Here is a 114,509-nt window from a genome sequence, read left to right on the forward strand (position 1 = left end):
CGGCCGCATCGTCGACGAACTCCACACGCCCACCGCCGACACCGTCCTGGACCGCATGCGCCGCTTCGACGCCAAGGGCCGCACCAGCTGAGCCCACGACAAGTCAGGGCCCGCCGGCCCGCCGCCACTCCGCGAACCCCAGGACGCCCCATGTATCGCACCGCACTGCGCAACGTGCTGGCCCACAAGGGCCGACTCCTCATGACGGCGCTGGCCGTCATGCTCGGCACCGCCTTCGTGGCGGGCACCATGGTCTTCTCCGACACCTTCGGCAAGGCCATGCGGGACAGCAACTCCAAGAGCTACTCGGACGTCTCCGTCCAGGTCGTCGACCGCTCGGCCGGCTCCCAGGCCAGCGCCAGGGAGAAGAGCGAGGGCAGCGCCGCCTCGCTCACCGACGCCACCGTCCAGCAGCTGGCCGCCCTGCCCGGCACCGCCAACGCGCGCGGCGTGGTCAGCGGCTTCACCGGCGTCGCCGACCGGAACGGCAACCTGATCGGCCAGGCGTGGTCCGCCAAGGGCGCCAACTTCGCCCCCGGCACGGACGGCAAGGACACCCGGTACCCGATCGCCGAGGGCCAGGGCCCGAAGAACGCCAAGGAGATCGCGCTCGACCGCAAGACCGCCGACGAGGCGGGCTACAAGGTCGGCGACACCGTCCGGGTCGCCGCCAACGGCCCGGTCATCGAGGCGAAGCTCACCGGCGTCTTCACCACCGACGACCCGGTGGTGAGGACGGGCGGGACGCTCACCCTCTTCGACCGCGCCACCGCCCAGCAGCTGCTGCTGGAGCCCGGCCGCTACAGCAGCGTGGTGCTCACCGCCAAGCCCGGCGTCACCGACGACGCGCTGCTCGCCCAGGTCCAGCCCAAGCTGTCGGCCGGCAAGCACTTCGACGCCGAGACCGGTGAGCAGCTCAAGGCCGACGAGCAGAAGATGATCACCGACGCCACCAGCGCGCTGCGCACCGTGCTGCTCGCGTTCGCCGGTATCTCGCTCTTCGTCGGCATCTTCATCATCGCCAACACCTTCACCATGCTGATCGCCCAGCGCACCAAGGAACTCGCCCTGCTCCGGGCGATCGGTGCCAGCCGCAAGCAGGTCACCCGCTCGGTGCTGGTCGAGGCCCTGGTGATCGGCACCCTCGCGGCCGTGGCCGGCCTGCTCGCCGGTGTCGGGATCGGCGCCGGGATGCAGTCCCTGATGCGCGTGTTCAACGAGAACATGCCGCAGGGCTCGCTGGTGATCAAGCCGCTCACCGTCCTGGTGACCCTCGTGGTCGGCGTCCTGGTGACGGTCCTGTCGGCCGTCCTGCCGGCCCTGCGCGCCGCCCGGATCGCCCCGGTGGCCGCGATGAGCAGCGGCGACCAGCCGGTGAGCCAGAAGAGCCTGGTGGTCCGCAACACGATCGGCTCGCTGCTCGCCGCCGGCGGCCTCGCGCTGATCGGCTACGGCGCCTCGACCGGGAACGACAGCGGCCGGATACCGGTCGCGCTCGGCGCCTTCCTGGCCCTGATCGGCGTGTTCGTGCTGCTGCCCCTGCTCTCCCGCCCGATCATCGCCCTGATCGGTCCGGCGCTCCGCAAGCTGGCGGGCACCCCGGGGAAGCTGGCCCAGCAGAACTCCGTCCGCAACCCGCGCCGCACCGCGGCGACCGCCGCGGCGCTCACCATCGGCCTGACCCTGGTCAGCGGCCTCACCGTGATCGGGGCCTCGGTCACCGGTGTGATCGACAGGTCCATCACCAACTCGATGAAGGCCGACTACCTGGTCGGGGCCGCCAACGGCATGCCGCTGTCCGACCAGGTGCCCGCCGAGATCGCCAAGGCCCCCGGCGTCACCGCCTCCTCGCCGCTGACCGAGGTCTACTGGCAGCTGAACGGCACCACCAAGGCGATCAGCGGTGTGAACGCCGACAGCTTCGACCAGCTCGCCTCGGTCAAGCTGACCAGCGGCTCCACCGGCGCGCTCGGCAAGGGCCAGCTGCTGGTCGACCAGGACGTCGCCACGAAGTTCAACGTCACCACCGGCTCGACGCTGACCGTGACCTACCCGGACGACTCCACGGGGCAGCTCACCGTCGGCGGCGTCTACGAGAAGGGCGGCGTCCTCGGCCCGGTCGTCCTGGCCAACGGCGAGGTCCTCAAGCACGAGGCCAAGCCGTACATCTCGGACATCCTGGTCAAGGGCAAGGACGGTGCCACCGCCGCGCTCAAGCAGTCCATCAAGGACGCCACCGGCGCCAACCCGGTGATCCAGGTCAAGTCCATGCAGGACGTCCGGGACGGCTTCAGCCAGGCCATCACCTTCGTGCTGAACCTGATGTACGGCCTGCTGGCGATGTCGGTGCTGGTCGCGATCCTGGGCGTGGTCAACACGCTGGCGATGTCGGTCTTCGAGCGAAAGCGCGAGATCGGGATGCTGCGGGCGATCGGCCTGGACCGCCGGGGCATCAAGCGGATGGTCCGTCTGGAGTCCGTGGTGATCTCGCTCTTCGGCGCGGGCGTCGGCATCCTGCTCGGCTGCTTCATCGCCTGGGCGATCAACGGCACGCTGAAGTCCAGCCTCGCCGGTCTGACCACCGTCCTGCCGTACGGCCAGCTGGCGATGTTCCTGGGCCTGGCCGGCCTGGTCGGCCTGGTGGCCGCGATCTGGCCCGCCCGCCGGGCCTCCAAGCTGGACATCCTGGAGAGCATCAAGACCGACTGACACCGGACGCCGGAACGCGAGGAGCCCCTGCCAGAGGGTCGGCAGGGGCTCTTCGCTACTTCTGTACTCCGCCCGGTCGCACGGCCGGCTGAGCACCACGGAGGTCGTGGTCCGGCGACACTGCCGGGCGGAGGGCCTCCGACTCATACCCCGGTGCTCCCACACCGGGGCCTCAGTCGCTTACTTGCTCGCGAGTTCCTTCTCGGCGGCCGGCTTGGCGGCCTCCACGGGCTTCGTGGGCGGGGTGACCTCCTGGATCGGGAGCTGCGGCTTCTCCATCTGGGAGAGGCCGACCATCTCGCGCTTCAGGAACATCGCCAGGGTCCAGTCGGTGAAGACGCGGACCTTGCGGTTGACGGTCGGGACCATCGCACCGTGGTACAGGCGGTGGAACCACCAGGCCGGACGGCCCTTCAGCTTGTACTTGCCGAAGAGGATCGCCACGCCCTTGTGCAGGCCGAGACCGGCGACCGCACCCAGGTTCTTGTGCTTGTACTCCTTCTGCGGGAAGCCGCGCATGCCGGAGATCACGTTGTCACCGAGGACGACGGCCTGGCGGCAGGCGTGCTGCGCGTTCGGCGGGCACCAGGCGCCCTCGCCGGCGGCGAGGTCCGGGACCTGGGCGTTGTCGCCCGCGGCCCAGACGTAGTCGAAGCCCTGGACCTGGAGGGTCGGCGCGGTGTCGACGTGGCCGCGCGGGCCCAGCGGCAGGCCGAACTCGGCCAGCACCGGGTTCGGCTTCACGCCGGCCGTCCACACGATGGTGGAGGCGTCCATCTCCAGGCCGTTCTTCAGCACGACGTGGCCGTCGACGCAGGAGTCCATCGAGGTCTCGATGTAGACCTCGATCTGCCGCTCCTCGAGCTTCTCCTTGGTCCACAGACCGAGGTCCGGGCCCATCTCGGGGAGGATGCGGTTGGCGGCCTCGACCACGACGAAGCGCATGTCGTCGCGGCTGACGGTCCGGTACAGCTTGGACGCGTCGCGCGCCATGTCCTCGATCTCGGCGATCGTCTCGATGCCGGCGAAGCCGCCGCCGATGACGACGAAGGTCAGGGCCTTGCGGCGGACCTCCTCGTCGGCGGTGGACTCGGCCTTGTCGAGCTGGGCCATGACGTGGTTGCGGAGGCCGATGGCCTCCTCGACCGTCTTCATGCCGATGCCGTGCTCCGCCAGACCCGGGATCGGGAAGGTGCGGGAGACCGAGCCGGTCGCGACGACCAGGTACTCGAAGGGCAGCTCGTAGCTGTCGCCGGCCGCGGGCTGGATCGTGGCGACCTTGCGGGCGTGGTCCACACCGGTGACCGCACCGGTGAGCACCTCCGCCTTCTTGAGGGCGCTGCGCAGGGGCGCGACGAGGTTGCGGGGCGCGACGTTGCCGCCGGCCGCCTCGGGGAGGAAGGGCAGGTACGTCATGTACGACCGCGGGTCGACGACCGTGACGGTCGCTTCGCCGTAACGCATCTTCTTGAGGATGCGCATCGCGGCATACAGGCCGACGTAACCACCGCCGACAATGAGGATGCGAGGACGCTCCGTGGTGCTCATATCGGAAAGTATCCAGCACCGTTCGGAGCAGCCTTCGTGAGCCCGGTCACAAGCTCCTGGACACCCCGTGCTACACTGCGCGGCCGCAAAAGCGGCCCGGGGCCCCCTGCTCACGGCCCCGCGCACACCCCCGTGAGCCCACGCCGGAGCACCACCCTGCTGAGCAGCAACGATCCGTACAGGGCCTGGGTTCCCGCTGATGATTTCGATTTTCAAACCTCAGCCGAGGCCTGGCCTGCGATCCAGCGGTCGTCACGGGGAGCGAGCCTTCAGTCCCACATTTCGGACATGGCGGGCGGGCGACCGTGGCGAAAGGCCGGATCGTCACGTGAAGAAATTCACGAAGTTTTTCGCCCGGGCCCGGGCGCGCCCCGGCCCCGGGCCCCCCCAGGGGGCGCCGGGGCCGGTTCGGTAAGTCCCACCGGGCGTCAGGAGGCCATACTCCAGGCGATGCCGTCCAGGATGTCGTGCTCGCTGACGACCACCTCGGCGGCGCCGGTCCGCTCCATGATCTCCAGCAGTTCGAGCGCGCCGGCCGCGATCACGTCCACCCGGCCCGGGTGCATCGACGGGATGGCGGCGCGCTCGGCGTGGGTGGCGGCCAGCAGCTCCCGGGCGATCCCGGCGACCCGCTCCCGGCTGATCCGCGAGTGGTGGATCCGCGCCGAGTCGTAGGCGGGGAGCTCCTGGGCGATGGCGGACACCGTGGTGACCGTCCCGGCCAGGCCGACCAGGGTGGCCGCCCCGGTCAGCGGCACGACCTCCGCGGCCTTGTCGAGCTCGGCCCGCACGTGCGCCCGGGCGGTCTCGACCTGCTCCGCGGAGGGCAGCTCGGCGCCGCCGAAGTGCCGCTCGGTGAGCCGGACGCAGCCGATGTCCACCGAGCGGGCGGCCTGCACGTCCGTGCCGCCCAGGACGAACTCGGTCGAGCCGCCGCCGAGGTCGAACACCAGGTACGGCGCCGGGAACTGCCCGCCGGTCAGCTCCTTGGTGGCGCCGGTGAAGGACAGGTGCGCCTCCTCCTCGCCGCTCACCACCTCGGGCTCCACGCCCAGGACGTCGCGCACGCCCTTGACGTACTCGTCGCTGTTCTCGGCGTCCCGCGAGGCGCTGGTGGCGACGAAGCGGGTGCGCTCCGGGCCGACGCCGAAGCCGGCGATGACCTCGCGGTACTCGCGGCAGGCCGCGAAGGTGCGGGCCAGCGCGTCCGGGTGCAGCCGGCCGGTCTGGTCCACGCCCTGGCCCAGCCGGTTGACGATCATGCGGCGGTCGAGATCGGTGATCTCCCCGGTCTCCGGGTCCAGGTCGGCGACCAGCAGGCGGATCGAGTTGGTGCCGCAGTCGATCGCGGCCACGCGCGTCATGCTCACTCGGACTCCCCCTCGGCGTCACCGGCGGCGGCCCCGCCGGAGGCCGTCTCCTCCGCGGCGAGCCGCTTCGCGGCGCGCTCGGCGGTGAGCTGCTGCTTGGCCTCGATGACGGCCTGGTGGTCCTGCTCCTTGGCCCGGTTGCGGGCGACCCGCGCGCCCGCGGCCTCGACCTCGGCCGGGGAGACGCAGGGGCCCTTGGCCCACCAGTCCTCCAGCATGCCGATCGCCTCGTCGCCGAGCGGGTTGACGCCCTCGCCGGCCGCCAGCGAGTGGCCGACCAGCACGTGCAGGCACTTCACCCGGTCCGGCATGCCGCCGGCGCTCGGGAAGCCCTCCAGCACCTCGATGGCGTCGCGGCGGGCGATGTAGTCCTCGTGCGCCTTCTGGTAGGCGGCGGCCAGCTCCGGGTCCTCGGCGAGCCGGGCGGTCTGGTCCTTCATCACGCCGTCCGCCTCCAGGGTGCCGATCAGCGAGGCGGCCTTGGGGCAGGTCAGGTAGTAGAGCGTCGGGAACGGCGTGCCGTCGGGCAGCCGGGGCGCCGTCTCCACGACGTCCGGGTTGCCGCAGGGGCAGCGGTGCGCGACGCCGCGCAGGCCGCGCGGCACCCGGCCGAGCTGGGCGGCGATGGCCGCGACGTCGGCGTCGGAGACGTTGGGGTGGTTCTCAGTGGTCATGGGGGGAGGTGTCTCCAGCGGGGGACGGTGGGAGCGGACGGGGGGTGGCGGGGGCCAGCGCGGCGGTGTCGGCGGCGTCCACCGAGTCCCAGATGCTGGCGTACCAGGGCTTGGCGGCCTTCACCGGGCCGGTGGCCGAGCCCTCGGAGGGGCCGGGGCCGGCGGCGGACGCGGAGGGCTGGGCGGCGGCCTGGCCGGCCGGGTCCACCGCGATGTACGGGGTCTCCCCCGGCATCGCGTAGTGCAGCCGGGCGCGGGCCTGCGCCTTGACGTACTCCGGGTCCTGCCAGCGGGCCTTGTCCCGGCGCAGCTGCTCGACCTGCTGGCGCGCGTGGTCGGCCTTCGCCCGTTGGGCGGAGATCTCGGCGCGCTGGGAGATGAACTGCCGCGTCGGGTAGGCGAGGATCGCCACCAGCGAGCAGAGCACCAGGACGAGGACGGTCGCCCGGCTCGTGAACCGAGGCCGGGCCGCCAAGCCCGGGATCCTCCAGCCTGCCATCTCCCGTATCCCCTCCTGGTCGCGACGGTGCCCCGCCGTCCACCCTACGGGGTGAACGGCGGGGCACCGGTCAGGCTTGCGCGACCTCGCGGTCTCAGCCCTCGTGCTTGAACCGCGGGAAGGCGCCGCGGCCGGCGTACTCGGCGGCGTCGTCGAGGATCTCCTCGATGCGCAGCAGCTGGTTGTACTTGGCGACGCGCTCGGAGCGGGCCGGGGCACCGGTCTTGATCTGGCCGCAGTTGGTGGCGACGGCCAGGTCGGCGATGGTGACGTCCTCGGTCTCGCCGGAGCGGTGCGACATCATGCAGCGGTAGCCGTTGCGCTGGGCCAGCTCGACGGCGTCCAGGGTCTCGGTCAGCGAACCGATCTGGTTCACCTTCACCAGCAGCGCGTTGGCGGTGCCGGTCTCGATGCCCTTGGCCAGGCGGGCCGGGTTGGTGACGAACAGGTCGTCGCCGACCAGCTGGACCTTGTCGCCCAGCTTGACGGTCATGGCCTTCCAGCCGTCCCAGTCCGACTCGTCCAGCGGGTCCTCGATGGAGACCAGCGGGTAGGCGGCGACCAGCTCGGCGTAGTACTCGATGAGCTCGGCGGCGGAGAGGGCCTTGCCCTCGAACTGGTAGGCGCCGTCCTTGTAGAACTCGGAGGCGGCGACGTCCAGGGCCAGCGCGACGTCCCGGCCGGGCACGTAGCCGGCCTTCTGGATGGCCTCGGTGATGAGGTCCAGGGCCTCGCGGTTGCTGTCCAGGTTCGGCGCGAAGCCGCCCTCGTCGCCGAGGCCGGTGGACAGGCCGCGCTCCTTCAGCACGCCCTTGAGGGTGTGGTAGACCTCGACGCCCCAGCGGACGGCCTCGGAGAAGGACTCCGCGCCGATCGGGGCGATCATGAACTCCTGGATGTCGACGTTGGAGTCCGCGTGCGAGCCGCCGTTGAGGATGTTCATCATCGGCACGGGCAGCACGTGGGCGTTCGGGCCGCCCAGGTAGCGGAACAGCGGCAGGTCGCTGGCCTCGGAGGCGGCGTGCGCCACGGCCAGCGAGACGCCGAGGATCGCGTTGGCGCCGAGCGAGGACTTGTCCGGGGTGGCGTCCAGGTCGAGCATGGCCTGGTCGATCAGGCGCTGCTCGGTGGCGTCGTAGCCGACCAGCTCCGGGCCGATCTGCTCGATGACGGCCAGGACGGCCTTCTCCACGCCCTTGCCGAAGTAGCGGTTCTTGTCGCCGTCGCGAAGCTCCAGGGCCTCGAAGGCTCCGGTGGAGGCACCCGACGGGACAGCGGCACGGCCGGTGCTGCCGTCGTCGAGGCCCACCTCGACCTCGACCGTGGGGTTGCCACGCGAGTCGAGGATCTCACGGGCTACGACGACATCGATGGACGGCACGAGGCATCTCCTTGCGGAAGCAGGGTCCGGCTGACGTTGGTGCTGCCGGCGGGACGATTGCGGAGTCGTTACGACCAGAGCCTAACCGCCCGGGCCCCCGGGGCCACGCTGGCCTCGGTCCCGTCTCAGCGTGTGGCCGCACTACCCACCGGTAGTTCACCCGCCCGCCCGGGCGAACCGGCCCGAATCCGGGCGGAGGGGGACGGATCCCCGCCCCCCTCCGCCCGGCGGGCGGGAGCGGCTCAGCCGAGGTGCAGGACCTGGCCGGGCATGATCAGGTTCGGGTCGCCGCCGACGGTGCCGCGGTTGCCGTCGTAGACCGACTGCCAGCCACCGGTGACGCCCTGGGCGGCGGCGATGGTCGACAGCGTGTCGCCGGACCGGACGGTGTAGTCGTGGCCGCCCTGCGCGGCGGCCGGGGCGGTGCGCACGGCCGGAGCGGGCTGGGCGGCCTGCGGCGCGTAGTGCTGCGGGGCGGCGGCCTGCGGCGCGAACTGCTGGTAGACGCTCTGGTGGCTGGTCCAGTACCAGGTGCCGTTGTTCTGGTACCAGAACACCTTCGCGTCGGCGTCCCAGCCGGCCTTGCCGGAGAAGCCCGGGGCCTGCGGCTGCGCCTGCTGCGGCGCGGGCTGCTGGGCGGCCGGCTTCGGGGCGGCCGGCTGGGCGGGCTTGGCGGCGGGCTGCGCCGGCTTGGCCGCGGGCTGGGCCGGCTTGGCGGCCGGCTTCGCGGCGGCGGGCTTGTCGTCCGAGGAGGTGTCGACGCTCGCCGGCGCGCCGCCCTTGCTCAGGCCGGCCTTCTGCGAGCAGACCGGCCAGGCGCCCGGCCCCTGCGAGGCGAGGACCTTCTCGGCGACGGCGATCTGCTGGCCCTTGCTGGCCTGGTTGGCCTGCGGCGCGTACGCGGTGCCGCCGTACGCCTTCCAGGTGCCGGAGGTGAACTGCAGGCCCCCGTAGAAGCCGTTGCCGGTGTTGATGCTCCAGTTGCCACCGCTCTCGCACTGCGCGACGGAGTCCCAGGCGGAGGCCGGGGCGGCGGAGGCGCCGGTGGCGGTGAGGATCGGCATCGCGAGTCCGACGCCGGCCACACCGGCGACGGCGATGGCCTTCTCGGCCTGGGTACGACGACGGTGGCGGCCAGTTCCAACGAACAGCATGAAGGTCCCTCTCCGCACGCCTGCGAGGTGAGCTGTCGGGTTCGGACCGGGAGGTGGCCCGGCCGCCGTCAGCGGAAACGATTCCGCTCGGGCGGCTTCACCCCAAGCCGTGGGGAAACGGCAACAAACCTGGTTCCCCCGCCCCTGCCCAGGGTTCTGGTCGGTTTCCCGTGACGCGGCGGGCAGGATTCGGCGTCCCGCGCACGAGGTCCGCAGCTGCGAACTCCAGGGAGAGTAGACAGATCCTCAGACCAATCACAAGCTCATATCACCGATATCACACAGAAATCACGGCCCGCGCTCGATCGCCCACCAACCGTGCGGCTATGTCCGGATTGATGGAGGTTCAGCCACCCCTCCAACGGCCGCCGGCGACACCCAGTCAGCGTGTCGGAGGGTCGGAAGGTTCCCGGAGGACGGCCGGCGGCGCGTGCGGGGAACGGCTCTCCGGGCTGAATTCCACCGGGAGTTCCCGCAGTCCCCGCATGATCAGGCCACCGCGCCAGCGCAGATTCTCCGGGCTTTCCGCCAACTGCAGATCCGGCAGCCGGGAAAGCAGCGTGGCCAGCGCGCTCCGGCCCTCCAGCCGGGCCAGCGGGGCCCCGATGCAGTAGTGGATCCCGTGGCCGAAACCCAGGTGCGGGTTGTCCGTTCGCGCCAGGTCCAGGGTGTTCTCGTCCGAGAACCTGGCCGGATCCCGGTCCGCCGCGGCCAGCACCACCAGCACCGGGTCCCCCACCGGGATGTCCACCCCGCCGATCGACACCGGCCGGGTCGCGAACCGCCACGTCGCCAGCTCCACCGGCCCGTCGTAGCGCAGCAGTTCCTCGATCCCGGTCTCCAGCAGCGCGCTCTCGCCGCGCGCCACCGACTCCTGCAGCAGCCTGCGCTGCTCCGGGTTGCGCAGCAGCGCGTACGTCCCGTTGCCGATCAGGTTGACGGTCGTCTCGAAGCCCGCGAACAGCAGGATGAAGGCCATCGCGGCGGCCTCGTTCTCGGTCAGGTGCTCCCCGTGGTCGCTCGCCCGGATCAGGCCCGAGATCAGGTCGTCCCCCAGGTCCGCCCGCTTGCGGTGGATCAGCTCCAGCAGGTACGCCCGCATCCGCTTCACCGCCCGGCCCACGCCGCCGCGCTGGCCGCCGCCGTGCCGGATCATCATCCCCGCCCAGTCGCGGAAGTCGTCCTGGTCCTCGGCCGGCACGCCCAGCATGTCGCAGATCGCGTAGATGGGGAGCGGGAACGCGAACTCGTGGATCAGGTCCGCCGACCCGCGCTGCGCGAAGCCGTCGATCAGGCGGTCCGTGAGCTGCTGCACCCGCGGCTCGAACTCCGCGACCCGGCGCGGCGTGAACGCCTTCGACACCAGGCGGCGCAGCCGGGTGTGGTCCGGCGGGTCGATGTTCAGCAGGTGCGTCATCAAGTCCGCCTGGCGCTCCCCCGGGATGCCGACCCGGCCGGTGCGGTGGGCCTGCTCGCTGTGGTGCGCCGGGTTCTTCGACAGCCGGCCGTCCGCGAGCGCCTGCCGCGCGTCCGCGTACCGGGTCACCAGCCAGGCCTCCACCCCGCTGGGCAGCGTCGTGCGGTGCACCGGGGCGTGCTCGCGCAGCCAGGCGTAGGCGGGGTACGGATCTGCGGCGAACTCCCAGGTGAAGAGCTGCGGGGCGGTGGGGGCGGGCTGCGCTGACATGGACCGACCGTATCCGGTGCACCGGGGCCCGCCGCCCCGCGGACGCGGGTTCCGGGACGGACCCTTGGACAGGTCTTAACCGTAGGGCGGGCGTGAGCCTGGTCACCTGAGGGGTAATCCCTGTTGCGGAGGGTCAGGTCGTGCCTACGATCCTCCGCAGAAATCGTGGGCGCCGGTGCGGTGTCGCCCACAGGGAGGAGCAGACCATGCGGGTGAGCGGGGCAGTCGTCGTCATCGCGGTACTCGACGGCGGGTCGGGAGCCGACCTCGCCCGCCGGTTCACCGCGGCCGGCGCCGCCGGTGTGCTGATCGCCGACCAGCACGTCGGCGTGGCCGAGGACCTCGCCACCGAGCTCGACCGGCCGGGCTGCCCGGTCGTCGGCGTCGGCGGGGACATCCGCCGCCCCAGCGACGTCGCCGCCCTCGTCGACACCGCCGAGAAGCACCTGGGCCCGATCGACCTGTTCTGCGTGGCCGGCCCCGGCGGCGAGCGGATCGTCTCCCTCGCCGACCTGCCCGACCACCTCGACCTGGAACGCCTCGCCGAGCTGCTCGCGCTCGTCGGCGAGGCCATCGGCGAGGTCGTCCCGCCGCAGCGGCGGCCGGTCGGGAGCACCGCCGCCGCGGCCTGAGCCGGCCCCTCCGCCCGCCGGCCGGCCGGCTACTCGCCGGCCGGTTCGAGGCCCTCGGCCGCGCGCACCGCGTCCCGGTACCCGCGCGCGGCCGACCGCAGCGCCGCGTCCACGTCCACCCCGGCGTCGTGCGCCCGCTGCACGACCGCCAGCAGCAGCCGGCCCGCCGACTCCGCCGTCAGCCCCCCGGGCAGCTCGTACGGCTCGTCCGGCACGCCCGCGAAACCGGCCTTGCGCACCCGCGACACCAGCTTCGCCGCGTACGCCAGCGACGGCAGCCCGGCCGGCACGCCGTCCAGCACCGACTCCCGGTCCGACTTCTCGGCCGCCTTCAGCTGCTCCCAGTTGGCCTCCACCTCGGCGGCGCCCTCCGCGGTGACGTCACCGAAGACGTGCGGGTGCCGGTAGACCAGCTTGTCGACGAGGTCGCCGGCCACGTCGTCGATCGAGAACGCCTCCGACGGGTGCTCCTCGGCGATCCTGGAGTGGAAGAAGACCTGGAGCAGCACGTCCCCCAGCTCCTCGCGGAGCGTCTCCCGGTCCCCCTCCTCGATCGCCTCGACGAGCTCGTACGCCTCCTCGACCAGGTACTTCACCAGGCTCTCGTGCGTCTGCTCGGCGTCCCACGGGCAGCCGCCCGGCGACCGCAGCCGGTCCATCACCGAGACCAGGTCCAGCAGGCGCGCCCCCGGGAGGTCGTAGGAGCCCGGCAGCACCTCGATCTCCGGCACCTCGCCCGCGTGCTCCACGGCCAGCCGGGCCAGGGCGTCCGTGAGCCCCGGATCCCCGTCCGGACTCCCCAGCCACACCGTCGCCCCGGTCTCCGCGGGCGCGGTCAGCAGCCGGGCCAGGGCCGGCGCCGACCCCGGCGCCACGACCTCCACCACGACCCCGGCCTGCCGCACCGCCGCCACCTGCGGGTGCCCCTCGTCCGCCACCAGCACCCGGCCGGCCGACCGCAGGGCCTCCCACGCCGGCCACGCCAGCAACCCGGGGGCCACCCGGTGGGTGGTGGTCAGCAGGATCAACTTCGCGCCCGGAACATTCGTCGTCACACCCCCGAACCTACCCGTCCGCGCCCCCGCCCCGGGCCGGAGAAGGGCAACTGCGCCCGACTCCCGGCCGGCCGCCGCGGACACGCGACGGCCGGCCCGGGCCGGGCCCGGGACCGCCGTCGCCCGCCGCCGGGCGCTACTTCCTCGAACCCGCCAGGTCGTCGAACATCGCCGACAGGAACTCGCCGCACCAGCCCAGCAGCTCCCGGCCGACCAGCGGCTTGCCGCCGATCCGCCCGGTGCTCGGCCGCGGCACCAGCAGCTGCTGGGCGGCCGCCTTGACCTGGCTGCGCGGGTAGAGCCGGTTCAGCCGCAGCTGCTGGGACTCCCGCAGCTCCACCGGCCCGAACCGGACGTTGGCACCCTGCAGGGTGATGTCCGCGATGCCGCACCGCCGGGCGTACAGCCGCAGCGCCGCGACCATCAGCAGGTTCTCCACGGGATCGGGCAGCTTGCCGTAGCGGTCGGTCAGTTCGTCCCGGACGTGCTGGATGTCCTCCTCGGAGTTGACCGCGGCGATCGAGCGGTACGCCTGCAGCCGCAGCCGCTCGCCGGGCGCGTAGTCGTGCGGCACGTGCGCGTCGACCGGCAGCTCGATCTTCACCTCCAGCGGCTCCTCCTCCGGCTCGCCGCCGTTCGCCAGCGACTCGCGGAACTCGGCCACCGCCTCGCCGACCATCCGCATGTAGAGGTCGAAGCCGACGCCCGCGATGTGCCCGGACTGCTCGCCGCCGAGCAGGTTGCCGGCGCCGCGGATCTCCAGGTCCTTCATCGCGACGTACATGCCGGCGCCCATCTCGGTGTGCTGGGCGATGGTGGCCAGCCGCTCGTGCGCCGTCTCGGTGAGCGGCTTCTCCGGCGGGTACAGCATGTAGGCGTAGCCGCGCTCGCGGCCTCGGCCGACCCGGCCGCGCAGCTGGTGCAGCTGGGAGAGGCCGAAGGTGTCGCCGCGCTCGACGATCAGGGTGTTGGCGTTGGAGATGTCGATGCCGGACTCCACGATCGTGGTCGACACCAGGACGTCGAACTCCTTCTCCCAGAAGTCGACGACGACCTTCTCCAGCTGGGTCTCCCCCATCTGCCCGTGCGCGGTGGCGATCCGCGCCTCGGGCACCAGGTCCTTGAGCCGGGCGGCCGCCTTGTCGATCGACTCCACCCGGTTGTGGATGTAGAAGACCTGGCCCTCGCGCAGGAGTTCGCGCCGGATCGCGGCCGAGATCTGCTTCTCGTCGTACGGGCCGACGAAGGTCAGCACCGGGTGCCGCTCCTCCGGCGGGGTGGTGATGGTCGACATCTCGCGGATGCCGGTGACGGCCATCTCCAGGGTGCGCGGGATCGGCGTCGCGGACATCGTGAGCACGTCCACGTTGGCCCGCAGCTTCTTCAGCTGCTCCTTGTGCTCGACGCCGAACCGCTGCTCCTCGTCGACGATGACCAGACCGAGGTCCTTGAACCTGGTCTCGGAGGAGAACAGCCGGTGGGTGCCGATGACGACGTCCACCGAGCCCTCGAACAGCCCCTCCAGCACGGCCTTGGCCTCGCCGTCGGTCTGGAAGCGGGACAGCGCCCGCACCGTCACGGGGAAGTTGGCGTAACGCTCCGCGAAGGTCGAGAAGTGCTGCTGCACCAGCAGCGTGGTCGGCACCAGCACCGCCACCTGCTTGCCGTCCTGCACCGCCTTGAAGGCCGCCCGCACCGCGATCTCGGTCTTTCCGTAGCCGACGTCGCCGCAGATCAGCCGGTCCATCGGGACGGACTTCTCCATGTCCGCCTTGACCTCGGCGATGGTGGTCAGCTGGTCCGGCGTCTCCGCGTAGGGGAAGGCGTCCTCCAGCTCGCGCTGCCACGGGGTGTCCGGGCCGAAGGTGTGGCCGGGTGCGGCCATCCGGGCCGAGTAGAGCTTGATCAGGTCGGCGGCGATCTCCTTGACCGCCTTCTTCGCCCGCTGCTTGGTCTTCGCCCAGTCCGCGCCGCCCAGCCGGTGCAGCGTCGGGGCCTCGCCGCCGACGTACTTGGTGACCTGGTCGAGCTGGTCGGTCGGCACGAACAGCCGGTCGCCGGGGTGGCCGCGCTTGGCGGGGGCGTACTCCAGCACCAGGTACTCGCGGGTGGCGCCCTGGACGGTCCGCTGCACCATCTCGACGTACCGGCCGACGCCGTGGGCCTCGTGGACGACGTAGTCGCCGGCCACCAGGGCCAGCGGGTCGATCGCGTTGCGGCGGCGGGAGGGCATCCGGCGCATGTCCTTGGTGGAGGACCGCTGGCCGGACAGGTCGGTCTCGGTGATGACGGTGAGCTTGAGGGCCTCGTCGACGAAGCCGTGCTCGATCGAGCCGCAGGAGACGTGGACGACGTCCCGGGTCGGCGCCTCGGCGAGGTCGGCGACCAGCCGGGCCGGGATGCCCTCGTTGCCCAGCACCTCGGCGAGCCGGGAGGCGGGCCCGTGGCCCTCCGTCACCATGACGACCCGCCAGTCGGCGGCCAGCCGCTCCTTGGCGTCGGCGATCGCCCGGGCGGTGTCGCCGCGGTAGGCCTCCACGGCGTGCATGCCGAGGGTCAGCGTGTTGGCGTCGAACTCCAGGATGCCGTCGACCGCCGACTCGCTGGTCGCGAAGGGGCTGACCGACCACCAGGGCAGCCCGATCTCGTCGGCGTGCTCGCGCACCTCGGCGAGCGAGCGCAGCGAGGCGGCGGAGACGTCGATCGCCTCCAGGTCGATCGGCCGGTCCCCGCCGGACGCGGCGGCGACCCAGGAGGCGTGCAGGAACTCCTGGCTGGTCGCCACCAGGTCGGCGGCCCGGGTGCGGACCCGCTCCGGGTCGCAGACCACGGTGACCGAGCCGATCGGCAGCACGTCGAGCAGCAGCTCCATGTCGTCGACCAGGACCGGCGCCAGCGACTCCATGCCCTCGACCGCGATGCCCTCGGCGATCTTGTCCAGGATCTCGGCCAGCCCGGGGTGCGCGGCCGACAGCTCGGCGGCCCGCGCCCGCACCTCGTCGGTGAGCAGCAGCTCGCGGCAGGGCGGCGCCCAGAGGCCGTGCTCGGCGATCTCCAGCGAGCGCTGGTCGGCGACCTTGAAGTAGCGGACCTCCTCGACCTCGTCGCCCCAGAACTCCACCCGCAGCGGGTGCTCCTCGGTCGGCGGGAAGACGTCCAGGATGCCGCCGCGGACGGCGAACTCGCCGCGCTTCTCGACCAGTTCGACGCGCGCGTAGGCGGCTGCGGCGAGCCGCCGGGCGACCTCCTCCAGATCGTGCGACTCACTGCGCCGGACGGCCACCGGCTCCAGCTCGGCCAGCCCCTTCACCTGCGGCTGGAGCACCGAGCGGACGGGCGCGACCACCACCTGCACCGGCCCGGCCGCCGGGTCGTCCGCCCGCGGGTGCACGATCCGGCGCAGCACGGCCAGCCGGCGGCCGACGGTGTCCGAGCGGGGCGACAGCCGCTCGTGCGGCAGCGTCTCCCAGGCCGGGTACTCGGCGACGGCGTCGGGCGGCAGCAGCGAGCGCAGCGAGGCCGCGAGGTCCTCGGCCTCCCGCCCGGTCGCGGTCACGGCGAGCACCGGACGGCCCCGGTCCCCGGCGGCCCGGCCGGCGAGGGCGCGGGCCAGCGCGGCGATGGCGAACGGCCGGGCCGCGGGCGGTCCGACCAGGTCCAGGTGGCGGCGGCCGCCGGCCGCGGCTCCGGCGGCGGTCGCCGCCTCGATCGCCTCGGCGAGCGCCGCGTCCCGCGCGACGACATCGAGCAGTCCGGTCAGACTCATCTGGGGTCTCTTCTTCGTCCCGTGGCTGGTGCTGCCTCCGGGCGGCGAAGGCCTGCCGGGGCAACGCGAACGGCCCGGCACGCCGAGCGGCCGGGGGTCTCCAGCCTACGCCGCGGCACGGACACGCACGCGGTGTACGACCCCGGCGGGGCCTGGCGGGGACGAACCGCCGCCCCGGCCGCGGCAGGGCCCGCAGGCCGGGCGCCGGAGGGGCCCGCGCGGGCGCCCGGCACCGGCCCGCGGCACGACCGGGGGGCGAGCGCGGCGCGAGCCCGGTGCGACCGCGGACGAACGACCGGACGCGGGGGCCGCCCGGCGGGTGGACGAACCGGCCGGAGCCCGGCTCCGCGATCCGCCACGAGCTGGACATACTCCTGTCACTGGCCGTCCATGGAGATCGCGCACCATGGTGAACGTGCCCGCCGCACCCAACCGTGGGGGATGGCTGTGGCGGCACTGTCGCACCCCCGATGGGGGTCGGAGGTGCGAGGCCGGGCGACCCTGGGTGGGGGCGCCCGCCCAAGCGCCGGGAACCGTGGCGCCCTTTCCTGGAGGGCGCCACGGGTCTCGGCCTCACTCTTTCGCGGGCCCTCCCGCGGCGGTGCCCCGGGCCGGCGGACGTCCGTCGCCCGGTGCCGGTGCCGGTGCCGCGGGCAACGGACGGCCTGCGGCCCGCACGGCCGCCGGACGACGCGACCGCCCTGCCGGCCGGTCCGTGCGGCGGGTCAGCGCCGGCGGTAGCTCACCGTGTTCGGAGTCGCGTAGCCGCTGCCGTCGTCCACGATGACGATCTTCGGGATGATCCGGGTCTCGTCCTGCGGCTCCGCGTCGGCGCCCTCGCCCTCCTCCGCGGCGGCGGCCTCCGGCGGCGCGGCCGGCCTCGGCGGCACCGAGGACGGTTCGACCGGCCCGGTCACCACGGCGACGGGCGCCCGGCCCGCGGAGGACGCGGCGCCGGAGGCCGCCGAGGCACCCGCGGGGGAGCCGACCACCGGCATCCGCAGCACCGCCGTCGCCTTCTCCCGCCCGGCGGCTCCGGCCGGCTCCGTCCCGGTCTGCTCCGCACCGGCCCGCTCCGCGCCGGTCTGCGAGGGCCCGGCCGGCACGACGGCCTTCCGGAGGCCGGCCACCGCGATCTCGCCGGTGTCCGCCTCCGGGTCGACGGGCACCGCGTCGGCGACGGCGTCCGCGACCCCGTCCACCGGTCCGGTCGGCGCGGCGGCCGGCGGCTCGGGCTCGATGGCGCCCACCGCCGCGCCGGTGAGCGAGGCGAGGGTGGCCTTGATGTGGTCGAGGTGCTGCTGGACGGTCTCCAGCCGGTTGTCGAACTCGCGCTGCTCGCGCTCGCTCGCCGCGTTGATCCGCTCCGCCTCCCGGCGGGCCTGCTCGACCAGCTGGTCGGCCTTGGCCTGGGCGTCGGTCTCCAGCTGCTTGATCCGGCCGAGCACCGTCTCCCGGTGCTGCTCGGCCTCCTTGACCCGGCGCTCGGCGGTCGAGGAGACTTCGGCGTCCTCGGCGTCGGCCCTGGCCTGCGCCTGGGCGAAGGTCTCGTCGGCCTTCCGGCGCAGTTCGGCGAGCTTGGCCTCGGCCTGCTCGCCGGCCTCGGCGGCGGCCACCCGCACCTTGGCGGCGTAGGCGGTGGCGGCGTCGCGGGCGGTGCGGCTCTCCCGGTCGGCCTCGGCCCGGATTCCCTCGGCCTCGGCGCGGGTGCGCTCGTCGGTGCGCCGGGCGGCCTGGTCGGCCTCGGCGCGGGTGGTGGCGCTGTACTCCTTGGCGACCCGGTCGAGCTCCTGGCCGGCGTCGTAGACCTCGTCGCGGAGGTCCTCGGCGAAGCGCTCGGCCTTCTCCCGGATGGCGCGCGCCTCGTTGCCGGCCATCGCGGCCAGTCCGGCGGCCTGCTCGCTGAGCACCTCGTAGTCGGGTTCCGGAGCCTCCTCGGCGGCCCGGCGGACGTCGGCCAGTCGGGCCTCCATCTGCCGGATCCCGGCGCCGAGCACGCTGAGCCGCTCCCACGCCTCGTCGCGCTGGGCCGTCAGCGCGGCCAGCGTTCGGTCGACCTGCTCGGGCGCGTAGCCGCGCCGGGCAGCGGTGAAGCCGTGCTGGGGGACGGCGTCGCTCATGGGCTCTTCCCCTCGTGTCGCGGGCTGCGGAGCCCATGATCGGACGGAACGGGCGGATCCGGAACCGGTTCTGCGATCCGGTCCGGATCCGGTCGTCAGGCGGACCGGAATGTGTCGAGGACCGGACGAGTAGACCCATCCTCTTGACCTATTTTGCGCAGATCTGGGCGAAACCCCAACGAGGCAGAGCCGCGGCGGCATGCCGAAGGGGTCGTTCCGGACACCGGAACGACCCCTCCCCACCTGCGAGGATCGGCGACGACCCGCTACAGCAGGCCGTCCCAGAACTGCTCCAGCAGCACGGCCCACCAGGTGTCCGCGGTCTGCAGGGCCGCCGGGTCGATCGCGGCGAGCTGGGCCTGGAAGTCGGTCGTCCAACGACCTGCCTGGTCCGGCGTCAGCCCGTACCGCAGCCGCCACATCCGGCCCAGCAGGGCCATCGAGCGGACGAACTCCGGTACACCACTGTTGACGAACCGGGGCGGCTGCCCGGTTCCGTCGACGTCCACGGCGACCACGTGCGCGGTGCCGTACTGGACGCAGAGCTGGCGGCCGTAGTCGTTGCCGAGCACCAGGTAGCCGCCGAAGTCCGGGGCCGCGGGCAGACCGCGTTCGGCGGCCAGCTCGGCGAGCGTCGGGATCGGCCGGCCCTCCTGCGCCTGGGCCCAGAAGAACGGCCCGAAGTCGCGCGGCAGACCGGCCCACATCAGGGACTGCGACACCGGCTCGGGCACGCCCTGGCGGGAGACGGCGCGCTGCTCGTAGCGGAACACGTTCTGGCCGAAGGCCGTCCCGAGTTCCTGGGCGAGCTGCTGCGGCGGGAGCGGCGGCAGCGGCTGGACCGTCCCGGGCGCGGGCAGCGGCACCCGCGACGGGCGGACCCGCTGGGCGCCGGACGCGAGCTGGTGCAGCTCGTCCAGGTGGTCCAGCAGCTCGGCCATGCCGGCCTGCCGGGAGGCGTGGTCACGGCCGTACGCGGCGGTGTGGGTGAGCCGCACGTTCGGCCAGGACGCGGCGATCATGCGGTTGCAGTAGCCGCCCGGCAGGTCGCAGGACTCCAGCTCGGTGTACAGCTCCAGCACCTGCTCCGGCGGCACGTTCAGCCGCCGCAGGTCCTGCAGGATCTTCCACTCCGGGTGCGGTGTGCCGGGCTCGCTGCGGTGCAGCAGCTTCTGCTCGGAGCCGTCCGGGCCCCGGTAGCTGAGCGCGGCGAAGTAGCCGGGGCCGACCGTCGGAACCCCGGGCGGCACGGCGGCCGCGGACGGGCCGGGCACCGGCGCCGCCGGCGGGACGGCCCCGGCCGGGTTCGGGTAGCCGTAGCCGGCCGCGGGCGCGGCGGGGGCCGCCGGGCCGCCGGGCGGCGGCGGGACGGCGGGACCGCCGGACGGCGGGGTCCCCGGGTCGGCCGGGGCGGCGGCCAGCAGGGCCGGGTCGATCGCACCGGCCAGCTGGGTCGCCTCGTACGCCACGCCGCCCGCGGGGGTGCCCTGCGGGGCCGGGGCGGCCGGCGGGGCCTCCGCACCGCGCAGGCCCGCCGGGGGCGGGGGCGGCGGGGCCGAGGCGGCTCCACGGCCGCCGGGGGCGGCGGCGGGCGCGCCGGCGCCCGGGGTCTGCCGCAGCCCGGCGGGCGGGGGCGGCGGCGGGGCCGAGCCCGGGTTGCGGCCGAGCGAGACGCCGTGCGAGCCGCCCTGGCCGGGAGCACCGCCGCGCAGCGCGGCCGGCGGGGGCGGCGGCGGGGCCGAGCCGGGGCCGCGGCCGCCCTGCGGCACCCCGCCCGCCGGGGGCGCGGGCGTCCCGCCGGCCGGGGTGCCGGGGGCCGGGGCACCGGGCAGACCGGCGAGTCCGGGCAGCGAACCGGGCGTGGCGAGCATGGTCGCCGCGTGCTCCACCGGTGCGGCGGGCGCGGCCGGGGCACCGGGCACGCCGCCGGGCGTGGCGAGCATGGTCGCCGCCTGCTCCACGGGCGCGGCCGGGGCGGCCGGGGCACCGGGCAGGCCCAGCAGGCCCGCCATGGCGTCCGGCGACGCGAGCAGCGTCGGAGCCGGCTCGGCGGCGGGCGCGGGCGCCGGCGGCTGCGGCTGCGGCTGCGGCTGCGGCGCGGCGGGCGTGGGCGCCGGGACGGGCGGCACGCCGTAGCCGCCCTCCGGCGGCATCAGCATGGTCGCGGCCTCGGCGCCGTTCGGCACGGGGGCCTCCGGCCGGTCCGATCCGGTGATCCGCAGCCCCTCGGGCATCAGGACGGTGGCCGCCTCGGCACCGGGCGGCGACACCTGGGCGCCCGGCGCCGGGGCGGCCGCGGGGGCCTGCGGCGGGGCGGCGGGCTCGTCGTGGCCGGGCGGCGGAGCGAGCATGGTCGGCGCGTCCCCGGCGGGCCGGTCGGAGACCGGCGGCGCGGTCAGCACGGCCGGCGCCGGCGGCTGGGCCGGCGGGCCGGCGGGCGTGGCCGGGGCGGGCACCGGCGCGGGTGCGGGTGCAGGCACGACGGCGGGTTCGGGTACGGGCACCGGCGCGGCGGCGGGTGCCGGGGCACCGGCCGCCCCCAGCCGTTCCGCCTCGGCCGCGATCGCCGCGGCCCCCGCCTCCTGCAGCCACTGCGGCGGGCTGAGCAGGAAGGACGTCGCCTCGACCGGTCCGGGCGCGGGCTTGGCCGCGCCCGCCGGGTTGGCCGCGACCGGCCGCCCGTAGAGCTCCTCGTACTGCCGGACCACCTCGTTGACGGGCAGCGCCGGCCAGAGCGTGCTGGCGCCGGAGTCCCGGGCGATCACCAGCCGCGCCTCACCGGACGAGCCGGACGAGCCGGCCGTGCCGTCCGCCGCACCCGACGGACCGTCCGCCCCCGCGGGCGGCACCGCCCAGCAGACGAAGCCCAGGTCGAACTCGCGGACCCGCACCTCGCGCTGCTGCGCCCGCGGCACCCCGCCGTTGATCCACTCCTCGGCGAGCTCCTGCGCCTGCGCGTACGTCACCACGCCCGGTTCACCCCTGTCCCCATCCTCGTCGTCCCCGCTCGTTCCACCACCGCGACCACGTCAGCCCACCGGGACGGCCCGGGCGAACCCGCCGTCCACCATCAGCTCCGCGACCGTCTCCAGCTCCGGCGGGCTGCCGGCCAGCCGCAGCAGGAAGGCGTCGAAGTCCTCGCCGCAGGGCAGCAGCAGCCGGGCGCAGCGGTCCTCCGGGCTCTCCGCGGCGCCGGTGTCGCGGGCGTCGTCGTACAGGTGGAACCAGACCGAGCCGATCCGGTCCCCGCGGACCTTGAGCGCGATCAGGCCGCCCTGCGCGTAGGCGATGCCCAGGTAGTCCTTGGTGAGGTGGTCGCGCAGGCACTTGTTGGCGTACACGACGTCCTCGGTGCCGTACTCCTCGGTGAGCGTGAGGAACGGCTGGTCGAGCAGCATGCCGAGCTCGGTGTCCAGCGCGACGCCGACCGGGCCGTGGCCGCCGGCCAGCTTGAGGAACGTCCGGTAGGCGCCGGGCAGCCGGTAGCCGAGCCGCTCCTCGGCGTTCTGCACCAGGTCCTCGGGGACGCCGATCGGGTCGCCGCCGTCCTTGGCCAGCGAGAAGTGCACCGGGCGGCGCTCCTGCAGCGGGCGGGTGCCGCGCCGGGTGTGGTCGGCGCCGGAGGTGCTCAGTCCGCCGTGGTGCCGCAGCAGCGCCTTGACCTCGACCGGGACGAGCTCCATCCGCCGCCAGCCGGGGGTGGCCCGGCCGACCGCGTGGTGCCAGGTCCAACCGGGCGGGGTGGCGACGGCGGTGTCCAGGTCGGCCCAGAGCGGGTGGCCCTGGGTGAACAGCGCGGCGTTCGCCGACACGTAGTCCGTCAGCCGCAGCTCGTCCACGCCGAAGCCGTCCGGCGGATCGGCGACCTCGGCCGCGGCGGCCGCGTACGGGCCGAAGTCCGGGTAGCCGTGCTCGTCCACCCTGACCCCGGCGGGGTGCCGCTCGGCCCGGACCGGGTCCGGGAACTGCACCACCTGACCTGCGTACGCCGCGTTCGGTGCGGCGGTGACGCCGGGCCGACCTGTCGTCATCTGGGAGCCCCCACTGGCTGCTGCAAATTCTCGGTGCGCTTGCTGGGCACCAGCCTAGGGCCCGCCGTCAAACCCCCCGCTGGCGGGCGAGGCCGGGGCCTCCGGGCTCCCCGGGCGGGGCGGGCCGGGCGCACGGGGGCCGGGGCGCGCCCTCCACCGACCGACGCGCCCCGGACAGCTCCGGCAGCGCTCTGACGGAGCGAACCGGCCCGCGGGGTGCACGGCCCGCGGGGTGCACGGGCGGCTGGGTGGACGGCCCGCGGGGTACACGGGCGGCGGCGCGAGCGCGCCCGGCGGCGCCCCGGCATCCTGTTCGGGGGCGCTCGCACGCACTGCCGCGCGCCGACGCGGATCGGGTGACGGCCCGCCCGGGCGGCCCCAACGGCCTTTCCGCGCAGCGGATCCGGCCCCGGACGCGGCCGGGCGCAGGGCCGGCCCGAGCGCCCCCGGGCCCGCTGCCGGAACGGTACCGGCCGCCGCCGGGACCGGACGGCGGTTTCGGGAAATCAGCGGACAAGTCGTGACGGTCCCGTGCGGATCCGGCCGCGGTCCGGCGATGATCGGGTGACCACCCGGCCCGTCCCGTACGCCCGTTCGACGACCCCGCACCCCGGTTGTACGGATGTCGGTGTCATTTGACAGGCTTGCCCCGGACCGGCCCCCACCGGTCCTGACGCCAGCGGGAACGAGGAGGAGGACGACGCATGACCACCGGTGAGCCCGCGGGCCCGCCCGTGCTGCGCCACCACCGCGACAGCCTGCTGCCCGCCGTCGCCGCCGCGCTCTCGCTCAAGGGCGGCGAGGTGCACACCCTGGCGGGCGACAAGGCCGACCGGCGGCCGGTACTGCACCACCTGGTCGGCGGTTTCCTGGACACCCTGCCGGTCGAGGCGCGCGAGCGGTTCACCGGGCGCTGCCCGGAGGCCGTCCTGCTCTCCCAGTACCTGACCGCGGTCGACGGCCGGCGCTCCAAGCGCGCCGCCCGCAAGCCGATGAGCCTTCAGGACGCCCGCAAGGCGCTCAAGGGCTCCCGGATGACGACCGTCCGCATCCGCGAGGAGGGGGATCCGGCGCACGGCACGCACGCCCCGCCGTGCCGCTCCTGCACGCCGATGCTGGAGCACTTCACCGTGCAGAGCGTCGCCGTCGGGCCGCCCGCGCCCTGACCGCGCCCCCGCACGCCCCTGTCCCCGACCCCAGGAGTCCGCCCTGAACCCGCCCAGCCCGCCCCCGCCCCCGCCGGCCACCCTCGCCGCGGGAACCGCCGGGCGGACCCGCCCGCGCTTCCCCGCCGACGTCGCCGCCGAGCTCAAGGCGGCCGGCTGGCACCCCGGCCGCTGGCAGATCCAGCAGGCCGAGGAGTGGGCCGACGCCCTGGTCGGGCACGGCGGGCCGGCCGGCCCGCGGCACGCGGTGTTCCCGGCGGCGGTGGAGGCCTGGGCCGAGTTCGGCGGCCTCGCCTTCGACCTGTCCGGCCCGGGCCGCCAGCTGGCCCGCACCCCGTTCCTGATCGACCCGCTGCGCGGGCTGCACCAGCCGCGGACCCTCCTCGACCTCGGCCGCGCCCTGGGGGCCCAACTGGCCCCGCTCGGCGAGGAGGCCCACGGACAGGCGCTGCTGGCCGTCGACGAGGAGGGCCGGGTCTACAGCCTGGACCACACCGGCGAGTGGTTCCTCGGCCACGGCATCGACCAGGCGATCACCGCGCTCGTGCTCGGCACCGCCCCGGAACGACTGCGCACCGCCGACGAGGTCTAACGGCCGTCCGGGCCGCGTCCGGCGCACCTTCCGCGCAACGCCCGCCGGGGAGAGGCGGTCCGAGCCCCCGTCAGCGCAGCGGCTCGGCCCGGACGGCCAGCCGGGACGGCAGGACCGCCTCCACCCGGAACCCGCCGTCCGCCTCCGGACCGGACGAGAAGGTGCCGCCCAGCGCGATCACCCGCTCCCGCATCCCGACCAGACCGTTGCCGCCGCTGGGCAGCTCCGCCCCGCCCCCGGCACCGCCCGGGCAGGCGTTCACCACGCTGACCCGCACCCCGTTCGGCGCGTAGGCGAGGAGCACCGACACCTGGGCGCCGCCGGCGTGCTTGTGCGCGTTGGTCAGGCCCTCCTGGACGACCCGGTAGGCCGTCTGCTCGGCCTCGCCGGTGAACTCCTGACTGCTGCCGCTGACGGTCAACGTCACCGCCATGCCGGCCGCCCGCGACTGGTCGACCAGCCGCGGCAGCCCGGCCAGCGAGTCCGGCTCCGGCGGCCGCTCGTCGTCCATCCGCAGCACGCCGAGGATCTCCCGGAGCTCGTTCAGCGCCTGCCGGCCGACCTCGCCCATCAGCTTGGCGCTCTGCGCCGCCTTCTGCGGGTCCTTGGCCGCGATCCGCTCCAGCGCCCCCGCGTGCACCACCATCAGGGACACCCGGTGCGCCACCACGTCGTGCATCTCCCGGGCGATCCGGGTGCGCTCCTCCAGCCGGGCCCGGCGGGCGCGCTCCTGGGCCTGCTCGGCCAGCAGGTCCAGCTCGGCCTCGAGGCCGTGCGCGCGGTCCTTCAGCGAGTCGATCAGCCGCCGCCGCGCGCCCACGTACAGGCCGGTCACCACCGGCGGGACGGTCAGGCCGACGGCGACCAGGACGGCTATCAGCACCTGCCCCCAGAGCGGCGGCTCCTCCACCACGGCATCGCCGGGTGTGAGCATCGAGACCATCATCACGGCGACGGCCTCGGCGAAGGCCAGCGCGGACAGCGACACCACCCGCCAGCGGCGCGAGGGCCACTCCCAGGTCTCCGCCAGGGTGTACAGCGACACCACCAGCAGCAGCACGCCGAGCATCCCGGGCATCGCCACCAGGGTCACCAGCACCGGGACGGCCGGCCAGCGGCGGCGCAGCACCAGCGATCCGCCCGCCAGCGCGCCGAGCAGTGCGAGGCCGGCCACGGCCGTGGAGCTCAGGTGCACCCGGGCGGAGAGGAAGGCGATCGTGCTCAGCGCGCACTCCAGCGCCGCGAGCACCGCCAGCCCGATGTCCAGGAGGGCGCTGCGCGGCCGCTTCCACCACCAGAACGACCGGACCGGCGCGCGCTCCCCAGGCGACTTGCTCATGGCCGACAGCCTAAGCGGCAACCCCGTCCCCTCCCCACCGGGATTCTCCCCGACACCCGACCGAGCCCTTCAGTGGTCCAGACCACAGGTCGATTTCGGCGAGACTGTCCGCCATCCGGCCACCTCGCGGACAGCGACCGCCCCGACACCTATGCTGGTCGCGTCGGACAGCGCGGTCCGCACGCGTCACACCCGCCCCACGCGGACGGGACTCCTGACGATGAGCCGTTGCCGAACCCCACCACCTCAGGGAGCCAGCTGTGACCGCTCCGGTCCCCACTCCGGCGGACAGCCCCACCGTCGGCGCCGCCGGCCCAGTCGCCGACAACTCGGCCCTGCGTGCGGACATCCGCCGCCTCGGCGACCTGCTCGGCGAGACGCTGGTCCGCCAGGAGGGCCCCCAGCTGCTGGGCCTGGTCGAACAGGTCCGCCTGCTCAGCCGCACCGACGGCGAGGCCACCGCCGAACTGCTCTCCGACATCGACCTGGACACCGCGGCCAAGCTGGTCCGCGCGTTCTCCACGTACTTCCACCTCGCCAACGTCACCGAGCAGGTGCACCGCGGCCGCGAGTTCGCCACCCGCCGCGCCCGGGAAGGCTCCCTGCTCGCCCAGACCGCCGACCAGCTCGCCGACGCGGACCCCAAGCACCTCGAGGACACCCTCGCCCACCTCGCGGTCCGCCCGGTCTTCACCGCGCACCCGACCGAGGCCGCCCGCCGCAGCGTCCTCAACAAGCTGCGCCGCATCGGCGAACTCCTCGACCGCATCCACCGCGAGGAGATCGCCGCCGGCCTCTCCCACGCCGACCGCGCCCGCACCACCAGCGCCCGCCGCCAGGCCGACCGCCGGCTCGCCGAGGTCATCGACCTGCTCTGGCAGACCGACGAGCTCCGCATCGCCCGCCCCGAGCCCACCGACGAGGCCCGCAACGCCGTCTACTACCTGGACGAGCTCTACCGCGACGCCGTCCCGGAGGTCCTGGAGGAGCTGCACGAGGAGCTCGGCCGGGTCGGCCTGACCCTGCCCGAGGGCGTCCGCCCGCTCACCTTCGGCACCTGGATCGGCGGCGACCGCGACGGCAACCCCAACGTCACCCCGCAGGTCACCTGGGACGTCCTCAACCTCCAGCACGAGTACGGCATCATGGACGCCCTGGCCGCCGTCGACGACCTGCGCGGCACCCTCTCCACCTCCGAGCGGCTGGCCGGCGCCTCCGTCGAACTGCTCGCCTCGCTCAACGACGACCTGCACCGGCTCCCCGAACTCAGCCCCCGCTACAAGCGGATGAACGCCGAGGAGCCCTACCGGCTGAAGGCCACCTGCGTCCGGCTCAAGCTGGAGAACACCCGCGAGCGCCTCGCCCAGGGCACCCCGCACGTCCAGGGCCGCGACTACCTCGGCACCCGCGAACTCATCACCGACCTGCGGCTCATCCAGGACTCCCTGCGCGCCCACCGCGGCGAACTCATCGCCGACGGCCGGCTCGCCCGCGCGATCCGCACCATCGAGGCCTTCGGCCTGCAGCTCGCCACCATGGACGTCCGCGAGCACGCCGAGGCCCACCACCACGCCCTCGGCCAGCTCTTCGACCGCCTCGGCGAGGAGGCCTGGCGCTACGCGGACATGCCGCGCGAGTACCGGCAGAAGCTGCTCGCCAAGGAGCTCCGCTCGCGCCGTCCGCTCGCCCCCACCCCGGCCCCGCTGGACGCCGCCGGCACCAAGACCCTCGGCGTCTTCAACACCATCCGCGAGGGCTTCGAGCGCTTCGGCGACGAGATCGTCGAGAGCTACATCATCTCGATGTGCCAGGGCGCCGACGACGTCTTCGCCGCCACCGTGCTGGCCCGCGAGGCCGGCCTGGTCGACCTGCACGCCGGCATCGCCAAGATCGGCATCGTGCCGCTGCTGGAGACCACCGAGGAGCTCCAGAAGGCCGACCTCATCCTCGACGAGATGCTGTCGGACCCCTCCTACCGGCTGCTCGTCTCGCTGCGCGGCGACGTCCAGGAGGTCATGCTCGGCTACTCCGACTCCTCCAAGTTCGGCGGCATCACCACCTCCCAGTGGGAGATCCACCGCGCCCAGCGCCGGCTGCGCGACGTCGCCCACCGCTACGGCATCCGGCTGCGCCTCTTCCACGGCCGCGGCGGCACCGTCGGCCGCGGCGGCGGCCCCTCGCACGAGGCCATCCTGGCCCAGCCCTGGGGCACCCTGGAGGGCGAGATCAAGGTCACCGAGCAGGGCGAGGTCATCTCCGACAAGTACCTGCTCCCCTCCCTCGCCCGGGAGAACCTGGAGCTGACCATCTCCGCCACCCTCTCCGCCTCCGCGCTGCACACCGCCCCGCGCCAGGCCCCCGAGGAACTGGCCCGCTGGGACGCCGCGATGGACCAGGTCTCCGAGGCCGCCCACACCGCCTACCGCACCCTGGTCGAGCAGGACGACCTGCCGAAGTACTTCTTCGCGGCCACCCCGGTCGACCAGCTGGCCTCGCTGCACCTGGGCTCCCGCCCGTCCCGCCGCCCCGACTCCGGCGCCGGCCTCGACGGCCTGCGGGCCATCCCGTGGGTCTTCGGCTGGACGCAGTCCCGCCAGATCGTCCCCGGCTGGTTCGGCGTCGGCTCCGGCCTCGCCGCGGCCCGCGCGGCCGGCCTCGGCGACGTGCTCGACGAGATGTACGGCCAGTGGCACTTCTTCCGCAACTTCCTGTCCAACGTCGCCATGACGCTGGCCAAGACCGACCTGCGGATCGCCCGCCACTACGTCGAGCAGCTGGTGCCCGCCGAGCTGCACCACGTCTTCGACCAGATCGTCGCCGAGCACGAGCTCACCCTGCGCGAGGTGCTCCGGCTCACCGGCGAGGGCGAGCTGCTGGAGCACAATCCGGTGCTCAAGCAGACCTTCACCGTCCGCGACGCCTACCTCGACCCGATCTCCTACCTCCAGGTCGCGCTGCTGCGCCGCCAGCGCGAGGAGGTCGCGGCCGGCCGCACCGAGGACCCGCTGCGCGCCCGCGCGCTGCTGCTCACCGTCAACGGCATCGCCGCCGGCCTGCGCAACACCGGCTGACGACGGGCACGACGCAGGGGCCGCCGGCACGGTGCCGGCGGCCCCTCCGTCGTTCCGAACCGCCCGTCAGCCCGTCAGGACGACCTCGGCCACCCGCGAGCCGTACCGGGCGAGGATGTCGGCCCGGGCACTCTCCGGCCGCGCGACGTCCACCCGCACGCCGGCACCGTCGTTGCAGACCTGGGTCGAGACGATCTCCACCCCGCGGTCCTTCCAGTAGCCGGTGCCCTCCTCGGTGATGCGCTGCGCCAGCGCGGACAGCTCCGCCCTGGTGCCGACGGCGTCCCGGAACTCCAGCCGCACCTTCGTCGCGTCCACCCGGGCCCGCGCGGCCCGGTCGAAGTCGCTCCCGGGCTTGCGCATCACGTAGAGCGTGTGGGTGGCCTGGTCGCTGCAGGCGCCGAAGTACTGGTCCCGGTACGGGCCGACGGCCAGCTCCGCGACCGCCCGGGCCGCCTGGAAGAGGTCCGGGTCGATCGGGAAGCCGCCCACCGGCCGGAAGGCCGGCGACGCGTGCCCCGAGGGCTCGGAGGTGACCGTGCCGAAGGTCCAGGTCCGGCCGGTCGGCAACCCGGTGAACGGCATCCCCGAGGACGGCGCCCCGGACGAGGGCGCCCCGGTGGACGGCAGGCCGGACGAGGGCGCACCCGTGGACGGCAGGCCCGTGAACGGCACCCCGGACGAGGACGCCCCCGTCGAGGGCAGGCCCGTGGACGGCAGGCCCGACGGGAAGCCCGAGGGCCCGCCCGAGGACGCCGACGACCCCGGTGAGCCCTGCCCCGCGGGCGGCCGCGGCGGCGTCCAGCCCGGTGTCCGCAGCGAGGTCGGACCGGCCGTGCACCCGTAGATCGGGCCCGCCGCCGCCCAGTCCCCCCCGTCCGCCGCGCCGGTCGCCGCGCCCGACGGGGACCCGCTCGACGGCCCGCCCACGGGGTGTGCCGCCCCGGCGCCGCCGCCCAGCTGGCTGAGCGCCCCGACCCCCAGCACCACTGCCACCACGGCCGCCGCCCCGCGCAGCGCGGTCAGCCGCCGTGCCCGCCGCCGTCCGGCCTCCCGCAGCCCGGCCAGCGGCGGGATCCCGCCCACCGCCCCGGCCCGTGCCCCGAGCCGGACGACCAGCTCCTCCTCGAACCCGTCCTGCCGCTCAGCCGCCATGCCCCACCATCTCCCTCGCCGGTGCCAGCTCCTCGCGAAGCGCTCTCATCGCCCGCGCCAGGTGCGTCTTCGCCGTGGCCACCGAGCACCCCAGCTCCTGGGCGACCTGCGCCACCGGCAGGTCGACGTAGTAGCGCAGCACCACCACGGCCCGCTGACGCGGCGGCAGCGCCCGCAGCGCCGCCGCGAGGCGTTCGTCCCGCTCGGCCGCCGGCGTGTCGGGGGCGTCCGGCAGCACGGGCGTGAGCACCTCCCGCCGGGTCCGCCGCCAGCGCGACACGTGGGTGCGGACCATCGCCGTCCGGACGTACCCCTCGGCCGCCCCCGGGTCCCGGATCGTCGACCGTTTCGGGTAGACCCGGGCCAGCGCGTCGTGCAGCAGGTCCCGGGCGTCGTGGACGTCCCCGGTGATCAGGTAGGCCCCGCGCAGCAGAGCCTGGTACCGCGCCGAGACGAACTCGTCGAAGTGGTCGGATCCGGTGCCCCCCGGGCGCATCGATTCGCGCTTCATACCCCCAGGACGCCCCCGGCCCCGGAAACGGATGACAGGACGGGCCACCGGACCGGTGACCGGACGGATCACCGGACGGATCACCGGACGGATCACCTGACGGATCACCGGACGACGAAGGGCCGGCGCCCACGGGTGTGGACACCGGCCCGAAGCCGTTCGTTCGTCGCTGCTCGGTCCGTCGCTGCTCGGTCCGTCGCTACTCGGCGGGCTCGCCCGCGCGGCGGCGCTTCAGCCACAGCGCCGCACCGCCGGCCACGACCACCAGGCCGCCGCCGACCGCGAGCAGGCCGGCGTCCGGGCCCATGGACTCGCCGAGCACCGGCGCGAACTGGGCCGCCGCCGGTTCCGGAGTGACGCCCGGGTCCGGTTCCGCCACCGGGTCGGCGTGCGCCAGCTGCGCACCGCCGGACAGCAGCACTCCGGCCGCCCCCAGCGCACCGGCCGTACCGACCCTTCGTCCGAGCTGCTTCAGCCGGACCACCCGGATCCGCCGCAGTCGGCGGACCGGACGCAAACTCCGCATCGAGAACTCCCCAGGACTCGCTCGCGTACCGGTCACCGACGCTATCCGATCCCGCACAGGGTTCTCACACCTAATCAGGTTTGGCCGTCAAGCGTTGTACGACTGTTGCGTACCTCGACGAATCCCCGACCCCCGCTCAGGAGTTGTAGGTGCCCTGGGCCCGCTCCAGCCCCTCGGAGAGCAGTGCCTCCACCGCGTCCGCCGAGCGGTCCACGAACCACTCGAGCTCCTTGCGCTCGGTGGCGGAGAAGTCCTTCAGCACGAAGTCCGCGACGTCCATCCGGCCGGGCGGCCGACCGATCCCGCAGCGCACCCGGTGGTAGTCCGGCCCCAGCGACTTGGTGATCGACTTCAGCCCGTTGTGGCCGTTGTCCCCGCCGCCCAGCTTGAGCCGCAGCGCCGCGTAGTCCACGTCCAGCTCGTCGTGGACGGCGATCAGTGCCGAGGCCGGCACCTTGTAGAAGTCCCGCAGCGCCGTCACCGGCCCGCCGGAGAGGTTCATGAACGACATCGGCTTGGCCAGCACCACCCGCTTGCCCGCCAGCCGCCCCTCGGCCACCTGGGCCCGGCTCTTGTGCGCCTTGAACCTGGCACCGATCCGCTCGGCCAGCAGGTCGACCACCATGAACCCGATGTTGTGCCGGTTCCGGGCGTACTGCTCGCCCGGATTGCCCAGCCCCACCACGAGCCAGGGGCCCTCGTACCCGTCCGTCATTGCTCGCTCCTCGTCCTCGCGCTCGACGTCATCTTCCCGGACGCACCGCTGCCCCGGTCGCTCCGACGGGAGCGACCGGGGCAGCGGTCCGTGCGATCAGCGCGAGGCTCAGGCCTCGGCGCCCTCGGCCTCGGCGGTCTCCTCGGCCGGGGCGGCCTGGGCGGCGATGACCTGCAGCACGACGGCGTCGGCGTCGACGGCCAGGGTGACGCCGGCCGGCAGGGTGATGTCCTTGGCGAGCACCGAGGCGCCGGCCTCGAGGCCGGCGACCGAGACGGTGACCGACTCGGGCAGGTGGGTGGCCTCGGCCTCGATCGGCAGGGCCTGCAGGACGTGCTCGAGCAGGTTGCCGCCGGGGGCCAGCTCGCCCTCGGTGTGGACGGGGATCTCGACGGTGACCTTCTCGCCGCGCTTCACGAGGAGCAGGTCGACGTGCTCGATGGTGCGCTTGATGGCCTCGCGCTGGACGGCCTTGGGGAGGACGTACTCGTCCTTGCCCTCGATCGGGACGACCAGCAGGGCGTTCGGGGTCTTCAGGGCCATCATCAGGTCGTGGCCGGGCAGGTTCAGGTGAACCGGGGCGTGGCCGTGGCCGTAGACGACACCGGGGACGAAGCCGGCACGGCGGGCGCGACGGGCGGCACCCTTGCCGAACTCGGAACGGGTCTCAGCGGCAAGGCGGATCTCGGACACGACTGCACTCCTCGTGAAGACTGGCGCGGGGGTGCAGGCAACGCGAAAAACCGCCGGGACCACACCCTCAGTACGTTCGGGGGTCACTCGGCGGTTACGGCCTCTGCCGGCGGATCGGGATCCGGCCGGCAGCGCGTCGATCACGGAGCGGGCACCCGGCAAGCAGGCGCACGGCATCCCTCGCCGAGCAGTTTCACGAGTCTAACCGCTCCTGCCGCCTCCCGTGAAATCGGCGGCGGCCCCGGTCCGATCCGGACCGGGGCCGCCGCCGCGGGGCGTCGTCGGTGCACGCCCCCGAAGGTCAGTGCACGCCCTCGAAGAGGCTGGTGACCGAGCCCTCCTCGAACACCTCGCGGATCGCGGCCGCGATCGACGGGGCGATGGAGAGCGTGGTGATCTTGTCCAGCTGCAGCTGCGCCGGGGTGGGCAGCGTGTTGGTGAAGACGAACTCGCTGACCCGAGAGTTCTTCAGCCGGTCCGCGGCCGGGCCGGAGAGCACGCCGTGGGTGGCCGCCACCAGGACGTCGGCCGCGCCGTTCTCGAAGAGCGCGTCGGCCGCGGCGCAGATCGTGCCGGCGGTGTCGATCATGTCGTCGACCAGGACGCAGACCCGGTCCTTGACGTCACCGACGACCTCGGCCGACAGGATCGTGTTGGCCTGGGTCATGTCGCGGCGCTTGTGGATGATCGCCAGCGGCGCGTCCAGCCGGTCGCACCACTGGTCGGCGACCTTCACCCGGCCGGCGTCCGGCGAGACGATGGTGAGCTTGTCGCGGTCGACCCGCTCGCCCACGTAGTCCGCCAGCATCGGCAGCGCGAACAGGTGGTCCACCGGGCCGTCGAAGAAGCCCTGGATCTGCGCGGTGTGCAGGTCCACGGCCATCAGGCGGTCGGCGCCGGCCTGGCGCAGCAGGTCGGCGACCAGGCGCGCCGAGATCGGCTCGCGGCCCAGGTGCTTCTTGTCCTGGCGGGCGTACCCGTAGAACGGCAGGATCGCGGTGATGCTCCGGGCGGAGGCCCGCTTCAGAGCATCGATCATGATCAGCTGTTCCATGATCCACTGGTTGATGGGAGCCGTGTGGCTCTGCATCACGAAGCAGTCCGCGCCGCGCGCCGACTCCAGGAAGCGGACGTAGATCTCGCCGTTCGCGAAGTCCAGGGCCTTGGTCGGGACCAGTTCGGTCTCCAGCGCCGCGGCCACCTCCCTCGCCAGCTCCGGGTGGGCACGGCCGGAGAAGAGCTTGAGCTTCTTCTCACCCGACGTCGTGATCCCGCTCACTGCACCGTCTCCTCGCGTTGCGGACGCTGAATCCCGTGACCCCGTGCGGGCAGGCGCAGCCCGCTCGCAGATGGGGTCGGGGAATTGTCGGTACGCCTGGACACGGGCGGTAAGCCCAGTGGCGCACGTATGTCCCCAAGGTTACGCGCCCACGCAGAAACCGTCCGCCCCGGGACCGCCCCTCGGACTCCCGGCGGCCCGGTCAGGCCTCCGCGGGCCCGTCCGCCCCGGCCTCGGCGTCCCCGCCGTTCGCGGCGTGCGCCGCCTGGGCGGACGCCGTCCCGGGGCGCCGGCGCTCGACCCAGCCCTCGACGTTGCGCTGCTGCGCCCGGCTCACGCCGAGCGCACCCGCCGGGACGTCGTTGATGATGACGGAGCCGGCCGCGGTGTACGCGCCGTCGCCGATGGTCACCGGGGCGATGAACATGTTGTCCGAGCCGGTGCGGCAGTGGGCGCCGATCACCGTGCGGTGCTTGTTCACGCCGTCGTAGTTCACGGTCACCGAGGCCGCGCCGACGTTGGTGCCCTCGCCGATGGTGGCGTCGCCGATGTAGGAGAGGTGCGGCACCTTGGCGCCCTCGCCCAGCTCGGAGTTCTTCACCTCGACGTAGGTGCCGACCTTCGCCTTGCGGGCCAGCTTCGCCCCCGGCCGCAGGTAGGCGTACGGGCCGGCGGTGGCCAGCTCGCCCACCTCGGCGCGGTCGGCCGTGGTGTTGCTCACACGGGCGCCGGCACCGACCAGGGTGTCCCGGAGGGTGGAGTTCGGGCCCACCTCGCAGCCCTCGCCCAGGTGGGTGGCGCCCTGCAGCTGGGTGTTGGGCAGCACCACCGCGTCCGGCTCGTAGGTCACCTGCACGTCGAACCAGGTGGTCGCCGGGTCCAGCACGGTGACGCCGGCGCGCATCGCGCGCTCCAGCAGGCGGTCGTTCAGCAGCCGGCGGGCCTGCGCGAGCTGGACCCGGTCGTTGATGCCCAGGATGTCGCGGTGGTCCTCCGCGACCACGGCGCCGACCCGGTGCCCGGCCTTGCGCAGGATCTCCAGGGTGTCGGTGAGGTACTCCTCGCCCTGGGAGTTGTCCGTGGTCAGCTCCGCCAGCGCCTCGGCCAGCAGCTTGGCGTCGAAGGCGAAGACGCCGGAGTTGATCTCGGCGATGCTCCGCTGGGTGGTGGTGGCGTCCCGCTCCTCGACGATCGAGGCGACCGAGCCGTCCTCGTCCCGCAGGATCCGCCCGTAGCCGAAGGGCTCCGGCACGACGGCCGTCAGCACGGTGACGCCGTTCTGCTGGTCGCCGTGCGCCTTCGCCAGCCGGCGCAGCGTCTCCCCGGTCAGCAGCGGCGAGTCGCCGGCCGTGATGATGACGGTGCCGTCCAGCACCACGCCGTCGGCGGCCAGCGCCTCCAGCGCCGTCCGCACGGCGTGCCCGGTGCCGTTCTGCTCGTGCTGCACGGCGGTGCGCACGCCCCCGTAGTGCGCCGCCAGGTGCTCCTCGACCTGCTCCCGCTGGTGCCCGACGACCACGACCAGCTGCCCGGGCGTCAGTTCTCCGGCCGCCGAGACCGCGTGACCCACCAACGAGCGGCCGCACACCTCGTGCAGCACCTTGGGCAGCTTGTTCGACTTCATCCGGGTCCCGCCACCGGCGGCGAGCACGACAACGGCGGCAAGCGAATTGGCACCCATGCGGGGAGGCTCCTCAGTCGGTTCACAGAGAGGGCAGAGCAGCCCGGCCCGGACCCAGGCCGGTCGCCATTCGCACAGTCCGCCGAGCAGCACCGACAATACCGGCGGGTGGGGGGAACACCCGAACCAGAGGCGTGCAGAGGCTCCGCCGCTAGGATTCGAACCCAGACAAAGGCCTCCAAAGGGCCCTGTGCTGCCATTACACCACGGCGGATGGCTGTTCAGACCCTACCCGAGTCGCCCCGGCCGTGGGTATCAACTGCCCCGATCCGCAAGCCCGGATCCGGCCCCTCCGGCAGGGCCGCTCGAACGCCCCGGGCGTGACGGTTCATCCATCCAGTCGGGTGAATTCACTCAAGCGCCGTGCGGCGGTGCGTTCCCTTCGCCGCGGCGCGCAACCTACGATGCCGTAGGTTACGCGAACGTAGGATCCGCTCCTCTCCCGTTCAGGGACGCCGCAAAGGGACGCCCATGACCATCCAGGCCGGCGAGGCGCGCGCGGGGGCCGCCGCGCTTCCCCCCCACTCCGCCGATTCGCCCGACGCCGCCGACACCTCCGGAGCCTCCGCCACCCGACTGTCCGCCACCCGCGGCGGGGAGAAGCAGGGCTTCGCCGAGCGCCTGGCGCTCGGCCTGTTCATCGCCCTGCCGTTCGCCGCACTGCTGGCCGCCGTCCCGGTGGCCTGGGGTCGGGGCCTGGGGTGGACCGACGCGGCGATCACCGTCGTCATGTACTTCCTCACCTGCCACGGCATCACCGTGGGTTACCACCGCTACTTCACCCACGGCGCCTTCAAGGCCAACCGCGCGGTGCGGCTCGCCCTCGCCGTCGCCGGCAGCCTGGCGGTCGAGGGCCCGCTGGTGCGCTGGGTGGCCGACCACCGCAAGCACCACCGGTACAGCGACAAGGACGGCGACCCGCACTCGCCGTGGCGCTACGGCGAGAGCGTCCCGGCCCTGCTCAAGGGCCTCTGGTGGGCGCACATGGGCTGGATGTTCGACGAGGAGCAGACCCCGCAGCTCAAGTACGCGCCGGACCTCGTCCGCGACCCGGCCATAAGGCGGATCTCCCGGCTGTTCTGGCTCTGGACCACGATCTCGCTGCTGCTGCCCGCGCTGGTCGGCGGCCTGGTGACGCTCTCCTGGTCGGGTGCGCTGTCCGCCTTCTTCTGGGGGTCGCTGGTCCGGGTGGCGCTGCTGCACCACGTCACCTGGTCGATCAACTCGATCTGCCACGCCGTCGGGCGGCGCCCGTTCCGCTCGCGGGACCGCTCGGGCAACGTCTGGTGGCTGGCCGTGCTCTCCTGCGGCGAGTCCTGGCACAACCTGCACCACGCGGACCCGACCTCGGCCCGGCACGGCGTCCTGCGTGGGCAGATCGACTCCTCGGCCCGGCTGATCCGGTGGTTCGAGCTGGCCGGCTGGGTCCGCGACGTCCGCTGGCCGGACGCGCAGCGGATCGCCGCCCGCCGCGCCGCATGAGGCCACGCTTCCAGCATGATGTAGGGGTGAACGGGAGCAGCGCAGACAGCACAGGCGGCCACCAGAGCACGCGGACGGACGCGGCGCCGGCCCGTCCGCGGCCCGCTGCACCGGCGGGCGAGGGCGCCCAGGGGGGCGCGCCCGCCCCGCGCCGCCGCGGCGCGCGCGTCCGGATGACCGGGAAGCAGCGCCGGGAACAGCTGCTGGAGATCGGCCGGACGGTGTTCGCGGAGCGCGGCTACGACGGCACCTCGGTGGAGGAGATCGCCGAGCGGGCCGGGGTGTCGAAGCCGGTGGTCTACGAGCACTTCGGCGGCAAGGAGGGGCTGTACGCGGTGGTGGTCGACCGCGAGATGCAGCTGCTGCTCGACATGGTGACCGGGGCGCTGACCGGCGGGCACTCCCGCGAGCTGCTGGAACAGGCCGCCTTCGCGCTGATGGACTACATCGACACCTCGACGGACGGCTTCCGGATCCTGGTCCGGGACTCCCCGGTCGCCCAGTCCACCGGCACCTTCGCCTCGCTGATCAGCGACATCGCGACCCAGGTGGAGGACATCCTCGGCCTGGAGTTCAAGTCCCGCGGCTTCGACGCCCGGCTGGCCCCGATGTACTCGCAGATGCTGGTCGGCATGGTGGCGCTGACCGGGCAGTGGTGGCTGGAGGTCCGCAAGCCGGACAAGGCGCAGGTGGCGGCCCACCTGGTGAACCTGGCCTGGCACGGGCTGGAGGGGCTGGAGCGGCACCCCAAGCTGGTCGGCGACCGCAAGGGCTGAGCCCGGAAGGACCGGGGCCGGAAGGACCGGGGCCGGAAGGGCCGAGCCCTTCGCCGCCCGGCCGTCGGCGCCGGCGTCCCGGTGCTCGGCGCCGCCCCCTCAGCGCCGCCCCCTCAGCGCCGCACCCCGACCGCGAAGATCCGCCGGAACGGGAAGACGGTGCCGTGCGGTCCGGCCGGATAGGCCTCGCGCAGCAGCGCCCCGTACTCGGCCAGGAAGGCGGCCCGGCGAGCCGGGTCGGTGAGCACGGAGAGCACGGGGCGCAGGGCGCTGCCCTTGACCCAGTCGAGGACGGGGTCCGATCCGGGCAGCAGGGTCAGGTAGGTGGTCTCCCAGACGTCCGGGAGGCAGTCGGCGGCGGCGAGGGCGTCCAGGTACCGCCCGGGCGGGTGGACCCCGGCCCGGACGGCCCCGTCGCCGAGGGCGTCCTGCCAGCGGGGGCTGCGGCGGAGCTCGGCGAGCAGCGTGTGACTGGGGGCGTCGAAGTTGCCGGGGACCTGCAGCGCGACGGCGCCGCCGGGGCACAGGGCGGCGGCCCAGCGGCCGACCAGCCCGAGGTGTCCGTCGATCCACTGCAGGGTGGCGTTGGAGACGATCAGGTCGGGTGCGGCCGGGGCCGGGTCGTAGTGGCGGGCGTCGGCGAGCAGGTAGTCGGCGGTGGGTTCACCGTCGGCGCGGGCGGCGGCCAGCATCTCGGCGGAGCTGTCCAGGCCGGTGAGCCGGGCGTGCGGCCAGCGTTCGCGCAGGACGGCGGTGGAGTTGCCGGGTCCGCAGCCGATGTCCAGGACGACAGGGTCGTCATGGTTCGGGAGGGCGGGGACGCGGGCGAGCAGGTCGCGCAGCGGGCGGGTGCGTTCGTCGGCGAAGCGCAGGTACTGCGCCGGGTCCCAGACGGGGGTGGTCATGGTTCACCTCGCAGGTATCTCGACATCAAGATATCTCGGAGCCAGTGTGTCGGCACATTTCTCGATGTCAAGAGACTTCACATCGACACATCCACCGATACACTGATCGTCATGGAGGACGAGGTCGACAGGCTGGTCGCAGCGTGGCGCCGGGAGCGCCCCGACCTCGACGTGGAGCCGCTGGAGGTGCTCAGCCGGGTCAGCCGGCTCGCCCGCCACCTCGACCGCGCCCGCCGCACCGCCTTCGCCGAGCACGGGCTGGAGCCCTGGGAGTTCGACGTCCTGACCGCCCTGCGGCGCGCCGGATCCCCCTACCAGCTCTCCCCCGGCCAACTGCTCACCCAGACCCTGGTCACCTCCGGCACCATGACCAACCGGATCGACCGCCTCACCGGCAAGGGCCTGGTCAAGCGCCTGCCCGACCCGGACGACCGGCGCGGCGTCCTGGTCCGCCTCACCGACGACGGGCGCGACCGCGCCGACCAGGCGCTCGCCGGACTCCTCGCGCACGAGCGCGAACTCCTCGCCCAGCTCACCTCCGGCCAGCAGGGCGAACTCGCGGCCCTGCTGCGGCAGCTGGTCGCACCGTTCGACAACATCCCGGGCTAGCCCGACCCCCCGGGGCCTCCCCCACGCCCCCTGCGCTGATGCCGGTCGCCCGTCGCCGTTCGCCCGTCGTCCGTCGTCCGTCACCCGTCGCCGTTCGCCCGTCGCCCGGGCCTCAGGGCCGGTCCACCGAGGACGCCACCGACGGCGGCGCGGGCGCAGCCGGCTCCGCGGGGCTCACCCCCGCCCGGCGGGCCACCGCCACCGCGGCCAGCGTGGAGTGCACCCCGAGCTTGCCCAGTACGTTCTGCATGTGGGTCCGGACGGTGTGCGGCGACAGGTAGAGCCGCTCGGCGACGGCCTGCCGGCCCAGACCGGCGACCATGCAGCGCAGGATCTGCTTCTCCCGCGGGGTGAGGGTGTCCACCAGCCGCTCGCTCTCGGTGCGGTCGCGCCGGGCGGTGGTCAGCTCCCGGATCACCCCGGTCAGCAGCGCGGGCGGCAGGTGGGTCTCGTCCCGCAGCACCCCACGTACCACCGCGAGCAGCCGGGCCAGCGAACTCTCCTTGGCCACCCAGCCGGTGGCGCCCGCGTGCAGGGCCCGGGCGGCCCGGTGCGGGTCGTCCGCGACGGCGAGCACCACGGCGCGCAGGCCGGGGTGGGCGCGGCGCAGCCGGGCCAGCAGGGTGATGCCGTCGGGCGGCGGGGCGGCGGACCGGAGCTGGTCCCCGCGGTGGGCGTCGAGCGCACGCACCTCCGCCCCGCGCAGGTCCGTTCCCCGCAGGTCCGTTCCCCGCGGATCCCGGCCGCGGGCGTCCGGGCGCAGCAGGTCCACCGGCGGCGTGGCCGGGCGGCGCGACGGCGGGACGACCGGGGCCGGCCGGCGCCGGGCCGCCTCGGCCGGGTCCGGTCCGGGGCGCCGTCGGACACCGGGCGCCGCCCCCTCGCTGCCCAGGTCGGCGTCGATCAGCACCACCTCGAAGGCCCGCCCCTCGGCGGCGGCGCGCTCCAGCGCCCGCTCGGCGGCCGCCGCACTGCCGGCGGCCCCCACCTCCACGTCGGGCTCGGCGGCGAGCGCCGCGGCCAGTGCCTCGGCGAAGATCCGGTGGTCGTCGACCACCAGGACGCGGATCCGCCCCATCGTCCCTACCCCCCTGCTCAGACCGGCCGAGCCCGGGGGCGGGGACCGGTCCGGCGCCCGCGCTCCGGGTCCTCGCTCCGCCCGCCCACCGGTGACCGGTGCAGCCGAAAAGGGCGCCGGCCCCCACCGGTACCGCATTCAGCGTACGGGCCGGGAATCCCCCTCGTGGCGGTTCGGTGAAGTTTCGTCAGGAGGTGCGTGCGCGGCGCGCAGCGCACCGCACACGCCCGGGGGCGCGGCCGCAGGAGGCCGCGACGTCCCCGGACGCACCGCGGCGCCGCCCCCGGAACGTCCGGGAACGGCGCCGCGCGGCCGGGCTCCGGCCTACTGGCCGTTCTTCGCCAGGGTGAACGTCCAGGCGTCCGAGACGATGTCGTCCAGGTTCGGGCGGCGCGGCGTCCAGCCCAGGGCCTCGTGGGCGCGGGCGGCCGAGGCCACCAGCACCGCCGGGTCGCCGGCCCGGCGGGCGGCCACCTGCACCGGGATCTCGCGGCCGGTGACGCGCTTGACCGACTCGATCACCTCGCGCACCGAGAAGCCGCTGCCGTTGCCCAGGTTGCAGATCAGGTGCTCGCCCGGCTTGGCGGCGTCCAGCGCGAGCAGGTGCGCGTCGGCCAGGTCCGCGACGTGGATGTAGTCGCGGATGCAGGTGCCGTCCGGGGTCGGGTAGTCGTCGCCGTACACCGCGATGTGCGGGCGCTGACCGAGCGCCGCCTGGAAGACCAGCGGGATCAGGTGCGACTCGGGGTCGTGCCGCTCGCCGTAGGCGCCGTACGCGCCGGCCACGTTGAAGTAGCGCAGCGAGACGGCGGCCAGGCCGTGCGCGACGGCCTCGCTGGTGATCATGTGGTCCATGGCGAGCTTGGTGGCGCCGTAGGTGTTGGTCGGCGAGGTCCGGGCGGTCTCGGCGATCGGCACGACCTCCGGCTCGCCGTAGACGGCGGCGGTGGAGGAGAACACCAGCTTGCGCACACCCGCCTCGCGCATCGCGGTGACCAGCTCCAGCGAACCGGCGACGTTGTTGCGCCAGTACTTCTCCGGGTCCACGACCGACTCGCCCACCTGCGAGGAGGCGGCGAAGTGCAGCACCCCGTCGAAGGAGCCGTCCAGCACCTTGCCGGCGTCCTGGATCCGACCCTCGACGAACTCGGCACCGGCCGGGACGCCCTCGCGGAAACCGGTGGAGAGGTCGTCCAGGACGGTCACCTGGTGCCCCGCCTCCAGCAGGTGGGCGGCCACCACGCTGCCGACGTATCCGGCGCCACCCGTGACCAGGTACTTACTCATGATGAGACCTCCAGCGGGCGATGGCCCCGCGCGATCGGCGGCGGCCATCGATGACGTGCGTACGACTGGGGCTATTCTCCCTGCCCGCCGGGGGTGCTCCGGACCACGCGGGCCGGCCCGCTCCCGACGGCCCGCCGGCCGCTCCCGCGCCGATGCCGACGCGGCCCCGGTGCCGCGCCTGCGCCGCCCCCGCACCGCCCCGGAGCCGGCGTCTCTTCGACCCTGTGCGACCGGGCCCGGCCGCGACGGCCGTCGGCTCAGCCCGCCGCCATCCGATCCAGCAGCCCGGTGCGGGCCGCCACCGCGGCCGCCTCCAGCCTGGTCCGCGCACCGAGCTTCATCAGCACCCGCTGGACGTGCGTCCGGGCGGTGCTCGCGGCGATCCGCATCCCGGCGGCGATCGCCGCGGTGTCCTCGCCGTCCGCGATCCGCGCCAGCACCTGCACCTCACGGCGGGTCAGCAGGCGCAGCAGCCGCACCGCCTCGTCGTCCGGTTCGTCGGCCGGCCGCAGCAGTTGGTCGAAGGCCCCGCGCAGCACGTCCACGGCCACCGCGGCCTCGCCCGCCCGGGCCCGGCCGATCGCCCGCTCGACCACCTCGATGCGCTCGTCACTGGGCACGTAGCCCGCCGCCCCGGCCGCGAACGCGCCCGCCACGCCGCGCAGTTCACCCACCGGCCCGAGCACGATCACGGCCACCTCCGGGCGCTCCCGGCGGATCCGCCGCAGCCCGTCGAAGGCACCCGGCTCGCCGGGCGAGGCCACGCCCAGCAGGCACACCTCCGGCCGCCGCCCGGCCACCAGATCGGCGGCGACACCGGCCGGGCAGCCGACCGCGAGCACCCGGTGCCCGCGCAACGAGAGTGCCGTCGCCAGCGCCTCGGCCAGCAGCCGGTGGTCGTCGACCACCACGAGTCGAACGCCCATGACGCCCTCCCGGTCAGGGACCGGCTCGCGCCCGCACCCCTCCGGCGGGCGGCCGATGACGCACCATCACAGCGCATTCCGTACCCGACCCGCTAGGCCACGGCGCGTCGCGGGCGCGGCGGGCCCGGGGAACGCGAAAGACCCCCGCCGTCAGGCGAGGGTCTTTCAGTGGAGCCCCCATGCGGAATCGAACCGCAGACCTTCTCCTTACCATGGAGACGCTCTACCGACTGAGCTATAGGGGCTTGCCGGGTTTTCACCGGGCCGGTCGAACAAGGAAGACATTACACGGCTGGCGACCGGAAAGGGAAATCGGCCCTGCGCGGCCGTCCGGGACCACGACATCCGCCCCGCGGACGCTCCGCGAACCGCCGCGAACCGCCGCGAACCGCCGCTCCGGGTGGGCGTGGAGGCCTCCCCGGACGCTCGCGGCCGGGCCTCGGTGCGCGCACCGACGCCGGACGCCGGACGCCGAATGCCGAGCGCCGAGCGCCGGACGCCGCCGACGGGACGGACCGGGATCGGGATCGGGATCGGGCGGCGGGGTCAGGAGTCGGCGTGCCCGAGGTCGAACTCCTCGCGGGCCTCGAGCATCCGCCCGGTGCGCCGCTCCGTCCACCGGCCGATCGGGGCCAGCAGCTCGGCGAGCTCGCGGCCGAGCGGCAGCAGGTCGTAGACCACCCGCGGCGGCGTCTCCGGGAAGACCGTGCGGCGCACAAGGCCACTGCGCTCCAGGGTGCGCAGCGACTGGGTGAGCATCTTGCGGCTGACCCCGCCGATCCCGCGCTGGAGCTCCGAGAAGCGCTGCGGCCCGCAGGCGGAGAGGCTCATCAGGATCAGCATCGACCACTTGTCGGCCAGCTCCGCGAACATCCCTCGGCTGGGACAGAGCTGGGCGAAGACGTCGAGCTCCTGCCCCTGCGGCTGTGCCCGCTCCTCCTCCGGCCCTCGCCCGTCGCCCCGCGCCTGGCCCTGCTCCGCGCCGGCCGCTGCCCGGACCGCTTCCTCCGTCGTCATGTGGTCCAGGGTAGCGCCGCGGTCTCCAATCCACCCTTGGTAACCAATGGAGACTTGGTCTATATTGGAGACCGCAAGACGGACCGGGCCACGGGGCGCACACCCGCCCCCGGCCCGTACCCGGTCACGCCCTCCCGCGGCGCCGGGCCCGCCCGCACCCGTTCCGTCCCCCCGTTCCGCCTTCCCACAGGAGTGCCCGCATGACCGCCATCCGCCCGACCGTCGCCCTCGCCTACCACTCCGGCTACGGCCACACCGCCGTCATCGCCGAAGCCGTCGCCCGCGGCGCGGCCGCCGGCGGCGCCGAGGTCGTCACGATCGCCGTCGACACCATCACCGACGAGCAGTGGGCCCAGCTCGACGCCGCGGACGCGATCGTCTTCGGATCCCCCACCTACATGGGCACCGCCTCCGGCGCGTTCCACGTCTTCGCCGAGGCCAGCAGCAAGCGCTGGTTCTCCGACGCCTGGCGGGACAAGGTCTCCGCGGGCTTCACCAACTCGGCCTCCAAGAGCGGCGACAAGGCCGGCACCCTGTTCTTCTTCCAGACCCTCGCCGCCCAGCACGGCATGAACTGGGTCAACCTGGGCCTCAAGCCCGGCTGGAACGCCACCACCGCCAGCGAGAACGACCTCAACCGCCTCGGCTTCTTCAACGGCGCCGCCGCCTCGACCCCCTCCGACGCCGGCCCGGAGGCCGTGCACAAGGCCGACATCGCCACCGCCGAGCACCTCGGTGAGCGCGTCGCCAAGCACACCGCCGTCGTCCTCGCCGGTCGCGCCGCCCTGGCCGCCTGACCTGCCGCGTGGAACGACGACCTCCGCGTGGGGTGACCTCGGCCTCGGGGTGATCTCCGCGTGGGGTGACCTCCCTCGGGGGTGACCTCCCTCGGGGGCGGCCGACCGCCCCGCCGTACGGCCTACGCCGCCGGGTCCGTCCCCAGGACGGGCACCCGGCGGCGTCCGCCGTCCACCGCCCCGAGTTCCGCACCACCCGTCTCCGGCAGCAGCCGCAGACACCCCAGCGCCACCGCGGCCAGCCCCGCCAGGTACCAGCCGACCGGCTGCGCCGTCCCGTACGCCTCGGTCAGCCTCGTCGCCACCAGCGGCGTCGTCGCACCGCCCACCACGCCGCCCAGGTTGTACGTCAGCGCCGCGCCCGTGTACCGCACCCGCGTCGGGAACAGCTCCGGCAGGAACGCCGCGACCGGCCCCATCAGACACCCCAGCACCACCAGCGCCCCCGCCAGCGCCACGAACATCAGCGGCCGGCGAACCGTCTCCACCAGCGGGAACAGCAGCAGCGACCACCCCGCCGCCAGGGCCGTCGCCCAGCACAGCGTCCGCCGCCGGCCCCACCCGTCACTGCGCGAGGCGCTCACCCACACCGTCGCACCCATCCCCACCGCGCCCACCAGCAACATCGACAGCACCACCGTGCTCGCCACCCCCAACCCGGTCGCCGCGTACGCCAGGGCGTACGTCGTCGTCAGGTAGAACAGCGCGTAGCCCACCGTGATCGCCCCCGCCCCCAGCACCACCGTGCGCCAGTGACCGCGCACCACCTCCACCACCGGCGCCCGCTCCCGCGGCTCGTCCGCCCGGAACAGCGGCGTCTCCTCCAGCCGCAACCGCACGAACAGCCCCACCGCCACCAGCCCCAGCGACGCCAGGAACGGCACCCGCCAGCCCCACGCTCGGAACGCCCGCTCGTCCAGGGCCAGTTGGAGCGCCAGGAACACCCCGTTCGCCAACACGAACCCGGCCGTCGGCCCCAACTGCAGGAACGCCCCGAACCGCCCCCGCCGCCCCGCCGGCGCGTTCTCCGCGATCAGCAGCGCCGCCCCGCCCCACTCCCCGCCCAGCCCCACGCCCTGGCACACCCGCAACAGCACCAGCGCCACCGGCGCCCACCAGCCCCACGACCCGAAACCCGGCAACAGGCCCACCAGCGCCGTCGACAACCCCATCAGCAGCAGGGACACCACCAACGTCGCCCGCCGGCCCACCCGGTCCCCGAAGTGCCCGAACACCACCGCCCCCAGCGGTCGTGCCAGGAAGGCCACCGCGTACACCGAGAACGCCGCCAACAGCGCCCCCACCCCGCCCAGTCCTGGAAAGAACACCGGCCCGAAGACGAGCGCCGCGGCCGTTCCGTACAGGAAGAAGTCGTAGAACTCGATCGCCGTCCCGATCAGCGCCGCAGCCGCCGCCCGCCGCAACTGCCCTGCCCGCCCGCCATCCTCCGCATCCATACCACCACCCTCACCAGCCACCACCCCCACCCACCAGCCCCCACCCGAGTGACCACGGCGCACACCCCGGCACCGCACGCCACCCCGGCTCACACCACGCCCGCCCCCGCGGAAACACCACCGTCCGGCCGCCGCACCACCCCCGACGACCGGACGGACCACCCCACCCCTCAGGCCCTACCGGCCCCCGTCCGACCCGGCGGCCGCCCTACGCCGCCGCACCACGACGAACACCACACCGGCCACCAGCACCAGCCCGGCCACCACGGCGGCCACGACCGGCAGCGTGCTTCCGGAGCCACCCGACGCGTCCACGGCCTTCGGCTCCGACGTGGGCACCGGAGTGGGCGCCGCCGCAGGCGCGTTGCCCGCGCTCGGGGCAGCAGCCGAAGCGGACGCCCCCGGGGCCGTGGCGGACGGAGTCACCGAGGGAGTCGGTGCGGCCGACGGCGCGGCGGTCGCAGCCGGGACCGGGGACACGTCCGCCGGACCCGGGTCTCCGGGGTCCGTCAGCGCGATCCGCGGACGCACCGTGCCGTAACCGACGTCGACACTGTGCACCGACCCGTCAGTCGGCTTGCCCGCCGTATTGATCAGCACCCGCAGAACCTGATTCGCCGTCCAGTCCTTGTGCACCGACCAGACCAGAGCCGCCGACGCCGAGACCAGGGCCGACGCATCAGAGGTCCCGTGGGTCTTGCAGTAACCCGTAGACGAAGTACAGGCACCGGCCATGTCCACCCCGGGCGCGGCGAGCACGACCTGCGGTCCCTGCTCGGACTCGTCCGTCGCAACGACGTCACGACCCACCGCCCCGACACCGACGACACCGGGCAGCGCACCCGGGTACTCGACCGGATTCCCCTTCTGCGCCTCGTTCCCGACGCTGGAAACCACCAGCACGCCCTTCGCCCTCGCGGCCGCGATGGTGCTGGTAAGTCTGGTCACGTTCGCCGACGACGAGAGCGCGGCATCCATGCCCTGCGAGATGTTGACGACCTTGGCACCCTGGTCAACGGCGTAGGCGACGGCCTGCCCGATCTGGTCGAGGAAGTCGGCCGAGACGAGCGTTCCGACGGACCCGTTATTGATCTTCAGCGGGAGGATCTTCACACCCGGAGCGAGCCCCTGGGCACCCGTTCCTCCCATCCCGCTGCCGGTACCCGCGATGAGGCTGGCAATCCCCGTCCCGTGCCCATCTCCGAAGGAACCCACTCCACCAGGGCTTCCACTGAAATCCTTCCCCGGTAGGAACTGCCCCGCCAGGTCCGGATGGTCCAGCTTGAACCCACCATCGATCACCGCAACGGTTATCCCCTGGCCCCTGGAGATCTTCCACATCTCGGGAGCGTGCATGGCGTCCAGATGCCACTGCTGCTGTCGAATGGTGTCCTCGGCCATTGCCGGCGCTGCGACTGGACCGACCACGATTCCCGCAACCGCAAGTGCCGTCGCGAAGATCCGCCCGCCCCTTCGCGTGTCCATCCGCCCCATCACAGCTCCTCGTCACTTCCCCGTTGATCGGGAACCGCGCCCCGAACAGGTCTGCCCGGCCACTGGGCGACACCCAGTGGCCGGGCAGACCTCACCGTCCTACTCAACCACGTTCGGGTTACTCTGCGGCGTACCGCTGGTCCAGGTCTCCTCGTCCTCGAGGAGGTAATCAGCCCGCTTGCGGCGGTCGCGCCCGCTCTTGCCCGCATGACCGGACGAGCCCGGCGCCATCATGCCGTTCTGGCCGGCCCGGGCCTCGCCCTCGGCGGCCCCTGCTGCTGCCGCCCGACGCAGGCCCGTACCACCCGGCGTGAACTCGCCTCCGGGGGTCGGCCCCTTGCGGCCGCCGACCGTCCCGCCACCGGTCGAGGTGAGACCCCGGCCGCGCGAACCGCCAGCCGCCCCACCACCACCGCCGTGACCGCCCATGCCCGGGTGCATGCCACCCATCCCGCCCGTGCCGCCGGCCGTCCCGCCCCGGCCCGCCTGGGCCTCACGGGCGCCGAAGACCGTTCCACTGGGCAGACCAGGGGTGCCGGACTTCCCCGGCACGGTGCCACCGCCGAAGGGCACGGTGCGCCCCGGGACCGAACCGCCGCTCGTGCCGGGGATCGAACCCCCGCCACGGCCGGGGATCGAACCCCCGCTCCTGCCCGGAATCGAGCCGCCCCCGCTTCCGACGGGGAACCCGGGGACCGGCCCGCCCCCGGGGAAGCTGGGGTATCCGGCCGTTCCGCCGCCAGGTCCACCCGGGTAACCCGTGGTGCCCCGCAGGACGTCCGGAGGCAGACTGCCGCCTCCGACCGGGCTCACCGGACCGGTCTGACCCGGCAGGGTGGGAGCCGGCGGCAGACTGTCCAGACCGGTGCCCGTCCGGTCGATCGGGCCCGACGGCACCGTGGGCGGCGTCGTGGAACCCGGGTCGTGCGCAGGAGGCGGCACGTGCCCGCCACCGGACGGCGGGATCGGATCGACGTGTCCCGGTGTCCCCGACCCTCCCGAACCCGAGCCCGAACCCGGCGGGTGGGGGGCCACCGTGCCTCCGCCGCCGTAGCTGCCACCGGACGGGCTGGAGCTGCCGCCGACGCTGCCACCGCTCCTGGCTGAGCTGCGAACGCTGCCCCCGGAACCGACGTAGCCGCCGCCACCACCCGAAATCGTCGTGCCCTCGGACTTGTTGCTGGTCGTATCCGGCGTCCCCGGCAGCACCACGTCCTTGAGCCCGGTCAGCGTCTGGGTCGCCGCGTCGTACGCCTGCCCCAGCTTCTCCATCTGGTGGATGGCTTCCTGGTGCGCCAGGTAGACGCGCTGGGCGGCGGCCTGGGCGTCGGCCTCGCTCACCCAGTTCTTGTTGACGCTCTTCATGGCCGCGTCGACGGTCGCGGTGGTGGGGTCCGGGCTCCTGAGGGCGGCGATGTTGAGCGCAGCCTGGGTCGGACTCCCCTGTCCCGTCCGCGCGCTGACCGTCTTGACGTCGTGGTCCGGCACGCCCGGCACCGCCGCCTTGGCGGTGCTGAGCGCCTCGCCCGCCTGGTGCATGGCGTCACCGGCGGACTTGGAGTAGTCGCTGAGCAGCCCGGCGGACTGCTGCAGGTTGCCGACCCAGGTCTTGAAGTTCTCGGCGGCCGGGCCTTCCCAGTGGATGTTCTCGGCGTGCGACTTGAGCGCGCTGCTGAGGTCCCGCAGGACGCGGGCGGCCGACTGCAGCATCGTGCCGCGGCTCAGCACCTTGGAGGGGTCGGTGCTGTCGACCATCTTCCTGAGCTGCGCGTGGTCGATGAGTTCGAAATTCGTTCCGCCTGCCACTACCTTCTCCCCGTTTCCCCGTGAACGCCTTGGACGACCGCCATCAGAGGTCGCCGCCACCGACCCGCTTCGGCGCCGGCCCGTTCGGGCCGGCCGCCGGCGTGGCGACGCCCGCGTTCTTCGCGACAGCCTTCTGGGCGGCCGTGGTGTCGTCCTCGTTGGTCGCGTAGTTGCCCGCCGTCTGCGACACCGCGGTCTTCATGGCGTCGATCTGCGACACGAAGTCCTTGTGCAGCTTGACGAGCTGGGTGTGCACCTTGTCGTAGGCGGACGTCAGGGCGGTCGCCTCGGCGAACTCCGAGCTCGCGAAGTTGCCGCCGGTCAGCGTCTGTTCCTGGAGCTTGTAGGGCGCCGCCGCCGAGCCGTCCATGGCCTGGAGCAGTGCCTCCACCTTGTTCGCGAACGTGACGAGCGTGTCCAGTTCGACCTTGACGTCCTGCTTGCCGAACGCGGACACCAGGTCGCCGGCACTGCTGTACGTCTGCCCGGAGCTCACCGTGGGGCCGACCCACACGTTGCTCAACGTGTACGGATCGACCGTCGTGGCCGGATCCGGCTTGGTTCCCGGTCCCGGTGGAACCTCTCCTGCCATGGCAGTTCACCTCTTCCCCCGTACGGACGCCGGTCCGGGTAACTCCCGGGCCGCCGTGCCGCAACACGCCGTCAACTTCTCGGTCGTACAGTCCTGGTCGGATCCCGTCCGCCCTGGGGACGGATTCCGCCTCCGCAATCGTAGCCACCGCCCCTGTCGGCCCGGCAGGGCCCTTGGTGGGCGCGTGCGCGATCGGTACGAACCTGACACGTGCGGCCCGGCGGCCGGGCGCGCGGGCCCCCGGATAGACTGGCGCTGCCCGGTTGGACCGGGTAACGCCCCATCTGCCGCGCAATGTCGCACAGCAGCGACCCCCGGCCGCAGAACGGACGTGACCGCATGCCCCTGCCCCCGGACGAGCCCTGGTGGGCCCGCGCCGCGCGACCGTCCCGCCCGCCGTTGCCGCTGGCCCTGATGGTGCGGGCCGCGATCGGCATGCTGCTGCCGCTGACCGTGGGTCTGCTGACGCACCGACTGGACCTCGGGGTGTTCGCCGCCCTGGGCGCGATGCACGCGACGATGAACGACCGGGTCGAGCCGGCCGGGCTGCGGCTGTCCCGGATCGCCTCCGCCGTGTCGGCGTCGGCGCTGGGCATGCTGGTCGGCACCGCCGTGCAGCACGCGGGTGTCCCGGCGGTGGGGCTGGGCGCGGCGCTGACGGTGACGGCGTTCGTCTCGGGTGCGCTGAGCGCGACCGGTCCGCGCGGTTCGGCCGCGGGGATGCTGCTGCTGGTGTCGGCGGCGCTGGGCAGCGGCATGCCGCTGCCGCACCCCTGGTGGGCGGCGGCGCCGATGATGCTGGCGGGGGCCGGGTTCGTGCTGGTGCTGGGGCTGCCGACGGGTGTGCCGCGCCGCCCGGCGGCCGATCCGCGCGTTCGGGCGCTGGCCGCCGTGTACGAGGCGCTGGGCCGTACGCTCGCCGATCTGGGGACGCCGCAGGGCGCGGGCTCGCGCCAGGTGCTGACGGCCCGCCTGAACCAGCTGCAGGACCTGCTCCCGCATGCCGGCGGAAGCCCGCATGCCGGCGGGAACCCGCGTACCGGCGGGAGCCCGCGCGCGGCCGGACTGCGCCGGACGTACGAGGCGGCGCTGGCCGCGACGGAGGCGGCGACGGGCCTGTTGTGGGCGTGGCGGCCGGTGCCGCCGGAGGTGGCCGCGGTGCCGGGGCTGCTGGCGGAGGCGGTCCGGCGGGGCGGCGGCGAGGTGGCCGTGCCGGACTGGCGGCCGGACACGCCGTCCCGGCAGGCCCTGGACGCGGCGCTGCGCGCGGCGGCCGGGGCGGTGGCGGGCCGGGACGCGGCGGTCGGCACGGCGCCGGCGCCGCCGGCCGACCCGTGGCGGCTGCGGGTGCGGCTGCTGTCGCGCGGTTCGGTGCGGTACGGGCTGCGGGTGGCGTTGTGCATCGCGGTGGGTTCGGCGGTGACGGCCAGCTATCCGCTGAGCAAGAGCTACTGGCTGCCGATGACGATCGCGTTCGTGTTGAAGCCGGATCTCGGGTCGGTGTTCCTGCGTGCGGTGAGCCGCGCCGTCGGCACCGTGCTGGGGGTGGTGGTGACGGCGGCCGTGGTGTCGCTGACCACGGACGCGTGGGCGCTGACGGTGATCGCGGCGGCGTGCGTGGCGCTGCTGCCGTACGCGACGGCGGCGCACTACGGCTTGAACACCGTCGCGATGACGCCGATGGCGCTGGTCCTGCTGCAGTTGGGCGGGCAGAGCAGTGCGGCGGAGTTCTGGCCGCGGGTGCTGGACACGGTGCTGGCCAGCGCGGTGGTGCTGCTCTTCGGCTGCCTGTTGTGGCCGGATCGGCCGCGGCACCGGATCGAGCCCCGCCTGGTGGACGCGGCGGCCGCGCTGCGGGCCTATCTGGACGCGGTGACGGGGGACGCCGGCCGGGCCGAGGTGTGGCTGCGCCGCCGGGCGTACCGGGCGCTGGCGGACGCCCGGCAGGAGGTGCGGCAGGGGCTGGTCGAGCCGCCGCCGACCGGGCGGCTGGCGGAACGGTGGCTGCCGGCGACGGCGGCGCTGGAGCGGCTGGGCGGGGCGGTGGCGGCGTTCGCGGCGCAGATCCGTTACGGCGGCCGGGTGCCGGATCCGGTGGAGGTGGCCCGGGTCCGCCGGGCACTGGACGAGCTGACCGCGGCCGCCCGGGCGCACCGCCCGCCGACGGGTGCGGCGCCCCGCCCGACGCGGCCGCACGACCCGGCGCGCAGTGCGCTGGGCCGTGCGGCGGACGAGCTGGAGGTCCTGCTGGGCGCCTGAGCCGGGCACCGGACGGGCCCCGGCCCGGGCACCCCAACCCGGAAGGTCAGACCTGCTCGGCCAGCTCCAGCCAGGTCATCTCCAGCTCCTCCTTCTCGTCCCGGACGGCGCGCAGCTGCCCGTCCAGTTCGGCCACCTTGGAGAAGTCGGCGGCGTGCTCGGCGAGTTGGGCGTGCAGCTTGGACTCCTTCTCGTCCAGCTTGGCGATCTGCCGCTCCAGCTTCTGCATCTCCTTCTTCGCGGCCCGCAGGTCGCCGCCGGAGAGGCCGGGCGCGGCGGCCTCGACGGGGGCGGGGACGGCGGCCGCAGCCGCGGCGGCCGCGGCCTCGGCCATCCGGGCGCGCCGCTCGAGGTACTCGTCGACGCCGTTGGGCAGCATCCGCATCCTCTTGTCGCCGAGCAGCGCGTGGGTGACGTCCGTGGTGCGCTCGATGAAGAAGCGGTCGTGGCTGATGACGATCATCGAGCCGGGCCAGCCATCGAGGAGGTCCTCCAGCTGGTTGAGGGTCTCGATGTCGAGGTCGTTGGTCGGCTCGTCGAGGAACAGCACGTTGGGCTCGTCCATGAGCAGGCGCAGCAGCTGGAGCCGGCGCCGCTCACCGCCGGAGAGGTCGCCGACGGGCGTCCACTGCTTGTCCTTGCCGAAGCCGAACTGCTCGCAGAGCTGACCGGCGCTCATCTCGCGGCCCTTGCCGAGGTCGACGCGCGAGCGGACCTGCTCGACGGCCTGGAGCACCCGGGTGGCCGGGTCCAGTTCGACGACCTCCTGCGAGAGGTAGGCGAGCCGGACGGTCTTGCCGACCTTGATCACGCCGGAGTCGGGCTGGACGTCGCCCTCGGAGGCGTAGGCGTCGCGCAGGGCGCGCAGCAGCGAGGTCTTGCCGGCGCCGTTGACACCGAGCAGGCCGATCCGGTCGCCGGGGCCGAGCTGCCAGGTGAGGTTCTCCAGCAGCAGCTTGGGGCCGGCCTTCACCGTGACGCCCTCGAGCTCGAAGACGGTGCGGCCCAGCCGGGCGTTGGCGAACTTCATCAGCTCGGACTTGTCGCGCGGCTCGGGGACGTCGGCGATCAGGGCGTTGGCGGCCTCGATGCGGTAGCGCGGCTTGGAGGTGCGGGCGGGGGCGCCGCGGCGCAGCCAGGCGAGCTCCTTGCGGGCGAGGTTCTGGCGCTTCTGCTCCTCGACGGCCTCGATGCGGGAGCGCTCGGCGCGGGCGAAGACGTAGTCGGAGTAGCCGCCCTCGTACTCGTGGACGGTGCCGTGCTGGACGTCCCACATGCGGGTGCAGACCTGGTCGAGGAACCAGCGGTCGTGGGTGACGCAGACGAGCCCGGAGCGGCGCTTCTGGAGGTGCTGGGCGAGCCAGTTGATGCCCTCGACGTCGAGGTGGTTGGTGGGCTCGTCGAGGACGATCAGGTCGGGCGAGCCGAGGAGCAGCTTGGCGAGGGCGATCCGGCGGCGCTCGCCGCCGGAGAGCGGGCCGATGACGGTGTCCAGTCCGTCGGCGAAGCCGGGCAGGTCGAGGCCGCCGAAGAGGCCCTCGATGATGTCGCGGATGCGGGCGTCGCCGAGCCACTCGTGGTCGGCCCGGTCGGCGATGACCTCGTGCCGGATGGTGGCCTTCGGGTCGAGCGAGTCGTGCTGTGTGAGGACGGCCAGCTGGAGTCCGCCGGAGTGGGTGATGCGGCCGCTGTCGGGCTCCTCCAGCTTGGCGAGCATCCGGATCAGGGTGGTCTTGCCGTCCCCGTTGCGTCCGACGACGCCGATCCGGTCTCCCTCGCTGACGCCGAGGCTGACCCCGTCGAGAAGGGCCCGGGTGCCGTAGACCTTCGTGACGGACTCGATGGTGGCGAGGTTGACGGCCACGTGTGCTGCGCTCCTGGGTTCGGCGGGGTCGGGGCGGTCCGCCGTTCGTGGCCGGGTGCCCCTGTCGGGGACGCCCCGATCTCCCCAGCCTAATGGGCGCGCCCGCGGGTCCACGTCGGGCTGCTCCCGGGGGCGGTCCCGGACCCGGCACGAACCCGCCCCGGCCCCACCCGGACCCCGCCGAACAGTACCGGCCCCCGGCCCCCGGCCCCCACCGGTCCGCCGGTCCGCCGCCCCTACGCCACCGGCGCCGCGCCCGGCACCGGCCCGTACGTGGCGTGGGCGGTGCGGCAGGTGCCGGAGGCCCGCAGCGCCTCCGCGACGGCGGCGGCCGCGTCGGCGTCCTTGACGAGGAACGCGCAGGTCGGCCCGGAGCCGGAGACGAGGGCGCCGATGGCCCCGGCCTCGGTGCCGGCCTTCAGGGTGTCGGCGAGCCCGGGCCGCAGCGAGACGGCGGCGGGCTGGAGGTCGTTGGCGAGCGCGGCGGCCAGGGCGACGGCGTCGCCGCCGGCGAGGGCGGCGAGCAGGGCCGGGTCGGCCTCGGGCACCGGGACGTCGGTGTCGCTGGAGCCGGTCCCGGCCTCCTCGCGGAGCCGGTCGCACTCGCGGAAGACGGCGGGCGTCGACAGGCCGCCGTCGGCGACCGCGAAGACCCAGTGGAAGGTGCCGTCGACGGCGAGCGGCTGCAGGATCTCGCCGCGGCCGCGACCCAGCGCGACGCCGCCGAGCAGGGCGAACGGCACGTCGGAGCCGAGTTCGGCGGCGAGCTCCAGGAGCGTGTCGAGCGGGGTGTCGAGCTGCCAGAGCGCGTCGCAGGCGACCAGTGCGGCGGCGCCGTCGGCGCTGCCCCCGGCCATGCCGCCGGCGACCGGGATGGCCTTGGCGATGTGCAGGTGCACGCCGGGGTCGGCGATGCCGTGGTGGGCGGCGAGCAGCCGGGCGGCGCGGGCGGCGAGGTTGCTGTCGTCGAGCGGGACGGCGTGCGCGTCGGGCCCGGAGCAGGTCAGCGTGACGCCGTCCCCCGGGGTGGCGGTGACCTCGTCGCCGAGGGCGACCGCGAAGAAGACGTTGGCCAGCTCGTGGAAGCCGTCGGTGCGCAGTCCGCCCACCCCGAGCTGGACGTTGACCTTGGCCGGGACGCGTACGGTGATCACTCGGTGTCCGCCTTCGGCTTGTGTTCGGCGATGGCGGCGAACTGCTCGACCGTCAGCATCTCGCCGCGCAGCTTGGGGTCGATCCCGGCGGCCGTGAGGGCCTGCTCTGCCCCGGCGGCGGAGCCGGCCCAGCCGGACAGCGCGGCGCGCAGGGTCTTGCGCCGCTGGGCGAACGCGGCGTCGACGACGGCGAACACCTCCCGGCGGCTGGCGGTGGTCCTCGGCGGCTCCCGGCGGATGAGCGAGACGAGCCCGGAGTCGACGTTGGGGGCGGGCCAGAACACGTTGCGCCCGATGGCGCCGGCCCGCTTCACGTCGGCGTACCAGTTGGCCTTGACCGACGGGACGCCGTACACCTTGTTGCCGGGCTTGGCGGCGAGCCGGTCGGCGACCTCGCTCTGCACCATGACCAGCGTGCGCTCGATGCTGGGGAAGGTCGCCAGCATGTGCAGCAGGACGGGCACGGCCACGTTGTACGGCAGGTTGGCGACCAGCGCGGTGGGCGCCGGTCCGGGGAGCTCGGTGACCTCCATGGCGTCGCTGAACACCAGGTCGAAGGCGTCGGCCTTGCCGGGCATCCGGGCGGCGACGGTGTCGGGGAGGTGCCGGGCGAGCACCGGGTCGATCTCGACCGCGGTCACGTGCCGGGCGACCTCCAGCAGCGCCAGGGTCAGCGAGCCGAGTCCGGGCCCGACCTCGACGACCGCGTCCTCCTCGGTCACCCCGCCGGCCCGGACGATCCGCCGCACGGTGTTGCCGTCGATGACGAAGTTCTGCCCGCGCTGCTTGGTCGGCTTGACGCCGAAGGCGGCGGCCAGCTCGCGGATGTCGGCGGCGCCCAGCAGGTGGCTGTCAGGGGTGGGGTCGGTGGTGCTCACGCGCCAAGGATACGGGCGCGGGGCGGGCCGCCCGGACGCGCCGGACGGACCCGGCGGCCGGGCGGCCGGCTCAGTAGCCGAACGCCCGGGCCGTGTTGGCGGCGATGGCGGTCGCCAGTTCGTCCTCGTGCAGGCCCAGTGTCGCGGCCATGGACCGCACCGTGACCGGGATGAGGTACGGGGCGTTGGGGCGGCCGCGGTAGGGGTGCGGGGTGAGGAAGGGCGCGTCGGTCTCGACCAGGATCCGGTCGAGGGGGGTGGCGGCGAGGGCCTCGCGCAGCGGCTGGTTGGCCTTGAAGGTGACCGGGCCGGCGAAGGACAGGTACCAGCCGTGTTCGGCGCAGACCTCGGCCATCGCGGCGTCGCCGGAGTAGCAGTGGAAGACGGTCCGCTCGGGCGCGCCCTCGGCGAGCAGGACGGCGATGACGTCCTCGTGGGCGTCGCGGTCGTGGATGACGAGGGCCTTGTCGTGCCGCTTGGCCATCTCGATGTGGCGGCGGAACGACTCCTTCTGGATCTCCACGCCCTCGGGCCCGGTGCGGAAGTAGTCGAGGCCGGTCTCGCCGACGGCGCGGACCTGCGGGAGGGCCGCGAGCCGGTCGATCTCGGCGAGGGCCTCGTCGAGGGCGGCGGCGCCGCCGGCGGGGCGCTGCTGCCCGGACCAGCCGTCGGGGTCGCCGAGGAAGATCCTCGGCGCCTCGTTGGGGTGCAGCGCGACGGCGGCGTGCACCTGCTCGAACTGGGCCGCCAGCTCGGCGGCCCAGCGCGAGCCGGGCACGTCGCAGCCCACCTGGACGACCGTGGTGACCCCGACGGAGGCCGCCCGGGCCAGCCCTTCGGCCGGCGTGCCGGACTGCATGTCGAGGTGGGTGTGCGAGTCGGCCACCGCCACCGCCAGGGGTTGCGGCAGGGGCGGCGGCGTGGCGCGGTCGTCCTTGGGGGCCATCAGGAGGCGGGCTTCTCTTCGAGGCGCGGGAACAGGATGTCGCCCTTGGTGACGGTGGCGCCGACGGGCAGCCGGCCCCAGTCCGCCGCGGTGGCGACGGTCTGCGCCGCGAGCGCGCCGAGGCCCGCGTCGGCGGCGCCCAGCGAGGCCCACAGCTTCTCGGCGGTGGACGGCATCACCGGGTTGAGCAGGACGGCGGTGCCGCGCAGCGACTCGGCGGCGGTGTAGAGGATGGTCGCGAGGCGGGCCCGGCCCTCCTCGGAGTCGTCCTTGGCGACCTTCCAGGGCGCCTGCTCGGTGAGGTAGCCGTTGACCTGCTTGACGAACTCGAAGATCGCCGCGAGGCCGCCGGCGAAGTCCAGCTCCTCGCCGATCTTCCGGTCTGCGGCGGCGACGGCCGTGGCCAGGCCCTGGGCGACGGCCTGCTCGGCCTCGCCCGCGGCGGTGGCGGCCGGCAGCTTCCCGTCGAAGTACTTGCCGACCATCGCGGCGACCCGGGAGGCCAGGTTGCCGAAGTCGTTGGCGAGCTCGGAGGTGTACCGGGCGGTGAAGTCCTCCCAGGAGAACGAGCCGTCGGTGCCGAACGGGATCGCCCGCAGGAAGTAGTAGCGGTAGGCGTCCACGCCGAAGTGCGAGGTGAGGTCGGTGGGCGAGATGCCGGTCAGGTTGGACTTGGACATCTTCTCGCCGCCGACCATCAGCCAGCCGTTGGCGACGACCCGCTTGGGCAGCGGCAGCCCGGCGGCCATCAGCATGGCGGGCCAGATGACGGCGTGGAAACGGAGGATGTCCTTGCCGACGAGGTGCACGGAGGCGGGCCACAGCTCGGCGAAGCGCTCCGGGTCGCTGCCGTAGCCGGCCGCGGTGATGTAGTTCTGCAGCGCGTCGACCCACACGTAGAGGACGTGCTTCTCGTCCCACGGCAGCGGGACGCCCCAGTTGAAGGTGGAGCGGGAGATCGACAGGTCCTTCAGGTCCTGCTCGACGAAGCGCAGCACCTCGTTGCGGGCCGAGGCCGGCTGGATGAAGTCCGGGTTGGCGGCGTAGAACTCCAGCAGCTTCGGACCGTACGCGGAGAGGCGGAAGAAGTAGTTCTCCTCCTCCAGCCACTCGACCGGGCGCTTGTGGACGGAGCAGAGCTTCTCGTCCGCGGTGGCGCCGTCGAGCAGTTCGGCGGGGAGCTTGAACTCCTCGCAGCCGACGCAGTACGGGCCGGAGTAGCCGCCCTTGTAGATCTCGCCCTTGTCGTACAGGTCCTGGACGAACTCCTGCACGCGGTCGGTGTGCCGCTGCTGGGTGGTGCGGATGAAGTCGTCGTTGGCGATCTCCAGGTGCTCCCAGAGCGGCTTCCACTCCTCCTCGACCAGCTTGTCGCACCACTCCTGGGGGCTGACGCCGTTGGCCTCGGCGGTCCGCATGATCTTCTGACCGTGCTCGTCGGTGCCGGTCAGGTACCACACCTTCTCGCCGCGCTGGCGGTGCCAGCGGGTGAGGACGTCGCCCGCCACGGTGGTGTACGCGTGGCCCAGGTGCGGGCGATCGTTGACGTAGTAGATCGGGGTGGAAACGTAGTACGCCGGGGCGTTCGCCCCGGTGGTGCTGTGGTCTGCAGTGGCCGCCATGGTCGGAAAGCTTAGTCGGGCCCGCCCGCACCCTTCGACCGCGTTCCGGCCCGCGGACCGGGGACCGCCGCCCGGCCGGTCCGGCCCGGGGCCGCCCGCCGCGAGCAGTGCGGCGGGCGGCCCCGGATCCGCTCCCGGCGCCCGTGGTCAGCCCATCAGCCGCGACCAGAACCGGGCCCAGCGTCCGCGCGGCTTGTCGGCCGCGGGCTCCGGGGGCGCCCCGGCGGGCTCGGCGTGCGCCGAGTAGCCGGGGGCGTGGTGCCAGGACTGGTCGGCCACGGCGACCCTGCCCTCGCGCATGATCCGGACGGTGTGTCCGCCGCAGCCCGGGCAGGTCGGCTTGAGCAGCGGGGACGGCACCCGGACTCCGTTGGCGTGGTACTCGAACACGGGGTGTCCGTCCTTGCCGACGTGGTGCTCGATGTCGTACGCCTGCTCCCAGCCGTACCCGCACCGCAGGCACGCGAAGGAGTACGCCTCCCGCACGGTCTCGACGGGGGTGTGCGGCCTGCCGGCCAGGCCGGGGGCGCTCAGCGCGTTGCCACCGAGGGGGCTACCGATCATCTCGCTCATAGCCGTCTCCCAGCGCCCGCCGGGCGCTCGCCCGGCTGGGTCTTTCCATTCCAGGAAATGCCCGGACCGCCCCGGCCGATGCCCTGCTTGTGAAGACTTGGACGCGGGTTGGGAACTCCTATACGAAAGGCCTGGTCCGTTCCGAAAACCACGACGGAATCTTCAGCTCCACTGGCGTTTACCGGGGCCTTCACTCAAAGGTACGACTCCCCGGGAGTCACGCAACCCCCGGAATTCACCCCTTTTCCAGGGCGCCCCGGGCCGGGCCTCCCGGCCCCGGGGGCCCCGCCCGTCCGACGCCTACCTCCCGGCCCCGCCGCCGCCCCCGGCCGCGGTCCCGGCCGCTCCCCTGGCCTCGTTCTTCGCGGCCACCACCGCGTCGAACACCTCCCGCTTGGGCAGTGCCAGCTCGGCCGCCACCGCGGCGATGGCCTCCTTGCGGCGCTCCCCCGCCTCCTCCCGGACGGCCACCAGCCGGGCGAGTTCGGCCGGGGTGAGGTCCTGCGGCGCGGCCGGCGGCGCGCCGGCGACCACGACGGTGATCTCGCCCTTGACGCCGTCGGCCGCCCAGGCCGCCAGCTCGGCGAGCGGTCCGCGCTTGACCTCCTCGTAGGTCTTGGTGAGCTCGCGGCAGACGGCGGCGGGCCGGTCGGCGCCGAAGGCCTCGGCCATCGCGGCGAGCGCCTCGGCGATCCGGTGCGGCGCCTCGAAGAACACCATGGTGCGCGGCTCGGCGGCGATCGAGGCGAGCTGGCGGGCCCGGTCGCCGGTCTTGCGGGGTAGGAAGCCCTCGAAGGTGAAGCGGTCGACGGGCAGGCCGGACAGCGCGAGCGCGGTGAGCACGGCGGACGGCCCGGGCACCGCGGTGACCTTGACGTCGGCGGCGACGGCGGCGGCGACCAGCCGGTAGCCGGGGTCTGAGACGGAGGGCATGCCGGCGTCGGTGACCAGCAGCACCCGGGCACCGCCGAGCAGTGCCTCCACCAGTTCGGGGGTGCGGCCGACCTCGTTGCCCTCGAAGTAGGACACCACCCGCCCGGCCGGGGTCACCCCCAGGGCCTGGGTGAGCCGGCGCAGCCGACGGGTGTCCTCGGCCGCGATCACGTCGGCCGCGGCCAGTTCGGTGAGCAGCCGGGGCGGGGCGTCCGAGACGTCGCCGATGGGGGTGCCTGCGAGAACGAGTACTCCTGTCACGGCCCCCATCCTTGCAGCTGCCGCCGCCCGGGGGCTTTTGGTGACGATTCGGGCAGCTTCCGAGGGAGCGGACACGCGTACGAAGAGCGCCCCTACGATGTGGCGGATGAACGGCGACACGGCGGCCAGGACGCCCACCGGTACGGACCACACCGCGCAGGACGGCGGCGACGTGGCCGGCCCGCCCTCCCCGGTCGCCCCGCCGTCCCCCGTCGTCCCGGCCCCCAGACCGGCCGAGCCGGCCCCGGGGAGCTGGCGGGAGCGGTTGGCCCGGTACGGCTACGCCGCCCGCCCGACGGCCCCGCTGACCGAGCGCCTGGTGCCGCCGATGCCGGACGGCCCCGGGGTCACCTCGACCCCGGCGCCGCCCTCGCCGCTGCTGCAGCGCCTGGGCGTCTCCGTGGCCCCGGGCCTGTGGACCTTCCTGTGCCGCTGGGCCGGCTGGCTGGGCCCGCTGGCGGTGGCGCTGTTCGCCGGTGTGCTGCGCTTCACGAACCTCGGCCAGCCGCACGCGATCATCTTCGACGAGACCTACTACGCCAAGGACGCCTACGCGCTCTGGCACGGCGGCTACGAGATCAACTGGCCGGACGGCGCCAACGACCAGATCATGACGCCGGGCGCGGCCGTCCCGTACCGGGCGATGGCCTCGTACGTGGTGCACCCGCCGGTGGGCAAGTGGATCATCGGTGCGGGCGAGGTGCTGTTCGGGATGAACCCGTTCGGCTGGCGGTTCGCGGTGGCCCTGCTCGGCACCCTGTCGGTGCTGATGCTCGCCCGGATCGCCCGCCGGATGTTCCGGTCGACCCTGCTGGGCTGCGTGGCCGGCCTGCTGCTCTCGGTGGACGGCCTGCACCTGGTGCTCAGCCGCGCCGCGCTGCTGGACCTGGTGGTGATGTTCTGGATCCTCGCCGCCTTCGGCTTCCTGCTGCTGGACCGCGACCGCACCCGGGCCCGGCTGGCGGAACGCCTCGGCGGGGTGCCGGACGCGCTGCTGGCGCAGCGGGTGAACCTGGGCTGGCGCCCGTACCGGATCGCCGCCGGCGTCTGCGTCGGCCTGACCTGCGCCACCAAGTGGAGCGGCCTGTACGTGGCGGCGGCCTTCGGCGTGATGACGGTGCTCTGGGACGTCGGCGCCCGCCGGCTGGCCGGGGCCCCGCGCCCCCACCTCGCGGCGCTCACCCGGGACGTGCTGCCGGCCTTCGTGTCGATCGTGGTGGTGTCGCTGGCCGTCTACGTCGCGTCCTGGTGGGGCTGGTTCGCCAGCAGCAACGCGCCCGGGCAGGGCGGCTGGGGCCGCGACTGGGCGGTGGGCCGGTCCACCGACTACCCGTGGATACCCGAGGGGCTGCGCGCCCTGTGGCACTACCACTCGACGGTGTACGACTTCCACACCCACCTGAGCGACCCGCACACCTACCAGTCGAACCCGTGGTCCTGGCTGGTGCTGGGCCGGCCGGTCTCCTTCTTCTACGAGTCCCCCAAGCAGGGCCAGAGCGGCTGCACGGCCGCCGAGTGCGCCCGCGAGGTGCTGGGCATCGGCACCCCGCTGCTGTGGTGGGCGGCCGTGGTGGCGCTGGTGTACTGCCTGTGGCGCTGGGCGGCGCGGCGGGACTGGCGGGCCGGTGCGCTGCTGTGCGGCCTGGCCGCCGGCTACCTGCCGTGGTTCGCCTACCAGCAGCGGACGATCTTCCTGTTCTACGCGGTGGTGTTCGTCCCGTTCCTGGTGCTCGCGGTGACCATGCTGGTCGGGGCGCTGATCGGGCCGGCCGGCGCCTCGCGGGACCGCCGGATCATCGGTTCCACCGCGGCGGGGCTGCTGGTGCTGCTGATCATGTGGAACTTCCTGTTCTTCTTCCCGCTGTTCACCGGGCAGACGATCCCGATGCAGGAGTGGCGCCAGCGGATGTGGTTCACCAGCTGGATCTGACGCCCGGGCCCGGGTCCGCGCACACCGGACACCCGCGAACCGTCCGTATGCGGTGCACGACACGTACCAGATCCGTCACAACTCCCGGGCGTTTCGTCGGCGCACCGATCGGCGCTGCCTAGGGTGGGGGGCGAACCGCGTTTCCGGCCCCGGTCGGTTGCGCCCGGCCGCGAGACCCTTGGGGGAGCAGCACCATGCGCAGAGGCGCGAAGATCGGCATCATCACCGGCGTGTCCGTCGCCGTGCTGGCGGGCGGGGGCTACGGGGCGTACAGCCTGGTGGGCGGCTCGGGCTCCGGGTCCTCCTCGGACAAGAAGCCCCGCACGGTGGTCGCCGAGCCGCCCTCGGCCGAGCAGGCGGCGAACGGTGCCAAGGACTTCCTCGCGGCCTGGGCGGCCGGCGACCTGGACAAGGCCGCCTCGCTGACCGACGACCCGGCCGCGGCCACCACCGCGCTGACCGCCTTCCGCGACCAGGTCAAGCCGAGCGGGCTGACCCTGAGCCCGGCCGGCCCGGCCACCCCGCAGGCCTTCGCCGCGGCCACCGGGACGCCCTCCCCGGCCGCCAAGCCGTCCGCGGGCGCCTCGGCCACCCCGTCGGCGGGCGCGACCCCCGGCGCCACGGACTCGCCGTCCGCCGCCGCCTCCCCCGCGCCGACCGGCGTGCTGATGGGGTACAAGGCCCGCGCCGAGTTCGCCGGGACCAACCGGGTCTGGGACTACAACGGCTTCCTGAGCGTCGTGAAGATGAGCGACGACACCCCGGCCGTGCACTGGGCGCCGACGGTGATCCACCCGCACCTGTCCGGCAACGAGACGATCGCCACCCAGCAGGTCTTCGCGCCGCCGTCCAACGCGGTGGACCGCAACGGCAAGGCGCTGCAGGGCGCCTCGCTCACCCCGGCGCTGCTGGCCACCCTGCAGGACAACGCCCACAAGCTGGTGCCGGACCCGAACAAGGACCAGGACGCGGGCAGCGCGGTGGTGATCAGCGACCCGTCCGGCAAGACCGCCAACGACAAACTGTTCACCATCGTCGAGCCGAAGCCCGGCAAGCCGTTCAAGGTGACCATCGACAACGCCATCCAGGCCGCGGCCGAGAAGGCGATGACGGACCTCGGCGGCAAGTCCGGGTCGATCGTCGCGATCGAGCCGAGCACCGGTCAGGTGCTGGCCTTCGCCAACGCGCCCGCCAGCGGCCAGAACCGGGCCTTCACCGGGCTGCTCGCACCGGGTTCGACGATGAAGATCGTCACCTCCGCGGCGCTGCTGGAGGCCGGGGTCAACCCGGACACCGTGGTCGCCTGTCCGGAGAAGAGCAGCAACGCGGTCGCCGTCCCGAACTCGTTCCCGGGCGCCTTCCCGAACAACACGCTGCAGCAGGACTTCATGATGTCCTGCAACACGGCCTTCATCAACCAGGGCCTGACCAGCCTGAAGCCCGACACGCTGTCCGGCACCGCCAAGGACCTCTTCGGCATCGGCCTGGAGTGGAAGACCGGCCTGCCGAACGCCGACGGCAAGGTGCCCTCGCCGGGCTCCAACAAGGACGAGCAGGCGATGAACTACATCGGCCAGGGCAAGGTCCAGATGAACCCGCTGGCCATCGCCTCGATCACCGCCACGGTGCAGAGCGGCGAGTTCAAGCAGCCGATCCTGGTCGCCGACCTGCCGCAGCAGAAGGCCGCCCGCCCGCTCTCCGCGGACGTCGACGGCAAGCTGAAGGCGATGATGGCCGCGACCGCCCAGGGCGGCACCGCCAAGGACGTGATGGCCGGCATCACCGACAACGCCGGCGCCAAGACCGGCTCGGCCGAGGTCGCCGGGGCGACCGTCACCAACAGCTGGTTCACCGCCTACCGCGGCAACATCGCGGTCGCCGCCGAGGTGCAGGGCGGCGGGCACGGCGTGGACGCGGCCGGCCCGGCCGTCGCTTCCCTCCTGAAGGCCGCCGGCACCCGCTGACGCCTCCCGGCTCGGGGCGGGCGAACACCACCCCGCCTCGAGCCCCTCCTCCCGCGAGCGGGCGAAAACCCAGCGAGCGGGCGACGGCCCAACCGCCTCAGCCCCGCGGCAGCGCGGGCTCCAACCGCCTCAGCCCCGCGGCAGCGCGGGCTCCGGCCGCCCCAGCATGCGCGGCGGAGGGACGGGCCTGCGGCTGGTCCAACGCCGGGCGGCCAGCCGGGGCCAGATCACCAGCACCACCGGCAGCGCCAGGTACCCGAAGCGCCCGGCGGGGGCGAGCATGAACGCGATGGCCAGTCCGGCGGCCAGCAGGTCGGCGGCCGCTATCGCGGAGACCGGCGGCCGGGCGAGCAGCCAGATGGCCACCCCGATGCCGCCCATGGTCATGAGCGCCAGCGAGACGGAGTGCCCGGTGGGCCCGAAGCCGGCCAGCACCTTGCCCGGCAGCGGGCTACCGGCGGGGGTGCGGATGGCGGTGAGCCCGAGCGGGAAGCGCACGACCTGTTCGCGCAGCGCGTCGGCCTGGGTGAGCACCGAGGGCAGGATGACGGCCAGACCGGTGCCGAACGCGATCAGCGCGGTGCGGGCGGCGGGCCGGCGGCCGTAGAGGCGCCAGAGCAGCAGTGCGGCGACGGGCAGGGCCGGCCAGGCCGTCCACTTGAGGGTGCAGGCGAGGGCGAGCACCAGGCCGGCGCCGACGGTGCGGTCGCGCTCGGCGAGGGCCATGGCGAGGCAGCAGACGCCGATCAGCGGGAGGTCGACGCCACCGACGACCAAGGCCAGGGCGATCAGCGGCGAGGCGGTGAGGACGGCGAGCGGCAGCAGCGGCGCGCGGTCCCGGGACGGCCTCAGCAGCCGCCAGCTGGCCAGCAGACAGGCGACGAAGGTGAGCGCGAACCAGATCCGGGCGTCCCCGGCGACCCGGGCGAAGGCGTTCCCGTCGCCGAGCAGTTGGCGCGGCATCCCGAAGAGGGTCATCGCCGGCAGGTACGGGTTGTAGTCGGTGACCACCACCGGGTGGGGCAGGTACGGGCTGCCGGTGGTGAGCAGCAGGTGCGCCGAGCGTTCGACGACCATCACCTCGGACTGGTGGCGGCCGTGCAGGGCGAGCAGGGCGAGTGGCGCGAGGACGGCGCCGACCATGGCGACGGCGGCGGCGGCGCGGGCCGCGAAGCGGCGCGGCAGGGTCAGGCAGAGCAGTCCGGCCAGGGCGTACGAGGGAGCCGCGACGAGGCCCCACAGCCGCTGGTTGGGCAGGTCGGAGACGAGCGGGAAGGCGGCGGCCCAGCCGGCCGCGATCAGGCAGCCGAGGAGCTGGACGGTGCGCGTCGAGGCGAGCCGGGCGGGATTCAGCCGATCGGGCGTGGGCGGGAAGGTGCTCTCGCCCCGCTGACGGGGGAACGGCCGACTGGAGAAGCCCAGCGGCAGCCGTCCGGGTGCGGACGGCGTTCCGTCGGGGGTCGGCGGGGCCGGCGTTCTGGAGCGGCCGGTGAAGCGGCCGCGCGGGCGGGAGAAGCCGGGCGTGCGGGTGCTCACCATGGTGGAAGGTTATGGGTGGGAGCGGGGCCCTGTCGCCATGGCGTCGACCACGGCGCGAGTGGTGGCACGAGGGGGGCCGCCGGGTGTCGTTCCCACCGGCGGCCCCTCATGTCCGGATACGTCCGGTTCAGCTGTTCGTGTCGGCGGGGGTGTCCGCCGTGACGGCCTGCTGGGCCGACTGCTCCAGCTTGGAGTGCTTGATGCTGTAGCCGAAGTAGACGACCACGGCGACGGCGATGGCGATCCCGCCGGCCCGGAAGGTGTCCGCGTGCAGGCCGGTGATCAGGTAGATGCAGAAGGCGACGCTGAGCAGCGGGACGACCGGGTAGCCGGGGACCCTGAAGCCGCGCGGCAGGTCGGGCTGGGTGCGGCGCAGGATGATCACGCCGATCGAGACCACCGAGAAGGCGATGAGGGTCCCGAGGCTGGTGATGTCGGCCAGGATGTTCAGCGGGATGAACGCGGCCAGGGCGCCGACGCCGAGGCCCACCACGAGGGTGTTCCAGACCGGGGTGCCGGTGCGCGGGGAGAGCTGGGCGAAGCGCTTGGGCAGCATGCCGTCGCGGCCCATCGAGTACAGGATGCGGGTCTGGCCGTAGATCACCACGAGGGTGATGCTGAAGATCGAGATGATCGCGCCGACGGCGAAGACCATCGCGGGCCAGCTCTGGCCGGTGATGTCCTGGAGGATCTGGGCGAGCCCGGCCTCCTGGCCGTCGAACTTCTCCCACGGCTGGGCGCCGATGCCGGCCAGCGCGACCAGGATGTAGAGCAGGGTCACCACGACCAGCGAGATGATGATCGCCAGCGGCAGGGTGCGGCGCGGGTTCTTGACCTCCTCACCGGCGGTGGACACGGCGTCCAGGCCGATGAAGGAGAAGAAGATGCTGGACGCGGCGACCTGCACGCCGCCGATGCCGAGCGGCATGAACGGGGTCAGGTTGCCGGAGTGGAAGCCGGTGAGGGCGACGCCGACGAAGAGGATCAGGATGAGGATCTTGATCCCGACCATGGCCGCGTTGACCTTCACCGACTCGCTGACGCCGCGGATCAGCAGGAAGCAGACCATGGCGACCAGCAGCAGCGCCGGCAGGTTGAACCAGTGGGTGCTGTCCGGCGCGCCGGACAGCTGCTCCGGGATGGTGACGCCGAACGCCAGGTCGAGGAACTTGTTCAGGTACTCGGCCCAGCTGACCGCGATCGCCGAGGCGGAGACGCCGTACTCCATCAGCAGGCAGATGCCGACGCCGAACGCGACGCCCTCGCCGAGCGTGGCGTAGGCGTAGGAGTACGAGGAGCCGGAGACCGGGATCGCGGAGGCCATCTCGGCGTAGCAGAGCGCGGTGAGTCCGGCGGTGACCGCGGCGATCACGAAGGACAGGATGACGGCCGGGCCGGCCGAGGGCACCGCGGTGCTGAGCACGAAGAAGATGCCGGTGCCGATGGTGGCACCGATGCCGATCGAGGACAGCTGCCAGAGGCCGATCGTGCGGCGCAGGTGGATGCCGGAGCGTCCGCCCTCCTCGGGCGCGCCGGCGGGAAGGCCATGGCCCTCACTCTCGGCGATGAGTGATGAGACGGGCTTGCGTCGCAGCAGACGCGCGCCGAGGGAGTTGCTGGCCAAAACTGCGGTCCTTCTAGGCGGGGGAGGGTGTCCTAGCGGCCGGTCACCCGACGCCCCGTGGGGTGTCATCGGGGACCAACCGAACAAACATGGGACAGTACCCCGCGAATGCACCAGTGTCGCAAACGAACAGTCTCGCTCGGCGCATTGTACGAATCGGCGCAACGGGGCACACAAACCGGACACTTCGCAAACGGCGCATCTCCTCTCCAGCGGTTAAAGCAGCAGGTCAGAGGCCGTCGCGAAGATCAACCGCCGAGCACCGCCTGCATCACCGAGCGGGCGACCGGCGCGGCGAGCCCGCCGCCGGTGGCCTCCGCGGCACCGCTGTCCGCGATCACCACCGCCACCGCCACCGGCGGCACCCGGTCCGAGCCGGCCGGCCCGGCCCAGGCGATGAACCAGGCGTACGGCGTCGCGCCGTTGTCCACCCCGTGCTGGGCGGTTCCGGTCTTGCCGCCGACCACCGCACCGGGGATCCGGGCGTCGCGGCCGGTGCCCCGCTCCACCGCGTCGGTCATCAGCCGCTGCACCTGCGCGGCCACCTCCGGCGTCATCGCCCTCCGGTAGGTGGCGGGCTTCATCAGCCGCACCGTGCCGCCGTCGCTCCTGGTCAGCTCGTCCACAAGCTGTGGACGCATCACCGTGCCGCCGTTGGCGACCCCGGCGGCGACCATCGCCATCACCAGCGGGGTGGCCGCGGTGTCGAACCGGCCGATCGAGGAGAGCGCCAGCTGCGACTGGTCCATCGTGGTGTCGAAGTTCGACCGGGCGGCGCGCACCGGCGTGTCCAGCCCGGGGTCGTTGAAGCCGAAGCTCTCGGCCATCGCCGCCGTCCGGTCCAGCCCGGTCCGCACCCCGAGGTAGCCGAGGACGCTGTTGCAGCTGAGCACCATCGCGGTGTCCAGCGACTGCCCGGGCCGGTCGCACTCCGGGGTGTCGTCGACCAGTGTCGTGGCCGTCCCCGGCAGCACGTACGGGGAGGGCGCACCGGTCGGCGCGTCGACGTCCGTGACCACCCCGTTCGCGAGCGCGGCCGCCGCGGTGACCACCGTGAAGGTCGACCCGGGCGGGTAGGTCTGGCGCAGCGCACGGTTGAGCATCGGCTGGTCGGTGTCGAGCCGCAGCCGGTTCCAGGCGGCCTGGTCGGCCGCGCCGGAGCCGGCGAAACCGCCCGGGTCGTAGGAGGGCGTGCTGGCCAGCGCCAGGATCCGGCCGGTGGCCGGCTCGATCGCGGCGACCGCGCCCTGCCGGCTGCCGAGCCCGCGCATCGCGGCCTCCTGGGCGGCCCGGTTCAGCGTGGTGCGGACGTCCCCGCCGGGGTTCCGCCGGCGGGCCACCGCGTCCCAGACCGCCCAGCCGGACAGCCCCGGGTCGGTGCCGGACAGCAGGTCGTCCTCGGCGCCCTCCAGCTGGCTGGCGCCGTAGGCCTGCGAGGCGAAGCCGGTGACCGCCGCGAACAGCGGGCCGTCGGTGTAGGTGCGCTTGTAGGCGTAGCGGCCGCCGGTGGGCGCCGAGCCGGTCACGGCGTCCGCGCCGACCAGGATGTCGCCGCGCGGCCGGGAGTACCGCTCGACGGTGAGCCGCTGGTTGGCGGTGTTGTGGTCGAGCCCGTCCGCCTCGAACACCTGCACCCGGGTGGCCTGGACGCACAGCGCGGCGATCAGCAGCAGGCAGAAGGTGCCCGCCCGGCGCCCGGTGACGGAGATGCCCGGCAGCCCCTGCGGCCCGTTCCCCCGGGGGCCCGCGCCCGTCATGGCCGCCCTCCCGCCGCGGACCGGGCGGCGACCGGCGCCGGCCGGCGGGCGGTGTCGCTCATCCGCACCAGCAGCGCCACGATGATCCAGTTGGTGACCACCGAGGACCCGCCCTGGGCGACGAACGGCAGGGTCATCCCGGTCAGCGGGATCAGGGCGAGCACCCCGCCCGCCACCACGAACACCTGCAGGGCGACGATCGCGGCCAGCCCGATCGCCAGCAGCCGCCCGAACGGGTCACGCAGGGCGATGCCCGTCCGGAACCCCCGGGAGACCAGCACCGCGTACAGCAGGAACACCGCGATCAGCCCGGCGAGGCCGAGCTCCTCACCGAGGGTGGCGAGGATGAAGTCGGACTTGGCGGCGAAGCCGATCAGCACCGAGTGGCCGTTGCCGAGGCCGGTGCCCAGCTCCCCGCCCCAGGCGAAGGCGAACAGCGACTGGGCGATCTGGTTGGCGCCCCGGCCCGCCGCGATCGATCCCAGCGGGTCCAGCCAGTCGGCGACCCGGCTGTGCACGTGCGGCGAGAGCCGGCCCACCGTCACCGCCCCGACCGCCGCCAGCACCAGCCCGATCGCGACCCACCCGGTGCGCGCGGTGGCCACGTACAGCATCACCACGAACAGGCCGAAGAACAGCAGCGAGGTGCCGAGGTCCGTCTCCAGCACCAGGACGCCGACGAAGGCGGCCCAGATCAGCAGCACCGGCCCGAGCACCCGCCCGGGCGGCAGCCGCAGGCGCCCGATCCGGCGGCCGGTGAGCGCCAGCGCGTCCCGGTGCACCGCCAGGTAGGCGGCGAAGAAGACGGCCAGCAGGATCTTGGCGAACTCCCCCGGCTGGAAGGAGAGCGGCCCGGCGGTGATCCAGATCCGCGAGCCGTACACCGGCGGGAAGAAGACCGGCAGGATCAGCAGGACCAGCGCCGCCAGCGCGCCGAGGTAGGCGTACCGCTGCAGCCGGCGGTGGTCGCGCACCAGCAGCACCACGGCGGCGAACAGCGCCACCCCGAGGCCCGACCAGAGCAGCTGCGCGGAGGCCGCGCCGGCGCCGGAGGTGGCCCGGTCCAGCCGGTGGATGGCCACCAGGCCGATCCCGTTGAGCAGCACGGCGATCGGCAGCAGCAGCGGGTCCGCGTACCGGGCCCGCCGGCGGACCACGACGTGCGCCAGCAGGGCGAGCACGCCGAGCGCGGCGCCGTACCCGGCGGCGTCGGCGGGCACCTCACCGTCCAGGTCGACGCCGACCTCGACGTAGCCGAACACGGAGAGGAGCACGGCGGCCAGGAGCAGCCGGAGCTCGACGGGGCGCCCGGTCGGCACCGGCCGGCTCGGCCGGGCGGCGGATCGCGTCACGGCGGAGGGTGTCGCCACGGACCGTCCTGGGGGTCGCGGGGAGCCGGGCGCTGCGGCGGGTCACCGCTGCCCGGGGAGGCCGAACGGGGCGGACGGTCGGACGCGCCGGCCGGCCCGGGCACCCGCACGACGGGGCCCGCGCCCCGGTTCGTCACCCTAACGAGCACTATCCATATTTACTGCGCTTCATGACGGTGTGTCCCCCGTCGACCGGATCACTCCGCGCCCCGGCCGGCCAGCGCCGCCGTCCCGGCCACCGCCGCGGCCAGCAGGAGGAGGGCGAGCGCCGCCGGCACCCACGGCATCGTCACCCGGCCGGTCCGGGCGGCGTCCACCAGGCCGCGGACGGCCGTGTTGGCCGGCGACACGGGCGCCACCAGCGCCAGCACGGCCAGCCCCAGGGCCACCGGGATGCCGTACGGGGCCCGCACCGGCACCGGCCGGTCGGCCAGCACCCCGGCCGTCACCCCCAGCAGCACGCAGACCACCGCGGTCAGCAGACCGGCGGCCAGCGCGCTGCCGACCGGCGGCTGCGCGGCGGCCCCCGGCCGGGCGACCGTCCCGAAGGTCCCCGAGAGCACCGCCACCTGGCCCACCGCCAGCACCAGCCCCGCCGTCAGCGCGGCCAGCAGCGCCCCCAGGTGGACCTTCGGAGGCCCCGCCGCCGCGACCAGGCAGGCCCGGGAGGCCGGCGGCTCCGCACCCAGCACGCCGCGCACGTACCAGGCGCTCACCGGCACCAGCGCCGCCGCGCCGTAGCCGAGGTCGCCCAGCAGCGGGTTGCCCACCGTCACGCCGACCACCAGCAGCAGCGCGTACGCCAGGAACGGCGGCAGCCAGGCGTGCGAGCGCACCAGCAGCTCCAGGTGGTACCGGGTCAGCGCGCCGAGCGGTCGCACCGTTCCCCCTCCCCCCGGCGCACCGCCAGCACCCGGACGGCGGGGCGGCCGAGCAGCAGACGGCGCAGCAGGGCGTCCGACTGCGCGGCGGGGACGGTCAGCCGCACCGCCGTCCCGGCCAGCGGAGTCGCCCGCGGCGCACCGGGCAGCCCGGGCGGCAGCGGGGTGCCGTCCGGAACGTCCACCTCGATCTCCATCTCGGCCGCACTCTCGGTATCCACCCCGGCGGCCGTCCCGGGGGCAGTCCCGGGGGCCGGCTGCCCGTCGGGGCGCAGCCCGCCGTCCGCGCCGACCCGGTAGACGGCGCCGGTGACCCCGGCGAGCCGGGCCGGGTCGTGGTCGACGAACAGCACCGTGCCGCCCCGGGCGGCCCGCTCGACGGCCGCCTCGTCCAGCACCGCCCGGGCCTGCGGGTCGAGTCCGGTCCAGGCCTCGTCCAGCAGCAGCACCCGGGGCTCGGCGAGCAGGGCCTGGACGACCGCGACCTTCTGGCAGGTGCCCTTGGAGAGCCGGCTCAGCGGGGTGCCGGCCCGGTCGGCGACGCCGAAGCGGTCCAGCCACTCCCCGGCCCGCCGCCGTGCCACGGCCGCGGGGAGCCCGTGCACCCGGCCGGTCCGCAGCAGGTAGGAGGCCGCGTCGAAGGGCAGCGCCGGTGGGAAGCGTTCGGGCACGTACGCGGTCGCGCCGGGGCGCACCACCCGCCCGGCGGTCGGCCGTTCGATCCCGGCGGCCAGCCGCAGCAACGTCGACTTGCCGCTCCCGTTCGCGCCCGCGATCCGCACCAACTCGCCCGGCCCGGCTGCCAGGTCGACCCCGCGCAGGATCCATCGCCCACCCCGCCCGTACCGCTTGCCGACGGCCGCCAGCTCCATCCCGCCCCTCCCGTCCGCGCCGTGGGAAGGCTATCCGGCGGGCGTAAGGACGGCGTGAGCGCTGCACCGGATCCCCCGGCCGCGCGCCGGAGTTCACCCCGAGCCCGGCCGTCGCGCGATCCGGACTCGTTTGGCCATCGCCAACTGATGATCCCCAGGGCGTGTCTTGTGGGTCTTGTCGGACAGGACGCGGCGTCAGGGTGCGTGCATCGCAAGGCGGAGGATGGAGTCCATGCGGAGCATCGGCGACTGACGACAACGCGGCGAGGTGCGTGCCCTGGCGTCGCGGCCCCGACAAAGATCCGCAAGACACGCCCTAGGATCGCCGGGTGACTACCGGACGACGACCAAAGACCAGGCTCGGCGGCCTGCTGGCCGCCCTGGCGATAACGGGCGCCTCACTGCTCCTCGGCCTGCCCGCCCACGCCGACGAACCATCAGCCGGATCCGCCGCCACGCCCAAGGAGGCCCCCCGGGTCGACCTGGTCCTGGACGTCAGCGGCTCCATGAACGAGCGGGACATCCAGGGCAAGAGCCGGATCTCGGTGGCCCAGCAGTCGCTGAACGACGTGATCGACGCGCTGCCCGCGGAGACCGAGTTCGGCATCCGCACCCTGGGCGCCAACTACCCCGGCAACGACAAGACGCAGGGCTGCCAGGACACCAAGCAGCTGTTCCCGGTCGGCAAGACCAACAAGGTCGAGGCCAAGACGGCCGTCGCCACCCTGCGGCCCACCGGCTTCACCCCGATCGGCCTGGCGCTGCGCGGTGCCGCCCAGGACCTCGGCAAGGGCGAGACCACCCGCCGGGTGGTGCTGATCACCGACGGCGAGGACACCTGCACCCCGCCCGACCCGTGCGACGTCGCCCGCGAACTCGCCTCCCAGGGCATCCACCTGGTCGTCGACACGCTCGGCCTGGCCCACGACGACAAGACCCGCCAGCAGCTCCTGTGCATCGCCAACGCGACCGGCGGCACCTACACCGACGTGCGCACCCAGGAGCAGCTCACCGACAAGGTGAAGCAGCTGGTCGACCGCTCCAACGACACCTACACGGTGACCCCGGTGAAGACCGCCGGCACCGACAAGTGCGAGAACGCCCCGGTGCTCGCCCCGGGCGTCTACACCGACCGCGAGAAGTTCTCCGAGCACCGCGTCTACAAGGTCCCGGTCAAGTCCGGCCAGGAACTGCGCGCCTCGGTCAGCGTGGGGCTGGACCGCGCGGTGGCCCGGGACTACGGCGTCCTGCTGCAGGCGACCAGCGCGACCGGCCAGGAGCTGGTCCGCGGCACCGACGCCGGCAGCGGCCGCACCGACGTGATCTCCACCGGGCTGCGCTGGTCCACCAGCGACTCCAAGGGGTACGTCACGACGAGCCCGACCTCCTCGCCGAGCGCGAAGCCGGAGACCACGGTCTGCCTGGTCGTCAGCAACGCGCTGGCCCCGCAGTCCGGCGTCCTGGCCGACCCCGGCATGCCGCTGGAGCTGACCGTCGACCTGGCCACCGCCTCGCCGGCCCCCGAGGGCGCGGCGATGGGCCTCGGCCGCGGCTGGATCCTGTTGCTCACCCTCACCCTGGCCGGCCTGGTCTTCGGCCTGCTGTTCGGCTGGATCGCGCGCTGGCGGATCGCTGTCTGGCGGGAGAACTGACCATGCGTACGACCCTGCGCGGCACCCTCGCCGCCCTCGCCCTGCTGCCCGCCCTCGCGCTGGCCGCCCCGGCCGCCTCCGCCGCCTCGCCGTCGCCCTCGGCGAGCGCGAGCGGCACCCCGGCCCCGGCCACCAGGGCCGGCACGTCCTTCCTGACCGCGACCAACCTGTCCCCCGGCCAGGACGCCAACGTCGCCGCCTCCACGGGCGACTACCTGTACTGGGCGTTCGGCGCCTCCGAGGGCCAGACCCCGACGATCGGCCTGACCGTCAACCTGGCCCCCGCGACCGACCGGCACGGCCCGCAGACCTGGTCCGTCGAGGTCTTCGACGGGCTGCGCCGCCGCCAGGCCTGCACCGCCGGCACCCAGAACGCCACCGGCGACCAGAACGCCACCACGCTCGCGCTGAGCTGCACCCTGCGCGAGGTCCGCTCCTGGGCCGAACCGTGGTCCGGCGACCCGCTGCCCGGCACCTACTACGTGCGGCTGTCGGTCAGCGACGCCCCGCAGCCGGACCTCGGCCTGGCCGCCTCCGTCCAGCTGCACGTCAGTGCCAAGGGCGACGCGGACAACGCCCAGCCGGAGGGCGGCGAGCTGAAGGCCCCGCTGGTCCCGCCGGCGGGCGGCGGCGCGAGCACCGCCAAGGCGGCCGCCCCGGTGGAGCCCGAGGAGCACTGGTACACCGGCTGGTTCTCCGGCTGGAACAGCCGCTGGTACTGGACGATCGGCGGCGGCTTCCTGGCCGCCCTGGCGGGCGTCCTGGGCTACCGGCTGACCCGGCACCCGCGCGGCTACCGCCAGGCCCGCTACGGGGCCGTCCCGCCCCAGCCGGGCGCCCCGCAGCCCGGGCCCTACGCGGGCTCCCAGCGCCCCTGACGCGCACCCGTCCCACCCGGGGGCCGGTCGGATCCGTTCCGGCCGGCCCCCGGCCGTTCCCCCCGCCGCACGCCGACGCCCGGACCCGCCCCACGCCGGCCCGGACGGCGCCACCGCCTGCCTGCGCCCGGGCACCCGCTTAGGCTCGGACCATGACCCGGCAGCCGGAGGGCAGGATCGTGGTCGGCGTGGACGGCTCGCCGCCCTCCCGCGCCGCCGTCCGCTGGGCGGCCCGCCTGGCCGGCCTCACCGGCGGCCCGCTGGAGGCGGTGTCGGTCTGGGACTTCCCCTGCCTCCACGGCGAGCACGGCCCCGTCCTGCCCGCCCTGGACGGCTTCGGGTCCGAGCACCGCGCGGCCGAGATCCTCGACGAGGCCCTGGCCGGCTGCCCGCTCCCGGTCCACCGCCGGCTCCGGGCCGGCGCGCCCGGGCCCGCCCTGGTGGCCGCCGCGGCCGGCGCGGCCCTGCTGGTCCTCGGCAACCGCGGCCGCTCCTCCGCGGCCGGCGCCCCGCTCGGCACCGTCGCGCAGTACTGCCTCCACCACGCGCCCTGCCCGGTGACGATCGTCCGCGACTGACCGTCAGGCCACCGCCGGACCACCCCCGTGACGCTCGTCACGCCGCCAACTCCCGCACCCCCGGGCGGAGTACCCGTGGACAACGCAGAAGCCCCGCCCGGTCTGACGACCGGGCGGGGCTTCCGTTGGGTGGAGCTGAGGGGATTCGAACCCCTGACCCCCTCGATGCGAACGAGGTGCGCTACCGGACTGCGCCACAGCCCCAACGAGAAGAAACTCTAGCACCTTTCGGAGGGGGTCCGTGACCACCCCCGGCGGCCCGGTGCTGGTCGGGGGCCGGAGGGGTCATTCGTTGGCGGCGCGGGGGCGCGCCTCGGGGGCCGGGGCCTCGGCGTACTGGTCGAAGAGCGGGGTGTTGCGGGAGGGCTCGGCCGGGCGGCCTGCGGTCCAGGTGCCCGGGGCCGACAGGTCGAGGTTGCGGGACACCCGGGGGGCGACCGGCGCGGTGACGTAGGTCGGCAGCGGGACGGGCACCGGCTCCCAGGAGTCCGGGCCGGCCGCACCGCGCTCGCGCATGCCGTCGACCCACTCCTCATGCTCGGTCGCCTCGGCCACCACAGAGGCGGACGCCACCGACACGGTGGCCTCCTCCGGGTCGGCCGCCAGCCGCAGGTGGGGGCGGCGCCCGGTGCGCTCACCGGCGGCCCGGTCCGGGGCCGCGGGGGCCTCGGCCGGAGCGGCCGCGGCTTCCGGGGCCGCGGCCCGCTGCTGCTCGCGCTTGCGCAGCCGCTCGGCGGCCTGGGCGGCGCGGTCGCGGTCGAGCTTCACCTCGTACCGCTGGCGCTCCAGCTTGCGCAGGTGGCCGATGTAGAGGGTGAGGAGGAGTGCCGGGACGGCCGGGACCCAGAGGAAGGCCAGTCCGGCGACGGCCGCGACGACGGCGCCGAGCGCGAAGGCCAGGAAGAGGCCGGTGACCATCCGGCGCCGGCGGGCCAGCAGCTGTGCCCGGCGCCGGGCCCCGCCCTGCGGGGCGACCGCGGGCCGCTCGGCCCGGGCCGCGCGCTCCGGCGAGGCCGCGGGCGAGGGCACCGGCGAGGGTGAGGGCGCGGGCTCCGCGCCGGGTTCCGCGGTGTCCGCGGGGTCGCCGGGGGCGGCCTCGTCCCGTCCGGGAGGGCCGTCGCCGTCCTGCTCGTCGTCACGCGGTCCGTCGCCCAGGGCCCGGGCTGCCCGCCGCTCCAGTGCCGATCGCCCGGCCAGCAGGCGGATGGCGGTGCTGAAGCGTTCCGTCGGACGTGCCTCGTTGAGTTCGTCCTGCCTGCGGAGCCACATCGGCACCAGATAGGCGGCCCAGGCCCCTACGATGACGGCGTAGATAAGGCCGCTACTGCTCACGATTCACACCGTACGGGCGCCGGGGAAGGCCTGGCAGCAATTTGGCGCGGCGTGTCGTGTGATCAAGCTGATTCTCCGACTATTTTGCCGGCATTTGTGCCGGTCCACGGGCGTGCCGATGCCATATCGATATTTGATTCGAACATATATTCAATTACTCGGATCGCGACCGGAACTGAGCGCCCGCCACCGCCCCAGCAACCCTTCCGGGATCTCCTCGTCGGTCAGCGCGTACACCAGGTGGTCGCGCCAGTCGCCGTCGATGTGGAGATAGCGCGGGCGGATTCCCTCCGAGCGGAAGCCCAGCTTTTCCACCACCCGCCGACTCGGCCCGTTCTCCGGGCGGATGCAGACCTCGATCCGGTGCAGTCCGAGGGTGCGGAAGCAGTGGTCGACCGAGAGCGCGACGGCCGTCGGCATGATGCCCCGCCCGGCCACCGCCTCGTCGATCCAGTACCCGACGTTGGCCGAGCACATCGAGCCCCAGGTGATGCCGCCGACGGTCAGCTGGCCGACCAGCTGGCCCTTGTGGAGCACCACGAAGGGCAGCATCCGCCCGGCCGAGGCCTCGCCGCGCAGGAAGCGGACCATCTGCCGGTACGTCGGTCGCGGGCCGGCGGTCTGCCCGGCCGGGCCCGGCGGCACGGTGGCCTCCCAGCGGCGCAGCCAGTCCCGGTTGCGGCGGCTGACCTCCTGCCACTCGCGCTGGTCGCGGGCCCGGATCGGGCGCAGCACGACGTCCCCCTCGTGGAGCTCTACCGGCCAGCCGGCGTTCAGTGCGCTCTCCCGGACTCTGGTGCGTCGGGCCGGGGGTGGTCCCCGCCGCCGAGCTGGTCGACGGCGTGGGCGAGCAGCGGCTCCAGGACGGCCAGGCCGTCCCTGACGCCGCCGGTCGAGCCCGGCAGGTTGACGATCAGGGTACGTCCGGCGAGGCCGGCGAGCCCGCGGGAGAGCGCCGAGGTCGGCACCTTCTCCCGGCCGTGGGCCCGGACGGCCTCGGCGATGCCGGGGACCTGCCGGTCGATGACCCGGGCGGTCATCTCGGGCGTGAGGTCCATCGGCGAGATGCCGGTGCCGCCGGTGGTGAGCACCACGTCGTAGCCGGCCGCGACGGCCTCGCGCAGCGCGGCCTCCACCGGTTCGCCGTCCGGGACGACCCGGGGGCCGTCGGCGGTGAAGCCCATCGCGGTCAGCCCGGCCACCAGCAGCGGGCCCCCCTTGTCCTCGTAGACGCCGGCCGAGGCCCGGTTGGAGACGGTGACGGCCAGTGCCCGCCCGGCCCGCCCGCTCACGCGCCGGCCTCCGGCGCGAACCAGTCGCCGCTCTTGCCGCCGGTCTTGGCGAGCACCCGGACGGACTCGACGGTGGCGCCCTTGTCGACCGCCTTGACCATGTCGATGACGGTGAGGCCGGCCACCGCGACGGCGGTGAGCGCCTCCATCTCGACGCCGGTGCGGTCGGCGGTGCGCACCGTGGCGGTGATCTCGACGGCGTCGTCCGCGACCACGAGGTCGACCTTGACGCCGGAGACGGCGATCGGGTGGCAGAGCGGGATCAGCTCGGGCGTCTTCTTGGCGCCCATGATGCCGGCGATCCGCGCCACCGCGAGGGCGTCGCCCTTGGGCACGCCCTCGCCGCGCAGCAGCTCGACCACCCGGGGGGAGACCCGGACCCGGCCGGCCGCGACGGCGGTCCGCGCGGTGGTGGCCTTCTCGGAGACGTCGACCATCCGGGCGGCGCCCTGGTCGTCGACGTGGGTGAGGCGGTCGCCGGGGGGAGGTGTCGTCACGGGGGGCTCCAGGGGCGCGCAGATCGAATACCGCGCTACCGTACAGCTCCCCCGCCCCGCCACGCGGGAGGGGCCGGGGGCCGGGACACGGGCTCAGGAGCCGAGCAGCACCACGTCGACCTCGCTGCCGGGCGGCAGGGCGGTGACGTCCTCGGGCACGGTGATCAGGCAGTCGGCCCGGGCCAGTGCGCCGACCAGGTGCGACTCGGCGCCGCCCACCGGCTCGACGGTGCCGTCCGCGGCCGAGTAGCGGCCGCGCAGGAACTGCCGGCGGCCGGCCGGGGAGCGCAGTTCCGCCGGGCAGAGCGCCCGGACCACCGGGCGGTGGACGTCGGCGGCGCCGAGCATGGTGCGGATGACCGGGCGGACGAACAGTTCGAAGGAGATGTAGGCGCTCACCGGGTTGCCGGGCAGCGCGAGCAGCGGGACGCCGTCCCCGCCGCCGATCCGGCCGAAGCCCTGCGGCTTGCCGGGCTGCATCCGGAGCCTGCGGAAGTCGACGCCCCCGTAGGACTCGAAGACCTCCTTGACCACGTCGTACGCGCCGACGCTGACCCCGCCGCTGGTGACGATCAGGTCGGCCCGGCCGAGCTGGTCCTCCAGGACGGCCCGGAGCCGGTCGGCGTCGTCCGGGACGGCACCGACCCGGTAGGCGATGGCGCCGGCCTCCTGGGCGGCCGCGGTCAGGGTGAAGCTGTTGGAGTCGGAGATCTGCCCGGGGCCGACCGGCTCGCCGGGCTGCACCAGCTCGCTGCCGGTGGACAGCACCACGACCCGCGGGCGCGGGCGGACCCGCACCGCGGCGCGTCCGATCGCGGCGAGCAGGCCGAGCTGGGTGGGGCCGAGCCGGGTGCCGGCCTCCAGGACCTTCGCGCCGGCGGCGACGTCGCTGCCCGCCCGGCGGACGTGCGCGCCCCCGGCGACCGGGCGCAGGACGCGGACCTCCTCGTCCTCGACGGGGGCGGTCATCGCGTCGGCGGCCACGCCGGTGCCGGTGCCGCCGTCGGTCCACTCGACCGGGGCGACGGCCTCGGCACCGGGCGGGAGGGGGGCGCCGGTCATGATCCGGGCGGCCTGGCCGGGCCCGACCCGGGGAAGTTCGCCCGCGCCGGCGGCGATGTCGCCGACCACCGCGAGCACCGAGGGGTACTGCCCGGTGGCGCCGTCGGTGTCAGCGGTGCGGACGGCGTAGCCGTCCATCGAGCTGTTGTCGAAGGGCGGCAGGTCACCGCCGGCGACCACGTCCTCGTCGAGCCGGCAGCCCTGGGCGTCGAGCAGTCGCAGCTCGATCGCGGGCAGCGGGCCGACCGCGGCCAGCACGTCGGCGAGGTGCTCGTCCACCGTCCAGAGGCGGCGGGCCGCCGGTGCCGGGTCCGTGGACCCGTCGCAGCAGGCTGCGGCGGATCCGGTGGGGTGTTCGGTGGACCCGGTCATCGGCGGCTCGCTCCCTGTCGTCGTGTCAGTCCTGCAGCTCGGAGGCGACGAACTCGCGCAGCCAGGAGCGGAACTCCGGGCCCAGGTCGTCGCGCTCGGCGGCCAGACGGACGATAGCGCGCAGGTAGTCCGCGCGGTCACCGGTGTCGTAGCGGCGGCCCTTGAAGAGCACGCCGTGCACCTGGCCGCCGGCCTCCGGCTCGCGGGTGGTCAGCTCGCGCAGGGCGTCGGTGAGCTGGATCTCGCCGCCGCGGCCGGGCGGGGTCTCGCGCAGCACGTCGAAGACCAGCGGGTCGAGGACGTAGCGGCCGATGACGGCGTAGTTCGAGGGGGCCTCGTCGGTCTCGGGCTTCTCGACCAGGTCGGTCACCTGGAAGACGTCCTCGCCGAAGCCGTTCGCCTTGACGGCGGCACAGCCGTAGAGGTGGATCTGGGAGGGGTCGACCTCCATGAGGGCGACGACCGAGCCGCCGAGCTCCTGCTGCACCTCGATCATGCGGGAGAGCAGCGGGTCGCGCGGGTCGATCAGGTCGTCACCGAGCAGGACGGCGAAGGGCTGGCCGGCCACGTGCTGCTCGGCGACCGAGACGGCGTGGCCGAGGCCCTTCGGGTCGCCCTGGCGGACGTAGTGCATGTTGGCCAGCTCGACGGACTCCCGGACGCGGGCCAGGCGGTCCTGGTCGCCCTTGCGGGCGAGCAGCTCCTCCAGCTCGTAGGCGCGGTCGAAGTGGTCCTCCAGCGCGCGCTTGTTGCGGCCGGTGACCATCAGTATGTCGGACAGGCCCGCGGAGGCGGCCTCCTCGACGACGTACTGGATGGCCGGCTTGTCGACGACGGGCAGCATCTCCTTCGGGGTGGCCTTGGTGGCCGGGAGGAAGCGGGTGCCCAGTCCGGCCGCGGGTACCACGGCCTTGGTTACCGGAATTCGGGAGTTGGTCGTCGTCATGCGTTTACCTTACTCAGGCACGTTTTGCCCGGGCCGAGCACGGTCGGACGGCTAGGACAGCACGTCACGGGGCCCGGCCACGGTGGCAGGCGTATGGGAAGCGACCGGATGGGCGAGGGAGTCACCTCCGGCACAGGCGGACACACTACCCGGCTTTCCCGAACAGTCAGGTTCCGCCTTGTTCGCCTGCCCCGCACCGGAACCGGGCTGCTCGCAGGGGGGTGCCGGGCGCGTGCCGCCGCCGTGCGCGGGGAGCGGTCCCGGCCGGCCCCGCCAGCAGTCGCCGCCGGCCGACCGGGCCTCGGCCAGCGCCCGGTCGGCGGCGCGCAGCAGGACGGCGGCGTGGGTGCCGTCCTCGGGCAGCACGGCGACCCCTACGGCGGCGGTCAGCCCGTTGCCGCCGGCCGGCCGGGGCTCCCGCGGGCCCGAGGACCAGTCGAGCAGCAGGTGCCGGCGCACCGACCAGACGAGCCGCTCGGCGACCTGGGCGGCGCCCTCCGCGCCGGTGTCCGGCAGCACCACCAGGAACTCCTCCCCGCTGTAGCGGCCGAGGGTGTCGGACCGGCGGATCTCCATCCCGAGCCGCTGGGCGAGGTCGCGCAGTATCGCGCCGGCGCGGCCCCGCCCGTGCTCGGCGACGACCGCGTCGAAGCCGGCGATCTCCAGCAGCAGGACGGCCAGCGGACGCGGCCCGTCCGGCTGGTCGGGGCGCCCGGCGCGACGGGCCCGCTCGATCTCGCGGTCCAGGGTGAGCTGCAGGTGCCGGTAGTTCCACACCCCGGTGAGCGGGTCGCAGGAGGCCGTGCGCTCCAGGTCGGCGCAGTGCGCCTCCAGCTCGGCGATCCGCTCGCGCAGCCCGTCCTCCCGGGCGGCGGCGTCGCCGCGGCCCCGGCGCAGGCGCAGCCCGAGCACGGCGGCACCGGCCAGCGCCGGGGCGCTCAGCGCGGCCAGGGCCTGGACCAGCAGCGGGGTGGACAATCGGGGCGCCCTTTCCCGTGTCAGGCTCTGCGGGTCGACGGCAGCGGCCGGCGGGGCAGAGTTGCGGAGGATCCGATGCACAACGAGAAGAGCGAGCTGAGGACACGGCTGCTGACGCGGCGGCGCGCGCTCACCGCCGGGGAGCGGTCCGCGGCCGCGCGGGCGCTGGCCGGGCACGCCGGGGCCCTCGCGGAGCCGGGCGCCACGGTGGCCGCGTACGTCTCGGTGGGCTCCGAGCCGGGGACCGGTCCGCTCCTGGACGCGCTGCGGGAGCGCGGGGTGCGGGTGCTGCTGCCGGTCCTGCTGCCCGACAACGACCTGGACTGGGCCGAGTACGGCGGCCCGCGGGAACTTGCCCCGGCCGGGCGCGGACTGCTGGAGCCGGTCGGGCCCCGGCTCGGGCCGGAGGCCGTCACGGCCGCCTCGGTGGTACTGCTGCCGGGCCTGGCGGTGGACCGGCGGGGGCTGCGGCTGGGCCGCGGCGGCGGGTCGTACGACCGGGTGCTGGCCCGGCTGGAGCGGGCGGGCGCGCGGCCGGTGCTGGCGGTGCTGCTGTACGAGGACGAGCTGCTGGCGCGGGTGCCGGCCGAGCCGCACGACCGCTCGGTGGACCTGGCGGTCGTGCCGTCGGGGCCGCAGCGGCTCGGGTGAGCGGGGCGGGGCGGGGCGGGGTGGGGCGGTGCCCGGGGCTCGGGGCTCGGGACCGGCCCGGTAGGGCCGGGGCCCGGGGCGGACGACGGACGGCCCCGCTCCTGAGGAGCGGGGCCGTCGGGTCGTGCCGGGTCAGCCGGTGGTGAGCACCAGCTTGTGCTTGGTGGCCTTCTCGACCGCGTCCGGCGTGTAGGCCCAGGTCAGCAGCTTGCCCTTGAGCCAGAGGTCGGTCTGGTCGTTGTAGTTGTCGTGGAAGGCGTGGCCGGAGGCACCGCCGACGTTGACCCACCGCGAGGAGTCCAGGTCGCTCAGGTCGACCACCATCCGCATCGAGGGGATCCAGTCCACCTGGTAGCCCGCCGCGGCGTTCCAGCCGGCCGCGTCGACCGCCGCCGAGCCGCCGGAGAGCCGGTACGGGCCGCGGTTGAGCAGCCGGTGGACCACGCCGGAGGCGATCGAGGACTCGTCGGTGCCGAGGGTCTGCTCGCGCAGCGTCAGCTTGTGCAGCCGGCCCCAGCTCCAGGTGGAGACGTCCTTGCTGAGCAGTGCGGTGAGGTCCTGCCGGGCGTTCTTCATCGCCTCCTTGAGCAGGTTGTCCAGGCCCTTCTGCTCCTTGTGGTCGGAGTCGATGTACGTCCACCAGGAGCTGTCGGGCTTGTCGAGCTGCTGGCGGACCACCTCGGTCCAGCGGTCGCCGCCGTCCGGCTGGGCCTTGCCCGGGTCACGGGTGCCGCACTCGGTGACGATCTTGCTGGAGCTGTCCGGCTTGGTCGGGTCGTCCTGCTGGCGGACCAGCAGGCAGTTGCCCTTGGCCCGGAGGTCGGCCGGGAACTTCTGGCCGAAGGCGAGGGTGAGCAGCTGGCGCCAGACGCCGTTGTAGTAGGCGGCGGCGGCCGAGTCGGCGTCCTGGTGGTAGTTCCAGTCCTTGAGCAGGTCCTGGGCCTCGCGCACGTACGGGTCGTCGATCTGCTGCTTGAGCAGCAGCGGGACGAGCGTCTTGGCCATGATGCTGGTGTTGTCCAGCTGCATGGACTGCATGTCGTCCGGGGAGATCTTCCCGTTGTTCTTGAGCAGGCCCTCGATCTGGTCGGTGATCTCCTTGGCCCGGGTGCCGTACTCCCAGTCCTTGGTGAGCGAGTACTTGTAGCTCGGGTCCACCACGGCCTGGTTGGCGGTCACGATGTAGCCCGCGGCCGGGTCGAGGCTGTAGGGCAGCGCGGTGAAGGGGATCGAGCCCTTCCACTGGTACCCGGAGTCCCAGCCCGGGGCCGGGAGGGTGCCGTCGCCCTTGGCGCGGACCGGGACGTCGCCCGGAGCCTGGTAGCCGATGTGCTTGGCGTCGGCGTAGAGCAGGTTCTGCGCGGGGACGGCGAAGTCCTTGGCGGCGCCCCGGAAGTCGTCCCAGTTCCTCGCCCGGTCGAGGGCGAAGACGGCGTCCATGGTCTTGCCGGGGTTGAGCGCGGTCCACTGCAGCGCGACGCCGTAGCCGCCGGTGCCCCGGTCGGGGGCCGCGCTGCCGTTGGGCGCGTACTTGCCGACGTTCTGCTGCTCGGTGCTCTGGTCGGAGATGAGCGGGGCGCCGGTCTGGGTGGTGCGGACGGTGATGGTGCGGTCGTCCCCGCCGGCGACCTTGATGGTCTCCTTGCGCAGGTCGAACTTCACGTCCTTGCCGTCGACCTGGTAGGTGTCCGGGCCGGTCACCTTCTCCAGGTAGAGGTCGGTGACGTCGGCGCCCAGGTTGGTGAAGCCCCAGGCGACGTCCTTGTTGTGGCCGATCACCACGCCGGGCATCCCGGCGAAGGTGAAGCCGGAGACGTCGTACTGGCAGGCCGGCGAGGCGGTGCGGCAGTGCAGGCCCATCTGGTACCAGACCGAGGGCAGGCCGGGGCCGAGGTGCGGGTCGTTGGCCAGCAGCGGCTTGCCGGTGGTGGTGTGGCTGCCGGCGACGACCCAGGAGTTGGAGCCGATGCCCTGGCCGGGGCGGCCGAGCAGCTGCGGCATGCCGTCGACCCGGTCGGTGAGCCCCTGCAGCAGCGCCTTGGTGGTGGCCGCGCCCTGCGCGGTGGCAGCGGGGGCGGAGCCGGTCGGCGGGTTGCCGTCGGCGGGGCGGTAGGTGTCCCCGGAGACGGTGCCGGTCTTCACGATCGTGCCGTTGCGGGTGTACGGGTACTCGGGGTAGAGCTCGGCGATCTTGTCCGGCCCGAAGTCCTGGGCCAGCAGCGCGCGATCGATCTCCTCCTGGAGGTTCCCGGAGAGGTTCCAGGCCATCGCCTTGAGCCAGGCCACCGAGTCGACCGGGGTCCACTGCTCGGGCTTGTAGTCGCCGTTGACGGCACCGAGCAGCGCGTACTCCAGGGAGGCCTTCTCGCCCCCGGGGTGCTCGGCGAGCCAGGCGTTCACGCCGTCCGCGTAGGCCTGCAGGTACTTCTTGGTCTCCGGCGACAGCTTGGTGTCGAACTCCTTCTGCGCGACCTGGCGCCAGCCCATGGTGCGGATGAAGGCGTCGGTGTCGACCTGGCCGTCGCCGAACATCTCGGAGAGCCGCCCGGCGGTGATGTGCCGGCGGACGTCCATCTCCCAGAACCGGTCCTGCGCCTGGACGTAGCCCTGGGCGCGGAAGAGGTCCTCGGAGGTGTCGGCGTAGAGCTGGGGGATGCCGTTGGCGTCCCGCTTGACGTCGACCGGCGCGCTGAGGCCCGCCACCTTGACGCTGCCGTCGACCTCGGGGAAGGACGCGCGGACCGCGGTGACCCCGCGGTAGCCGCCGTAGCCGACGCCGGCCACCAGCAGCACGACCAGCACGATCACGAACAGACGGGCGCGCCGGAACTTCTTCGAGCGGGGCATCTGGGTCCTTGCGGTCCTGACTTCGGGGCGGGCGGGCGTGTCCAGGGCCTGGGGCCGTGACAGGGCACCACATTAGGCCGAGTCGGCCGAGCACCGTGCACGGGGGACGCTCCGCACGGGATCGGAGGAGGTCAACGGGGAGTCCCGGAAGGGCTGGTGGGGGCCCGGGGAGGACAGGAAACTAAAGATATGGCAAAATGTTAGACTGCGTAACGATCCGCAAGGGGAGCATTGACGACTTCTTAACGGGCCCCCCTTCGCCAGCACGACCGACACCCCGCCCGCCCCTGCCTGCCCGAGGTGCCACTGCGTGAACATCGACCACCTGAACCAGCTGCTCCTTGAGTTCTCCGTGATCCTGCTGGTCGCAGTGGTCGCCGTGCGCATCTCCACCCGATCAGGCCTGCCCAGCCTGCTGATCTACCTCGGGATCGGCGTCGCGCTGGGCCAGAACGGCATCGGCGTCACCTTCAACAACGCCGAGCTCACCCAGGTGCTCGGCTACGCGGCGCTCGTGGTCATCCTGGCCGAGGGCGGCCTCAAGACGAGCTGGCGCGAGGTCAGACCGGTCATGCCGGCCGCCACCGCGCTCGCCACCGTCGGCGTCGGGATCAGCGTGTTCGTCACCGCGGCCGGCGCGCACTGGCTGGTCGGCCTGGACTGGCGCACCTCGATGCTGCTCGGCGCGATCGTCTCCTCCACCGACGCCGCCGCCGTCTTCTCCGTCCTGCGGATGGTCCCGCTGCCGCACCGGCTCACCGGCCTGCTGGAGGCCGAGTCCGGGTTCAACGACGCCCCCGTCGTCATCCTGGTCGTCGCCTTCGCCACCGTCGGCGAGCTGGACTCCTGGTACGTCCTGGTCGGCACGATCGTCGCCGAGCTGGCGATCGGCACCGCCGTCGGGTTCGCGGTCGGCAAGATCGGCGCGTACGGGATCAAGCACGTCGCACTGCCGTCCTCCGGCCTGTACCCGATCGCCGTGATGGCGCTCACCGTGCTCGCCTACGCCGGCGGCGCGCTGCTGCATGGCTCCGGCTTCCTCGCCGTCTACATCTGCGCGGTGATCCTCGGCAACGCCAAGCTGCCGCACGGCCCGGCCGTCCGGGGCTTCGCCGACGGACTGGCCTGGATCGGGCAGATCGGCATGTTCGTGCTGCTCGGCCTGCTCTGCACGCCCGAGACCATGGGCTCCTCGGTCGCCCCCGCGCTGGTCATCGGCGGCGTGCTGGTGTTCCTCGCCCGGCCGCTCTCGGTGGTGCTCACCATGACCCCGTTCAAGGTCCCGGGGCGGGAGCAGGCGCTGCTGAGCTGGGCCGGACTGCGCGGGGCGGTGCCCATCGTGCTGGCCACCATCCCGGTGGTGTCGGGCGCGCACCGGGCCGAGGACGTCTTCAACATCGTCTTCATCCTGGTCGTCGTCTTCACCCTGCTGCAGGGCCCGACCCTGCCCTGGGTGGCCAAGCGGCTGCGGGTCGGCGAGGGCGCCATGGGCCAGGACCTCGGCATCGAGTCCGCCCCGCTGGAGAAGCTGCACGGCCACCTGCTGTCGGTCGCGCTCTCGCCGACCTCGCGGATGTCCGGCGTGGAGATCAGCGAGCTGCGGCTGCCCAAGGGGGCGGCGGTCACCCTGGTGGTGCGGGAGGGCAACTCCTTCGTGCCGGACAAGGCGACGGTGCTGCGCGGCGGGGACGAGCTGCTGGTGGTCACCACGGACGCGGTCGGCGAGGCGGCCGAGCGGCGCCTGCGGGCCGTGGACCGGGGTGGCAAGCTCGCGGGGTGGCTGAACGGGCGGTGAGCCCGGGCGGGGTGCGGCGGCGGGGTCTCGCGGCGGAGGTCTCGCGGCGGGGCCGGGCCGGGTGGCGGCGGCGGGCGGCGGCGGGTTGAGGGTGGCTTTCAAGGCTTAACGCGCCGTTCACCTTCAATAGGCAGGACAGTTTTGGATTTGCCCTGTAGTGTGGTGGCCAGCGCGACATCTACGCGCGTATATGTATGATGGGTACACCACACCCAGCATCTGCCTGACGCAGAGTTGGCGCGACCGCTCGGCGGCCGCGGTCCGGCCCCGGCCCACACGCCGGACCGGCCCGGTATCTACCCCGGTCGACGCGCGAGAGGACGACTCTCGGCGCCGTCGGGGCCACACCATGCCCTGCCGCGCTACCAGGCAGCAGGAAGGACCGACCGTGACGGCCCGCCGAACGGTCGACAACGCCGAGGACGCCGGCGCCACCAGCGCGCCCGCCCGCGTCGGCTACGGGGCGCTGCTCCGCACGCCCGGCGCCTGGACGTTCCTGGTGCCCGCGTTCGTCGCGCGGCTGCCCTACGCGATGCTCAGCATGGGCATCCTGCTGCTCGTCAAGGACACCCACGGCTCCTACGGCACCGCCGGCACCGTGACCGCCGTCGCCGCCGTCTCGCAGGCCCTGATCGGCCCGCAGACCGGCCGCCTCGCGGACCGGTACGGACAGGCCACCGTGCTCGTCCCCACCGTCCTGGTGCACGCCCTGTCGGTCGGCGTGCTGATCGCCCTCGCGCTCGGGCACGCCCCGGCCTGGACCCTGTTCCTGGCCGCCGTCCCGGCCGGTGCGAGCGTGCCGCAGATCGGCGCCATGGTCCGCGCCCGCTGGGTCGCCACCTTCGGCGCCGAGGGCGCGTCCGCCACCTCCGCCGCCAAGGTGAGCACCGCGTTCGCCTTCGAGTCCGTGACGGACGAGTTCACCTTCGTGGTCGGCCCGATCGTGGCAGCCAAGATCGCCACCTCGGTCAACCCCTCCGCCAGCCTGATCGCCGAGGCCGCGCTGACCCTCGTCGGCGGCCTGGTCTTCGCCACCCAGCGGCGCACCGCGCCCGCCCGGATCACGCCGCGCCCCGGCGCCCGGCGCGCCTCCGCCCTCTCCTCGCCCGGCGTCCGGCTGCTGGCCGGCGTCACCCTCGGGGTCGGCGCCGTCTTCGGCGGCATGCAGGTCTCGGTGAACGCCTTCGCCGACTCGGTCGGCCAGCACGACGCCTCCGGCACCGTGTACGGGATCTTCGCCGGCGGCTCGATGGTGGCCGGCGTGCTCTACGGCGTGATCGCCTGGCGGCACGCGGTGCAGCAGCGGATGATCGCCAGCTACGCGCTGCTGGTCCTGGGCTGCTCGACGCTGTGGGCCATGCCCAACCTGGTCGCGCTCTCCGTCGCCGGGCTGGTCTGCGGCCTGGCCATCGCACCGACCCTGATCAGCGGCTACACCCTGGTCGAGACGCTGGTCGAGGACGGCGCCAAGACCGAGGCCTTCACCTGGCTGACCGGCGCCATCGGCCTCGGCCTGGCGGTCGGCTCGATGGTGGCCGGCCAGCTGATCGACGCCAACGGGCCGTCCGCGGGCTTCCTGGTGCCGGTGATCGGCGCCGGCCTCGGCCTGGTCGCGCTGGTCGCGCTGCGACACCTGCTGGTCGCGCCCGGCGGCGCGGTCGGCGCCGGCGGTGCGGACGGGGCGACCGCGGCGGACGCGGCCCCGTCGGAGCACGCCGCGGCGCGGCAGCTGGTGGGTGCGGCCAAGGGCTGAGCCGGTACCCGCGGTCCGCGCCGGACCACCACCCCGGAACGGCGCGGGCGTTCAACCCGGCTCATCTCACACCGGAGTCGCTGGACTGATCCCGCGGAATGCCGCATCATTGACCATCGTTAGCACTCATCAGGCGAGAGTGCCAGGAGGAAGACAAGTGCCCACGTACCAGTACCAGTGCACCGAGTGCGGCAACGGCCTGGAGGCGGTGCAGAAGTTCACCGACGAGGCGCTGACCACGTGCCCCGACTGCCAGGGACGACTGCGCAAGGTCTTCTCGGCCGTGGGCGTCGTGTTCAAGGGCTCGGGCTTCTACCGCACCGACAGCCGCTCGTCCTCCAGCAGCTCGGTGGGCTCCGGCGGCTCGGCGTCGACCGGCTCGTCCTCGACGTCCTCGAACGGCTCGTCCTCGACCTCGACGTCCTCCTCGACGTCCTCCGCTTCGAGCTCCTCGAGCGCTTCGAGCCCGGCTCCGGCCGCGAGCTGATCACGGCGCCGGCCCGGCCGGCACCGTCGACGACACGGGACAGGCCCGTCACCCCCGCTCCGCGCGGGGGCGGCGGGCCTTCTCGTCGTTCCCGGGCGTCGTTCCGGGCCTCCTTCGTCGTTCCGGGCCCTTCTGGTGGTCCCAGGCCCTTCTCGTGGTTCCAGGCCCTTCTGGTGGCCCCGGACCGGCCCGGTCGTCAATCCGGCCGGCCGTACTCACTCCTGCGGGTGTACGGATTCGTCCACAGGGGCCGGGTTGTCCACAGGCTGCGGATAACGGCTTCCCGCGGCGGCGCCGGGCGCCCATCGTGTGGGTCAGCAGAACGCGGCCGGCCCGGCAGGGGCCGGCGCCCTACGACCCCGGTGGTGCCGATGTCCTCCCCGATCCTCTCGATCCCGCTGCCCGCGCCCACCGTCCCGCCCCGGCAGGAGGTGCCCCGGTTCCCGCCGATCCGGCGCGGCGCCGGCCGGTGGCACCGCTGGCGGCACGTCGTACGGCGGCGGGCCGGGGTGCCCGCGGCGGTGCTGCTCGCCGTGGCCGCGGCACTCGCGGTCGGGCCCGCCCGGGCCGGGCTGCCGCCCCCTCCGGGCGGCGCGGTGGGCCGGACGGGTTGTCAATCCGGAGCACTGGAAGATCACCCGTAACCGGGCGACGACTTCGTCGTTCACGGCGGCATGAAAGGCTTCAAGGAATTCCTGCTGCGCGGGAACGTCGTCGAACTCGCCGTCGCCGTCGTCATCGGCGCGGCCTTCACCAACATCGTCAACGCCTTCGTCAAGGGCGTGATCAACCCGATCGTCGGCGTGTTCGGGGCCAAGGACCTGGCGTCCTACAGCTCCTGCCTCAAGGGCCCCTGCGAGGTGAGCCCCACCGGCGAGGTCGTGTCCGGGATCTTCATCCTGTGGGGATCGGTGCTCAGCGCCGTCCTGCAGTTCATGATCACCGCGGCCGTCGTCTACTTCTGCCTGATCGTCCCCATGAACCGGTTCACCGCGCGGCGCAAGACCCTCGCCGAGTCCACCGCGGAGGCCGAGGCCAAGGAGGTGCTGCTGCTCACCGAGATCCGCGACGCGCTGGTCACCGCCCGGAGCTGACGGGCCGCACCACCCGCCCGGCCCCCGTCCGCGCCACGTCCGTTCCCGTCCCGTCCGTTCCCGTCCCCTTCGGCGCCGCTCGGCGCCGTTCAGTCCCCGTGGTGCGGCGGGCGCTGGTTCAGGTACCAGTCCAGCCCCCGCCCACCGCTCTCCCCCGCCCCGGGGCGGTCGCCCCAGCCGGCGTCGGTGTCGTCGCTCGACTGCTGGTCCAGCGGGTCACGGAAGACCAGCCGGGCCTTGGCCGCGGCCGGCTGCTCCTCGCGCTTCCGCTGGCCCCGGTCCTGCTCCTGCTCCTGCTCCTGCTCTTCCACCCTGCTCACTCCGCTGCTCGCCCGGATCGTTCCGCCCTCAAGCCTAGGCTCCGCGAACCGCGGGCCCCGGTGCGGAGTTCTCCGCACCGGGGCCCGGGAGGCCGGTCCGGTCGCGTGCCACGGCCGGGCGGCTCGCTCGGACCGGTGGGCCGGGTCGGTCGGCCAAGCCGCTCGGTCAGGCCGCTCGGTCAGGCCGCTTCGAAGCCCGCGTGGTCCGCGATCTTCTTCAGCTCGGCCAGCGCGTGCTTCTCGATCTGGCGGATCCGCTCGCGGGTGAGGCCGTGCTGCTTGCCCACCTCGGTGAGGGTGCGCTCGCGGCCGTCCTCCATCCCGTAGCGGGAGCGGATGATCGAGGCCGTGCGGTCGTCCAGCCGCCCGATCAGGTCGTCCAGCTCCTCGCGGCGCAGCATGACCATCACGGCGTCCTCGGGGGACGTCGCCCCGGTGTCCTCGACCAGGTCGCCGAACTGGGTCTCGCCCTCGTCGTCGACCGACATGTTGAGGCTGACCGGGTCACGGGCCCAGTCGAGCACGTCCTTGATCCGGGCCTCGGTGGTGTCCAGCTCGGCCGCGATCTCCGCCGGGTCGGCCTCGCGGCCCAGCTCCTTGGACTTCTCGCGCTGCACCCGGCGGATCCGCCCGAGCTCCTCGACCAGGTGCACGGGCAGCCGGATGGTGCGGGACTGGTCGGCGATCGAGCGGGTGATCGCCTGCCGGATCCACCAGGTGGCATAGGTGGAGAACTTGAAACCCTTGGCGTAGTCGAACTTCTCGACGGCGCGCACCAGGCCGGCGTTGCCCTCCTGGATGAGGTCCAGCAGCGGCAGGCCGCTGCGCGGGTACCGGCGGGCGACCGCCACGACGAGTCGGAGGTTGGAGCGGATGAAGACGTCCTTGGCGCGCTCCGCGTCCTCGGCTATCACCTCCAGCTCCTCGCGCGAGACGCCGTCGGGCAACCCGCCCTCGTCCAGCAGGTGCTGGGCGTACACGCCGGCCTCGATCCGCAGCGAGAGCTCGACCTCCTCGGCGGCATCGAGCAGGGGCGTCCTGGCGATCTCGTCGAGGTACATGCCGACCAGGTCACGGTCGGCCTCGAGGTTGGTCGGGCGGGCCGCGCGAGTCCGGTCGGCCCTGTCGCGAACGACGGCACGGGTGGCCATGCTTGCTCCCTTTGCTGGAATTGCCGAGCTCTGCCTGCCTGCCCCGAGAGGGCAAGAAGTGCGGGCCCCGCGGGGCTCACACGTAACGATCCAACGAACAGATTCCGGACAACATTCCCAAGTCACTCAGATTCTTCCGCGCCATGCAGTATCCTGCCGGTTTTCACCCCGGTTCTGGACGCTGGGTGACCGGCCGGGCACCTCCGGTGCCGATTCTGCGACCGCTTCCGAGCGGGTCGCTCACGCCCCGTGCACACGACCACCGCCCTACAGGGTGAACCGGCGGACGGGCACGGTCGTTCCCCGCGCCCCCGGCGATCACCCGCGCTCACACCCCGGCGCACGCAGGTTCTCCGCACAAACGATGCCGAATCGCTATCACTCCACGTCCCGATCGACCCGGGACACTGGGAAGGTGTCAGCCATGCACCTGACCAACAGCGCGACCTCAGTCACTGCGCGTCACCGCCGCCTGCTGCGGGACTCGGCGCTCGCAGTGGGCTGCGCCGCGCTGTTCGGCCTGCTGACCGTCCTGGTGACCGGGCACTGGCACCCCCTTGAACAGCTCGACCAGAGCTGGATCGACGAACTGCACATCTTCGCCAGGGAGCACCGGATCTGGACCGCCTCGGTGCAGACGCTCTCCGACATCGGCGGCACGATCACGATGCGTGCCCTCCTGGGGATCGCGGCCGCCTGGCTCTGGCTGATCGGCGCCCGGGTGCTGGCCGGCTGGGTGGCCGCCCAGACCCTGGTCGGCTGGGGCGCCCTGTGGGCACTGAAGCTGGCCGTCGACCGCAGACGGCCGTCCTTCGGGGACCCGGTCTCGCACGCCGGCGGCCCGGCCTTCCCCTCCGGGCACGCCATGGCCTCGGCGATCACCTGCGCGGTGCTGGTCGGCCTGGTCTGGTACCGGGTCCACCGCCGGGGCCGGACCGCCGCCTGCACGGTGGCCGCGGTCAGCGTGCTGACCATCGGGTGGACGAGGATCGCCCTCGGGGTGCACTGGCCGAGCGACGTGGTTGCCGGCTGGCTGGCTGCCGGGATCGTGCTGGGCGCCGTGACCGCCCTCGTCGAACTGTGGCGCCCGGGCGCGCTGGCCCGGGACGTCCGGCGGGTCAACTGGCGCACCAGGCCCCGGGTCCAGCGGATCATCGTGCCGTCCGTCCGGCCGCCGCGCGGAGCCGAACCGCAGGGCGACCCGGCGGACCACCCCGACGAGGCCGTCCGCTGACGCACCCGCCCGGGCGAAGCCGCTGACGCCCGGCCGCTGAGCACACGTCACGGTGTGCGGGTGGTGGTGCCGCTACCCCGGCGTCACCCGCGCACGCCGGCCGCCCACCGCCCGCCACCGATCCCCAACCGGGCCACCGGCCCGCCCCCTCGCCGGCCCACCCCGCCACCACCGCGCCGACCCGCCGGCACACGCGGGCACCTCGTCCGGAATCCGGACGCCACCGTCCGCTAGCGTGACGGTCATGAACGCCGCGCCCGCCGCCCCCGCCAGCCACCCCACCGAGGGCGGGTACCCGGAGCGGCCGCTGCGGATCGCCACCGTCCAGGCCCGGGCCGTGGCCGGCGACATCGCCGCCAACGCCGCCCAGGCGGCCGAGTTGATCCGCGAGGCCGCCCGGGCCGGCGCCCGCCTGGTGCTGTTCGCCGAGAAGTTCCTCGCCGGCTACGAGATCGGGCTGATCACCTCGGACCCGCTCACCCACGCCGTCCAGCCCGCCGACCCGCGGCTCGCGCCGGTCGCCGACGCCTGCCGCGCGACGGGCACCGCCGCGATCGTCGGCGCCGCCGTGCAGGACGGTGCCGACCTGCGCATCTCCGCCCTCGTCATCGGCCCGGACGGCGGCTTCGTCACCCGCTACGACAAGCAGTTCCTGTTCAAGGCCGAGCGCGACCACTTCCGCCCCGGGACGACCGGCTGCACGCTGGAGCTGGACGGCTGGCGGCTCGGCCTCGGCGTCTGCTACGACTCGGGCTTCCCCGAGCACGCCCGCGCCGCGGCCCTGGACGGCTGCCACGCCTACCTGGTGGGCGCCCTGTTCAGCGTGGGCCACGGCCACCACGAGTCCCGCACCTGGTTCCCCGCCCGCGCGCTCGACAACACGCTCTACACCGTGCTCGCCAACCACATCGGCCACACCGGCGGTTGGCACACCTGCGGCGGCAGCGCGGTCTGGGCGCCGGACGGCCGACTGCTCGCCGAGGCGGGCGAGGACGGCCGCGAACTCGTCGTCGTCGACCTCGACCCCGTGGTGCTGCGGACCGTCCGGGAGACCGAGACGCTGCTGGCCGACCTCGCCCTGGCCGGCGGACGCCCCGCCGCAGCGCGCAACCGCTACACCCTGGCCTGAACCGTCCGCCGGACCGGACAGGCACGGCACGGCTGGGGCACGGCTGGGGCACGACACGGCGGGGGCACGGAACGGCGAAGGCCCAGGTCCGAGGGGATTCACCCTCCGGCCTGGGCCTTTTCTGCGTCCTGCGTCGTGCCCCAGACAGGAATCGAACCTGCGACACCGGCTTTAGGAGAGCCGTGCTCTATCCCCTGAGCTACTGAGGCGGGATCCGCCGGGGAGCGGCTGTGTCCCGTTGGCGGATCCTTGGCGGCCGGCCCGAGGGCAAGCCGTCACGGGGCCAGTGTAGCGGGTCGGGCGACGGCCGGGCGGCGGGTACGTGATCTTGCGCTCGGCGGTCCGGGCGTGCCACCGGCCGCGGCGGCCCGGGCGGGTCGCCGCGGCCGGTGGCCGCCGCGGTCTGCGGTCGTACCCGACGGGCCACCGCGGGGCGGGTCAGCCCCGGGAGACGACCATCTGGGCCCCGCCGTCCGACATGCCGGCGATGGAGACCTTCTGCCCGGCGAAGGCGGTGTTCCACCAGCCCTGCCAAGTACCGGAGGCGTAGCGGGCGTTGTGGTAGACCTTGCCGTCGTTGCCGACCGCGATCAGCTGGGTGTCACCGCTCGGCATGCCGCTGATCGCGAAGCTGGAGGCCTGGAAGCCCGCCGCGCCGCCGAAGCCGTCCACGGCGCCCCAGCCCTGCCAGGAGCCGCTCGCGAGGCGGATGTTGTGGTAGAGCTTGCCGTCGCTGCCGGAGGCCAGCAGCTGCGCGTCACCGTTGGGCAGGCCGGCTATCGCGACGTCCTTCGCCTGGAAGGTGTCCGCTCCGAAGCCGGCGACGGCGTTCCAGCCCTGCCAGGAGCCGCTCACGGAACGGACGTTGTGGTAGACGTTGCCGTCGTAGCCGACGATCAGCACCTGCATGCTGCCGTCCGGCAGGCTGGCGGCCGCGATCTTCTGGGCGCCCCAGTCGCCGACCTGCGCCCAGCCCTGCCAGCTGCCGGAGGCGTAGCGGGCGTTGTGGTAGATCTTCCCGTCCTTGCCGATGGCCATCAGCTGGCTGTCGCCGTTCGACATGCCGACGATCGCCTCGCCCTGGGCGGCGAACCGCGCGGCGCCCGCGTAGCCGTCCACCGGCGCCCAGCCCGTCCAGGAGCCGTTCGTGTAGCGGGCGGTGTGGTACAGGTTCCCGTCCGCGCCGGTGGCCAGCGTCTGGGTCGACCCGTCCGGCGTGGCCGCGATGGCGTCCTGGGTGCCGTTGAAGAAGGCGGCGCCGCCGTAGCCGTTCAGCGGGCTGAAGGACGTCCAGTTGCCGTCCGCGAGGCGGGTCGCGTGGTACAGGTCGCCGGCCTTGCTGACGGGGGTGGTCGGCCCCGGGTACGGGTCGGCGTGGTCGCTGCCCAGGCCCGCGTTGCAGCTCGGCCAGGCGCCGGTGCCCTGGCCGGCCAGGATCCGCTCCGCCGTCATGATCTGCTGCTGCTTGGTGGCCTGGTGCGGCAGCGGTGCGTACTGGGTTCCGCCGAAGGCCTCCCAGGTGCTCTTGGTGATCTGCAGGCCGCCGTAGAACTGCCAACCGGCCTTGTAGTAGCTCCAGTTTCCGCTGCTCTCGCACTGTGCGACGCGGTCCCAGGTGGCCACCGAGGCGGCCTGGGCGGAGCCGGTGGCGACCGTGGAGAGGGTCAGGGCGGCCAGCGCGGTGAGGGTGAGCGCGGCTGCGCGGCGGCGGGGTGCGCGGGACATCGGGTCCTCTTTCTCGGAGGGGGACGGCTCGCGCGGGACGGAGCCGGGGGCGGGCGGAGCGGCGGGGCCTGAGCGGCGGCGTCGCGCGGCGGGGCGTGAGCGGCGGCGAGCGGCGCGACGGTGAGCGTGGGCGGCGGGGTGCCGGCCCACCGCGGGTGAGCGGCGGCGGTGGGCCGGCGGGTGGGTCCGGCGGGCGGGACGGTCAGTTGTAGGTGCCGCCGATGGAGACGGCGTAGTGGTTGCCGCTGACGCCGTTCAGCTGGATCGGGGCCGCCGGGTCCCAGCTGCCGGCACCGTCCCGGATGGTGTGCATGATCCGGTCGTCGTTGGTGATGAAGACGGCCTGGAACTCTCCGTCGACGTTGGCGGCGCTGACCCGGTTGGCGGTGAACGAGCCGATCACGGGGGCGAGCTCGGCGAACTGCTGCCAGCTGCCGTTGCCGTAGCGGACGCCGTGGAACTGCCGGCCGTCGTTGGTCACCACGACGATCTGCGCGTCGGCACCGGTGCCGGCGACGGCGACGTCCTGGGCGGGGCCGATGTTCCCGGCGGCGTCGTAGGCGTTGCCCCAGCCCGACCAGTTCCCGTCGACGGCGCGCACGGTGTGGAGGACGGTGCCGTCCGAGACGGCCACGACCTGGAGTACGCCGTTGACGCTCGCCGCCGAGGCGCTGGTCACGGGGCCGCCCGCCGGGGTGATGTCGCCGAAGTGCATCCAGGTGCCGTTGGCGAGGCGCGCCGTGTGGAAGAGCCTGCCGTTGGCGACCGCGAGGACGTGCAGGTCGCCGCCGATCGAGACCGCCGAGACCTTGGTGACGCTGCCGAGCTGGTTGGTCTGCGGGCCGATGTCGCTGAAGCGGTCCCAGGAGCCGCCGGAGTGGCGGATGGTGTGGTAGATGTTCCCGTCGCCGCCGACGGCGAGCACGTGGGTGTCCCCGTTGATGCCGGCGTCCGCGATGGACTGGACGCCGCCGATGTCGCCGGCCGCGCTCTCGACGTTGCCGAAGCCGGTCCACGTGCCGTTGGAGGAGCGGGTGCTGTGGAAGACGTTGCCGCCGCCGTTCACCACCACCTGGGCGCCCCAGCCCACGGCGTTCTGCTTGGGCGGCAGCGGGGCGCTGTCGACGGTGTTGTCGTAGCGGTACGGCATGTACCCGCCGGAGATCAGGTAGCTGCGCGAGTAGGTGGTCTTGCGCGCGGTCAGCCCGGGCTTCGGCTCCTCGTAGATGACGGCGGTGTTGTGGCTGCCGTCGGTCCAGCCGGCGAACAGCACGACGTGCGTGCTGATGTTGTCGATCATGTCGCCGGGCTTCAGGTCGTCGAGGCTCCCGAGCTTGGTGGACACGTCGTCGAGGGTGGAGGTGACCCGGCTGGATCCGAGGTGCCACGCCATCGAGACGAATCCGGAGCAGTCCTGCCGGTAGGAGCCGTTGCTGTCGCTGTGCCACAGGCTCTGGCTGTACGGCACGCCCTGGTCGACCCAGTTCTGGGCGCGGGCGATGATCTCGTCCCGGCTGATCGCGCCGTTGACCGAGGAGCTGCCCACGGCGTGCGCCTGGGTGGTCAGCGAGACGGTCGAGACGGCCGCGCCGAGGGCGAGGGCACCGGCCATGGCGACGTTGGCGAGCTTGGTGCGGTTCACGGGCATGACGGATCTCCAGAGGGAGCGGGGGGAGGCTGGTGACTGGGCCCGGCCTCGGTGGCGGTGGGGCCCGACGACGGAGGGCGACCGTGCGCGCGGCTTGCGGCGTGCGGTGCGCTGTGTGCGGGGCGTCCGGTCGGCCGGCCTGCGGGAACGGCCGACCGGTGACGCCGCGGAGCGGCGGTGCCGGGACTTCGGGGCGCGGCGGTGCCGGGAGACCGGCGTGCGGCGCCCGGGTGCGGACCCGGGGGACGGCTGCCCTGCAGGAGCAGCCGGTCGGGTCGGGTCCGGACGGGTTCCGGGGGTCCGGGGCTTCCGGATCGTGCGGCGAGGCGGTGCGGCGGGGTGGTGCGGCCCTACGGCCTGCCGGCCGTCACGGCCCCTCGGGTCCTCCGGGGGCCCGGGGCTCCTGGGTCCTCGCGGACCGTCAGCCCCAGATCATGTCGCCGGCGACCACGGCGGTGGTCGGCGGGGCGGTCGCGGCCTGGGCGGCGACGGCGGTGCCGAGGGCGACGACGGTGAGGGTGGCGACCGCGGCGGCCTTGGCGATGACGGTGCGGAGCATGACGGTGTCCTCTTCTACGGGTGCGACGGCTGGGTGGGTCCGGTGGTCGCGTCCCGCGGTGACGGATCCTCCGGCGCCGTCCGGAGCGGTGCTCCCTGGCGGCGATCACTAGCTTCGTCGCAGCTCAGCGGCGGTGGAAGGGAATCCGGCTGGCCGGAAACGTCCCTGGACCGTTCCGGCCAGGGGTGCCCTGGAGTCGCCCTGCGCGTCCCGAGCGCGTCCGGTGCGCGCGCGGTCCGTGACGGCCCGGTCACCGGGCCGGCGCCGGCGCGGCCGTGAGCGCGGGTGCCGACGGGGCGTCAGGGCGGGTCAAGTAGCCTGCGGGAAAGTGTTCGATCCGCCGGCCCGCCGTACGAAGGAGACGAAGGACCCGATGAGACCTGCTGGGCGCCCGGTGGTCCGACTGCTGGGGCAGGTGTGGCTGTGGCCCGCGGTGGTCATGCTGGCGGTGGGCGGGTACCGGCTGGGGACGCCGGATCTGTGGCGGGACGAGATGGCGACCTGGACGGTGGCCACCCGGTCGCTGGGCGACCTGCTGCGGCTGCTCCAGCACATAGACGCCAGCAACGGCGCCTACTACCTGGTGATGCACGTCTGGACGGCGGTGTTCGGCGACTCGACGGTGGCGCTGCGGATGCCGTCCGTGCTGGCCATGGCCGGGGCGGCCGCGTTCGTGGCGCTGACCGCCGAGCGGATGTTCGGCAACCGGGTGGCGGCCGTCGGCGCCGGGCTGCTGTTCACGGTGCCGCCGGAGGTCTCCCGGTACGCGCAGGAGGCCCGCGCCTACGCGTTGGTGACCTGCGCGATCGCGGCGGCCACCTGGTTCCTGCTGCGGGCCCTGGAGCAGCCGACCTGGCGCCGCTGGGCGCCGTACTGCGTGGCGATGGCGCTGGCCGGAGCCGGCCACCTGATCTCGTTCAGCACGGTGGCCGGCCAGGCCGCGCTGGTGCTGCTGCACCTGTGGCGCACCCGCGGGTCGGTGGACCGGCGGCTGCTGTGGCGGTACCCGCTGGCGGTGCTGGTGGCCACCCTGCCGGTGCTGCCGGTGGTGCTGCTGGGCAGCCGGCAGTCGGACCGGCAGTTGGGCTGGATCGAGAAGCCGTCGGCGGGCGGCCTGCTGCACTTCGGCGAGCACCTGTTCGGCTCGCACCTGGTGTTCTACGCCTTCGCGGTGCTGGCGCTGCCCGCGCTGCTGCTGCCCGGCCGGCGGGTGCAGGCCTGGCAGGCGCTGCTGCTCGCGGAGCTGCCGGTGGTGGGCGTGTGGGTGGTGTCGCAGGGCGACACCTCGTACTTCATCGAGCGGTACCTGCTCTTCACGATGCCGGCCTGGGCGGTGCTGGCCGGTGGCGGGGTCGGCGCGGCGTACGGCTTCGCGACGGGCCTGGCCGGGCGCTTGCGCCTCCGCTCGGGGGCCCGGGTGGCTGCGGGGGCGCTGGCCGTGGGAATGCTGGCCGTCCCGGCCGCGGCGGCGCTGCCGAAGCAGCCCGCGGTGCGCTACGTGGGCTCGCACAACGGCTCGGAGGAGCCGTTCCGGGCGGCCGCCGCGGTGATCGCGGCCGGCTACCGCGCCGGGGACGGCATGGCGGCCCCGCTGGGCGACCAGTCCTGGGCGATGGTCTGGCCGGGGGTGAGCTACTACCTCCCGTCGGACGTGCACCCGTACCCGGTGTTCGTCGCGCAGAGCGCCGACGACGCGGAGGACCTGTCGCCCGCGGTCTGCGACCTGCCGGCCTCCTGCCTGGGGCAGGGCGCGCGGATCTGGCTGCTGGTGCTCGGCGACACCCGGGATCCGCTCACGGCCGTCCCGGACGACGAGGCGCAGGCGCTGCGGGCCCGGTACGGCACACCGGACCAGGTGACGCCGGTCGGCGGGTTCACCGTCGCGCTGCTCGACCGCGACAGCTAGCGCGTGTCTTTCGGATCACGCCATAGCGCGCCGGGCCTGCGCCACGCCGGGACGTCCGGCGCGACGGGCCGCGGCCGTGTGGAGACGCCCGAGGGGGAGCCGGACCGACCGGCTCCTCCTCGGGCGTCTCGTGGGCCCCGGACCGCCGCGCGGGGCGCGGCCCGGAGCGGGCGGCTCAGAGCACGCGGACGAGCCTGGACTGGATGGACGGCGGGTTGAGGTCCGTCTGGAGGGCCACCGGGACCTCCACCCGGTCGTCGCCGGCGCCGACCCGCAGCGTGCCGACCTGCTGGCCGGCCTTGGCGGTGTGGCCGACCTTGCCGGTGTCCAGGGTGACCGTGCCGGTGACGCCGGGGAAGCCGGCCACCACGAGGTCCTTGGTCGCGACGACCGGGACCTTGCCGCCGAGGCCGTCGTCCACCGTGCCGACGACGTCGCCCTTCTTCACCACGGTCTGGCCGGTCAGCCCGGTCTGCGCGGCCTGGATCTGCTTGCCGCTGACCTTCAGCACGGTGGGCAGGATGCCGTCGCCCGGAGCCGCGGAGGTGGCCGGCTGGCCGAGGGTGACGCCGAGGATCAGTCGCTTCACCCCGCCGACCTCCTTGTAGGCGGCCCACATCAGGCAGCCGCCGGCCGGGGTGCTGGACCCGGTCTTCACGCCGATGACACCGGTCTTCGGGTTGATCAGGTTGTTGGTGTTGTTGATCTTCTGGTTGCCGAAGGTGGTGTCCGGGGTGGACACGATCTGCCGGAAGATCTCGTCCTGCATGACCTGCTCGGCCAGCTTCAGCTGGTCCTTGGCGGTGGACTTGGTGTCCGCGTTGTAGCCCGCCGGGTCGGCGTAGGTGGTGTTGCCCATCCCGAACTTGGCCGCGGTGTCGTTCATCAGCTTGACGAACGCCTCCTCGGAGCCGGAGTGGAAGCGGGCGAGCAGCCGGGCCACGTTGTTGGCGGACGGCAGCATCAGCAGCTCCAGAGCCTGGTACTCGGTCAGCACCTGGCCCTCGGTCAGCGGCACCCGCGACTCGTCGAGGTTGCCGGACTCCTGCGCGGCCTGCTTGTCGACGGTGATCTTCGGGCCGCTCTCCCCCTTCTTCAGCGGGAACTTCTGCAGGACCAGGTAGGCGTTCATCACCTTGGTGACGCTGGCGATCGACGCCGGCGTCTCCTGACCGGAGCTGCCGAGGCTGCCGACGCCGACCACCTCGGCCGCGGACTGGCCCTTGGCGGGCCAGGCGAGGTCGAGCGGGTCGCCGGAGAAGCCGTAGCTGCCCGCGACGCTCATCCGGACCTTGGCGTCCGGCAGCGGGCGCAGCAGCTGGGCCACCACGACCGCGCCGAGCACGACGGCCAGGAAGACCGTCCAGATGGTCACCCGCTTGAGCGCGCGGCGCAGCGGCGAGACCGGGCGCGCGTTGAGGGTGGCCAGCACGTCCATCGCCTCGGCGGTGTTCTCCGGCGAGGGCAGCGGCTCCGGGGCGGGCAGCGGCTCGGGCCCCGGCAGCGGCGGGACGGGCGGCACCGGCTGCGGGTCGGGCCGGGGCAGCGGGCTCGGCGCCGGGGCGGGCCGGGGCGCGGGGGCGGGGGCCGGCTTCGGCAGCGGCTCCGGGGCCGGCTCGGGTTCCGGCAGGGGCTTGGGCGCCGGGTGCGGCTCGGGCTCCGGTTCGGGGACGGGGGCCGGCTCGGGCAGCGGGCCGGGCGCCGGGGGCTCGGGCACGGTGCCGGCCGAGGAGCCCGCGGCGCGCAGCGGCACGGGCTTCTCCGGCTCCTCGGCCCGGGCGGGCTCGGCGGGCTTGGCGGGCTTGGCGAGCCGCACCGGCCGGGCGGGCACCGCGCTCGGGGCGGGTCCGGCGGCCCGGTCGGCTTCGGGGGCCCCGGCGGATTCGGTCGCCGCGGCGGCCCCGTCGGTCTCGGCCTTCGGAGCGGCCGCGTCGGCCCCGTCGGCCTCGGCCGCCGTCGGCTCCGCGGCCCGGGTGGCCCCGGCGGGCGCGCCGGGGTTCGGCGTGTCGCCCTCCGCTCCGGCCTCCGCCGCGGACTCCGCGACCGGCTCCGCCGGCTTCGAAGCCGCCTTCGCGGGCTTCGTCGCGCCCGTCCGGATGGCGAGACGCGGGTCGGCGCCGGCCGGGCGCCCGGCCTTCTCCTCCGTGGCGCCCTCGGCCGACGCGTCGTCGGTCTCCCGGGCCCCGTCTCCGGAACTCCCGTCGTCCGAGGGCTCGGCCGGCTCCGGGGGCAGCCGCAGCGCGGTGGTCGCGTTGTCCACCGGGAGCCGCAGCATCGTGGTCCTGCTGTCCACATCCCGGACACGGAGCTGTACGGTCGAGCCGCGCTTGGCCCCCGCCCCGGGCGTGTCACCCGCCGCGGGGGCGGCCTCCCGGTCGGTGCTGCCGTCCGGGTCCGCACCGGTGCCGGCGGCCGCCCCGGCCCCCTCGCGTTCGCGCTCCTGCGCCCGCTCGCCGTCCCTCAGCACCCTGTCGGGGGACTCGCCCACGTATCCCAGCCTCCTCAACGCCCGGCGGGGCACCGGCAGACCCGATTTCGGGAAGCCGACGCCCCGCCCCGTGTACCTGTACAGTCTCCGCCACCGGCGGCCGATCCCGCCGCGCACACCCCGCCCGACCGGCCCTTATTGCCGCCGCACGGCCGTACCGCGGTCTGTTCACCGGTCAGACGCAGGGCCCGCCGTTCCCGGTTCCCCGCCTTCACCGCAAGGTCACGATTCGGAGGCGTACTCGACAAGCCCGTGTGAGAGGCGTCACCCTGTCTCTCATCCACGCGGGGAGGCTTGGATGGGCAAGAGCCGCAGAACTGTTCCCGAGGAACTCTTGCTGCTCGCTTTGGACCCGACCACGGGTACCACGGCGCAGCCGCAGACCCTCGACCTCGGACTCGCCGGGGCGCAGCTCGTCGAGCTGTCCCTGGCCGGACGGATCGTACCTGAGGGAGACCGGATCGCCGTCGTGCTCGCACGGCCGACCGGCGACCCGACGCTGGACCACGCACTGGAGCTGCTGCGCCGACGCGGCAGTCCGGTCCGTGCGGCGCACTGGATCGGCGGGCCCCGGCTGGGGCTGCGGCAGACGTACCTGGCGCACCTGGAGCGCTGCGGCATGGTCACGGCCGTGCCGGGCCAGGTGTGCGGGGTGCTGCCGACGACCCGTTACCAGGCGTCGGAGGACTGCACCAACGCCGCGATCAAGCAACGGCTGGACACCGCGATCCGGACCGGCGTGCCGCCGGACCCGCGGACGGCCGCGCTGGCCGCGCTGGCGCACTCGGTGGGCCTGGGCAAGCACCTGTACCCGGGCAACGAGGGCCGCTCGTCGCGGTCGCGGCTGCGCGACCTGATCCGGTACGACCCGCTGGGCGGTATGGTCGCGCACGCCGTGATGGACGTGCAGAACGGCCTGCCGGCTCAGCAGAACCGTTCGTCCCAGGGCTCCGCGACCGCCACCGGCCGCTCCACCGCCCGTGCGGCGGGCCGGGGCTCCGGCGGGCGGGTCGCCGCGTCCAGGGTCGGCGTCCGCTGAGCGGGTCCGCCGCCCCGGCGGGCGGCACGCGGCCCGGGGCGGTGACCGGTCCGGGCCCGGTGCGCGGCGGGCACCGTCCGCGGCGCACGCACCATCCGCAGGGCCCGCACCACACGCACGACACGCCCGGCCTCGCGCCCGGCGGCGCGTGCCACCGCGCACACGCCGCCCGACGGCGCTGAGCGACCCGACGCACCACCCGCACCACCCGCGCCACCAGAGAGCACGGAGGGGCGGTCGCCCCGCGACGGAAGTCGCGCGGTGACCGCCCCTCTGCCGTCCCCCGGCGAGCCCGCCACGGCCCGCACCGGGGGACGTCCGGCGGAGTCTGTCCTCGCATGTGCCACCGGCACGTGCACCGCCGGGGTAGACAAGTAGCAAGATGAGTCCGAGCCGTTGAGCCGCATTACCACGGGCCGGCCCTCGCCGTCTCACAGAAGTGCTTTTCCGACGATCTGTTCTACTGCGCTGCTGTGATTCCCCGGCGCCGACCTGGCCCAAGGTGACATGCTGCTCCGAGTCAGGGGGGTTGGTCCCAATGTCCGAAGTGTTCCGAGGGCTGCCGTTCCAACGATCACCAGAGGTCCGGCCGGAGGTCGACGTGTCCGCCAACATCAATCCCACCGTGCGCCGCCGACGTCTCGGCTCGGAACTGCGCAAGCTCCGCGAGGGGCTCGGGATGACCGCGGAGGAGGTGGCCGGCCGGCTGATGGTCTCCCAGTCGAAGATCAGCCGCCTGGAGAACGGCCGCCGCAGCATCAGCCAGCGGGACGTCCGCGACCTCTGCGACGTCTACCTCGTGAACGACGAACAGATGCGCTCCAGCCTGATGGAGATGGCCAAGGAGTCCCGCCAGCGCGGCTGGTGGCACGACTTCAACGACATGCCGACCCCGTACAGCGTCTACATCGGGCTGGAGGCCGAGGCCTCCTCGATCCGCGCCTACGAGTCCTCCTTCGTCCCCGGGCTGCTGCAGACCGAGCAGTACGCCCAGGCCGTCGTCGAGGGCACCCAGCCGGACACCGACGCGCTCGCCGTGCAGCGCAGGGTGCAGGTCCGGATGAAGCGCCAGGACCGCGTCCAGGGCGAGAACCAGCTGGGCAGCCTGTGGACCGTCATAGACGAGGCGGTGCTGCGGCGCGAGGTCGGCAGCCGCGAGGTGATGGCCCAGCAGCTCAAGCACATGATGGAGCTGAGCCAGCGTCCGAACATCACCATCCAGGTGATCCCGTTCTCGCACGGCGCCCATCCCGGCATGACCGGGACATTCTCCCTGCTCGAGTTCCCCGAGTCAGCCGATTCCACGGTTGTCTACTTCGAAGGGGTGACGAGCGATCTCTACCTGGAGAAGGAGGCCGACGTGCGCCGCTATACCGGTCTGTACGACTACCTGAGGGCGGCGGCGCTCGGCGTGGCGGAGAGCCGGTCACTGATAGCTGAGATTGAAGAGGGATACCACTGATGAGCACCTCCGAGCACGGAACCCGCTGGCGCAAGAGCAGTCACAGCGGCGGCAACGGCGCCTGTGTCGAGATCGCCACGCCGGCCGCGGGGGCGGTGGCGGTACGGGACTCGAAGGACCCTCAGGGACCACGTCTGCACTTCTCCACCGAGGCCTGGAACGCGTTCGCCAGCGCCGCGGCGGCGGGGGTGTTCGGCGGGTTCTGATCCGGCTCCGTGCTCGGCCCAGTTGCCCGTAGCGGTGCCCGTCGCCCGGCGGCGGCGGCCGACGCTACGGGCAACTGCCGTTCCCGGCGGCCCGCGACGCCCCACCGCGGGGCCGCATCCGACCCGGGGTCAGCGCACCACGGGGTACCGGACCGCCCAGGCCGAACCCTCCGGGCTCCGCGGGTCGTGCAGTTCGGCGCCGTGCATCAGTTCCAGCACGAAGTCGTCGGCGAGTTCGAGGATCGCGCCGCGGCCCTCCAGCCCGGCCACCAGCCCGGGCGGCAGCGCGGTGTCGCCGTGCAGCACTCCGAGCAGACTGCCGCAGACCGCCCCCGTGGAGTCGCTGTCCCCGGAGTGGTTGACGGCCAGCAGCAGGCCCGAGCGCACGTCGTGCGCGACCAGCGCGCAGTAGACCGCGATCGCCAGCGCCTCCTCGGCGACCCACCCCTCCCCCAGGGCCTCCACCCGGTCCGCGGACGGCTCGCCGGCCCGGACGGCGTCCAGCGCGGCCCGCAGCGCGGCGGTGGTCTCCTCGTGCGCCTGCCGCTCGGAGAGCAGGGCCAGCGCCAGGTGGACGCCCTCCTCCAGCGTGCCGCCGCGGGCGACGCTCTGGACGATCACCGCGAACGCGCCCGCCGCGAGGTAGCCGGTGGGGTGGCCGTGGGTGAGCACCGAGCACTCCACGGCGAGCTGGAACACCAGGCCGGGCTCCCAGGTGGTGAGCAGCCCGAACGGCGCCGCCCGGACCACCGTGCCGCAGGCCTTGGAGTGCGGGTTCTTGGGCCGCTCCACGGTGCCGAGGCGCTCGCCGTCGGGCCCGGTGAGGCCGGTCAGGCAGCCCTGACCGGGGGCGCGCCGGGCGTACAGCCACTCCTCGCGGCCGAGCCAGCCGAGGTCGGGGCGGCGCTCGTCGGGGCCCCAGTCGTGCTGGGTGGCGGCCCAGCGCAGGTAGGCCAGGTGCAGGTCGGTGGGCGGGTGCCAGCTGCCGGTGTCGCGGCGGATGTGGGCGCGGATCAGGCCGTCGACGGTGAACAGCGTGAGCTGGGTGTCGTCGGTGACGGCGCCGGTGCGCCCGTACGCGGGGACGTAGCCGGTGACGCCGGCGGCCCCGTACTGGGCGCGGATCTTCTCGAGCGGCTCGAACTCGACGCCGGCGCCGAGCGCGTCACCGATGGCGCCGCCGAGCAGACAGCCCCGCACCCGGCTGCGGAAGTCCTGCTGCTGGGCGCGTGACCACAGTGGCATCACGACGGGGCGCCTTTCCTCGGGGTGGGGGCTGCGCGGGGCACGGCCGGTCGCGCCCTGGCACTGTATTCGAAGGTCCGAACGTATCGACGGGATCCCTCGCACACCAGCACTTCAACAAACTGTTGCCGATCAGCCGTCCCGCGGCCACGGCCGGCCACCCTCGACCGCCTCCCGGCCGGTGCCTCCGCCGTGGACGCCGACGTGCTCGGCGAGCGGTACGCCCGCGGCCGTTCAGCGCGGGCAGGTGCCGTCCTGGCCCAGGACGCCCACCACGGCGATGGTCTCCAGCAGCCCGAGGAAGCCCACGATGCCGGCGACCACGACCGCGGAGAGCCGCAGGCCCGGCCGCCGCTCGGAGACCACCGCGGCCCGGACCGTCGCCACCGTGGCCACCAGGCTCAGCACCGGGGCGCCGATCGCCGCGGCCACGATCGACCCGGGCGGGCCCACCGGGTGGCACGGGTCCCAGGAGACGTCCCGGCCCGCCTCGTCCGCGTAGGTGGTGAGCGCGAACGCCAGCACCCCCACCGGCACCGCCGCCGCCACCGCCCACCACCAGCCGGCGCCGTCCCGGTCGGCCCGGCGCTCCACCGCGTCCTTCGTGCCCCCTGGCGTTCCCACCGCGCCCCCCTCGGCCGTGGCGGCCGGCCCCCGGCCGTCACACCGGTGGACGCCACCGGTGCCGACCCGGGTTCCGGGGGCCGCCGGCCGGCCCCGCGGGCCGGGGACCCCGGGGCGGGCCGGGGACGGCCGTCAGTCCAGGACCGGTAGCAGCTTCGGCAGGTGCCCGTCCGAGGCCAGCGCCGCGGCCCGGCGCTCGGCCGGCACCTCCTCGTAGGTGGTGGTGCGCTGGCGGTGCGGCCGACCGGCCGCCTCGGCGATCGCCTGGAGGTCCCGCACCGACTTGTAACTCCCGTACGCCGAACCGGCCATCCGCGAGATGGTCTCCTCCATCAGCGTGCCGCCCAGGTCGTTGGCCCCCGAGCGCAGCATCTCCGCCGCGCCCTCGGCGCCCAGCTTGACCCAGCTGGTCTGGATGTTGGGGATGTGCGGGTGCAGCAGCAGCCGGGCCATCGCGACCACCGCGCGGTTGTCCCGGGCGGTCGGGCCGGGCCGGGCGATCCCGGCCAGGTAGACCGGCGCGTTGGTGTGGATGAACGGCAGCGTCACGAACTCGGTGAAGCCGCCGGTGCGCTGCTGGACCTCGGCGAGCAGCCGCAGGTGCCCCAGCCAGTGCCGCGGGGTGTCCACGTGCCCGTACATCATGGTCGACGAGGAGCGGATGCCCAGCTCGTGCGCGGTGGTGACCACCTCGACCCAGGTGGCGGCGGGCAGCTTGCCCTTGGTGAGCACCCAGCGGACCTCGTCGTCCAGGATCTCCGCCGCGGTGCCCGGGATGGTGTCCAGGCCGGACTCCTTGGCCCGCTGCAGCCAGTCGCGCACCGAGAGCCCGGTGCGCGTCGCGCCGTTGACCACCTCCATCGGCGAGAAGGCGTGCACGTGGATGCCGGGCACCCGTTCCTTCACCGCACGGGCGATGTCGAAGTAGGCGGTGCCCGGCAGGTCCGGGTGGATGCCGCCCTGCATGCAGACCTCGGTGGCGCCGACCTCCCAGGCCTGCGCGGCCCGGTCGGCGACCTGCTCCAGCGACAGCGTGTAGGCGTCGGCGTCGGTGCGGCGCTGGGCGAAGGCGCAGAAGCGGCAGCCGGTGTAGCAGACGTTGGTGAAGTTGATGTTCCGGGTGACGCAGTAGGTGACGTCCTCCCCGACGGCGGCGCGGCGGACGTCGTCGGCGATCCGGCACAGCGCGTCCAGGGCCGGGCCGTCGGCGTGGAACAGGGCCAGTGCCTGGTCGTCGGTCAGCCGCGTCGGGTCGTCGGCGGCGACGGCCAGCGCCTCGCGCAGGTCCCCGGCGAGCCGCTCCGGCGCGCCCTCGGCGAGCACCTGCTCGCGCAGCACCTCCCAGTCGCCGTAGACGTCCTCGAAGTCGGCCCGGCGGTCACCGGTGCGGCCCTCGGTGTCGACGGCGGTGTGCAGGTCGGTCCGCCCGTAGGAGGCGGGCAGGTCCTCGGGCTCCTGCCAGGGCAGGCCGCGGACCACCGCGTCCGGATTCGCCAGCCCGGTGTCCGGGTCGGCCAGCGCCCGCACGTGCGGCAGCACCCGCGGGTCGAGCCAGGGCTCGCCGCGCCGCACGTACTCGGGGTAGACCGCGAGCCGCTCGCGCAGCTCGAAGCCGGCCGCCGCGGAGCGCTCCGCGAGCCGCTCGATCTGCGGCCAGGGGCGCTCGGGGTTGACGTGGTCGGGGGTGAGCGGGGAGACGCCGCCCCAGTCGTCGACACCGGCCGCGATCAGCCGCTCGTACTCGCCGTCCACCAGGTTCGGCGGCGCCTGCAGGCAGGCGGTCGGGCCCATCAGGTGCCGGGCCACCGCCACCGTGGCGACCAGCTCGTCGAGTTCGGCGTCGGGCATGCCGCGCATCGCCGTGTCCGGCTTGGCGCGGAAGTTCTGCAGGATCAGCTCCTGGACGCCGTGGTACGCCCGGGAGATCCGGCGCAGCGCGAACAGCGACTCGGCGCGCTCCGCGTACGTCTCGCCGATGCCGATCAGCAGGCCGCTGGTGAACGGGACGGAGCTGCGCCCGGCGTCCTCCAGCACCCGCAGCCGGACGGCCGGTTCCTTGTCGGGCGAGCCGTGGTGCGGGCCGCCGGGCTCGCTCCACAGCCGGGTGGCGGTGGTCTCCAGCATCATGCCCATCGAGGCGGACACCGGCTTGAGCCGCTGGAAGTCCGTCCAGCTCAGCACCCCGGGGTTGAGGTGCGGCAGCAGGCCGGTCTCCTCCAGGATGCGGACGGACATCGCCCGGACGTAGGCGATGGTGTCGTCGTAGCCGTGCGCGTCCAGCCACTCGCGGGCCTCGGGCCAGCGGTCCTCGGGCTTGTCGCCGAGGGTGATCAGGGCTTCCTTGCAGCCGAGTTCGGCCCCGCGCCGGGCGACGTCCAGGACCTCGTCGGGGGACATGAACATCCCGTGGCCGTCCCGGCGCAGCCGGCCGGGGACGGTGGCGAAGGTGCAGTAGTGGCACCGGTCGCGGCACAGCCGGGTGAGCGGGATGAAGACGCTCTTGGAGTAGGTGATGACGCCGGGGCGACCGGCGGCCGCCAGTCCGGCGTCGCGGACCCGGGCGGCGCTCGCGCAGAGGTCCGCCAGGTCCTCGCCCCTGGCCCGGAGCAGCACGGCGGCCTCGGTCACGTCGAGGGCGACGCCGTCCCGGGCGCGGCGCAGGGCACGGCGCATCGCGTTCGCGGTCGGGGGGGTGCTTGCGTCCACGGCGGTTCCGTCCATGGCGCGACCCTACGCCAGGTGTGGTACGTCGGGAGGAGTCAACCCTGAGGGCGTCTCAGGGTCGATGTACCCGGGAGGTTTACCCCGAACTGGCCCTGCAGGGCGATGACGGCGCCGGTGGTGCGCCCTCTAATGGAGGGGTACAGCCAATCGCTCGCGTTCGTAGAGGAGTTGAGGACGCCATGACCAATGACACGGCGGCGGGGGACAGCGTGGACGGCGGCGTGCCGTACCGCTCGCGGCGGCGCACCGCGATCCGGGCCGGGGTGCCGCTGGCCATCGCCGCGGTGATCGCCACCGGGATCGGGCTGGTGCCCGCGCTGGCCGCCGACTCCCCGCCCGACCTGCCCACCCTGCCCGCGGAACAGGTGGTGGCCAAGGCGCTGGGCTCCGAGGCGCAGACCCTCTCCGGCACGGTGTCCGTCTCCACCGACCTCGGCCTGCCGACCCAGCTGCTCGGGGCGGCGGCGGGCGGGATCGGCGCGGCGGCCGGGCGCGGCGGCGGGGACTCCTCCGCGGCCGATCCCCAGGCCAAGCTGCTCGGGCTGCTCGGCGGCGACCAGACCCTGCGGATCGCGGTGGACGGCCCGGACCGCCAGCGGGTGGACCTGTTGGAGAACATGTCCGGCTACACCGTCGTGCACAACGGCGACCAGGCCTGGGCCTGGGACAGCACCACCAACACGGCCCTGCACCTGACCGGCCAGGCCGCCCGGCACGCCGCCGGCACCGGGGGCGCGCACCCGGGGGCGCCGCTGACCGGGGTGCCGACCACCCCGCAGGAGGCGGCCCGGCAGTTCCTGACCGGGAGCGCGGGCACCACCGCGGTCACCGTCTCCGGCACCGCCAACGTGGCCGGGCAGAAGGCGTACCAGCTGAGCGTCAAGCCCACCCAGCCGGGTTCGACCGTCGCCGAGGTCCGGATCTCGGTGGCCGCCGACAACGGCGTGCCGCTCGCCGTGGTGGTCAAGGGCGTCGACGGCTCGACGGTGCTGGACGTCCGCTTCACCGACGTGTCCTTCGCCAAGCCGGCCGGCAAGACCTTCGACTTCACCGTGCCCAAGGGCGCCAAGGTGACGGAGCAGAAGGCCGGCGGGGGATCCGCCCCGGGCGCCGGTGGCGAGGACGCCGCCGGGAAGGGCCGGGCCGGCGGGGAGAACGCCGGCAAGGGCGAGGCCGGCCGGGGCCACGACGGCGTGAACGTGGTCGGCGAGGGCTGGACGGCCGTGGTGTCCGCGAAGCTTCCCGACGGCACCGTCGAGGCGCCGAAGACCGACGGCACGCAGGGCAAGCAGGGCAAGCACGGCGACCGCGGCCCGGCGCTGAACCCGCAGGCGCTGGTGAAGTCGCTCGGCAAGCCCGTCAACGGGGGCACGCTGATCAGCACCAAGGTGGTGAACGTCCTGGTCACCGACGACGGCCGGGTCTTCGCCGGTGCGGTGACCCTGCCGGTGCTGCAGCACGCCGCCGGGGTGAACTGACGGATGACCAAGGCTCCCGTAACGGGGGACGTTACGGAGTCGGCCGGGGGCCCGGGCGCCGAGCAGCGCCCGGCCCCGGTTCCCGCTTCCCCCGCTCCCCCCTCCTCCCCCGCCTCACCGGCCCCTTCGGACACCGGCACCGGCACCGGCACCGACGACGTGATCAGGACCCGCGGCCTGACCAAGCGCTTCCGGGGCGGCCAGCTCGCCGTGGACGGCCTGGACCTGACCGTGCCGCGCGGCTCCGTCTTCGGCTTCCTCGGCCCGAACGGCTCCGGCAAGACCACCACCATCCGGATGCTGATGGGCCTGATCGCCCCCACCTCGGGCTCGGCGGCCGTCCTCGGCGAGCCGATGCCGCAGTCCGTCGCCACCGTGCTGCCGAGGGTCGGCGCACTGATCGAGGGCCCCGCGCTGTACGGCTTCCTCACCGGCCGGGACAACCTGATCCGCTTCGACGCCGCCGACCCGACCGCGGACCCGCGGACCCGGCGCGGACGGGTGGACGACGCGCTGGAACGGGTCGGGCTGAGCGCCGCCGCCGGCAAGAAGGCCCGCGCGTACTCGCTCGGCATGAAGCAGCGGCTCGGCCTGGCCGCGGCCCTGCTGCAGCCCCGCGAGCTGCTGGTGCTGGACGAGCCGACCAACGGGCTGGACCCGCAGGGCATGCGCGAGATCCGGGCGCTGGTGCGGGAGGTCGCGGCCGAGGGCACCACGGTGTTCCTCTCCTCGCACCTGTTGGACGAGATCGAGCAGGTCTGCACCCACGCGGCGGTGATGTCCCGCGGCCGACTGCTGGTGCAGGGCACCGTCGCCGAGCTGGCCGCCCGGGCCCAGGGCCGGCTGGTGGTCCGCACGCCGGACGTGGCGCAGGCCGCCGAGGTGCTGGCCGCGCGCGGCGTGCTGGCCCTGGTGCCCGGCGACGGGCGGGTGGACGGCGAGCTCGGCACGACCGGCGCCGCCGGTGCGCCGGTCGAGGAGGCGCTGCCGAAGCTGTGCGCGGCGCTGGTCGAGGCCGGGGTGCGGGTGCACGGGTTCGGGCTGGAGCGGGGCACGTTGGAGGACGCCTTCGTGGCGCTGACCGGGGAGGGCTTCGATGTCGCAGGCTGAGACGGCGCCGTCCGGGGCGACGCTGCCCGGGGCCACGGCGTCCGGGTCCACGGCCTCCGGGGTGCCGGCGGTCGCCGTCGGGCGGCGCCCGCAGACCGCGGCCGGCTTCCTGGCGCTGTTCCGCAACGAGCTGCACCTGACCTTCCGCCGGATGCGCACCAAGGTGCTGCTGGGGATCCTGGCGGTGCTGCCGGTCCTGATCGGCGTGGTCGTCAAGCTCAACACGGACAGCCCGCACGAGGGCGGCGGAGGCGTGAACTTCATCGCCCAGACCACCCAGAACGGCCTGTTCCTGGTGTTCACGGCGCTCGCCGTCGCCCTGCCGGTGTTCCTGCCGATGACGGTCGGCGTGGTCGCCGGCGACTCGGTGGCCGGCGAGGCCGCCACCGGGACGCTGCGCTACCTGCTGGTCGCGCCGGCCGGGCGGACCAGGCTGCTGGCCGCCAAGTTCACCGCCGGCCTGGTGTTCTGCCTGGCCGCCACCGCGGCGGTCGCGCTGGCGGCGCTGGCCACCGGTGCCGCGCTGTTCCCGCTGGGCGAGGTCACGCTGATCTCCGGGGACACCATCGGCTTCGGCGACGCGCTGCTGCGGGCGGTCCTGGTGGCCGGCGTGGTGGCGGTCTCGCTGGCCGGGCTGGTGGCGATCGGCCTGTTCGTCTCCACGCTGACCGGCAGCGGCATCGCGGCGATGGCCGCCACCGTCGGGCTGGTGGTCACGGTGCAGATCCTGGACGCCTTCCCGCAGCTGGACGCCGTACGGCCGTTCCTGTTCACCCACTACTGGCTCAGCTTCGCGGACCTGCTGCGGGAGCCGATGTACTGGGACTCCGTGTGGAAGGACCTCGGTCTGCAGGCGGCCTACGTGGCCGTGTTCGGCGCGGCGGCCTGGTCGCGGTTCACCAGCCGGGACATCAGCGCCTGAGCGGCGCGCCGGGCCGGCCCGGCCCCGGGCTCGGCGTAGCAGCGGGCCGGGTGACACACGCGGCCGTGTGTCACCCGGCCGGACACCCGGAACCGGGCGCGCCCGAGCCGGGCGGGCCTCAGTCCTCGAGCAGGACGTCAGTCCTCGAGCGGGGCCTCAGCCCTTGAGCAGGGCCGGGGCGGTGGCGGGCGGCGGCACGGCCGCGGCCCGCCCCGCGCGGTCGGCCCGCAGCTGGCGCAGCGCGTCCCAGGTGAGCACCGCGAGCGCGGCCCAGACCAGCGCGAAACCGGCCCAGCGGGCGGGCGGCATCGACTCGTGGAACACCGCGACACCGATCAGGAACTGGAACACCGGCGCCAGGTACTGCAGCAGCCCGAGCACGGTCAGCGGGACCCGCACGGCCGCCGCGCCGAAGAACAGCAGCGGGACGGCGGTGATCAGCCCGCTGAGCACCAGCAGCGCGGAGTGCCCCCAGCCGTACGAGCCGGCGACGGTGTGGCCGAAGGTGCCGCGCCCGCTGACCTCCAGGTAGATCAGGTAGCCGAGCGCGAACGGGAACATGAAGGCGCTCTCCGCGGCCAGGCTCTCCAGCCCGCTCAGCCCGACCTTCTTCTTCAGCAGGCCGTACGTGGCGAAGGAGAACGCGAGGGTGAGCGCGATCCACGGCAGCCGCCCGTAGGCGACGCTCAGCACCGCGACGGCCGCCGCGCCGATGCCGACGGCCGCCCACTGCCCGCGGCGCAGCCGCTCCTTGAGGACGAGGACGCCGAACGCGATGGTGACCAGCGGGTTGATGAAGTAGCCGAGGCTGGTCTCGACGACGTGCCCGGCGTTGACGGCCCAGATGTAGACGCCCCAGTTGACCGAGATCACCGCGGCCGCGGCCGCCAGCATGGCGAGCCGGCGGGGCTGGCGCAGCAGCGGGCGTATCCAGCTCCAGTGCCGCTGGGCGACCAGGAAGAGGACGACGGCGAGCAGCGACCAGACCATCCGGTTGGCCAGGATGTCGTCGGCGGCGCCGGGCTCCAGCAGTGGCCAGAACAGCGGGAAGAGCCCCCAGATGCCGTAGGCCGCGAAGCCGTACCAGAGGCCTCTTCCGCTGTCCTGATCTGTCTCCGGCATGGCCGCCTGCCCTCCGCGCGCACGTGTGTCCAGGTGACGGTAGCGGGCGGGAGGGCAGACTGTCATCTCCGTTTCCGCATTTTGGTCATGACAGGCGCTGACCTGCGGAGACGTCGGGCGGCCCGGGCCGGCGTCAGGCCCCGAGCGCGGCCCGGACCGACTCGGCCAGCGGGACGGTCGGGCGGCCGATCAGCCG

Annotated in this window: 91 protein-coding genes, 4 tRNA genes, 2 pseudogenes and 1 riboswitch (1 of these 98 running past the window's edge); of the genes and pseudogenes, 32 read left to right on the top strand and 65 right to left on the bottom strand. The window is 74.0% G+C overall.

Going from position 1 to position 114,509, the window contains the following annotated elements; all coding sequences use genetic code 11:
- A pseudogene (locus ACIA8Q_RS06610) lies at positions 1-91 on the top strand (ABC transporter ATP-binding protein); the annotation flags it as partial.
- 59 nt (positions 92-150) lie between these two features.
- Positions 151-2,709, top strand: a complete 2,559-nt coding sequence (locus tag ACIA8Q_RS06615) for an FtsX-like permease family protein (protein ID WP_360221352.1) — start codon at positions 151-153, stop codon at positions 2,707-2,709.
- Between the two features lie 180 nt (positions 2,710-2,889).
- On the opposite strand, the gene ACIA8Q_RS06620 is transcribed toward ACIA8Q_RS06615, so the two are convergent.
- The 7 genes and pseudogenes from ACIA8Q_RS06620 to ACIA8Q_RS06650 form a co-directional block, all read right to left on the bottom strand.
- On the bottom strand, positions 2,890-4,257 hold the full coding sequence (locus ACIA8Q_RS06620) for an NAD(P)/FAD-dependent oxidoreductase (RefSeq protein WP_360221355.1): 1,368 nt from the start codon (positions 4,255-4,257) through the stop codon (positions 2,890-2,892).
- 428 nt (positions 4,258-4,685) lie between these two features.
- Entirely contained in the window at positions 4,686-5,621 is a 936-nt protein-coding gene (locus ACIA8Q_RS06625) for a Ppx/GppA phosphatase family protein (RefSeq protein ID WP_360221397.1), read from the bottom strand.
- A gap of 170 nt (positions 5,622-5,791) precedes the next feature.
- Positions 5,792-6,319 (bottom strand): annotated as a pseudogene (locus ACIA8Q_RS06630) (DUF501 domain-containing protein); the annotation flags it as partial.
- On the bottom strand, positions 6,291-6,776 hold the full coding sequence (locus ACIA8Q_RS06635) for a septum formation initiator family protein (protein WP_360221358.1): 486 nt from the start codon (positions 6,774-6,776) through the stop codon (positions 6,291-6,293). The gene ACIA8Q_RS06635 and the pseudogene ACIA8Q_RS06630, both read right to left, overlap by 29 nt.
- Before the next feature lie 118 nt (positions 6,777-6,894).
- Positions 6,895-8,181, bottom strand: a complete 1,287-nt coding sequence (gene eno / locus ACIA8Q_RS06640) for a phosphopyruvate hydratase (protein WP_360221361.1) — start codon at positions 8,179-8,181, stop codon at positions 6,895-6,897.
- A gap of 242 nt (positions 8,182-8,423) precedes the next feature.
- Positions 8,424-9,335 carry a transglycosylase family protein gene (locus tag ACIA8Q_RS06645; protein WP_363364874.1) on the bottom strand — a complete coding sequence of 304 codons (912 nt, stop codon included), beginning with the start codon at positions 9,333-9,335 and terminating at the stop codon, positions 8,424-8,426.
- A gap of 1 nt (position 9,336) precedes the next feature.
- A riboswitch (cyclic di-AMP (ydaO/yuaA leader) is annotated at positions 9,337-9,507 on the bottom strand.
- Between the two features lie 210 nt (positions 9,508-9,717).
- Complete coding sequence (locus ACIA8Q_RS06650; RefSeq protein WP_360221367.1) at positions 9,718-11,022, bottom strand: cytochrome P450; 1,305 nt, start codon at positions 11,020-11,022, stop codon at positions 9,718-9,720.
- A gap of 212 nt (positions 11,023-11,234) precedes the next feature.
- On the opposite strand from ACIA8Q_RS06650, the gene ACIA8Q_RS06655 reads away from it, so the two are divergent.
- Positions 11,235-11,654, top strand: a complete 420-nt coding sequence (locus ACIA8Q_RS06655) for an SDR family NAD(P)-dependent oxidoreductase (RefSeq protein ID WP_360221370.1) — start codon at positions 11,235-11,237, stop codon at positions 11,652-11,654.
- A 29-nt stretch (positions 11,655-11,683) separates the two neighbouring features.
- Here the strand turns inward: ACIA8Q_RS06655 and ACIA8Q_RS06660 are convergent, their stop codons facing one another.
- From ACIA8Q_RS06660 to ACIA8Q_RS06680, 5 genes are all read right to left on the bottom strand, one after another.
- Positions 11,684-12,709: a MazG family protein gene (locus tag ACIA8Q_RS06660; RefSeq protein ID WP_360221373.1), complete on the bottom strand. Its 1,026-nt coding sequence runs from the start codon at positions 12,707-12,709 to the stop codon at positions 11,684-11,686.
- Positions 12,710-12,845: 136 nt separating this feature from the next.
- Positions 12,846-16,475, bottom strand: a complete 3,630-nt coding sequence (mfd, locus tag ACIA8Q_RS06665) for a transcription-repair coupling factor (protein ID WP_360221376.1) — start codon at positions 16,473-16,475, stop codon at positions 12,846-12,848.
- Positions 16,476-17,200: 725 nt separating this feature from the next.
- Positions 17,201-18,595, bottom strand: a complete 1,395-nt coding sequence (locus tag ACIA8Q_RS06670) for a hypothetical protein (RefSeq protein ID WP_396316849.1) — start codon at positions 18,593-18,595, stop codon at positions 17,201-17,203.
- A gap of 266 nt (positions 18,596-18,861) precedes the next feature.
- Complete coding sequence (locus ACIA8Q_RS06675; protein ID WP_396316850.1) at positions 18,862-21,564, bottom strand: SUKH-4 family immunity protein; 2,703 nt, start codon at positions 21,562-21,564, stop codon at positions 18,862-18,864.
- Between the two features lie 60 nt (positions 21,565-21,624).
- Positions 21,625-22,626, bottom strand: coding sequence for an SMI1/KNR4 family protein (locus ACIA8Q_RS06680; protein WP_396316851.1), 1,002 nt, complete (start codon positions 22,624-22,626; stop codon positions 21,625-21,627).
- Positions 22,627-23,330: 704 nt separating this feature from the next.
- On the opposite strand from ACIA8Q_RS06680, the gene ACIA8Q_RS06685 reads away from it, so the two are divergent.
- Positions 23,331-23,792 (top strand): YwqJ-related putative deaminase, encoded by a 462-nt coding sequence (locus ACIA8Q_RS06685; protein ID WP_360221388.1) that lies wholly within the window; start codon positions 23,331-23,333, stop codon positions 23,790-23,792.
- 43 nt (positions 23,793-23,835) lie between these two features.
- Entirely contained in the window at positions 23,836-24,384 is a 549-nt protein-coding gene (locus ACIA8Q_RS06690; protein WP_387901056.1) for an SUKH-3 domain-containing protein, read from the top strand.
- Positions 24,385-24,454: 70 nt separating this feature from the next.
- Here the strand turns inward: ACIA8Q_RS06690 and ACIA8Q_RS06695 are convergent, their stop codons facing one another.
- Positions 24,455-25,723: a sensor histidine kinase gene (locus ACIA8Q_RS06695; RefSeq protein WP_396316852.1), complete on the bottom strand. Its 1,269-nt coding sequence runs from the start codon at positions 25,721-25,723 to the stop codon at positions 24,455-24,457.
- 260 nt (positions 25,724-25,983) lie between these two features.
- On the opposite strand from ACIA8Q_RS06695, the gene ppc reads away from it, so the two are divergent.
- A complete protein-coding gene (ppc, locus tag ACIA8Q_RS06700; RefSeq protein WP_387901012.1) occupies positions 25,984-28,794 on the top strand; it encodes a phosphoenolpyruvate carboxylase in 2,811 nt (936 codons plus the stop codon).
- A gap of 66 nt (positions 28,795-28,860) precedes the next feature.
- Here the strand turns inward: ppc and ACIA8Q_RS06705 are convergent, their stop codons facing one another.
- Positions 28,861-29,286, bottom strand: coding sequence for a hypothetical protein (locus tag ACIA8Q_RS06705; protein WP_360222390.1), 426 nt, complete (start codon positions 29,284-29,286; stop codon positions 28,861-28,863).
- A gap of 40 nt (positions 29,287-29,326) precedes the next feature.
- On the opposite strand from ACIA8Q_RS06705, the gene ACIA8Q_RS06710 reads away from it, so the two are divergent.
- Complete coding sequence (locus tag ACIA8Q_RS06710) at positions 29,327-29,641, top strand: hypothetical protein (RefSeq protein ID WP_360222387.1); 315 nt, start codon at positions 29,327-29,329, stop codon at positions 29,639-29,641.
- Between the two features lie 297 nt (positions 29,642-29,938).
- On the opposite strand, the gene ACIA8Q_RS06715 is transcribed toward ACIA8Q_RS06710, so the two are convergent.
- The 7 genes from ACIA8Q_RS06715 to ACIA8Q_RS06745 form a co-directional block, all read right to left on the bottom strand.
- A complete protein-coding gene (locus ACIA8Q_RS06715) occupies positions 29,939-30,460 on the bottom strand; it encodes a SigE family RNA polymerase sigma factor (protein WP_360222384.1) in 522 nt (173 codons plus the stop codon).
- A gap of 199 nt (positions 30,461-30,659) precedes the next feature.
- Complete coding sequence (locus tag ACIA8Q_RS06720; RefSeq protein ID WP_360222381.1) at positions 30,660-30,986, bottom strand: hypothetical protein; 327 nt, start codon at positions 30,984-30,986, stop codon at positions 30,660-30,662.
- 136 nt (positions 30,987-31,122) lie between these two features.
- The gene (pth, locus tag ACIA8Q_RS06725; protein WP_360222378.1) at positions 31,123-31,701 is read right to left on the bottom strand and encodes an aminoacyl-tRNA hydrolase; all 579 of its coding nucleotides are present in this window, start codon (positions 31,699-31,701) and stop codon (positions 31,123-31,125) included.
- Between the two features lie 108 nt (positions 31,702-31,809).
- Entirely contained in the window at positions 31,810-32,394 is a 585-nt protein-coding gene (locus ACIA8Q_RS06730; RefSeq protein ID WP_360222375.1) for a 50S ribosomal protein L25/general stress protein Ctc, read from the bottom strand.
- A gap of 301 nt (positions 32,395-32,695) precedes the next feature.
- Complete coding sequence (locus tag ACIA8Q_RS06735; RefSeq protein ID WP_360222372.1) at positions 32,696-33,673, bottom strand: ribose-phosphate diphosphokinase; 978 nt, start codon at positions 33,671-33,673, stop codon at positions 32,696-32,698.
- 202 nt (positions 33,674-33,875) lie between these two features.
- Entirely contained in the window at positions 33,876-35,354 is a 1,479-nt protein-coding gene (gene glmU, locus ACIA8Q_RS06740; RefSeq protein ID WP_396316853.1) for a bifunctional UDP-N-acetylglucosamine diphosphorylase/glucosamine-1-phosphate N-acetyltransferase GlmU, read from the bottom strand.
- A 143-nt stretch (positions 35,355-35,497) separates the two neighbouring features.
- Positions 35,498-35,568 (bottom strand) — tRNA-Gln (locus ACIA8Q_RS06745).
- Positions 35,569-35,825: 257 nt separating this feature from the next.
- Between ACIA8Q_RS06745 and ACIA8Q_RS06750 the strand changes: the two genes are divergently transcribed.
- Positions 35,826-36,836 (top strand): fatty acid desaturase, encoded by a 1,011-nt coding sequence (locus ACIA8Q_RS06750; protein ID WP_360222366.1) that lies wholly within the window; start codon positions 35,826-35,828, stop codon positions 36,834-36,836.
- 173 nt (positions 36,837-37,009) lie between these two features.
- Positions 37,010-37,612, top strand: a complete 603-nt coding sequence (locus tag ACIA8Q_RS06755; RefSeq protein WP_280678407.1) for a TetR/AcrR family transcriptional regulator — start codon at positions 37,010-37,012, stop codon at positions 37,610-37,612.
- 113 nt (positions 37,613-37,725) lie between these two features.
- Here ACIA8Q_RS06755 and ACIA8Q_RS06760 read toward each other — a convergent pair whose 3' ends face one another.
- On the bottom strand, positions 37,726-38,517 hold the full coding sequence (locus tag ACIA8Q_RS06760) for a methyltransferase domain-containing protein (RefSeq protein WP_396316854.1): 792 nt from the start codon (positions 38,515-38,517) through the stop codon (positions 37,726-37,728).
- A gap of 111 nt (positions 38,518-38,628) precedes the next feature.
- Between ACIA8Q_RS06760 and ACIA8Q_RS06765 the strand changes: the two genes are divergently transcribed.
- On the top strand, positions 38,629-39,126 hold the full coding sequence (locus tag ACIA8Q_RS06765; protein ID WP_360222360.1) for a MarR family transcriptional regulator: 498 nt from the start codon (positions 38,629-38,631) through the stop codon (positions 39,124-39,126).
- Between the two features lie 112 nt (positions 39,127-39,238).
- Here ACIA8Q_RS06765 and ACIA8Q_RS06770 read toward each other — a convergent pair whose 3' ends face one another.
- The 5 genes from ACIA8Q_RS06770 to ACIA8Q_RS06790 form a co-directional block, all read right to left on the bottom strand.
- Entirely contained in the window at positions 39,239-40,204 is a 966-nt protein-coding gene (locus ACIA8Q_RS06770) for a LuxR C-terminal-related transcriptional regulator (RefSeq protein WP_396316855.1), read from the bottom strand.
- 324 nt (positions 40,205-40,528) lie between these two features.
- On the bottom strand, positions 40,529-41,491 hold the full coding sequence (galE, locus tag ACIA8Q_RS06775; protein ID WP_360222354.1) for a UDP-glucose 4-epimerase GalE: 963 nt from the start codon (positions 41,489-41,491) through the stop codon (positions 40,529-40,531).
- 257 nt (positions 41,492-41,748) lie between these two features.
- Positions 41,749-42,417, bottom strand: coding sequence for a LuxR C-terminal-related transcriptional regulator (locus ACIA8Q_RS06780; protein WP_396316856.1), 669 nt, complete (start codon positions 42,415-42,417; stop codon positions 41,749-41,751).
- A 169-nt stretch (positions 42,418-42,586) separates the two neighbouring features.
- Positions 42,587-42,662: transfer RNA gene (locus tag ACIA8Q_RS06785), tRNA-Thr, on the bottom strand.
- 301 nt (positions 42,663-42,963) lie between these two features.
- On the bottom strand, positions 42,964-43,434 hold the full coding sequence (locus ACIA8Q_RS06790; RefSeq protein WP_360222348.1) for a helix-turn-helix domain-containing protein: 471 nt from the start codon (positions 43,432-43,434) through the stop codon (positions 42,964-42,966).
- 200 nt (positions 43,435-43,634) lie between these two features.
- On the opposite strand from ACIA8Q_RS06790, the gene ACIA8Q_RS06795 reads away from it, so the two are divergent.
- Positions 43,635-44,231, top strand: a complete 597-nt coding sequence (locus tag ACIA8Q_RS06795; RefSeq protein WP_360222346.1) for a flavodoxin family protein — start codon at positions 43,635-43,637, stop codon at positions 44,229-44,231.
- 122 nt (positions 44,232-44,353) lie between these two features.
- On the opposite strand, the gene ACIA8Q_RS06800 is transcribed toward ACIA8Q_RS06795, so the two are convergent.
- The 4 genes from ACIA8Q_RS06800 to ACIA8Q_RS06815 form a co-directional block, all read right to left on the bottom strand.
- The gene (locus ACIA8Q_RS06800) at positions 44,354-45,688 is read right to left on the bottom strand and encodes an MFS transporter (RefSeq protein WP_363364854.1); all 1,335 of its coding nucleotides are present in this window, start codon (positions 45,686-45,688) and stop codon (positions 44,354-44,356) included.
- A gap of 177 nt (positions 45,689-45,865) precedes the next feature.
- A complete protein-coding gene (locus ACIA8Q_RS06805) occupies positions 45,866-47,182 on the bottom strand; it encodes a S8 family serine peptidase (protein ID WP_360213623.1) in 1,317 nt (438 codons plus the stop codon).
- A 99-nt stretch (positions 47,183-47,281) separates the two neighbouring features.
- Positions 47,282-48,988 carry a hypothetical protein gene (locus ACIA8Q_RS06810; RefSeq protein WP_360213621.1) on the bottom strand — a complete coding sequence of 569 codons (1,707 nt, stop codon included), beginning with the start codon at positions 48,986-48,988 and terminating at the stop codon, positions 47,282-47,284.
- 43 nt (positions 48,989-49,031) lie between these two features.
- Positions 49,032-49,511, bottom strand: coding sequence for a hypothetical protein (locus ACIA8Q_RS06815; protein WP_360213619.1), 480 nt, complete (start codon positions 49,509-49,511; stop codon positions 49,032-49,034).
- 408 nt (positions 49,512-49,919) lie between these two features.
- On the opposite strand from ACIA8Q_RS06815, the gene ACIA8Q_RS06820 reads away from it, so the two are divergent.
- The gene (locus tag ACIA8Q_RS06820) at positions 49,920-51,839 is read left to right on the top strand and encodes an FUSC family protein (protein WP_360213617.1); all 1,920 of its coding nucleotides are present in this window, start codon (positions 49,920-49,922) and stop codon (positions 51,837-51,839) included.
- A gap of 46 nt (positions 51,840-51,885) precedes the next feature.
- Here the strand turns inward: ACIA8Q_RS06820 and ACIA8Q_RS06825 are convergent, their stop codons facing one another.
- The 7 genes from ACIA8Q_RS06825 to rsmI form a co-directional block, all read right to left on the bottom strand.
- Entirely contained in the window at positions 51,886-53,703 is a 1,818-nt protein-coding gene (locus ACIA8Q_RS06825) for an ABC-F family ATP-binding cassette domain-containing protein (protein ID WP_360213615.1), read from the bottom strand.
- A 236-nt stretch (positions 53,704-53,939) separates the two neighbouring features.
- Positions 53,940-54,857 (bottom strand): 4-(cytidine 5'-diphospho)-2-C-methyl-D-erythritol kinase, encoded by a 918-nt coding sequence (locus ACIA8Q_RS06830; protein ID WP_360213613.1) that lies wholly within the window; start codon positions 54,855-54,857, stop codon positions 53,940-53,942.
- Positions 54,854-55,735, bottom strand: coding sequence for a 16S rRNA (adenine(1518)-N(6)/adenine(1519)-N(6))-dimethyltransferase RsmA (rsmA, locus tag ACIA8Q_RS06835; protein ID WP_360213611.1), 882 nt, complete (start codon positions 55,733-55,735; stop codon positions 54,854-54,856). Before rsmA ends, ACIA8Q_RS06830 begins: the two co-directional genes overlap by 4 nt.
- 70 nt (positions 55,736-55,805) lie before the next feature.
- Positions 55,806-56,681, bottom strand: coding sequence for a TatD family hydrolase (locus tag ACIA8Q_RS06840; protein WP_360213609.1), 876 nt, complete (start codon positions 56,679-56,681; stop codon positions 55,806-55,808).
- Positions 56,681-58,303: a methionine--tRNA ligase gene (metG, locus tag ACIA8Q_RS06845; protein WP_360213607.1), complete on the bottom strand. Its 1,623-nt coding sequence runs from the start codon at positions 58,301-58,303 to the stop codon at positions 56,681-56,683. The genes ACIA8Q_RS06840 and metG overlap by 1 nt, the downstream gene beginning before the upstream one ends.
- A gap of 147 nt (positions 58,304-58,450) precedes the next feature.
- Positions 58,451-58,876: a hypothetical protein gene (locus tag ACIA8Q_RS06850; RefSeq protein ID WP_387900977.1), complete on the bottom strand. Its 426-nt coding sequence runs from the start codon at positions 58,874-58,876 to the stop codon at positions 58,451-58,453.
- Positions 58,877-59,176: 300 nt separating this feature from the next.
- Positions 59,177-60,070, bottom strand: a complete 894-nt coding sequence (gene rsmI, locus ACIA8Q_RS06855) for a 16S rRNA (cytidine(1402)-2'-O)-methyltransferase (RefSeq protein ID WP_360213603.1) — start codon at positions 60,068-60,070, stop codon at positions 59,177-59,179.
- Between the two features lie 106 nt (positions 60,071-60,176).
- Between rsmI and ACIA8Q_RS06860 the strand changes: the two genes are divergently transcribed.
- Both ACIA8Q_RS06860 and ACIA8Q_RS06865 read left to right on the top strand, forming a co-directional pair.
- The gene (locus ACIA8Q_RS06860) at positions 60,177-62,000 is read left to right on the top strand and encodes a phospholipid carrier-dependent glycosyltransferase (protein ID WP_360213601.1); all 1,824 of its coding nucleotides are present in this window, start codon (positions 60,177-60,179) and stop codon (positions 61,998-62,000) included.
- 194 nt (positions 62,001-62,194) lie between these two features.
- Positions 62,195-63,964 (top strand): penicillin-binding transpeptidase domain-containing protein, encoded by a 1,770-nt coding sequence (locus ACIA8Q_RS06865; RefSeq protein WP_360213599.1) that lies wholly within the window; start codon positions 62,195-62,197, stop codon positions 63,962-63,964.
- 129 nt (positions 63,965-64,093) lie between these two features.
- Here ACIA8Q_RS06865 and ACIA8Q_RS06870 read toward each other — a convergent pair whose 3' ends face one another.
- From ACIA8Q_RS06870 to ACIA8Q_RS06895, 6 genes are all read right to left on the bottom strand, one after another.
- A complete protein-coding gene (locus tag ACIA8Q_RS06870) occupies positions 64,094-65,503 on the bottom strand; it encodes a glycosyltransferase 87 family protein (RefSeq protein WP_360213597.1) in 1,410 nt (469 codons plus the stop codon).
- A 127-nt stretch (positions 65,504-65,630) separates the two neighbouring features.
- On the bottom strand, positions 65,631-67,196 hold the full coding sequence (locus ACIA8Q_RS06875; RefSeq protein ID WP_396316857.1) for an amino acid permease: 1,566 nt from the start codon (positions 67,194-67,196) through the stop codon (positions 65,631-65,633).
- Positions 67,197-67,375: 179 nt separating this feature from the next.
- Positions 67,376-68,884: a penicillin-binding transpeptidase domain-containing protein gene (locus ACIA8Q_RS06880; RefSeq protein ID WP_396316858.1), complete on the bottom strand. Its 1,509-nt coding sequence runs from the start codon at positions 68,882-68,884 to the stop codon at positions 67,376-67,378.
- The gene (locus ACIA8Q_RS06885) at positions 68,881-70,236 is read right to left on the bottom strand and encodes an FtsW/RodA/SpoVE family cell cycle protein (RefSeq protein ID WP_396316859.1); all 1,356 of its coding nucleotides are present in this window, start codon (positions 70,234-70,236) and stop codon (positions 68,881-68,883) included. Before ACIA8Q_RS06885 ends, ACIA8Q_RS06880 begins: the two co-directional genes overlap by 4 nt.
- Before the next feature lie 215 nt (positions 70,237-70,451).
- Positions 70,452-71,135 carry an ABC transporter gene (locus ACIA8Q_RS06890; protein WP_360213591.1) on the bottom strand — a complete coding sequence of 228 codons (684 nt, stop codon included), beginning with the start codon at positions 71,133-71,135 and terminating at the stop codon, positions 70,452-70,454.
- Positions 71,114-72,007 (bottom strand): ATP-binding cassette domain-containing protein, encoded by an 894-nt coding sequence (locus tag ACIA8Q_RS06895; protein WP_396316860.1) that lies wholly within the window; start codon positions 72,005-72,007, stop codon positions 71,114-71,116. The genes ACIA8Q_RS06890 and ACIA8Q_RS06895 overlap by 22 nt, the downstream gene beginning before the upstream one ends.
- A gap of 329 nt (positions 72,008-72,336) precedes the next feature.
- On the opposite strand from ACIA8Q_RS06895, the gene ACIA8Q_RS06900 reads away from it, so the two are divergent.
- The 3 genes from ACIA8Q_RS06900 (at position 72,337) to ACIA8Q_RS06910 (ending at position 75,115) form a co-directional block, all read left to right on the top strand.
- Positions 72,337-73,659, top strand: a complete 1,323-nt coding sequence (locus ACIA8Q_RS06900) for a VWA domain-containing protein (protein WP_360213587.1) — start codon at positions 72,337-72,339, stop codon at positions 73,657-73,659.
- A gap of 2 nt (positions 73,660-73,661) precedes the next feature.
- Complete coding sequence (locus ACIA8Q_RS06905; protein WP_360213585.1) at positions 73,662-74,537, top strand: peptidase; 876 nt, start codon at positions 73,662-73,664, stop codon at positions 74,535-74,537.
- Between the two features lie 152 nt (positions 74,538-74,689).
- Positions 74,690-75,115: a universal stress protein gene (locus tag ACIA8Q_RS06910; protein WP_360213583.1), complete on the top strand. Its 426-nt coding sequence runs from the start codon at positions 74,690-74,692 to the stop codon at positions 75,113-75,115.
- A gap of 130 nt (positions 75,116-75,245) precedes the next feature.
- Here ACIA8Q_RS06910 and ACIA8Q_RS06915 read toward each other — a convergent pair.
- The 8 genes from ACIA8Q_RS06915 to ACIA8Q_RS06950 all read right to left on the bottom strand — a co-directional run bounded on the left by ACIA8Q_RS06915 (position 75,246) and on the right by ACIA8Q_RS06950 (position 81,594).
- A tRNA-Ala gene (locus tag ACIA8Q_RS06915) sits at positions 75,246-75,319 on the bottom strand.
- An 81-nt stretch (positions 75,320-75,400) separates the two neighbouring features.
- Positions 75,401-76,447 (bottom strand): gephyrin-like molybdotransferase receptor GlpR, encoded by a 1,047-nt coding sequence (gene glpR / locus ACIA8Q_RS06920; RefSeq protein WP_360213581.1) that lies wholly within the window; start codon positions 76,445-76,447, stop codon positions 75,401-75,403.
- Between the two features lie 150 nt (positions 76,448-76,597).
- Complete coding sequence (locus ACIA8Q_RS06925) at positions 76,598-77,224, bottom strand: GNAT family protein (protein WP_360213631.1); 627 nt, start codon at positions 77,222-77,224, stop codon at positions 76,598-76,600.
- Positions 77,221-77,739 carry a MogA/MoaB family molybdenum cofactor biosynthesis protein gene (locus ACIA8Q_RS06930; RefSeq protein ID WP_360213579.1) on the bottom strand — a complete coding sequence of 173 codons (519 nt, stop codon included), beginning with the start codon at positions 77,737-77,739 and terminating at the stop codon, positions 77,221-77,223. The genes ACIA8Q_RS06925 and ACIA8Q_RS06930 overlap by 4 nt, the downstream gene beginning before the upstream one ends.
- Positions 77,736-78,176, bottom strand: coding sequence for a cyclic pyranopterin monophosphate synthase MoaC (gene moaC / locus ACIA8Q_RS06935; protein WP_360213629.1), 441 nt, complete (start codon positions 78,174-78,176; stop codon positions 77,736-77,738). The genes ACIA8Q_RS06930 and moaC overlap by 4 nt, the downstream gene beginning before the upstream one ends.
- A gap of 153 nt (positions 78,177-78,329) precedes the next feature.
- Entirely contained in the window at positions 78,330-79,670 is a 1,341-nt protein-coding gene (gene glp / locus ACIA8Q_RS06940; protein ID WP_387900959.1) for a gephyrin-like molybdotransferase Glp, read from the bottom strand.
- A gap of 25 nt (positions 79,671-79,695) precedes the next feature.
- Complete coding sequence (galU, locus tag ACIA8Q_RS06945) at positions 79,696-80,616, bottom strand: UTP--glucose-1-phosphate uridylyltransferase GalU (protein WP_360213575.1); 921 nt, start codon at positions 80,614-80,616, stop codon at positions 79,696-79,698.
- Positions 80,617-80,667: 51 nt separating this feature from the next.
- Positions 80,668-81,594, bottom strand: coding sequence for a GGDEF domain-containing protein (locus tag ACIA8Q_RS06950; RefSeq protein ID WP_360213573.1), 927 nt, complete (start codon positions 81,592-81,594; stop codon positions 80,668-80,670).
- 75 nt (positions 81,595-81,669) lie between these two features.
- Here ACIA8Q_RS06950 and ACIA8Q_RS06955 point away from each other — a divergent pair, with 75 nt between their 5' ends.
- On the top strand, positions 81,670-82,245 hold the full coding sequence (locus ACIA8Q_RS06955; RefSeq protein ID WP_360213571.1) for a 5-formyltetrahydrofolate cyclo-ligase: 576 nt from the start codon (positions 81,670-81,672) through the stop codon (positions 82,243-82,245).
- Positions 82,246-82,377: 132 nt separating this feature from the next.
- On the opposite strand, the gene ACIA8Q_RS06960 is transcribed toward ACIA8Q_RS06955, so the two are convergent.
- Entirely contained in the window at positions 82,378-85,092 is a 2,715-nt protein-coding gene (locus tag ACIA8Q_RS06960; protein ID WP_360213569.1) for a penicillin acylase family protein, read from the bottom strand.
- A 310-nt stretch (positions 85,093-85,402) separates the two neighbouring features.
- Here ACIA8Q_RS06960 and ACIA8Q_RS06965 point away from each other — a divergent pair, with 310 nt between their 5' ends.
- The 5 genes from ACIA8Q_RS06965 (at position 85,403) to mscL (ending at position 90,221) form a co-directional block, all read left to right on the top strand.
- A complete protein-coding gene (locus ACIA8Q_RS06965) occupies positions 85,403-86,887 on the top strand; it encodes a potassium/proton antiporter (protein ID WP_360213567.1) in 1,485 nt (494 codons plus the stop codon).
- Positions 86,888-87,275: 388 nt separating this feature from the next.
- Positions 87,276-88,640 (top strand): MFS transporter, encoded by a 1,365-nt coding sequence (locus ACIA8Q_RS06970; RefSeq protein ID WP_360213565.1) that lies wholly within the window; start codon positions 87,276-87,278, stop codon positions 88,638-88,640.
- Positions 88,641-88,797: 157 nt separating this feature from the next.
- A complete protein-coding gene (locus tag ACIA8Q_RS06975) occupies positions 88,798-89,127 on the top strand; it encodes an FmdB family zinc ribbon protein (protein WP_360213563.1) in 330 nt (109 codons plus the stop codon).
- A 371-nt stretch (positions 89,128-89,498) separates the two neighbouring features.
- Complete coding sequence (locus tag ACIA8Q_RS06980) at positions 89,499-89,771, top strand: hypothetical protein (RefSeq protein ID WP_360213561.1); 273 nt, start codon at positions 89,499-89,501, stop codon at positions 89,769-89,771.
- A gap of 30 nt (positions 89,772-89,801) precedes the next feature.
- On the top strand, positions 89,802-90,221 hold the full coding sequence (gene mscL, locus ACIA8Q_RS06985; protein WP_360213559.1) for a large conductance mechanosensitive channel protein MscL: 420 nt from the start codon (positions 89,802-89,804) through the stop codon (positions 90,219-90,221).
- An 89-nt stretch (positions 90,222-90,310) separates the two neighbouring features.
- Here mscL and ACIA8Q_RS06990 read toward each other — a convergent pair whose 3' ends face one another.
- Both ACIA8Q_RS06990 and ACIA8Q_RS06995 read right to left on the bottom strand, forming a co-directional pair.
- Entirely contained in the window at positions 90,311-90,532 is a 222-nt protein-coding gene (locus ACIA8Q_RS06990; protein WP_360213557.1) for a hypothetical protein, read from the bottom strand.
- 188 nt (positions 90,533-90,720) lie between these two features.
- Complete coding sequence (locus ACIA8Q_RS06995; protein ID WP_360213555.1) at positions 90,721-91,692, bottom strand: sigma-70 family RNA polymerase sigma factor; 972 nt, start codon at positions 91,690-91,692, stop codon at positions 90,721-90,723.
- A gap of 424 nt (positions 91,693-92,116) precedes the next feature.
- On the opposite strand from ACIA8Q_RS06995, the gene ACIA8Q_RS07000 reads away from it, so the two are divergent.
- Positions 92,117-92,926, top strand: a complete 810-nt coding sequence (locus tag ACIA8Q_RS07000) for a phosphatase PAP2 family protein (RefSeq protein WP_360213553.1) — start codon at positions 92,117-92,119, stop codon at positions 92,924-92,926.
- A 244-nt stretch (positions 92,927-93,170) separates the two neighbouring features.
- Positions 93,171-94,055 (top strand): carbon-nitrogen hydrolase family protein, encoded by an 885-nt coding sequence (locus tag ACIA8Q_RS07005; RefSeq protein WP_396316861.1) that lies wholly within the window; start codon positions 93,171-93,173, stop codon positions 94,053-94,055.
- A 136-nt stretch (positions 94,056-94,191) separates the two neighbouring features.
- On the opposite strand, the gene ACIA8Q_RS07010 is transcribed toward ACIA8Q_RS07005, so the two are convergent.
- From ACIA8Q_RS07010 to ACIA8Q_RS07025, 4 genes are all read right to left on the bottom strand, one after another.
- Positions 94,192-94,264: transfer RNA gene (locus tag ACIA8Q_RS07010), tRNA-Arg, on the bottom strand.
- A gap of 229 nt (positions 94,265-94,493) precedes the next feature.
- Complete coding sequence (locus ACIA8Q_RS07015; RefSeq protein WP_396316862.1) at positions 94,494-95,780, bottom strand: transglycosylase family protein; 1,287 nt, start codon at positions 95,778-95,780, stop codon at positions 94,494-94,496.
- A 202-nt stretch (positions 95,781-95,982) separates the two neighbouring features.
- The gene (locus ACIA8Q_RS07020) at positions 95,983-97,428 is read right to left on the bottom strand and encodes a hypothetical protein (RefSeq protein WP_360213547.1); all 1,446 of its coding nucleotides are present in this window, start codon (positions 97,426-97,428) and stop codon (positions 95,983-95,985) included.
- A gap of 421 nt (positions 97,429-97,849) precedes the next feature.
- Positions 97,850-97,987: a hypothetical protein gene (locus tag ACIA8Q_RS07025; protein WP_360213545.1), complete on the bottom strand. Its 138-nt coding sequence runs from the start codon at positions 97,985-97,987 to the stop codon at positions 97,850-97,852.
- Between the two features lie 373 nt (positions 97,988-98,360).
- Here ACIA8Q_RS07025 and ACIA8Q_RS07030 point away from each other — a divergent pair, with 373 nt between their 5' ends.
- Positions 98,361-99,893 (top strand): glycosyltransferase family 39 protein, encoded by a 1,533-nt coding sequence (locus ACIA8Q_RS07030; protein WP_360213543.1) that lies wholly within the window; start codon positions 98,361-98,363, stop codon positions 99,891-99,893.
- Positions 99,894-100,068: 175 nt separating this feature from the next.
- Here the strand turns inward: ACIA8Q_RS07030 and ACIA8Q_RS07035 are convergent, their stop codons facing one another.
- A complete protein-coding gene (locus ACIA8Q_RS07035; protein ID WP_360213541.1) occupies positions 100,069-102,381 on the bottom strand; it encodes a serine hydrolase in 2,313 nt (770 codons plus the stop codon).
- 298 nt (positions 102,382-102,679) lie between these two features.
- Here ACIA8Q_RS07035 and ACIA8Q_RS07040 point away from each other — a divergent pair, with 298 nt between their 5' ends.
- The 3 genes from ACIA8Q_RS07040 (at position 102,680) to ACIA8Q_RS07050 (ending at position 105,088) form a co-directional block, all read left to right on the top strand.
- Positions 102,680-103,420, top strand: a complete 741-nt coding sequence (locus ACIA8Q_RS07040; RefSeq protein ID WP_360213539.1) for a GPP34 family phosphoprotein — start codon at positions 102,680-102,682, stop codon at positions 103,418-103,420.
- A gap of 601 nt (positions 103,421-104,021) precedes the next feature.
- Positions 104,022-104,882, top strand: a complete 861-nt coding sequence (locus ACIA8Q_RS07045; protein WP_360213537.1) for a helix-turn-helix transcriptional regulator — start codon at positions 104,022-104,024, stop codon at positions 104,880-104,882.
- The gene (locus ACIA8Q_RS07050) at positions 104,882-105,088 is read left to right on the top strand and encodes a DUF397 domain-containing protein (protein WP_360213535.1); all 207 of its coding nucleotides are present in this window, start codon (positions 104,882-104,884) and stop codon (positions 105,086-105,088) included. Before ACIA8Q_RS07045 ends, ACIA8Q_RS07050 begins: the two co-directional genes overlap by 1 nt.
- A 129-nt stretch (positions 105,089-105,217) precedes the next feature.
- Here ACIA8Q_RS07050 and ACIA8Q_RS07055 read toward each other — a convergent pair whose 3' ends face one another.
- From ACIA8Q_RS07055 to ACIA8Q_RS07065, 3 genes are all read right to left on the bottom strand, one after another.
- Positions 105,218-106,333: an ADP-ribosylglycohydrolase family protein gene (locus ACIA8Q_RS07055; protein WP_360213533.1), complete on the bottom strand. Its 1,116-nt coding sequence runs from the start codon at positions 106,331-106,333 to the stop codon at positions 105,218-105,220.
- Positions 106,334-106,567: 234 nt separating this feature from the next.
- Positions 106,568-106,957, bottom strand: coding sequence for a hypothetical protein (locus ACIA8Q_RS07060; protein WP_360213531.1), 390 nt, complete (start codon positions 106,955-106,957; stop codon positions 106,568-106,570).
- A 132-nt stretch (positions 106,958-107,089) separates the two neighbouring features.
- On the bottom strand, positions 107,090-109,678 hold the full coding sequence (locus tag ACIA8Q_RS07065; protein ID WP_360213529.1) for a bifunctional FO biosynthesis protein CofGH: 2,589 nt from the start codon (positions 109,676-109,678) through the stop codon (positions 107,090-107,092).
- 182 nt (positions 109,679-109,860) lie between these two features.
- On the opposite strand from ACIA8Q_RS07065, the gene ACIA8Q_RS07070 reads away from it, so the two are divergent.
- From ACIA8Q_RS07070 to ACIA8Q_RS07080, 3 genes are read left to right on the top strand one after another with little or no spacing between them, the layout of a single operon-like run.
- Positions 109,861-111,159 (top strand): DUF2092 domain-containing protein, encoded by a 1,299-nt coding sequence (locus ACIA8Q_RS07070; protein ID WP_360213527.1) that lies wholly within the window; start codon positions 109,861-109,863, stop codon positions 111,157-111,159.
- A gap of 3 nt (positions 111,160-111,162) precedes the next feature.
- Positions 111,163-112,269 carry an ABC transporter ATP-binding protein gene (locus ACIA8Q_RS07075; protein ID WP_396316863.1) on the top strand — a complete coding sequence of 369 codons (1,107 nt, stop codon included), beginning with the start codon at positions 111,163-111,165 and terminating at the stop codon, positions 112,267-112,269.
- A complete protein-coding gene (locus ACIA8Q_RS07080) occupies positions 112,256-113,191 on the top strand; it encodes an ABC transporter permease (protein WP_360213521.1) in 936 nt (311 codons plus the stop codon). Before ACIA8Q_RS07075 ends, ACIA8Q_RS07080 begins: the two co-directional genes overlap by 14 nt.
- Positions 113,192-113,347: 156 nt before the next feature.
- Here the strand turns inward: ACIA8Q_RS07080 and rarD are convergent, their stop codons facing one another.
- Together rarD and ACIA8Q_RS07090 are read right to left on the bottom strand one after the other, a co-directional pair.
- The gene (gene rarD, locus ACIA8Q_RS07085; protein WP_360213519.1) at positions 113,348-114,313 is read right to left on the bottom strand and encodes an EamA family transporter RarD; all 966 of its coding nucleotides are present in this window, start codon (positions 114,311-114,313) and stop codon (positions 113,348-113,350) included.
- 133 nt (positions 114,314-114,446) lie between these two features.
- On the bottom strand, positions 114,447-114,509 hold the 3' portion of the coding sequence (locus ACIA8Q_RS07090; RefSeq protein WP_360213517.1) for an NAD(P)H-binding protein. 792 nt of this gene lie beyond the right edge of the window; only the last 63 of its 855 coding nucleotides appear in the window; its start codon lies beyond the right edge, outside the window — the gene reads right to left on this strand; the stop codon is at positions 114,447-114,449.

Source organism: Kitasatospora sp. NPDC051705 (assembly GCF_044453265.1).
Taxonomy (GTDB): Bacteria; Actinomycetota; Actinomycetes; order Streptomycetales; family Streptomycetaceae; genus Kitasatospora.

Bases quoted from the DNA above. Each gene is read 5' to 3' on its own strand.
- ACIA8Q_RS06615 (WP_360221352.1), top strand. From the start codon at position 151: ATGTATCGCACCGCACTGCGCAACGTGCTGGCCCACAAGGGCCGACTC.
- ACIA8Q_RS06620 (WP_360221355.1), bottom strand. From the start codon at position 4,257: ATGAGCACCACGGAGCGTCCTCGCATCCTCATTGTCGGCGGTGGTTAC.
- ACIA8Q_RS06625 (WP_360221397.1), bottom strand. From the start codon at position 5,621: ATGACGCGCGTGGCCGCGATCGACTGCGGCACCAACTCGATCCGCCTG.
- ACIA8Q_RS06645 (WP_363364874.1), bottom strand. From the start codon at position 9,335: ATGCTGTTCGTTGGAACTGGCCGCCACCGTCGTCGTACCCAGGCCGAG.
- ACIA8Q_RS06650 (WP_360221367.1), bottom strand. From the start codon at position 11,022: ATGTCAGCGCAGCCCGCCCCCACCGCCCCGCAGCTCTTCACCTGGGAG.
- mfd (WP_360221376.1), bottom strand. From the start codon at position 16,475: ATGAGTCTGACCGGACTGCTCGATGTCGTCGCGCGGGACGCGGCGCTC.
- ACIA8Q_RS06670 (WP_396316849.1), bottom strand. From the start codon at position 18,595: ATGAGCGACGCCGTCCCCCAGCACGGCTTCACCGCTGCCCGGCGCGGC.
- ACIA8Q_RS06680 (WP_396316851.1), bottom strand. From the start codon at position 22,626: ATGACGACAGGTCGGCCCGGCGTCACCGCCGCACCGAACGCGGCGTAC.
- ACIA8Q_RS06685 (WP_360221388.1), top strand. From the start codon at position 23,331: ATGACCACCGGTGAGCCCGCGGGCCCGCCCGTGCTGCGCCACCACCGC.
- ACIA8Q_RS06695 (WP_396316852.1), bottom strand. From the start codon at position 25,723: ATGAGCAAGTCGCCTGGGGAGCGCGCGCCGGTCCGGTCGTTCTGGTGG.
- ACIA8Q_RS06715 (WP_360222384.1), bottom strand. From the start codon at position 30,460: ATGAAGCGCGAATCGATGCGCCCGGGGGGCACCGGATCCGACCACTTC.
- ACIA8Q_RS06720 (WP_360222381.1), bottom strand. From the start codon at position 30,986: ATGCGGAGTTTGCGTCCGGTCCGCCGACTGCGGCGGATCCGGGTGGTC.
- pth (WP_360222378.1), bottom strand. From the start codon at position 31,701: ATGACGGACGGGTACGAGGGCCCCTGGCTCGTGGTGGGGCTGGGCAAT.
- glmU (WP_396316853.1), bottom strand. From the start codon at position 35,354: ATGGGTGCCAATTCGCTTGCCGCCGTTGTCGTGCTCGCCGCCGGTGGC.
- ACIA8Q_RS06750 (WP_360222366.1), top strand. From the start codon at position 35,826: ATGACCATCCAGGCCGGCGAGGCGCGCGCGGGGGCCGCCGCGCTTCCC.
- ACIA8Q_RS06755 (WP_280678407.1), top strand. From the start codon at position 37,010: ATGACCGGGAAGCAGCGCCGGGAACAGCTGCTGGAGATCGGCCGGACG.
- ACIA8Q_RS06760 (WP_396316854.1), bottom strand. From the start codon at position 38,517: ATGACCACCCCCGTCTGGGACCCGGCGCAGTACCTGCGCTTCGCCGAC.
- ACIA8Q_RS06765 (WP_360222360.1), top strand. From the start codon at position 38,629: ATGGAGGACGAGGTCGACAGGCTGGTCGCAGCGTGGCGCCGGGAGCGC.
- ACIA8Q_RS06770 (WP_396316855.1), bottom strand. From the start codon at position 40,204: ATGGGGCGGATCCGCGTCCTGGTGGTCGACGACCACCGGATCTTCGCC.
- galE (WP_360222354.1), bottom strand. From the start codon at position 41,491: ATGAGTAAGTACCTGGTCACGGGTGGCGCCGGATACGTCGGCAGCGTG.
- ACIA8Q_RS06780 (WP_396316856.1), bottom strand. From the start codon at position 42,417: ATGGGCGTTCGACTCGTGGTGGTCGACGACCACCGGCTGCTGGCCGAG.
- ACIA8Q_RS06790 (WP_360222348.1), bottom strand. From the start codon at position 43,434: ATGACGACGGAGGAAGCGGTCCGGGCAGCGGCCGGCGCGGAGCAGGGC.
- ACIA8Q_RS06795 (WP_360222346.1), top strand. From the start codon at position 43,635: ATGACCGCCATCCGCCCGACCGTCGCCCTCGCCTACCACTCCGGCTAC.
- ACIA8Q_RS06800 (WP_363364854.1), bottom strand. From the start codon at position 45,688: ATGGATGCGGAGGATGGCGGGCGGGCAGGGCAGTTGCGGCGGGCGGCG.
- ACIA8Q_RS06805 (WP_360213623.1), bottom strand. From the start codon at position 47,182: ATGGGGCGGATGGACACGCGAAGGGGCGGGCGGATCTTCGCGACGGCA.
- ACIA8Q_RS06820 (WP_360213617.1), top strand. From the start codon at position 49,920: ATGCCCCTGCCCCCGGACGAGCCCTGGTGGGCCCGCGCCGCGCGACCG.
- ACIA8Q_RS06840 (WP_360213609.1), bottom strand. From the start codon at position 56,681: ATGGCCCCCAAGGACGACCGCGCCACGCCGCCGCCCCTGCCGCAACCC.
- metG (WP_360213607.1), bottom strand. From the start codon at position 58,303: ATGGCGGCCACTGCAGACCACAGCACCACCGGGGCGAACGCCCCGGCG.
- ACIA8Q_RS06850 (WP_387900977.1), bottom strand. From the start codon at position 58,876: ATGAGCGAGATGATCGGTAGCCCCCTCGGTGGCAACGCGCTGAGCGCC.
- ACIA8Q_RS06860 (WP_360213601.1), top strand. From the start codon at position 60,177: ATGAACGGCGACACGGCGGCCAGGACGCCCACCGGTACGGACCACACC.
- ACIA8Q_RS06865 (WP_360213599.1), top strand. From the start codon at position 62,195: ATGCGCAGAGGCGCGAAGATCGGCATCATCACCGGCGTGTCCGTCGCC.
- ACIA8Q_RS06870 (WP_360213597.1), bottom strand. From the start codon at position 65,503: ATGGTGAGCACCCGCACGCCCGGCTTCTCCCGCCCGCGCGGCCGCTTC.
- ACIA8Q_RS06875 (WP_396316857.1), bottom strand. From the start codon at position 67,196: ATGACACCCCACGGGGCGTCGGGTGACCGGCCGCTAGGACACCCTCCC.
- ACIA8Q_RS06880 (WP_396316858.1), bottom strand. From the start codon at position 68,884: ATGACGGGCGCGGGCCCCCGGGGGAACGGGCCGCAGGGGCTGCCGGGC.
- ACIA8Q_RS06895 (WP_396316860.1), bottom strand. From the start codon at position 72,007: ATGGAGCTGGCGGCCGTCGGCAAGCGGTACGGGCGGGGTGGGCGATGG.
- ACIA8Q_RS06905 (WP_360213585.1), top strand. From the start codon at position 73,662: ATGCGTACGACCCTGCGCGGCACCCTCGCCGCCCTCGCCCTGCTGCCC.
- ACIA8Q_RS06910 (WP_360213583.1), top strand. From the start codon at position 74,690: ATGACCCGGCAGCCGGAGGGCAGGATCGTGGTCGGCGTGGACGGCTCG.
- moaC (WP_360213629.1), bottom strand. From the start codon at position 78,176: ATGGTCGACGTCTCCGAGAAGGCCACCACCGCGCGGACCGCCGTCGCG.
- glp (WP_387900959.1), bottom strand. From the start codon at position 79,670: ATGACCGGGTCCACCGAACACCCCACCGGATCCGCCGCAGCCTGCTGC.
- galU (WP_360213575.1), bottom strand. From the start codon at position 80,616: ATGACGACGACCAACTCCCGAATTCCGGTAACCAAGGCCGTGGTACCC.
- ACIA8Q_RS06955 (WP_360213571.1), top strand. From the start codon at position 81,670: ATGCACAACGAGAAGAGCGAGCTGAGGACACGGCTGCTGACGCGGCGG.
- ACIA8Q_RS06960 (WP_360213569.1), bottom strand. From the start codon at position 85,092: ATGCCCCGCTCGAAGAAGTTCCGGCGCGCCCGTCTGTTCGTGATCGTG.
- ACIA8Q_RS06980 (WP_360213561.1), top strand. From the start codon at position 89,499: ATGTCCTCCCCGATCCTCTCGATCCCGCTGCCCGCGCCCACCGTCCCG.
- mscL (WP_360213559.1), top strand. From the start codon at position 89,802: ATGAAAGGCTTCAAGGAATTCCTGCTGCGCGGGAACGTCGTCGAACTC.
- ACIA8Q_RS06995 (WP_360213555.1), bottom strand. From the start codon at position 91,692: ATGGCCACCCGTGCCGTCGTTCGCGACAGGGCCGACCGGACTCGCGCG.
- ACIA8Q_RS07000 (WP_360213553.1), top strand. From the start codon at position 92,117: ATGCACCTGACCAACAGCGCGACCTCAGTCACTGCGCGTCACCGCCGC.
- ACIA8Q_RS07005 (WP_396316861.1), top strand. From the start codon at position 93,171: ATGAACGCCGCGCCCGCCGCCCCCGCCAGCCACCCCACCGAGGGCGGG.
- ACIA8Q_RS07015 (WP_396316862.1), bottom strand. From the start codon at position 95,780: ATGTCCCGCGCACCCCGCCGCCGCGCAGCCGCGCTCACCCTCACCGCG.
- ACIA8Q_RS07020 (WP_360213547.1), bottom strand. From the start codon at position 97,428: ATGCCCGTGAACCGCACCAAGCTCGCCAACGTCGCCATGGCCGGTGCC.
- ACIA8Q_RS07025 (WP_360213545.1), bottom strand. From the start codon at position 97,987: ATGCTCCGCACCGTCATCGCCAAGGCCGCCGCGGTCGCCACCCTCACC.
- ACIA8Q_RS07030 (WP_360213543.1), top strand. From the start codon at position 98,361: ATGAGACCTGCTGGGCGCCCGGTGGTCCGACTGCTGGGGCAGGTGTGG.
- ACIA8Q_RS07040 (WP_360213539.1), top strand. From the start codon at position 102,680: ATGGGCAAGAGCCGCAGAACTGTTCCCGAGGAACTCTTGCTGCTCGCT.
- ACIA8Q_RS07050 (WP_360213535.1), top strand. From the start codon at position 104,882: ATGAGCACCTCCGAGCACGGAACCCGCTGGCGCAAGAGCAGTCACAGC.
- ACIA8Q_RS07055 (WP_360213533.1), bottom strand. From the start codon at position 106,333: ATGCCACTGTGGTCACGCGCCCAGCAGCAGGACTTCCGCAGCCGGGTG.
- ACIA8Q_RS07065 (WP_360213529.1), bottom strand. From the start codon at position 109,678: ATGGACGGAACCGCCGTGGACGCAAGCACCCCCCCGACCGCGAACGCG.
- ACIA8Q_RS07070 (WP_360213527.1), top strand. From the start codon at position 109,861: ATGACCAATGACACGGCGGCGGGGGACAGCGTGGACGGCGGCGTGCCG.
- ACIA8Q_RS07075 (WP_396316863.1), top strand. From the start codon at position 111,163: ATGACCAAGGCTCCCGTAACGGGGGACGTTACGGAGTCGGCCGGGGGC.
- ACIA8Q_RS07080 (WP_360213521.1), top strand. From the start codon at position 112,256: ATGTCGCAGGCTGAGACGGCGCCGTCCGGGGCGACGCTGCCCGGGGCC.
- rarD (WP_360213519.1), bottom strand. From the start codon at position 114,313: ATGCCGGAGACAGATCAGGACAGCGGAAGAGGCCTCTGGTACGGCTTC.